The 115,343-nt window shown below is 60.4% G+C and carries 97 protein-coding genes and 1 tRNA gene (1 of these 98 running past the window's edge); 53 read left to right on the forward strand and 45 right to left on the reverse strand.

The features are described 5' to 3' along the window. Window positions 1-242 precede the first annotated feature (242 nt). The 3 genes from AC13Q5_RS27390 (at window position 243) to AC13Q5_RS27400 (ending at window position 3,725) form a co-directional block, all read left to right on the forward strand. A complete protein-coding gene (locus tag AC13Q5_RS27390) occupies window positions 243-1,466 on the forward strand; it encodes a lytic murein transglycosylase (protein WP_457878927.1) in 1,224 nt (407 codons plus the stop codon). An 80-nt stretch (window positions 1,467-1,546) separates the two neighbouring features. Continuing rightward, window positions 1,547-2,737, forward strand: coding sequence for an SGNH/GDSL hydrolase family protein (locus AC13Q5_RS27395; RefSeq protein WP_457878926.1), 1,191 nt, complete (start codon window positions 1,547-1,549; stop codon window positions 2,735-2,737). A 238-nt stretch (window positions 2,738-2,975) separates the two neighbouring features. Beyond that, window positions 2,976-3,725 (forward strand): aminoacyl--tRNA ligase-related protein, encoded by a 750-nt coding sequence (locus tag AC13Q5_RS27400; protein WP_457878925.1) that lies wholly within the window; start codon window positions 2,976-2,978, stop codon window positions 3,723-3,725. A 63-nt stretch (window positions 3,726-3,788) separates the two neighbouring features. On the opposite strand, the gene AC13Q5_RS27405 is transcribed toward AC13Q5_RS27400, so the two are convergent. Together AC13Q5_RS27405 and gltB are read right to left on the reverse strand one after the other, a co-directional pair. Next, entirely contained in the window at window positions 3,789-5,243 is a 1,455-nt protein-coding gene (locus tag AC13Q5_RS27405; protein WP_075851630.1) for a glutamate synthase subunit beta, read from the reverse strand. 177 nt (window positions 5,244-5,420) lie between these two features. Then, window positions 5,421-10,145, reverse strand: coding sequence for a glutamate synthase large subunit (gene gltB, locus AC13Q5_RS27410; protein ID WP_488503837.1), 4,725 nt, complete (start codon window positions 10,143-10,145; stop codon window positions 5,421-5,423). Between the two features lie 567 nt (window positions 10,146-10,712). Here gltB and AC13Q5_RS27415 point away from each other — a divergent pair. Beyond that, complete coding sequence (locus AC13Q5_RS27415; protein WP_488503838.1) at window positions 10,713-11,759, forward strand: threonine aldolase family protein; 1,047 nt, start codon at window positions 10,713-10,715, stop codon at window positions 11,757-11,759. A gap of 379 nt (window positions 11,760-12,138) precedes the next feature. On the opposite strand, the gene AC13Q5_RS27420 is transcribed toward AC13Q5_RS27415, so the two are convergent. Beyond that, complete coding sequence (locus tag AC13Q5_RS27420; RefSeq protein ID WP_488503839.1) at window positions 12,139-12,996, reverse strand: LysR family transcriptional regulator; 858 nt, start codon at window positions 12,994-12,996, stop codon at window positions 12,139-12,141. A 109-nt stretch (window positions 12,997-13,105) separates the two neighbouring features. Here AC13Q5_RS27420 and AC13Q5_RS27425 point away from each other — a divergent pair, with 109 nt between their 5' ends. After that, the gene (locus tag AC13Q5_RS27425; protein WP_488503840.1) at window positions 13,106-14,131 is read left to right on the forward strand and encodes a bile acid:sodium symporter family protein; all 1,026 of its coding nucleotides are present in this window, start codon (window positions 13,106-13,108) and stop codon (window positions 14,129-14,131) included. 132 nt (window positions 14,132-14,263) lie between these two features. Here AC13Q5_RS27425 and AC13Q5_RS27430 read toward each other — a convergent pair whose 3' ends face one another. Beyond that, on the reverse strand, window positions 14,264-14,728 hold the full coding sequence (locus AC13Q5_RS27430; protein WP_075851635.1) for an Hsp20 family protein: 465 nt from the start codon (window positions 14,726-14,728) through the stop codon (window positions 14,264-14,266). A gap of 413 nt (window positions 14,729-15,141) precedes the next feature. Continuing rightward, entirely contained in the window at window positions 15,142-15,558 is a 417-nt protein-coding gene (locus tag AC13Q5_RS27435; RefSeq protein ID WP_075851636.1) for a DUF2000 domain-containing protein, read from the reverse strand. 131 nt (window positions 15,559-15,689) lie between these two features. Here AC13Q5_RS27435 and AC13Q5_RS27440 point away from each other — a divergent pair, with 131 nt between their 5' ends. From AC13Q5_RS27440 to AC13Q5_RS27450, 3 genes are all read left to right on the forward strand, one after another. Further along, window positions 15,690-16,169, forward strand: coding sequence for an Lrp/AsnC family transcriptional regulator (locus tag AC13Q5_RS27440; protein ID WP_075851637.1), 480 nt, complete (start codon window positions 15,690-15,692; stop codon window positions 16,167-16,169). A gap of 108 nt (window positions 16,170-16,277) precedes the next feature. Then, window positions 16,278-17,345: a cyclic nucleotide-gated ion channel gene (locus AC13Q5_RS27445; RefSeq protein ID WP_488503841.1), complete on the forward strand. Its 1,068-nt coding sequence runs from the start codon at window positions 16,278-16,280 to the stop codon at window positions 17,343-17,345. 129 nt (window positions 17,346-17,474) lie between these two features. Continuing rightward, window positions 17,475-18,449, forward strand: a complete 975-nt coding sequence (locus AC13Q5_RS27450) for an alpha/beta fold hydrolase (protein WP_075851639.1) — start codon at window positions 17,475-17,477, stop codon at window positions 18,447-18,449. A gap of 5 nt (window positions 18,450-18,454) precedes the next feature. Here AC13Q5_RS27450 and hisN read toward each other — a convergent pair whose 3' ends face one another. Together hisN and AC13Q5_RS27460 are read right to left on the reverse strand one after the other, a co-directional pair. Continuing rightward, window positions 18,455-19,228, reverse strand: a complete 774-nt coding sequence (hisN, locus tag AC13Q5_RS27455) for a histidinol-phosphatase (RefSeq protein WP_488503842.1) — start codon at window positions 19,226-19,228, stop codon at window positions 18,455-18,457. 334 nt (window positions 19,229-19,562) lie between these two features. Beyond that, window positions 19,563-20,066, reverse strand: a complete 504-nt coding sequence (locus tag AC13Q5_RS27460; protein ID WP_488503843.1) for a YcxB family protein — start codon at window positions 20,064-20,066, stop codon at window positions 19,563-19,565. A 136-nt stretch (window positions 20,067-20,202) separates the two neighbouring features. Here AC13Q5_RS27460 and AC13Q5_RS27465 point away from each other — a divergent pair, with 136 nt between their 5' ends. Beyond that, on the forward strand, window positions 20,203-20,286 hold the full coding sequence (locus AC13Q5_RS27465; protein WP_083961272.1) for a hypothetical protein: 84 nt from the start codon (window positions 20,203-20,205) through the stop codon (window positions 20,284-20,286). Here the strand turns inward: AC13Q5_RS27465 and AC13Q5_RS27470 are convergent. Further along, a complete protein-coding gene (locus tag AC13Q5_RS27470; RefSeq protein WP_244557761.1) occupies window positions 20,253-21,152 on the reverse strand; it encodes an N-formylglutamate amidohydrolase in 900 nt (299 codons plus the stop codon). The two genes, AC13Q5_RS27465 and AC13Q5_RS27470, sit on opposite strands and share 34 nt — an antisense overlap. 272 nt (window positions 21,153-21,424) lie before the next feature. On the opposite strand from AC13Q5_RS27470, the gene cpdR1 reads away from it, so the two are divergent. After that, complete coding sequence (cpdR1, locus tag AC13Q5_RS27475; protein ID WP_004117561.1) at window positions 21,425-21,787, forward strand: response regulator CpdR1; 363 nt, start codon at window positions 21,425-21,427, stop codon at window positions 21,785-21,787. Between the two features lie 84 nt (window positions 21,788-21,871). Next, window positions 21,872-21,946, forward strand: a tRNA-Val gene (locus AC13Q5_RS27480). 138 nt (window positions 21,947-22,084) lie between these two features. On the opposite strand, the gene AC13Q5_RS27485 is transcribed toward AC13Q5_RS27480, so the two are convergent. Continuing rightward, the gene (locus AC13Q5_RS27485; RefSeq protein WP_075851642.1) at window positions 22,085-22,396 is read right to left on the reverse strand and encodes a hypothetical protein; all 312 of its coding nucleotides are present in this window, start codon (window positions 22,394-22,396) and stop codon (window positions 22,085-22,087) included. 213 nt (window positions 22,397-22,609) lie between these two features. On the opposite strand from AC13Q5_RS27485, the gene AC13Q5_RS27490 reads away from it, so the two are divergent. Both AC13Q5_RS27490 and AC13Q5_RS27495 read left to right on the forward strand, forming a co-directional pair. Further along, on the forward strand, window positions 22,610-22,855 hold the full coding sequence (locus AC13Q5_RS27490; RefSeq protein ID WP_075851643.1) for a hypothetical protein: 246 nt from the start codon (window positions 22,610-22,612) through the stop codon (window positions 22,853-22,855). Between the two features lie 171 nt (window positions 22,856-23,026). After that, a complete protein-coding gene (locus tag AC13Q5_RS27495) occupies window positions 23,027-23,497 on the forward strand; it encodes a hypothetical protein (RefSeq protein ID WP_075851644.1) in 471 nt (156 codons plus the stop codon). Window positions 23,498-23,530: 33 nt separating this feature from the next. On the opposite strand, the gene AC13Q5_RS27500 is transcribed toward AC13Q5_RS27495, so the two are convergent. Then, window positions 23,531-23,782: a hypothetical protein gene (locus AC13Q5_RS27500; protein ID WP_075851645.1), complete on the reverse strand. Its 252-nt coding sequence runs from the start codon at window positions 23,780-23,782 to the stop codon at window positions 23,531-23,533. A 418-nt stretch (window positions 23,783-24,200) separates the two neighbouring features. Between AC13Q5_RS27500 and AC13Q5_RS27505 the strand changes: the two genes are divergently transcribed. The 13 genes from AC13Q5_RS27505 (at window position 24,201) to AC13Q5_RS27565 (ending at window position 47,309) form a co-directional block, all read left to right on the forward strand. After that, a complete protein-coding gene (locus AC13Q5_RS27505; RefSeq protein ID WP_075851646.1) occupies window positions 24,201-25,301 on the forward strand; it encodes a DUF475 domain-containing protein in 1,101 nt (366 codons plus the stop codon). 296 nt (window positions 25,302-25,597) lie between these two features. Next, a complete protein-coding gene (locus AC13Q5_RS27510; RefSeq protein ID WP_075851647.1) occupies window positions 25,598-27,025 on the forward strand; it encodes a mannose-1-phosphate guanylyltransferase/mannose-6-phosphate isomerase in 1,428 nt (475 codons plus the stop codon). Window positions 27,026-27,207: 182 nt separating this feature from the next. Next, entirely contained in the window at window positions 27,208-30,528 is a 3,321-nt protein-coding gene (locus AC13Q5_RS27515; protein ID WP_488503844.1) for a transglutaminase family protein, read from the forward strand. Between the two features lie 13 nt (window positions 30,529-30,541). Continuing rightward, entirely contained in the window at window positions 30,542-32,959 is a 2,418-nt protein-coding gene (locus AC13Q5_RS27520) for a circularly permuted type 2 ATP-grasp protein (RefSeq protein ID WP_075851649.1), read from the forward strand. A gap of 4 nt (window positions 32,960-32,963) precedes the next feature. After that, window positions 32,964-33,842: a transglutaminase family protein gene (locus tag AC13Q5_RS27525; RefSeq protein WP_488503845.1), complete on the forward strand. Its 879-nt coding sequence runs from the start codon at window positions 32,964-32,966 to the stop codon at window positions 33,840-33,842. Between the two features lie 151 nt (window positions 33,843-33,993). Further along, the gene (locus AC13Q5_RS27530; RefSeq protein WP_488503846.1) at window positions 33,994-35,238 is read left to right on the forward strand and encodes a vWA domain-containing protein; all 1,245 of its coding nucleotides are present in this window, start codon (window positions 33,994-33,996) and stop codon (window positions 35,236-35,238) included. 298 nt (window positions 35,239-35,536) lie between these two features. Continuing rightward, the gene (locus AC13Q5_RS27535; RefSeq protein ID WP_488503847.1) at window positions 35,537-37,999 is read left to right on the forward strand and encodes a glycogen/starch/alpha-glucan phosphorylase; all 2,463 of its coding nucleotides are present in this window, start codon (window positions 35,537-35,539) and stop codon (window positions 37,997-37,999) included. Further along, window positions 37,996-40,203 (forward strand): 1,4-alpha-glucan branching protein GlgB, encoded by a 2,208-nt coding sequence (glgB, locus tag AC13Q5_RS27540; protein ID WP_457878911.1) that lies wholly within the window; start codon window positions 37,996-37,998, stop codon window positions 40,201-40,203. The genes AC13Q5_RS27535 and glgB overlap by 4 nt, the downstream gene beginning before the upstream one ends. A gap of 26 nt (window positions 40,204-40,229) precedes the next feature. Then, window positions 40,230-41,492 carry a glucose-1-phosphate adenylyltransferase gene (glgC, locus tag AC13Q5_RS27545; RefSeq protein WP_075851653.1) on the forward strand — a complete coding sequence of 421 codons (1,263 nt, stop codon included), beginning with the start codon at window positions 40,230-40,232 and terminating at the stop codon, window positions 41,490-41,492. Between the two features lie 3 nt (window positions 41,493-41,495). After that, window positions 41,496-42,938 (forward strand): glycogen synthase GlgA, encoded by a 1,443-nt coding sequence (gene glgA, locus AC13Q5_RS27550; protein ID WP_075851654.1) that lies wholly within the window; start codon window positions 41,496-41,498, stop codon window positions 42,936-42,938. Between the two features lie 4 nt (window positions 42,939-42,942). Beyond that, the gene (locus AC13Q5_RS27555) at window positions 42,943-44,571 is read left to right on the forward strand and encodes an alpha-D-glucose phosphate-specific phosphoglucomutase (RefSeq protein ID WP_075851655.1); all 1,629 of its coding nucleotides are present in this window, start codon (window positions 42,943-42,945) and stop codon (window positions 44,569-44,571) included. A 214-nt stretch (window positions 44,572-44,785) separates the two neighbouring features. Then, complete coding sequence (glgX, locus tag AC13Q5_RS27560) at window positions 44,786-46,753, forward strand: glycogen debranching protein GlgX (protein WP_488503848.1); 1,968 nt, start codon at window positions 44,786-44,788, stop codon at window positions 46,751-46,753. Between the two features lie 67 nt (window positions 46,754-46,820). After that, entirely contained in the window at window positions 46,821-47,309 is a 489-nt protein-coding gene (locus AC13Q5_RS27565; RefSeq protein ID WP_488503849.1) for a MaoC family dehydratase, read from the forward strand. Between the two features lie 489 nt (window positions 47,310-47,798). Here AC13Q5_RS27565 and AC13Q5_RS27570 read toward each other — a convergent pair whose 3' ends face one another. Genes AC13Q5_RS27570 through AC13Q5_RS27590 form a run of 5 tightly spaced genes read right to left on the reverse strand, consistent with a single transcriptional unit; the run spans window position 47,799 to window position 53,386 of the window. Next, on the reverse strand, window positions 47,799-48,347 hold the full coding sequence (locus AC13Q5_RS27570; protein ID WP_488503850.1) for a sarcosine oxidase subunit gamma: 549 nt from the start codon (window positions 48,345-48,347) through the stop codon (window positions 47,799-47,801). After that, window positions 48,340-51,336: a sarcosine oxidase subunit alpha gene (locus AC13Q5_RS27575; protein WP_488503851.1), complete on the reverse strand. Its 2,997-nt coding sequence runs from the start codon at window positions 51,334-51,336 to the stop codon at window positions 48,340-48,342. Before AC13Q5_RS27575 ends, AC13Q5_RS27570 begins: the two co-directional genes overlap by 8 nt. Continuing rightward, the gene (locus AC13Q5_RS27580; RefSeq protein WP_488503852.1) at window positions 51,333-51,698 is read right to left on the reverse strand and encodes a sarcosine oxidase subunit delta; all 366 of its coding nucleotides are present in this window, start codon (window positions 51,696-51,698) and stop codon (window positions 51,333-51,335) included. The genes AC13Q5_RS27575 and AC13Q5_RS27580 overlap by 4 nt, the downstream gene beginning before the upstream one ends. 15 nt (window positions 51,699-51,713) lie before the next feature. After that, window positions 51,714-52,133: a hypothetical protein gene (locus tag AC13Q5_RS27585; RefSeq protein WP_488503853.1), complete on the reverse strand. Its 420-nt coding sequence runs from the start codon at window positions 52,131-52,133 to the stop codon at window positions 51,714-51,716. After that, a complete protein-coding gene (locus AC13Q5_RS27590) occupies window positions 52,133-53,386 on the reverse strand; it encodes a sarcosine oxidase subunit beta family protein (protein ID WP_488503854.1) in 1,254 nt (417 codons plus the stop codon). Before AC13Q5_RS27590 ends, AC13Q5_RS27585 begins: the two co-directional genes overlap by 1 nt. 191 nt (window positions 53,387-53,577) lie before the next feature. Between AC13Q5_RS27590 and AC13Q5_RS27595 the strand changes: the two genes are divergently transcribed. The 5 genes from AC13Q5_RS27595 (at window position 53,578) to AC13Q5_RS27615 (ending at window position 58,598) form a co-directional block, all read left to right on the forward strand. Beyond that, entirely contained in the window at window positions 53,578-53,853 is a 276-nt protein-coding gene (locus AC13Q5_RS27595; RefSeq protein ID WP_488503855.1) for a hypothetical protein, read from the forward strand. A gap of 323 nt (window positions 53,854-54,176) precedes the next feature. Further along, window positions 54,177-54,389: a 30S ribosomal protein S21 gene (gene rpsU, locus AC13Q5_RS27600; RefSeq protein ID WP_004117638.1), complete on the forward strand. Its 213-nt coding sequence runs from the start codon at window positions 54,177-54,179 to the stop codon at window positions 54,387-54,389. A 138-nt stretch (window positions 54,390-54,527) separates the two neighbouring features. Further along, the gene (locus AC13Q5_RS27605) at window positions 54,528-55,403 is read left to right on the forward strand and encodes a tetratricopeptide repeat protein (protein ID WP_075851665.1); all 876 of its coding nucleotides are present in this window, start codon (window positions 54,528-54,530) and stop codon (window positions 55,401-55,403) included. A gap of 216 nt (window positions 55,404-55,619) precedes the next feature. Next, window positions 55,620-56,690, forward strand: a complete 1,071-nt coding sequence (locus tag AC13Q5_RS27610) for an NAD(P)/FAD-dependent oxidoreductase (protein ID WP_488503856.1) — start codon at window positions 55,620-55,622, stop codon at window positions 56,688-56,690. Between the two features lie 252 nt (window positions 56,691-56,942). Then, window positions 56,943-58,598: a sensor histidine kinase gene (locus tag AC13Q5_RS27615; RefSeq protein ID WP_075851667.1), complete on the forward strand. Its 1,656-nt coding sequence runs from the start codon at window positions 56,943-56,945 to the stop codon at window positions 58,596-58,598. Window positions 58,599-58,634: 36 nt separating this feature from the next. On the opposite strand, the gene AC13Q5_RS27620 is transcribed toward AC13Q5_RS27615, so the two are convergent. The 7 genes from AC13Q5_RS27620 to AC13Q5_RS27650 all read right to left on the reverse strand — a co-directional run bounded on the left by AC13Q5_RS27620 (window position 58,635) and on the right by AC13Q5_RS27650 (window position 66,135). Beyond that, complete coding sequence (locus AC13Q5_RS27620; RefSeq protein WP_488503944.1) at window positions 58,635-60,029, reverse strand: NAD(P)(+) transhydrogenase (Re/Si-specific) subunit beta; 1,395 nt, start codon at window positions 60,027-60,029, stop codon at window positions 58,635-58,637. Between the two features lie 10 nt (window positions 60,030-60,039). Further along, window positions 60,040-60,438: an NAD(P) transhydrogenase subunit alpha part 2 gene (locus AC13Q5_RS27625; RefSeq protein ID WP_075851668.1), complete on the reverse strand. Its 399-nt coding sequence runs from the start codon at window positions 60,436-60,438 to the stop codon at window positions 60,040-60,042. Between the two features lies 1 nt (window position 60,439). After that, window positions 60,440-61,603 (reverse strand): Re/Si-specific NAD(P)(+) transhydrogenase subunit alpha, encoded by a 1,164-nt coding sequence (locus AC13Q5_RS27630; RefSeq protein ID WP_075851669.1) that lies wholly within the window; start codon window positions 61,601-61,603, stop codon window positions 60,440-60,442. Between the two features lie 110 nt (window positions 61,604-61,713). Beyond that, window positions 61,714-61,938, reverse strand: a complete 225-nt coding sequence (locus tag AC13Q5_RS27635; protein WP_075851670.1) for an aa3-type cytochrome c oxidase subunit IV — start codon at window positions 61,936-61,938, stop codon at window positions 61,714-61,716. A gap of 230 nt (window positions 61,939-62,168) precedes the next feature. Next, window positions 62,169-64,484, reverse strand: coding sequence for a putative bifunctional diguanylate cyclase/phosphodiesterase (locus AC13Q5_RS27640; protein WP_488503857.1), 2,316 nt, complete (start codon window positions 64,482-64,484; stop codon window positions 62,169-62,171). Between the two features lie 230 nt (window positions 64,485-64,714). Next, entirely contained in the window at window positions 64,715-65,821 is a 1,107-nt protein-coding gene (locus tag AC13Q5_RS27645; RefSeq protein ID WP_075851672.1) for a TRAP transporter substrate-binding protein, read from the reverse strand. A 113-nt stretch (window positions 65,822-65,934) separates the two neighbouring features. Next, window positions 65,935-66,135, reverse strand: coding sequence for a hypothetical protein (locus AC13Q5_RS27650; RefSeq protein ID WP_488503858.1), 201 nt, complete (start codon window positions 66,133-66,135; stop codon window positions 65,935-65,937). Between AC13Q5_RS27650 and AC13Q5_RS27655 the strand changes: the two genes are divergently transcribed. Then, window positions 66,113-66,901 carry a gamma-glutamyl-gamma-aminobutyrate hydrolase family protein gene (locus AC13Q5_RS27655; RefSeq protein WP_488503859.1) on the forward strand — a complete coding sequence of 263 codons (789 nt, stop codon included), beginning with the start codon at window positions 66,113-66,115 and terminating at the stop codon, window positions 66,899-66,901. The genes AC13Q5_RS27650 and AC13Q5_RS27655 overlap by 23 nt on opposite strands. Here AC13Q5_RS27655 and AC13Q5_RS27660 read toward each other — a convergent pair whose 3' ends face one another. From AC13Q5_RS27660 to AC13Q5_RS27670, 3 genes are all read right to left on the reverse strand, one after another. After that, window positions 66,902-67,870 (reverse strand): 2-hydroxyacid dehydrogenase, encoded by a 969-nt coding sequence (locus AC13Q5_RS27660; protein ID WP_457878898.1) that lies wholly within the window; start codon window positions 67,868-67,870, stop codon window positions 66,902-66,904. Window positions 67,871-67,995: 125 nt separating this feature from the next. Further along, window positions 67,996-69,015 (reverse strand): LacI family DNA-binding transcriptional regulator, encoded by a 1,020-nt coding sequence (locus AC13Q5_RS27665; protein WP_075851675.1) that lies wholly within the window; start codon window positions 69,013-69,015, stop codon window positions 67,996-67,998. Between the two features lie 121 nt (window positions 69,016-69,136). Beyond that, window positions 69,137-69,649: a MarR family winged helix-turn-helix transcriptional regulator gene (locus tag AC13Q5_RS27670; RefSeq protein ID WP_075851676.1), complete on the reverse strand. Its 513-nt coding sequence runs from the start codon at window positions 69,647-69,649 to the stop codon at window positions 69,137-69,139. Between the two features lie 86 nt (window positions 69,650-69,735). Between AC13Q5_RS27670 and AC13Q5_RS27675 the strand changes: the two genes are divergently transcribed. From AC13Q5_RS27675 to AC13Q5_RS27700, 6 genes are all read left to right on the forward strand, one after another. Next, a complete protein-coding gene (locus tag AC13Q5_RS27675) occupies window positions 69,736-70,527 on the forward strand; it encodes a creatininase family protein (protein ID WP_488503860.1) in 792 nt (263 codons plus the stop codon). 140 nt (window positions 70,528-70,667) lie between these two features. Then, a complete protein-coding gene (locus AC13Q5_RS27680) occupies window positions 70,668-71,777 on the forward strand; it encodes a CobW family GTP-binding protein (protein ID WP_488503861.1) in 1,110 nt (369 codons plus the stop codon). After that, window positions 71,777-72,766, forward strand: a complete 990-nt coding sequence (locus AC13Q5_RS27685; protein WP_488503862.1) for a WD40 repeat domain-containing protein — start codon at window positions 71,777-71,779, stop codon at window positions 72,764-72,766. Before AC13Q5_RS27680 ends, AC13Q5_RS27685 begins: the two co-directional genes overlap by 1 nt. A 16-nt stretch (window positions 72,767-72,782) precedes the next feature. Continuing rightward, a complete protein-coding gene (cysE, locus tag AC13Q5_RS27690) occupies window positions 72,783-73,598 on the forward strand; it encodes a serine O-acetyltransferase (RefSeq protein WP_488503863.1) in 816 nt (271 codons plus the stop codon). A 421-nt stretch (window positions 73,599-74,019) separates the two neighbouring features. Next, window positions 74,020-75,648, forward strand: a complete 1,629-nt coding sequence (locus AC13Q5_RS27695; protein WP_488503864.1) for a phospholipase C — start codon at window positions 74,020-74,022, stop codon at window positions 75,646-75,648. Between the two features lie 19 nt (window positions 75,649-75,667). Next, the gene (locus AC13Q5_RS27700; protein ID WP_488503865.1) at window positions 75,668-77,050 is read left to right on the forward strand and encodes a cytochrome-c peroxidase; all 1,383 of its coding nucleotides are present in this window, start codon (window positions 75,668-75,670) and stop codon (window positions 77,048-77,050) included. A gap of 58 nt (window positions 77,051-77,108) precedes the next feature. Here the strand turns inward: AC13Q5_RS27700 and AC13Q5_RS27705 are convergent, their stop codons facing one another. Then, entirely contained in the window at window positions 77,109-77,699 is a 591-nt protein-coding gene (locus tag AC13Q5_RS27705) for a GNAT family N-acetyltransferase (protein WP_488503866.1), read from the reverse strand. Window positions 77,700-77,812: 113 nt separating this feature from the next. Beyond that, window positions 77,813-78,946 (reverse strand): ornithine/lysine decarboxylase, encoded by a 1,134-nt coding sequence (odc2, locus tag AC13Q5_RS27710; RefSeq protein WP_047628966.1) that lies wholly within the window; start codon window positions 78,944-78,946, stop codon window positions 77,813-77,815. A 528-nt stretch (window positions 78,947-79,474) separates the two neighbouring features. On the opposite strand from odc2, the gene AC13Q5_RS27715 reads away from it, so the two are divergent. The 3 genes from AC13Q5_RS27715 (at window position 79,475) to AC13Q5_RS27725 (ending at window position 82,224) form a co-directional block, all read left to right on the forward strand. Then, window positions 79,475-80,368, forward strand: coding sequence for a LysR family transcriptional regulator (locus AC13Q5_RS27715; protein ID WP_075851682.1), 894 nt, complete (start codon window positions 79,475-79,477; stop codon window positions 80,366-80,368). Between the two features lie 90 nt (window positions 80,369-80,458). Continuing rightward, window positions 80,459-81,118: a DUF1007 family protein gene (locus AC13Q5_RS27720; RefSeq protein WP_488503945.1), complete on the forward strand. Its 660-nt coding sequence runs from the start codon at window positions 80,459-80,461 to the stop codon at window positions 81,116-81,118. After that, entirely contained in the window at window positions 81,112-82,224 is a 1,113-nt protein-coding gene (locus AC13Q5_RS27725; protein WP_488503867.1) for a nickel/cobalt transporter, read from the forward strand. The genes AC13Q5_RS27720 and AC13Q5_RS27725 overlap by 7 nt, the downstream gene beginning before the upstream one ends. Before the next feature lie 38 nt (window positions 82,225-82,262). Here the strand turns inward: AC13Q5_RS27725 and AC13Q5_RS27730 are convergent, their stop codons facing one another. The 3 genes from AC13Q5_RS27730 to AC13Q5_RS27740 form a co-directional block, all read right to left on the reverse strand. Then, window positions 82,263-82,478, reverse strand: a complete 216-nt coding sequence (locus tag AC13Q5_RS27730; RefSeq protein WP_488503868.1) for a hypothetical protein — start codon at window positions 82,476-82,478, stop codon at window positions 82,263-82,265. A 184-nt stretch (window positions 82,479-82,662) separates the two neighbouring features. Then, window positions 82,663-83,376 (reverse strand): tellurite resistance TerB family protein, encoded by a 714-nt coding sequence (locus AC13Q5_RS27735; protein ID WP_075851686.1) that lies wholly within the window; start codon window positions 83,374-83,376, stop codon window positions 82,663-82,665. 133 nt (window positions 83,377-83,509) lie between these two features. Continuing rightward, window positions 83,510-84,148: a 2-dehydro-3-deoxy-phosphogluconate aldolase gene (locus AC13Q5_RS27740; protein WP_075851687.1), complete on the reverse strand. Its 639-nt coding sequence runs from the start codon at window positions 84,146-84,148 to the stop codon at window positions 83,510-83,512. Between the two features lie 160 nt (window positions 84,149-84,308). Here AC13Q5_RS27740 and AC13Q5_RS27745 point away from each other — a divergent pair, with 160 nt between their 5' ends. Next, window positions 84,309-84,794, forward strand: coding sequence for a CYTH domain-containing protein (locus AC13Q5_RS27745; protein ID WP_075851919.1), 486 nt, complete (start codon window positions 84,309-84,311; stop codon window positions 84,792-84,794). After that, window positions 84,772-85,683 carry a CHAD domain-containing protein gene (locus tag AC13Q5_RS27750; protein WP_488503869.1) on the forward strand — a complete coding sequence of 304 codons (912 nt, stop codon included), beginning with the start codon at window positions 84,772-84,774 and terminating at the stop codon, window positions 85,681-85,683. The genes AC13Q5_RS27745 and AC13Q5_RS27750 overlap by 23 nt, the downstream gene beginning before the upstream one ends. Before the next feature lie 52 nt (window positions 85,684-85,735). On the opposite strand, the gene AC13Q5_RS27755 is transcribed toward AC13Q5_RS27750, so the two are convergent. Further along, window positions 85,736-87,250 (reverse strand): FAD-dependent oxidoreductase, encoded by a 1,515-nt coding sequence (locus AC13Q5_RS27755; RefSeq protein WP_488503870.1) that lies wholly within the window; start codon window positions 87,248-87,250, stop codon window positions 85,736-85,738. A gap of 46 nt (window positions 87,251-87,296) precedes the next feature. Between AC13Q5_RS27755 and AC13Q5_RS27760 the strand changes: the two genes are divergently transcribed. Both AC13Q5_RS27760 and trhO read left to right on the forward strand, forming a co-directional pair. Beyond that, window positions 87,297-87,785: a MarR family winged helix-turn-helix transcriptional regulator gene (locus AC13Q5_RS27760; RefSeq protein WP_457878965.1), complete on the forward strand. Its 489-nt coding sequence runs from the start codon at window positions 87,297-87,299 to the stop codon at window positions 87,783-87,785. A 145-nt stretch (window positions 87,786-87,930) separates the two neighbouring features. Continuing rightward, window positions 87,931-88,872 carry an oxygen-dependent tRNA uridine(34) hydroxylase TrhO gene (trhO, locus tag AC13Q5_RS27765; RefSeq protein ID WP_488503871.1) on the forward strand — a complete coding sequence of 314 codons (942 nt, stop codon included), beginning with the start codon at window positions 87,931-87,933 and terminating at the stop codon, window positions 88,870-88,872. A gap of 63 nt (window positions 88,873-88,935) precedes the next feature. On the opposite strand, the gene AC13Q5_RS27770 is transcribed toward trhO, so the two are convergent. From AC13Q5_RS27770 to AC13Q5_RS27780, 3 genes are all read right to left on the reverse strand, one after another. After that, complete coding sequence (locus AC13Q5_RS27770; RefSeq protein WP_075851692.1) at window positions 88,936-91,146, reverse strand: putative bifunctional diguanylate cyclase/phosphodiesterase; 2,211 nt, start codon at window positions 91,144-91,146, stop codon at window positions 88,936-88,938. A gap of 111 nt (window positions 91,147-91,257) precedes the next feature. Beyond that, entirely contained in the window at window positions 91,258-91,806 is a 549-nt protein-coding gene (locus AC13Q5_RS27775) for an NADPH-dependent FMN reductase (protein ID WP_488503872.1), read from the reverse strand. Between the two features lie 160 nt (window positions 91,807-91,966). Continuing rightward, window positions 91,967-93,340 carry a GH1 family beta-glucosidase gene (locus AC13Q5_RS27780; RefSeq protein WP_488503873.1) on the reverse strand — a complete coding sequence of 458 codons (1,374 nt, stop codon included), beginning with the start codon at window positions 93,338-93,340 and terminating at the stop codon, window positions 91,967-91,969. A 258-nt stretch (window positions 93,341-93,598) separates the two neighbouring features. Between AC13Q5_RS27780 and AC13Q5_RS27785 the strand changes: the two genes are divergently transcribed. Next, window positions 93,599-94,003, forward strand: a complete 405-nt coding sequence (locus tag AC13Q5_RS27785; protein ID WP_457878881.1) for a DoxX family protein — start codon at window positions 93,599-93,601, stop codon at window positions 94,001-94,003. A 47-nt stretch (window positions 94,004-94,050) separates the two neighbouring features. On the opposite strand, the gene AC13Q5_RS27790 is transcribed toward AC13Q5_RS27785, so the two are convergent. The 5 genes from AC13Q5_RS27790 to AC13Q5_RS27810 all read right to left on the reverse strand — a co-directional run bounded on the left by AC13Q5_RS27790 (window position 94,051) and on the right by AC13Q5_RS27810 (window position 100,389). Further along, window positions 94,051-95,238 carry a Gfo/Idh/MocA family protein gene (locus AC13Q5_RS27790; RefSeq protein WP_488503874.1) on the reverse strand — a complete coding sequence of 396 codons (1,188 nt, stop codon included), beginning with the start codon at window positions 95,236-95,238 and terminating at the stop codon, window positions 94,051-94,053. Between the two features lie 223 nt (window positions 95,239-95,461). After that, a complete protein-coding gene (locus AC13Q5_RS27795) occupies window positions 95,462-96,514 on the reverse strand; it encodes a sugar phosphate isomerase/epimerase family protein (RefSeq protein ID WP_488503875.1) in 1,053 nt (350 codons plus the stop codon). A gap of 265 nt (window positions 96,515-96,779) precedes the next feature. Next, window positions 96,780-97,727, reverse strand: coding sequence for a substrate-binding domain-containing protein (locus AC13Q5_RS27800; protein ID WP_075851696.1), 948 nt, complete (start codon window positions 97,725-97,727; stop codon window positions 96,780-96,782). Window positions 97,728-97,793: 66 nt separating this feature from the next. Next, window positions 97,794-98,804, reverse strand: coding sequence for an ABC transporter permease (locus AC13Q5_RS27805; RefSeq protein ID WP_488503876.1), 1,011 nt, complete (start codon window positions 98,802-98,804; stop codon window positions 97,794-97,796). A 61-nt stretch (window positions 98,805-98,865) separates the two neighbouring features. Next, window positions 98,866-100,389, reverse strand: a complete 1,524-nt coding sequence (locus AC13Q5_RS27810; RefSeq protein WP_488503877.1) for a sugar ABC transporter ATP-binding protein — start codon at window positions 100,387-100,389, stop codon at window positions 98,866-98,868. 166 nt (window positions 100,390-100,555) lie between these two features. Here AC13Q5_RS27810 and AC13Q5_RS27815 point away from each other — a divergent pair, with 166 nt between their 5' ends. Together AC13Q5_RS27815 and AC13Q5_RS27820 are read left to right on the forward strand one after the other, a co-directional pair. Then, the gene (locus tag AC13Q5_RS27815) at window positions 100,556-101,581 is read left to right on the forward strand and encodes a LacI family DNA-binding transcriptional regulator (RefSeq protein WP_488503878.1); all 1,026 of its coding nucleotides are present in this window, start codon (window positions 100,556-100,558) and stop codon (window positions 101,579-101,581) included. Window positions 101,582-101,593: 12 nt separating this feature from the next. Then, window positions 101,594-101,998 carry a VOC family protein gene (locus tag AC13Q5_RS27820; RefSeq protein WP_488503879.1) on the forward strand — a complete coding sequence of 135 codons (405 nt, stop codon included), beginning with the start codon at window positions 101,594-101,596 and terminating at the stop codon, window positions 101,996-101,998. Here the strand turns inward: AC13Q5_RS27820 and xylA are convergent. The 5 genes from xylA to AC13Q5_RS27845 form a co-directional block, all read right to left on the reverse strand. Further along, complete coding sequence (xylA, locus tag AC13Q5_RS27825; protein ID WP_075851701.1) at window positions 101,989-103,299, reverse strand: xylose isomerase; 1,311 nt, start codon at window positions 103,297-103,299, stop codon at window positions 101,989-101,991. The two genes, AC13Q5_RS27820 and xylA, sit on opposite strands and share 10 nt — an antisense overlap. Window positions 103,300-103,525: 226 nt before the next feature. Continuing rightward, window positions 103,526-104,983 (reverse strand): xylulokinase, encoded by a 1,458-nt coding sequence (gene xylB, locus AC13Q5_RS27830; protein WP_488503880.1) that lies wholly within the window; start codon window positions 104,981-104,983, stop codon window positions 103,526-103,528. A 37-nt stretch (window positions 104,984-105,020) separates the two neighbouring features. Beyond that, complete coding sequence (locus AC13Q5_RS27835; RefSeq protein ID WP_488503881.1) at window positions 105,021-106,046, reverse strand: LacI family DNA-binding transcriptional regulator; 1,026 nt, start codon at window positions 106,044-106,046, stop codon at window positions 105,021-105,023. 148 nt (window positions 106,047-106,194) lie between these two features. Further along, window positions 106,195-107,799, reverse strand: a complete 1,605-nt coding sequence (locus tag AC13Q5_RS27840; RefSeq protein WP_075851704.1) for a DHA2 family efflux MFS transporter permease subunit — start codon at window positions 107,797-107,799, stop codon at window positions 106,195-106,197. A 26-nt stretch (window positions 107,800-107,825) separates the two neighbouring features. After that, window positions 107,826-109,040, reverse strand: a complete 1,215-nt coding sequence (locus tag AC13Q5_RS27845; protein ID WP_075851705.1) for an HlyD family secretion protein — start codon at window positions 109,038-109,040, stop codon at window positions 107,826-107,828. A gap of 163 nt (window positions 109,041-109,203) precedes the next feature. Here AC13Q5_RS27845 and AC13Q5_RS27850 point away from each other — a divergent pair, with 163 nt between their 5' ends. The 3 genes from AC13Q5_RS27850 to AC13Q5_RS27860 all read left to right on the forward strand — a co-directional run bounded on the left by AC13Q5_RS27850 (window position 109,204) and on the right by AC13Q5_RS27860 (window position 111,717). Then, the gene (locus AC13Q5_RS27850) at window positions 109,204-109,884 is read left to right on the forward strand and encodes a TetR/AcrR family transcriptional regulator (protein WP_488503882.1); all 681 of its coding nucleotides are present in this window, start codon (window positions 109,204-109,206) and stop codon (window positions 109,882-109,884) included. A gap of 118 nt (window positions 109,885-110,002) precedes the next feature. Next, window positions 110,003-110,842, forward strand: a complete 840-nt coding sequence (locus AC13Q5_RS27855; RefSeq protein WP_488503883.1) for a GyrI-like domain-containing protein — start codon at window positions 110,003-110,005, stop codon at window positions 110,840-110,842. A 131-nt stretch (window positions 110,843-110,973) separates the two neighbouring features. Beyond that, a complete protein-coding gene (locus tag AC13Q5_RS27860; RefSeq protein ID WP_075851708.1) occupies window positions 110,974-111,717 on the forward strand; it encodes a TerC family protein in 744 nt (247 codons plus the stop codon). Window positions 111,718-111,762: 45 nt separating this feature from the next. On the opposite strand, the gene AC13Q5_RS27865 is transcribed toward AC13Q5_RS27860, so the two are convergent. Continuing rightward, a complete protein-coding gene (locus tag AC13Q5_RS27865; RefSeq protein ID WP_075851709.1) occupies window positions 111,763-112,173 on the reverse strand; it encodes a hypothetical protein in 411 nt (136 codons plus the stop codon). Between the two features lie 361 nt (window positions 112,174-112,534). Between AC13Q5_RS27865 and gltX the strand changes: the two genes are divergently transcribed. Then, on the forward strand, window positions 112,535-113,992 hold the full coding sequence (gene gltX, locus AC13Q5_RS27870) for a glutamate--tRNA ligase (protein ID WP_488503884.1): 1,458 nt from the start codon (window positions 112,535-112,537) through the stop codon (window positions 113,990-113,992). 15 nt (window positions 113,993-114,007) lie between these two features. Beyond that, window positions 114,008-115,343 carry the 5' portion of a lysine--tRNA ligase gene (lysS, locus tag AC13Q5_RS27875; RefSeq protein WP_488503885.1) on the forward strand. It continues 161 nt past the right edge of the window, so the window shows 1,336 of its 1,497 coding nt (coding positions 1-1,336); the start codon lies at window positions 114,008-114,010; its stop codon lies beyond the right edge, outside the window.

Consider the following 115,343-nt stretch of genomic DNA (forward strand, 5'->3'; position numbering starts at 1 on the left):
TGGAAATACTGCCTTACGAACCTTCTTATGCTGTCCCACTCATACCTCCTGGGCATTAAATCAGTTGGCACCAAGCCATTCTAAAGGTCACTAGATTAAATTTGCTACTGTTTTGCAAATAATGACTGATGCGGACTTCCATGGTAAAGAATTTGTTGACTTCGTTCGTTTAGCGTCACGCCTGGGCCGATGCTATGTGCATCGCCGCACCGAAATCCAACGATTGATGGACAAGGCTGTAGATGACCGTAAACCGCAAACACTCCCTTCGTGGTCTTGCTCTGGCGCTCGCGCTCGGCGCCTTGGCGGGATTCCTTCCCGTTAACGCCAATGCTGACCCTGGGTTCCAAAAATGGATCGCGGGCTTCTACGCTACCGCCGCAAAGAGCGGCATTACGCAATCGACCTATCGCAATGCATTTGCCGGCGTGACGGACCCAGACCCCACGGTCCTCGAAAAAGCGCAGTACCAACCGGAATTCAAGTCCCAAATCTGGGATTACCTCGACTCCCGTGTCAATCCCTATACGGTCGATATTGGCCGCAAGATGGCAGTCAAGTACGGGTCCACACTGCGCACGCTCGAACAGCACTTCGGCGTCGACCGCAATATCATGCTGGCCATCTGGTCGATGGAATCGAATTACGGCGAGGTTCTGGCCAAGAACGATCGGCTGCACTACGTGCCCCGCGCACTGGCGACGCTTGCCTATGCCGATCCGAAGCGGGCGAACTATGCCAAGAAGCAGCTCATCGCCGCGCTGAAGATCCTGCAAAAGGGCGATATCTCGCGCAAGGACCTGAACGGTTCCTGGGCCGGCGCCATGGGCCATACGCAGTTCATTCCGACCAGCTACCTGCTCTATGCCGTCGATGCCGATGGCAGCGGCCATGCCGATATCTGGAATTCCATTCCGGACGCATTGGCGACGACAGCCAATCTTCTCGCCAAGAACGGCTGGGATACCGGCCGTACCTGGGGTTATGAAGTCGTCGTGCCACCGGGCGGCAGCGCCCAGGCCGGCAAGACACATACGATTGCGCAATGGGCGGCCCTCGGCTTCGTGCGCCCCAACGGCAAGGGCTTCCGCACGAACTCCGATCGCGCGCAGCTGAAGATGCCCGGCGGTCCGAATGGTCCCGGCTTCCTGATGGCCGGCAACTTCTTCACCATCAAGCGCTACAACGCCTCCGACAGCTATGCGCTTGCCGTCGGTCTGCTCGCGGACCAGATCGCCGGCTATGGCGGCATGCAGCAATCCTGGCCTCGCCCGAGCGGCGCGCTCGACGTCAAGCAGAAATTCGAGCTGCAGACGCGTTTGAAGGAGCTCGGCTATTATGACGGCGTGGTCGATGGCAATTTCGGCTCTGGCTCCAAGGCTGCGATATCAGCTGTTCAGGAACGCATGGGCATGGATGCGGATGGCGAGCCCTCGATGAGCCTGCTGAAGGCATTGCGCAAGTAAGCCGCCTCGAGCGAATCCGGGATCGCCGGACGATGAAATCGTCCTCATGCGACCACGGAGTCGTGAGCGGAAAAGAAGCTATGATGAAACACTCTGCCCGCGCGACCATGGCAACTCTAAGGATTGTTCTGACGGCATTCCTCGCCGTCATCATCGCGCTTGGCTGCCTGCCGAACATGGCACAGGCGCAGGAGCGGCCGCGGCGAAACCTGCTGGACATGCTGTTTGGCACCCGCGAGCCCGATTATCCGGACCAACCGGCCGAGCAGCCGCCGCCGCGGCGCAAGGTACAGCCAAAGAAGCGGCCGACCCCGCCGCCGCGCCAGCCGGTCGCGCAGCCGGAAACGCCGCCACCGGCGGAAAAGCTTCCCGACGCCAAGACCATCCTCGTTGTCGGCGATTTCCTGGCGAGCGGCTTGGCAACCGGGCTGGAGGATGCCTTCTCCACCTCCCCCGGCGTCGTCGTCCAGTCGCGCGGCAACGTCGCCTCCGGCCTCGTGCGGCAGGACTACTACAATTGGCCGCAGCAATTACCCGGGATGATCGACCAGCTGAAGCCGGCCATGGTCGTCGTCATGATCGGCGCCAACGACCGCCAGCAGATGATCGGCGATGGGCTCAACGAGAAGTACGGCACCGACCCGTGGTTTCTCGCCTATGAGGAGCGCGTACAGCAATTCGCCAAACTGGTGACGAGCCGCCACATTCCTTTGCTCTGGGTCGGCCTGCCCTCCTTCGGCTCTGATCAGCTGACCGCCAGCGCGGTCAAGCTCAATCAGGTTTACCAGAGCCAGATGACCAGCGTCGGCGGCGAATTCATCGACATCTGGGACGGATTTACCGACCAGAACGGCGAATTCATCGTCACCGGTTCGGATATCAACGGCCAGCAGGTCCGGTTGAGGACGGCGGACGGCGTCAATCTGACGGCAGCCGGCAAGCGCAAGGTCGCCTTCTATCTGGAGAAGTCTGCCCGCCGAATCCTGGGCGATCAGGCAAGCCCCGACATCACGCGCCTCGACACCGGCAATCCGCTGCCGGCGCAACAGGCCAATCTTCCCGGCGCGGAATCGGAAAAGATCACCCGCACGCAACCCATAAGCCTCTCCGACCCCGATCTCGACGGCGGCTCGCAGCTTCTCGGCAGCACCCCTGCCCCTGCGGCGGTGACATCATCGCCACGCGATCTTCTGGTCGAGAAGGGCCAGATGGACCCGGCGCCGATCGGTCGTGTGGACGACTACAGATTGCCAGGATCGGTCGCGCGGTAGATATCGCGGACGCCGTTTGACAACAATGCACCCCGCCAATAGAAGAGTTGCATGAGCACCAAGAGCGCAGATCATATCGATCGTTACCGCACCTGCCCGCAGGCTGCGATTGTGCGCGCTTTCTCCGGCCGAGGTCTCCGCGTCCAGTCGTGACAGCCGGAGCGATTGGCGTGTCCGGCGGCTGCTGGACGTAAAGCCCTCACCTCAGGACATCAACGTTGCCCATGGAGAATGGCACGTGCTCACTATCTATAACGTCAATTCGCTCGTTCACTGGGAAGAGCGGGACATCAAGTTGCGCGACGACTTCGTCCGGTTCCTTTCCGACGAAGTGGCGAGCTTCCTGCGATCTTCAAACCCCGCCTGGGATATCCGAAGAGTCGAGGCTCCGACCCTGATGCCTCGAAACCTCGTCTCGGATGCCTATTCCAATTCGGACATATGGGCACAGCAGCAAATGTCGAACACCGAGGCCGAACTCGTGCTGCGGCCGGAAACGACACCCTCAACCTACATCTACATGCAGCACCTGCTCGGAAATCATTCGAGAACGCGGCTGCCGCTATGCGTCTGGCAGGCCGGGAAATCCTACCGCCGGGAACAGGACCAGCCGAGCAAGCATGTACGGCTCAAGGAATTCTGGCAGCTCGAATTCCAATGCGCCTTCACCGCCGACAGCGGCAATGATTATCACGCGGCCTCGCTGGAACCTGTTCGCCGGATGATCGCCTCAGTGATCCATCTGCCGACGCGGATCGTGCCGTCCGATCGCTTGCCGGCCTATTCCCAGGTCACGATGGATATCGAGGTCGACAACGGCGACAAATGGATGGAGGTCTGCTCGATTTCGAGACGCACGGACTTCCCCCAGCGCTATCGCAGCCAGCAGAAGAAAGGGCCGGCGATGGACCATGACGTCGCGGTGCTGGAAATTGCCATCGGTCTCGACCGCTGCATCTACAACTGGAACATCGCCGCAAGCCGATAACGACAAAGGCCGGGTTCATTGCGAACCCGGCCTTTGGTCACAGCATGAAAACAGCCGCGAATTTTAGTTCGGCAGAACCGTCGAACCCATCAGGGCCTCGTCGATCGCACGCGCGGCCTGACGGCCCTCGCGGATCGCCCAGACGACCAGCGACTGGCCGCGGCGAATGTCGCCGGCCGTCCAGAGCTTGTCGATCGAGGTCTTGTAGTCCTTATCGTTGGCAACGACGTTGGTCGAACCGCGACGGTCCGTGTTCAGCGTCAGCTTGCCGTCGAGTTCCTTGAGCACGCTGTCGGTGAACGGGCCGCGGAAGCCGATGGCGATGAAGGCGAGATCGGCGCGGATGACGAATTCCGTGCCGGCGATCGGCTTGCGGCGCTCATCCACTTCGCAGCACTTCACACCCGTCAGCACGCCGTCTTCGCCGATGAATTCAAGCGTTGCGACCTGGAATTCGCGAACCGCACCTTCGGCCTGCGAAGAGGAGGTGCGCATCTTCGTCGCCCAGAACGGCCAGACGGCGAGCTTGTCTTCCTTTTCCGGCGGCTGCGGACGAATGTCGAGCTGGGTCACCTTCACCGCGCCCTGGCGGAATGCCGTGCCGACGCAGTCGGAGGCCGTATCGCCGCCGCCGACGACGACGATATGCTTGCCGCCGGCCAGGATCGGATCGGCGGGCCAGCCGACGCTGTCGATGTTTTCGCGGCCGACGCGGCGGTTCTGCTGCACCAGATAGGGCATGGCGTCATGAACGCCGGCAAGCGTCGTGCCGGGAATGCCGGCTTCGCGCGGGGTTTCCGAGCCGCCGCAATAGAGCACGGCATCATAGTCTGCCAGAAGCTGCTCCATCTTCACGTCGACGCCGACATTGACGCCGCAATGGAAGGTGACGCCCTCGCCCTTCATCTGCTCGACGCGGCGGTCGATGAAGTTCTTCTCCATCTTGAAGTCCGGGATGCCGTAGCGCAGCAGACCGCCGGCCTTGCTTTCGCGCTCATAGAGATGGACGTCGTGACCGGCGCGGCCGAGCTGTTGGGCGGCTGCCATGCCGGCAGGGCCGGAGCCGATGATCGCAACCTTCTTGCCCGTATGCACGGTTGCCGGCTGCGGCCGGATGAAGCCGAGCTCATAGGCCTTGTCGGCGATCGCCTGCTCCACGGTCTTGATGGCGACCGGTGCATCTTCCAGGTTCAGCGTGCAGGCTTCCTCGCAGGGGGCGGGGCAAACACGGCCGGTGAATTCCGGGAAGTTGTTGGTCGAATGCAGGTTGTGGATCGCCTGTTCCCAATTGTTGTTGTAGACGAGGTCGTTCCAATCGGGGATCTGATTGTGCACCGGGCAGCCGGTCGGGCCATGGCAATAGGGAATGCCACAGTCCATGCAGCGGGCTGCCTGTTTCTGCACTTCCGGGTCCGACATGGGGATCGTGAATTCACGGAAATGCCGGATGCGATCCGACGCCGGCTGATACTTCGCCACCTGCCGGTCGATTTCCAAGAAGCCTGTTACCTTGCCCATGCTTTCGTTTCCTCACTCTAAAAGAGGAGCTCATGGCTCCCGTGCCTGAGGGTCATCTCGGTTTCCCTGTCCGGCACTTTAATTCAAATCCGATTCCGCTGTTCGACAGTCGCGATCGCCGTGACGGCGATCGCAATGCGAGGCGAAACCCTCGACTGGTTTCAGAACCGGGGCGGATTACTCCGCCGCCACGCTCATCCGGCTGCGCTCCATTTCCTCAAGGGCGCGGCGGTACTCGACCGGCATGACCTTGCGGAATTTCGGGCGATAGTCGGCCCAGCGATCGAGGATCTCCTTGGCTCGCGTCGAGCCCGTATAATGGAAGTGGTTCGAAATCAGCTGGAAGAGACGCTCTTCGTCATGGCGCGTCATGTCATCCGAGACGTCGACACGTCCCTTGTGCATGATGTCGCCGCCGTGATGATGCAGCTTCTCCAGCAGCTCGTCCTCTTCGGGAACCGGTTCCAATTCGACCATCGCCATGTTGCAGCGACGGGCGAAATCGCCCTTCTCGTCGAGCACATAGGCCACGCCACCCGACATGCCGGCCGCGAAATTGCGGCCGGTTTCGCCGAGCACAACGACGACGCCGCCGGTCATGTATTCGCAGCCGTGGTCGCCCACGCCTTCGACGACGGCGATAGCGCCGGAGTTTCTGACCGCGAAGCGCTCGCCCGCGACACCGCGGAAGTAGCACTCGCCCTCGGTTGCGCCGTAGAGCACGGTGTTGCCGACGATGATCGAGTGTTCAGCGATGATCTTCGAGTTTTCCGGCGGGCGGATGATGATGCGGCCGCCCGAAAGGCCCTTGCCGACATAGTCGTTGCCGTCACCGACGAGGTTGAAGGTCACGCCGCGCGCCAGGAACGCGCCGAAGGACTGACCGGCCGTTCCCTTCAGGGTGACGTTGATCGTGTCGTCCTTCAAGCCGCGATGGCCATAGCGCTTGGCAACCGCGCCCGACAGCATGGCGCCGGCCGAACGGTCGACGTTCTTGATGTCGACTTCGAAGGCGACAGGCGTCTTTGAAGCAAGTGCCGGCTCGGCCTTCTCGATCAGCTTGCGGTCGAGAATGTCGTCGATCGGGTGCTTCTGCACCGTCGTCCAGTAGGTCTCTTCCTTGGCGGCTTCGACCTTGTGGAAGATGCGGCTGAAGTCGAGCCCCTTGGCCTTCCAGTGGGCGAGCATGTCGTCCTTTTCCAGAAGCTCGGAAGCGCCGATGATGTCGTCGAGCTTGGCAACGCCAAGCGAGGCGAGGATCTCGCGCACTTCTTCGGCCACGAAGAAGAAGTAGTTGATGACATGCTCCGGCGCGCCCTTGAAGCGCTTGCGCAGCACCGGATCCTGAGTGGCGACGCCAACCGGACAGGTGTTGAGGTGGCACTTGCGCATCATGATGCAGCCGGCCGCAATCAGCGGCGCGGTGGCAAAGCCGAATTCATCGGCACCGAGCAGCGCGCCGATGATGACGTCACGGCCGGTCTTCAGACCGCCATCCACCTGCAGGGCGATGCGCGAACGCAGCCCGTTCAGCACCAGGGTCTGCTGGGTCTCGGCAAGGCCGATTTCCCAAGGCGAGCCGGCGTGCTTCAGCGAGGTCAGCGGCGAGGCGCCGGTGCCGCCGTCATAGCCGGAGACGGTGATGTGATCGGCGCGCGCCTTGGCGACGCCGGCGGCAACCGTGCCGACGCCGACTTCCGAGACGAGCTTGACCGAGACATCCGAGGTCGGGTTGACGTTCTTCAGATCGTAGATCAGCTGTGCCAGATCCTCGATCGAGTAGATGTCATGGTGCGGCGGCGGTGAGATCAGGCCTACGCCCGGCGTCGAATGCCGGGTCTTGGCGACCGTCGCATCGACCTTGTGGCCGGGCAGCTGACCGCCTTCGCCGGGCTTGGCGCCCTGCGCGACCTTGATCTGCAGCACGTCGGCATTGACCAGATATTCGGTCGTCACGCCGAAGCGGCCGGAGGCGATCTGCTTGATGGCGGAGCGTTCCGGGTTCGGCGAGCCGTCGAAGAGCGGCATGTATCGGTCGGCTTCCTCGCCGCCCTCGCCGGTGTTCGACTTGCCGCCGATGCGGTTCATGGCGATTGCCAGCGTCGTATGCGCTTCGCGGCTGATGGAGCCGAAGGACATGGCACCCGTCGAGAAACGCTTGACGATATCGGCAGCCGGCTCGACCTCGTCGACCGAAATCGGCTTGCGGCCGAGCGCTTCCGCGCCCTTGATCTTGAAGAGGCCGCGGATGGTGTTCATCCGGAGCGCCGACTCGTTGACCATTTCGGAGAACTCGCGATAGCGATCCTCGGCATTGCCGCGCACGGCATGCTGAAGCGCGGCAACCGCATCCGGCGTCCAGGCATGGCTTTCGCCGCGCATGCGATAGGCATATTCGCCGCCGATGTCGAGCGTGCTTGCCAGCAACGGATCGCGGCCGAAAGCGGATGCGTGACGAGCAACAGTTTCCGCAGCGATCGTGTCGAGGCCAATGCCCTCGATCATGGTCGCCGTGCCGAAGAAGTACTGGTCGACCAGTTCCTGCTGCAGGCCAACTGCATCGAAGATCTGCGCGCCGCAATAGGACTGATAGGTCGAGATGCCCATCTTCGACATGACCTTGAGGATGCCCTTACCCACTGCCTTGATATAGCGGTAGACGACTTCGGTCGCGTCCACTTCCTTCGGGAATTCGCCGCGCTGGTGCATGTCGAGCAGCGTGTCGAAGGCGAGATAGGGGTTGATCGCTTCCGCACCATAACCGGCCAGCAGGCAGAAATGATGCACTTCGCGCGGCTCGCCGGTTTCGACGACGATGCCGACCGAGGTGCGCAGGCCCTTGCGGATCAGGTGATGGTGCACGGCGGCCGTCGCCAGCAGCGCCGGGATCGCGATGCGGTCCGGTCCGATCTGGCGGTCGGAGAGCACGATGATGTTGTAGCCGCCGCGAACGGCCGCTTCCGCCCGCTCGCAGAGCCGGTCGAGCATCTCGGGCATGCCTTCGGCGCCACGTTCGACATCATAGGTGAAGTCGAGCGTCTTGGTGTCGAAGCGATCCTCTGTATGACCGATGGAGCGGATCTTTTCGAGATCGCCGTTGGTCAGGATCGGCTGGCGGACTTCCAGGCGCTTGGCGTTGGCCATGCCGGTATGGTCGAGCAGGTTCGGACGCGGGCCGATGAACGAGACGAGGCTCATGACCAGCTCTTCGCGGATCGGATCGATCGGCGGGTTCGTCACCTGCGCGAAGTTCTGCTTGAAGTAGGTGTAGAGCAGCTTCGGCTTGTCGGACATGGCCGAGATCGGCGTATCCGTGCCCATGGAGCCGACGGCTTCCTGCCCTGTCGTCGCCATCGGCGACATCAGCAGTTTGGTGTCTTCGGTCGTGTAGCCGAAGGCCTGCTGGCGGTCGAGCAGCGACACGTCGCGGCGCAGCGCGCGCGGCTCCACCGGCTTCAGGTCTTCCAAGATCAGCTGCGTGCGGTTCAGCCAGCTGCGATAGGGATGCTTGCTTGACAGTTCCGACTTCACCTCGTCGTCGGAGATGATGCGGCCCTTTTCCATGTCGATCAGCAGCATCTTGCCCGGCTGCAGGCGCCACTTCTGAATGATCTTCTCTTCCTCAACCGGCAGAACGCCGGCTTCGGACGCCATGATGATGCGGTCGTCGCTGGTGACGAGATAGCGGGCCGGACGCAGGCCGTTACGATCGAGCGTCGCGCCGATCTGCTTGCCATCGGTAAAGGCGACGGCGGCCGGGCCATCCCACGGCTCCATCAGCGCTGCATGATACTCATAGAATGCCTTGCGCTCGGCGGCCATCAGCTGATTGCCGGCCCATGCCTCGGGAATGAGCATCATCATGGCGTGTGCCATGGAGTATCCGCCGCGCACGAGGAATTCGAGCGCGTTGTCGAAACAGGCCGTATCGGACTGCCCCTCGTAGGAGATCGGCCAGAGCTTGGAAATATCTTCACCGAACAGTGGCGAGGATACCGATGCCTGGCGCGCAGCCATCCAGTTGACGTTGCCGCGCAGCGTGTTGATTTCGCCGTTATGCGCGACCATGCGGTAGGGATGCGCAAGCTTCCACGACGGGAAGGTGTTGGTCGAGAAACGCTGGTGCACGAGCGCAACCGCGGTCTCGAAACGCGGGTCGGAGAGGTCTTTATAATAGGCGCCGACCTGATAGGCGAGGAACATGCCCTTGTAGACGATGGTCGAGCTCGACAGCGACACGGGGTAGAAGCTGCTCTCCTCGCCCTCATATTCCGCATAGATGCGGTTGGAGATCACCTTGCGCAGGGTGAAGAGACGGCGTTCGAACTCCTCGTTGGTACCGGCATCGCGGCCGGCGCCGATGAAGACCTGGACATGATGCGGCTCGGTGGCGGCAATGTCGGGCGCCTTCGATAGCGAGGAGTTATCGACCGGCACGTCGCGGAAGCCGAGCAGAACCTGGCCTTCTTCGGCCACGACCTGCGTGATCGCGGTCTTGAAATGCTCGATCAACGCCTCGTCGCGCGGCAGGAAGAAATGGCCGACGCCATACTCGCCAGCCTTCGGCAGGATGACGCCCTGCTTGGCCATCTCCTCGCGGAAGAAGCGATCGGGGATCTGCACGAGAATACCAGCGCCGTCGCCCATCAGCGGATCGGCGCCGACAGCACCGCGATGCGTCAGGTTCTCGAGGATGAACAGGCCGTCGCGCACGATCTGATGCGACTTCTGGCCTTTCATATGCGCGACGAAGCCGACGCCGCAGGCGTCATGCTCGTTGCGCGGATCGTAAAGGCCCTGTTTCGGCGGGATGCCGACAGCGCGTTTCGACGTCTTGGCCGTCGCGGCAGCATTGGCTGCAGCGGTCTGGTCAAAACTCGTAAACGTCGTCCTGTTCGTCATGGTCTTCCCTCCGGTAAGGCCCGCGTCGCGGGCGCTCCTTCGTCCCGCGCGGTCCGTTTCCGGGGCCGACGCGCGACAGCGCTGTTGCATTGTGAAGATCCGGCCGCGAACCGTGGCCCCGTGAGTGGGGCCAGTCGTCAGCGTTCCGCGCCCTGCTATTCCACCGCCGCATTGCCCGCCGCCTCGAAAGGCTGGAAAGGACATGCTCCCGGTAACTATAGCTCGAAATCCCGACATCGTCAGGACCCTCTCGCGCATCTTCGGCCTTGGCGGCCAAAATAGGACAGCAACCCTGTCCTAATTCATCAGCTCTATGCCAGAAAGCTTAAGCCTTCGCAAGAGCAAAACGGCAAAATTTCGTCAACGAAAGACGGAAGATTGCCTTTGTTGCATAAATCAAGCAATAAAGTTTCGCTGCGGCGCATCATTTTATTTGTTGATTGCGTCAATCAATTTCTGTGATGCATTCTTCAAGCTCACGCTCTTGATAGGTTTTTGCATTGGCGTAATGTCCGGCCGACCCCATCTAGTCTAGCCGCAATTCAATCCTTCATCTGGTGCATTTCCATGTTCTTTGCTTCCGATAACTGGGCCGGCGCCCATTCCAAAGTCGCCGAACGTCTGCTCGCCGCATCCAACGGTTTTGCCTCCGCCTACGGCACGAGCGAGCTCGACCAGCGTGTCGAAGCCAAATTCGCCGAGGTTTTCGAGCGCGAGGTTGCCGTCTTCTTCGTGGCAACGGGTACGGCCGCCAATTCGTTGTCGCTCGCCAGCGTTCAGAAGCCGGGCGGCATCAGCTTCTGCCATAACGAGGCGCATGTCGCCGAAGACGAATGCGGTGCACCCGATTTCTTCAGCGGCGCCCGCTTGGCGACGGTCGAAGGCGCTCTCGGCAAGATCGACCCCAAGGCGCTTGCCACCAAGATCGCCCGCTTCCCGCAGGATGCGGTGCATCATGGCCGCGCCGCCGCCGTGACGATCACGCAGGCGACGGAAATCGGCACGGTCTATTCGCTGGATGAGATCGATGCCATCGCCTCCATCACCAAGGCGAACGGCCTGCCGCTGCATATGGATGGCGCGCGTTTCGCCAACGCCCTGGTCGCACTCGGTGCAACGCCGGCCGATATGACGTGGAAGCGCGGCATCGACATCCTTTCCTTCGGCGGCACCAAGAACGGCTGCTGGTGCGCCGAGGCAATCGTCTTCTTCGATCCCGAGAAGGCGAAGGAGATGCATTTCATCCGCAAGCGCGCCGCCCAGCTTTTCTCCAAATCTCGCTTCATCGCCGCCCAGTTCGACGGTTACTTCCAGGACGGCCTTTGGCTCGATCTCGCCCGCCATTCCAACGGCATGGCCGATCGTCTGCGTGCCGGTATCGAGAAGACAAACAGCGCCCACCTTGCCTGGCCGACCGTCTCGAACGAGGTTTTCGCGATCATCCCGAAATCCTCTGCCAGGACAGCCGAGGACAAAGGCGCGAAGTTCTACGAATGGCCTATCCCTGAATCGCAGCCGGATCTGGTCGGCAGTGATGAAACGCTGATCCGCCTGGTCACCAGCTTCGCAACGACCGAGGCCGATGTGGCGAATTTCCTCGCTTGCCTGGCTTGATCGCACAAAAGAACGAGCGCCGGAGCCGGCCACAACCGGACGGCGCCCGCAATGGCGGCGGGGTTCAATTTTGATTCCGATGGGCGATCATGGCGAAGTTCGATAAATCGTCGCGATCGGACGCCGGTGCATTATGTACGATCATCGTCATTGCCACGACGCAGGCGACAAGTCCGGAAATGAAGATGGCACCATATATCATCGGACGACTATCCCCCCGCTACTCACCCATCGCCACCGGAGATAGCAGAAGAAGCTGACTTCCGCCTGAAATCGAGTACAGCGGAAAAAAGAGAAATGGCAGCCGGCAAAATAAACTCTGCCCCCATCCACATGATCGGAAATGAATTTTAACAATATCTGATGGACTATTTCGCCATTAGCTTGATCGCGGTCCCCTGACCTTCGCGAGTATATCGTCCGAGAGTGCCTTGACCAAAAGCTGGTCCGCGCCCTTGCGTGGCACGAGCACGAATTCAACATCTTCGAGAACGGGCAGCCAGCCCGGCGCAATCTCCGTCAATCCGGCAGGTGCGGTGCTCTTCGGCTGGACCAGGACGCCCATGCCGGCGCGCGCCGCTGCCGTCAAACCGCTGAGACTGCCGCAGGTGCAGACGATCCGCCACGGCATCTGCTGCCGGCGCAGCGCCTCCAGCGCCACCGCACGCGTGACGCTCGGGGTGGGAAAGGCGATCAGCGGCAACGGTGCAGCCAGCTTGCGAATACGCTCCGGGTCGCGCGCCAGCCAGACCAGCGGCTCGCGGTAGACGAGCTTCCCCCTGATATCGCCGAGCCGGCGCTTGGCGAGCACGAGATCGAGATCGCCATTGTCCTGCATTTCATAAAGCGTACCGCTGAGCGCCACCGTCAGCTCGAGATCGACGGACGGATGCGAACGGACGAAATCCTCCAGTACATCGGGAAGCTGACTGGTGACGAAATCCTCGGAAACGCCGAGCCGGAGACTGCCGCGCAGGCTGTTGCCGGCAAAGAGCTGCCGCACCTCGCCCTCGATCGACAGCATCTGCCGCGCATGGCCGAGCAATGCCTCGCCATCGCCAGTCAGCACCACGCGATGCGTATCGCGCGCCAAAAGCTTGCGCCCGAGTTCCGTTTCCAGCCGCTGTATATGCTGGCTGACGGTCGATTGCCCAAGCCCGAGCCGTTCCGCCGCCAGCGTGAAGCTACCCAGCTGCTCGACGGCGACGAAGCTGCGCAACTGCGTGAGATCGATCATTGCTTATCCTACATTACGATAACTGTTATTCCTTGCATCGTGGATCACAATAGGTCTATCTGCAAGGGACTAATCATGACGACTTGCAAATGCGATTGGGGTAGGCACGATGCGCCGCTTTCTTCCAGACACCTTCACCATGCTGCTGGTGCTTACCGTTCTGACGGCATCCTTCTTTCCGGTGCAGGGGGCAAGCGCCCACTATTTCGGCATTGCCACCAACTTCGCCATTGGCCTTTTATTCTTCCTGCATGGCGCGCGCCTCTCGCGCGATGTCGTCATCGCCGGCATGCTGCATTGGCGGCTGCACCTCGTCATCCTGTTGACGACCTTCGGCATCTTTCCGCTGCTGGTGCTGGCCATGGGCCATATCGTCCCGGACAGCATTCTGCCCGTATCGCTCTATACCGGCATGCTGTTTTTGAGCGTACTACCCTCGACCGTACAGTCCTCCATCGCCTTCACCTCCATCGCCGGCGGCAATGTGCCGGCCGCGATCTGCTCCGCGTCGGCCTCGAACATCTTCGGCATGTTCCTGACGCCGCTGCTCGTCGGCATCCTCTTTTCGGTCGGCGGCCAGGGCGGCGGCTTTTCCTGGGATGTTCTGTGGCAGATCATGCTGCAGCTGCTCGCTCCCTTCATCGCCGGCCAGCTGCTGCAGCCGTGGATCGGCGACTGGATCCGCTCGAAGAAGAAAATCCTCATGCCGGTCGATCGCGGTTCGATCCTCATGGTCGTCTATTCCGCCTTCAGCGAGGCCGTGGTCGAAGGTCTGTGGCACACCTTTTCCGTGCTCGATATCGTCACGGTCATCATCGCAAACATGGTGCTTCTGGCGATGGTGCTCTGCATCACCATGTTCGGCAGCCGCGCTCTCGGGTTCGAAAAGGCCGACGAGATCACCATCACCTTCTGCGGCTCGAAGAAATCGCTGGCAAGCGGCGTGCCGATGGCCAACGTCATTTTCGCCGGCCAGGGCATCGGCGCCATTGTGCTGCCGCTCATGCTGTTTCATCAGATCCAGCTGATGACCTGCGCCGTGCTTGCCCAGAAATATGCCGATGCCGCCAAGCGGCGCGAGGCTGCGAAGGCACAGGCGGGCACGAAATCGGGCGAAGCAACCAACGCGGCCTAAGCCTTCAAGGTCACGACAAAAGAAAAGCGGCGCCCGAATGGACGCCGCTTCTTTTTGATCTTGGGAGGATCAAAGGCGTGACGGCCTAAGACCGTCAGCCCGGGCATAACGGATTAAGGCCGTCAGCCCGCATTAGTTTATGTGTGCCTCGATGGCCTTCGGGGTTTCCACGGCCTCGGCCGCAATGGAGATCCGGCGGGGCTTCATGGCTTCCGGAATGTTGCGCAGCAGATCGATGTGCAGCAAACCATTCTTCAGGGAAGCAGCCTGGACCTCGACATGATCGGCGAGCTGGAAGCGACGCTCGAAGGCGCGCTTGGCGATGCCGCGATAGAGATATTCGCTGGTTTCAGCCGGCTCTTCGCTCTTTTCGCCCTTGACCTGAAGGACATGGGCATGGGCCTCGATGCTCAGTTCCTTTTCATCGAAACCGGCAACGGCCATGGTGATGCGATAGGTGTTTTCACCCGTGCGCTCGATGTTGTAGGGCGGATAGGTCTGGGCCTGATCCGGCTGACCAAGGCTGTCGAGCATGGTGAAAAGGCGGTCGAAACCGACGGTGGAACGGTAAAGGGGAGAGAAGTCTACGTGACGCATGGAGTCCTCCTGTGAGCGACAATTGCGATTTCAATCTTTGTCCCATGACCCCACTCCTGGCGGCCTCGGGACGGTTCCGCGAGCCCGTTTGGCACCCGCGAAAAAGAGATGGGGATCGCTTTTCCGGAGTTCAAGCCCCCTGCACCGCTGCCCCTGTTTTGCAGAAAATCACTGCGTGAACCGCAGATGAACGGCTGGTTCGGAACCCGTTCAGGCTGGCGGGCCTATCGTCCAAACCATCGGAACACCATCGTCCGATGACTGAAGTGTATCGTCCCTTCTTCTTCAGTCCTTGCTCGGCCGGCGAAGCGGATCTCTCTATCTCCGCAAGCCGGCCTTTTTTCTTTTGGACCGCCCAAACAATTCCAGGAAAAGTGTGAAGCGCTTTTCCGTCCGGAATTGCGTCAAACTAGCTAACGCAGCAACTTCAGCGAACCGGTGAGCGACTTCACCCATTTCGACGGGCCGGCTATTCCCAGACCATCGATCACCTCTTCGGCAAGATCGCGACCGGGAAATGTAGCCTCATATTCCCTGTAATCGTGCAGAGACCGCGCGAAAGCCGGAAAGACGACGACGGCTCGCTCTCCTTGCTGCGGCAGTGCCTTCAAAAGCAGCGATCTGATGGCGTCGGCATCGGCTTGCAGCATCGGAACCGGCAAGTTCGAGCTGATGTCTATCGCCCGCTCTTGCCGGTCAGCCAATTGTTGTGCCGCAAGGGCGGGAAAGCGAGCGCCCAACCCAATCGCGATGGCACCTGCGGTATTCGCGATCAGCCCGAGCGGCAGTGCTGGATTGATGACGATGGCAAGACGGATATCGGGGAGCATGTGAAACCTTTTATTGTTGTCGGCATGATCCGCAGAGTATCTCCAATATCGAGGGAATTCTTACCTTTCATTGCGTAAAATCGATGATAGAAGGTAGATATTACCCACATTGCATTTCATCGAGGCCATATATGCCCGCAACGCTCGAACCCATCGACCTGAAAATTCTCGGCGCGCTGCAAAAGGACGGGCGTCTGACCAACCAGGCGCTGTCGTCGGAAGTCGGGCTTTCGACCTCACCATGCTGGCGGCGCGTGCGCCAGCTGGAAGAAACCGGCGTGATCCAGGGCTATGCGGCTGCTCTCGACAGGCGTCAGATCGGCCTCGGCGTCCTTGCCTTCATCCGGGTGAAGATCGACAGCCACAGTGAGGCGGAGGCCGAGGAATTCTCGCGCGATGTGCTGAAGCTCAGCGAGGTCGTCGCCTGCTACAGCATCGCCGGCGACGCGGATTTCCTGCTACAGGTCGTGGCCGCCGATCTCGACAGCTATGCCGATTTTGCCATGGCGGTGGTGCGCCGCCTGCCGCGCATCAAGGAGATGCAGACGACGTTCGTGCTCAAGGAGATCAAGCCTTTCAAAGGCTTTCCGCTTGATGTCGGCCAACGATAACATCGGAAGGCGCTAAATATCGTCTGTTGGGCATGTCCGGCCGGCTCTTTACGTTTGGACGGAAGGCATCCTATTCTCAGACAAATGGCGGCCCACCCGGGGTAATGAATGTCGGCGCTTCCTTTCTCGAAGATTCTCACATCGCTGAACGCGGTGCTCGCGGCAGTCGGTCTATTGACGGTGGCGGCGCTGACGACGCCTGACATCAGCGGAGAGACCAGGCTCGCCTTGCAGATCCTGCTCATCTGCGTATGGGCCGCCTATGTTTTCCAATTGATCGAGACTCTGGTCATGCAGCGGGCGAAGGACGTTCGCGGCGCGAGGGTCGAAATCGCCGTTGATGTCCTTGCCGTTTTAATCCCCCTGGTGGCTTTCCTTTTCATCCGCGGGCGCGACCAGAGCCTCTATTGCGCCATCTGGCTCTTGAAGCCGCTGCGCGGCTCCACATTCTTCCGGCTGCTGGGCCGGGTGCTGACGAAAGAGGCGCGCAACCTGATCGGCGTCACCTCGATCTTCGGCATCGTGTTGTTCGTCGCCGCTCTCGCGGCCTATATCATCGAACGCGACGTCCAGCCTGACAAGTTCGGCAGCATTCCGCTCGCGATGTGGTGGGCCGTCACTACGCTCTCGACCACGGGCTATGGCGACGAGATTCCGCAAAGTTTCGCCGGCCGCATCCTGGCCGGGCTGGTCATGATGAGCGGAATCGGCATCTTCGCGCTCTGGGCCGGTATCCTTGCCACTGGTTTCTACGAGGAAGTCCGTCGCCAGGATTTCGTGCGCAATTGGCAGCTGGTCGCAGGAGTTCCGCTGTTTCAGAAGCTCGGCTCCGGCGCGCTCATCGAGATCGTGCGGGCGCTCAGACCCCGTGTCGTACCGGCCGGCGGCATCATCTGCCGCAAGGGCGAGGCTGGCGACCAGATGTATTTCATCGTCGAGGGCCGCGTCAGCGTCGCCACGCCGAACCCGGTGGAACTTGGCTCCGGCAGCTTCTTCGGCGAGATGGCTCTGATCACCGGCGAGCCCCGCTCGGCAACCGTCAGCGCCGCGACCGAAGTCTCGCTGCTGTCGCTCTATGCTTCGGATTTTCAAATGCTGTCGAGCAGCAGCCCGGAGATCGCCGAGATCATTCGCAAAACCGCGCTGGAACGGCGCGGTGCGACACCGAAGAGCTGATTAGGACGATCTTCATGCCGTCAGTCCTTGCGCGCATCGTTCGGAGAAAAGCCATAAACCTGTTGCAATTCCATGGGGCTGCGCTATCCCCTTGAGATGAGACATCGGTCAGCGAGGCGCGACACCGTCATGGATTCGATCCTCTATTCCACAGCAGACAATCCGGTGCCGGAAAACCGCACCGAAGGGTTCTTCGAAAGCTTCGATGGACGCAAGCTGCGTTATGCCGTCTTCCGCTGCGAGCAGCCGGTCGCCAAGGGAACCGTTGTTCTGCTGCAGGGCCGCAACGAATTCATGGAAAAATATTTCGAGACAATCCGCGATCTGACGGCCAAGGGCCTTTGGGTCGCGACCTTCGATCTGCGCGGTCAAGGCGGATCGGAACGGCTGCTGAAGGATCCCTTGCGCGGCCACATCGGCCGCTTTTCTGACTATGAGCGTGACCTGAACGCCTTCCTCGACAAGATCGTCCTGCCGGATACGCGCCTGCCCTTCTTTCTCCTTGCACATTCGACCGGCGCGCTGATCGCCCTGTCCGCCGCCCCGAGGCTTGCGACCCGTATCGACCGCATGGTGCTGTCAGCGCCCTTCATCGGCCTCACCGGTCACGGCGCCTCTCCCGGCCTGATCCGCTTCATCTCCGGCACGGTCAGCAACATCGGTCTCGGCCGCATACAGTTCAGCAAGAAGTTCAAGGAGAAATCCTTCGCCGACAATCCGCTGACGACGGACGAACAGCGCTACCGGCGCAACATCGGCATCGGCATCACCTATCCGCAGCTTTGCCTGGGACCGCCGACGGCGCGCTGGCTATCGCAGGCCTTGCGGGCGATCGAGCGGGTCAACATGCCGGAACATTTGTTTTCGATTCAGATTCCGACCGTCCTGATCGCGCCGACGCGCGATGGCGTCGTGCCCTATGCCGATCAGGAGCGGCTGTCGCGCTATTTCCGCGCCGCACAGCTGGTGCCGGTTCACGGCGCCAAGCATGAAATCCTGCAGGAGCGCGATATCTATCGCAATCAGGCGCTCGCCGCGATCCACGCCTTCATCCCAGGCAGCGACGCGGAGACCAATGCCTATGAGATCGAAGCGGAGGCCTGAACGGCTTAGCGAGACAGAACAGCCAGGGCCTGCTGGTAAATCGCGCGGCTGCCGGCTGCAATGATCGTTCCGCCCATCTCGGGACGACCGCCATCCCAGGTGGTCATGATGCCGCCGGCCTGCTCGACCACGGGAATGATGCCGCCGACATCATAGGGCTTCAGCGAATTCTCGATAACAAGATCGATATGGCCCGCCGCAAGCAGCGCATAGGCATAGCAATCGCAACCGTAACGGAAGAGCCGGACCTGGCTCTCGATTTCGCGATATTTGGCAAGCTCATCGCCGACGAAGAGATGCGGCGACGTGGTGAAGAGGATCGCGTTGGAAAGAGCGCCGCAATCGCGGACCTTGAGCCGCCTCTCACCATCCGGACCGGAATAGGTGGCGCCATTGCCATCGGCGAAATAGCGCTCGCCGGTGAAGGGCTGGTCGATCAGGCCCATGGTGGCTCGGCCGTTCTTCTGCAGGCCGATCAGCGTTCCCCACACCGGAACGCCCGAAATGAAGGCGCGCGTGCCGTCGATCGGGTCGATCACCCAGACGTGCTCGCGGTCGAGCCCGACATTGCCATGTTCTTCGCCGAGAATACCATGATCGGGAAATTCGGCCTCGATCAGCGCGCGAATCGCCTCTTCGGCGGCACGATCGCCTTCCGTCACCGGATCGAAGCCCTTGGCTTCCTTGTTGACCACATCGATGCCGGCACGGAAGCGCGGCAGGGTTTCGGCCTTGGCCGCTTCAGCCAGACGATAGAAGAACGAGCGATCGGGAAGCATGGTGAATCCGGATAAGTGGCGGGATGGCGATGTCATAACGCATATAAGCCGTGAAGCAAACCGGATGATGACGCGCTGGGCGCAATGCCTGCAGATAAGGCAGGATTTCCGAATCTGCCTAAATATTTTGCACTGCAATAAAATGCTTGACATTTGTGCAATGCGGTAGCAACATCCACCTGCAGTCTTCTGACTGTAAATACCCTCCTTGGGTGTTTCCTCCCTAGACTTAGCCGCGCCACAAGCGCGGTTCTTTTTTTGCTGGGGAAATAGCGCGGCAGACGCAAAGCTGATTTCGCCCTCGGCGCGCAAGGCCGCTCGCTTCCTTCACGATCTAGGTCTTTTGCCGCACCGCAATCGGCACTTTGGATCGCAGAAAGTCGCGGCCATCGGCTGATAGCGTTCGGAGGGGTAGCGTCATGAACTGGTTTGAAGCCGTAAATATCATCCAGTAGGCCGGCCGCTCCCAAATCTCGGTGACGCCGGACCATGGAATTCTCGCCGACCCCAATTCGGATGCCACCTCAAGCCCTTCATCAAGAAACATGAAGTCCGCTCGACGGCTTGTCATCCTGCGGAATTTTCCCACTGTGTTACGATGATGCGCAACCCACATTGCGATGGTCAGGCAAGGAGGAAGAATGGCGATAACGCTGACGACACCAAACAGCCAACCCTGCTCCCCCCTCAAAGGCAGCCAAATGAGGAGAGCAATCAACACAACCTCTGCCGCCCATAATCCTTTCTGACCGACGATCCCCCGCCGCCAAACAAAAGTCCTGACAGCGTCACGCACAATTTCGTCGGTGTAGGTAACCTCAACGGCGCCCCTATGCATCAACCCTCGCTACATTTCACCTTGTCGCAAATGCTCCGCCTTCCGCGGCGACCCCAGCATCCAATGCCCGCGTCAGCGCATCGGCTGATTTGCGCGCATATAAAAATCTGCCTGTTTCTAAAGCTTAAGGTTTGAGTTGTCTTTCCCGCTCGCGTCCTTCGGCAAGCCCCGGCGCAAAAACACCCGCTATTCCGCCGCCAGCGCCGGATCGCCCGTATAGGATTCTACGTGCTCGGCCATGCGCTTCATGAAAAGCGTGATGCCGGCGGCGACCTTGTCGAAATCCGGGCGTTTTTCAAGTGTCGTCTCATCGACATAAAGCGAACGGTTGACCTCTATCTGCAGGGCATGCAGCCCGCGGGAGGGACGGCCGTAATGTTCGGTAATGAAACCACCTGCATAGGGCTTGTTGCGTACCGCGTTGAAGCCGAGTTCCTCGAGGATTTGCATGGCCGCGCGCGACAGCTCGGCCGAGGCGCTGGTGCCGTAGCGATCGCCGAGGATGAAATCGGGCCGCATGTTGCTGCCGGCGATACGGATATTGCCCGGCATGGAGTGACAATCGACCAGCACGCCGAAACCGAATTTGACATGGGTGCGCGCAATCAGCCGCCGCAGCGTGGCATGATAGGGCTTGTAGATGGTGTCGATTCGCTTCAGCGCATCTTCCACCGGCACACGCCGGGCATAGATTTCCATGTTTTCGGCAACGATTCGCGGGATCGTGCCAAGACCGCCGGCGACCCGCAGCGAATTGATGTTCGCGTAGGATGGCAACGCACCGTCGAACATGCGCGGATCGAGCTCATAGGGCTCGCGATTCACGTCGATATAGGCACGTGGAAAATTGGCAAACAGAAGCGGCGCACCGAGAGAACTTGCCGCCGAAAAAAGCTCGTCGACATAATGATCCTCAGAGCGGCGGATGGCGATGCCCTGCAGGCGGGATTGGGCGACGAAATCGGGGGGATAGATGCGACCACTATGAGGCGAGCTGTAGACAAACGGTATCGTCTGGGAGGCGGGCTCCAATACCTCGAAAATCTCGAAACTACGCATTTCCGCGGACATAAACGTCTTTACCATGTCAACAACTTGTCGCAGCAATCATGTTGCCAGTTGCATGACCGCAAGTCCATAGTAACTTGAGCAAAATGGCCTTAATCCAAAACACCGTATTCGGAATCTCGGATGTATGGTCAGCGAAAACGCAAGACGTTTTCGCTGAATGCACCTATGCTTCGAACAAATGCTCGAATGGCGCGTTTTGGCTGACCATTCACGGCTTGTTTACGGCGTCGCGGTACCCTAAACGCTGGACGAGTCCAACAAGACAAAGTTGATTAGCGATAGAGATGATGACCCAGAAGATACTTCTTGCCGAAGACGACAACGACATGCGTCGCTTTCTCGTGAAGGCACTCGAAAAAGCCGGCTACAAGGTCTTGTCCTTTGACAATGGAGCCAGCGCTTACGACCGGCTGCGCGAAGAGCCGTTCTCGCTGCTTTTGACTGACATTGTCATGCCTGAGATGGACGGCATCGAGCTGGCGCGCCGCGCCACCGAGCTCGACCCCGATCTGAAGGTGATGTTCATCACCGGCTTTGCCGCCGTCGCTTTGAACCCCGATTCGAAGGCGCCGAAGGATGCCAAGGTCCTTTCCAAGCCTTTCCACCTTCGCGAACTCGTCGACGAAGTCAACAAACTCCTTGCTGCGTAAGGCTTCTGGCGGCCTCGTCACAAAACCGAAAAAAAGCCTATTGACGGCAACCAAGGTTTTGTGATCTATGCGCCGCCATCGGATGGGCGTGTAGCTCAGCGGGAGAGCACTACGTTGACATCGTAGGGGTCACAGGTTCAATCCCTGTCACGCCCACCATCCTAATTAGCTGAAAAGCAAGGCCTTTCGAGAAATCGAAAGGCCTTTTTCATTTCCTGCCGTTTGACCATGCCCATGCTTGGCGCAGAGATTTTTGCATTGCCAGGGTGTTCGCCAAGCGGCAACGGTTGTTGACCGTCACCGATCCAGAAAATGCCGGAACACCGCCGTCGTCGGATAGGCATAGACGCCACGATCGACGAAGCCCTGGCGGTAGAGGCAATCCCGCAAGGCCAGCCAATAAAGCGTGCTGTTCGCATCCGGCGATCCGCGCCGCCAGGAATAGGCTTCGGGCTCGCAACGATTGAGCGCCCTGTCGTATCTTGCCAGCACCACCGGATCGCTGTCGGCGCGAATGCCGCCGTGGTAGGTCTGATAATTCGAAGGCGCCTCACCGGCAGAGACGCATGCCAGGCTCAAAATCGCTCCCAGCGCTAACATCATTTTCATGTGCTTCGATCTCCAACTAGCCGCGTCCCGAAAAATTCGAGCGCAGGTCGAGAATAGTAGTCTTTTGAAAGATAGCCAATCACATGCTGCTGTTCGCTGCGATTGCGAGTTGAACGAAGCCTGCGACACAAGTTCCTGCCACAAGCCGCTTGACTTCCGGCCGCGCCGTCATCCTACTGTCATATCAGCGCATCGATCATACGGGAGGACGAGATGACGGTGGTGAAGCGGCAGTTCTACAAGAACCACAAGCCCAACGGCGATGAATATATGTTTCACCTCGCCCGCGACACCGAAAGCGGCGAGGTCTACGTCATCCGCCAGGCGGATTATACCGTCGACGGCGGCAGCGAGAAGAGCATGACCCTCTATGAATTCCTGGCCGGGGGCGGCAACCGCCAGAATGCCCTGCTGCAGTTGATCGGCTCGCTCGTCCCGGAAGCGGCTCAACAACATTAGAGCGTGTGGCGCAAGAACCGTGAATGGCCTTGCGACAGCGAGACGTGAAACGCTGAAATCGCCCGGCGTGAATCCGGGCGATTTCAGCAGGCTTCGGGTTTGAGCCCCGCCTCGGGTTGACTGCCACATTTGGATCGGCGAATTTGCTTGGGCTTGAAAGGAGCCCCTCTTATGCGATTCGCAGGCATTGCTTTTGGATTGACCGCCTTGGCCGCCACCTCAGCCGGTGCGGTAGAAAATTTTCCGTCGCAAGGCGTTACCGTCGTCAGCGGAAAATGTGCCAAACTCGTGGTCGGCAAGGTCGATGCCTCCAAGGGATGCAAAGCCGAAATCGCCAGCGTGACCGGCCCTGACGGATCCGTGACCTTCATCTTCACGTCCGGCGGCAAGATGCTTGGCTTCCAGGGCAACGGCAAGGGCATCAAGGCAGGCAGCCAGAAGGGAACAGCGCAGCTGCCGATCGACGTCATCTCGACGGGTGCGGGCAACAAGATTTCCGGCAAAGTGGAGGCAAAAGGCGCCTGCACCTTCGCCAATCCCTATGCCGGCAAGCCGATCGCCATCGAATGCTCGGCGAAATCGACCGAAATGAGCTTCAACGGCAGCTTTACATCCGACGGCAAGGCACCTCGCCACAAGTAGCGGCCATTCGCGCACGCACGGCCAATATCCGAGTTAGTGCCGCGGCTGGTTCTTTGGCTTCCGGCCATGATTGGCATCGGCCGGCGCCTCGCGCGAAAGGTCTGCGCCATTGACATGAGCGGGAACATGCACATCCTCATGTGTCACGGGATGCAGGGTGAGATCCACCTGATGCGGCGGCAGGACCTGAGCTTGGCGTAGCGTATTCGGCCGCGCCTTCTTCTGCCGCTCCGTCAGTTCCGGTTTTTGCGTTTGCGACTTGCGGTGAATGGGTGTCGGGCTCATCGGAGCTTCTCCTGTCTGTCGATATTGTCGGATGATGATCCGCCTGTGGTGTCCAAGCGGCGGACGGCTCAAGATCGCCTTGAGGGCAAACGCAGCCCTTTCTGTTTGGTTCCTCCAATTCTCGCTATCAAGGACAGTTGTTACCGCCGCGATTTCAACTCTTGACCTGCATCGCAACTTGACTAACTATGGGCTATCTCCGCGCCTCCCTGACATCGGCGACGGATTGAACTTTGGTGCCGGGCCCCTCTGGCGAGAGTTTTCACGGCGCTCTCGCGATGTCGGTACCGCCTGCAGATGAGCCGGCGGACATCGTTTCCATGATCAGCTTGACCATGCCTCACCCGCATGCCGTCTTCGGTATGCGGCTATGCGCGCAATCCGGATGGATTCACACCCCCTGCGGCGAGGCGCGCCCATGAGCTCGCCCACCGCTTCAAAATCCGTGCTCGGCTATTTCGGCTGGGCTTTTGCCGTTACCATCGGCGGCCTTGCCCTCGGCGCTCTGCTCGGCTGGAACACCACCGGCACCTTCAGCGGCCTTGCCACGGCTTTCTTCATCTGTGCCGTTCTGGCCGTCCTCGAAATCTCGCTTTCCTTCGACAATGCCATCGTCAATGCCAACAAGCTGAAGGAGATGACGCCGGTCTGGCAGCATCGCTTCCTGACCTGGGGCATCATTATCGCCGTCTTCGGCATGCGGATCGTCTTTCCGCTGGCGATCGTCGCTATCGCCGCCTGGATCAACCCCTGGGAAGCGTTGAAGCTCGCCGCCACCAAGCCCGAGCAATATGCCGAGATCATGCAGGCGGCACATCTGCCGATCGCTGCCTTCGGCGGCACCTTCCTGATGATGGTGGGCCTGACCTATTTCTTCAATCACGAAAAGGACGTGCACTGGATCAGCTTCATCGAGAAGCGGATGGCGCATTTCGCCACCGTCAAGGGCGTGGAGATCGCCTTCGTGCTGATCATGGTTCTCATTTTCACCTCGGTACTCGATGGTGATGATGCCACGACCTTCCTGCACGCCTCGATCTACGGCCTCCTGACCTTCCTGCTCGTGGAGGTTCTGGCGGGCTTTCTGGATGCCTCGCAAAGGACGATGAGTGCAGCGGCAAAGGGCGGTTTCGGCGCTTTCCTCTATCTCGAAATCCTCGACGCCAGCTTCTCCTTCGACGGCGTCATCGGCGCCTTCGCCCTTACCCAGAACCTCTTCATCATCGCGATCGGCCTCGGCATCGGCGCCATGTATGTCCGTTCCATGACGATCATGCTGGTGGAAAAGGGCACGCTCGCCCACTATCGCTACCTCGAGCACGGCGCCTTCTATGCCATCCTGATCCTTTCGGTGATCATGTACGTGCAGACGCTGACGCATATCCCGGAAGTCATCACCGGCCTTGGCGGCGCGGCTCTGATCGGCATCTCGCTCTGGTCCTCCATCCGGTACAACAGGCGCAATGGCCTCAACCATGCGCCGGTGCACGATGAACAGCACGACAGGGCAGAAGCTTAATCTCCGACATGGCGATGATCATTGCCGTGGCCTCGCTGGCCTATGGCGGATCTTGAGGGGCAGAGTCGCTTCTATCGATTCTGCCTCTCTCCTTCGGAAAAGCGCGTGCGGTCGGCTTTCATCGTGATTTCCGCGCCAAGATCGCCGAATGTTTACGCTGCTGGCATATTAGCGCTAGCGTTTTGCCAAAAAATATCGCAATGGCGATGAACGTTGTCGAGGGAGCATGGCGGAAAGCGCAGCGGTTGTGCTTTTGACGATCCGCTCTCGGTTGAAGTGTCTAGGAGAGGCAGAGTATGGCAGCAAAGATCGTTCCGGTGATCATGGCAGGAGGCAAGGGTACGCGGCTGTGGCCGCTGTCGCGCGCTTCCGCCCCGAAGCAATTCATCCAGTTCATCGGCGACAGGACGCTGTTTCAGAACACTTTGGAGCGTGTAGCCGATCCGGAGCTCTACGAAGCGCCGATCGTCCTGACCAATGAGGAATTCCGCTTCCTCGTCGCAGAGCAGGCCCGCGAACTCGACCTGAAGCTCGCTGCCGTGCTACTGGAGCCGATCGCCCGCAATACCGCCGCCGCCGTCGCCGCCGCCGCCGTACTCGTTACCGAGCTCTTCGGCAAGGACGCGATCATGCATGTGCTCGGCTCCGACTACGAGATCGACGCCAATACGACCTATTACGATTGCGTTCGTCTCGCGCGCGATACCGCCCTTCAGGGCAAGCTCGTCACCTTCGGCATCAAGCCGACGGAGCCGGCGACCGGCTACGGTTATATCGAAAGCGGCAAGGCGCTTGCGACCGGCGCTCATGCGGTCAAGCGCTTCGTCGAGAAGCCTGCCTTGGACAAGGCCAAGGAGATGGTTGCCAGCGGCCATTTCTACTGGAACTCCGGCATGTTCATGTTCTCCGCCGCCCAGCTTCTCGCCGAGATGAAGGAATTTGCGCCCGACGTCGAAAAGGCTGCCAGCAAGGCCGTCTCCAAATCGACGCGCGATCTGGATTTCACCCGCCTCGACGCCGACAATTTCTCCAAGAGCCCGGACATTTCCATCGACTACGCGCTGATGGAAAAGACGGCCAATGCCGCCGTCGTCCCCTCGCCCTTCACCTGGTCCGATCTCGGCAGCTGGGATGCGGTCTGGAAGGTCGGCAGCCGTGACGAAAGCGGCAACGTGTCGGCCGGCGCCACGACGCTGGTCAACACCAAGAATTCGCTCGTCATGTCGCACAGCCTTCATGTCGCCGTGCAGGGCCTTGAGGACGTCGCCGTCATCGCCAGCGAAGATGCGGTCTATGTCGGCCATCTCAAGGACAGCCAGGAAGTCGGCAAGCTCGTCAAGCTGCTGGCGAGCGAGAAGAAGACGGCCAAACTCACCGAAACGCATCCGACTTCTTACCGCCCCTGGGGCGGCTATACCTCCGTGCTGAACGGCGAGCGCTTCCAGGTGAAGCGCATCTTCGTGCTGCCGGGCAAGAAGCTGTCGCTGCAGAAGCATCACCATCGCTCCGAGCACTGGATCGTCGTCAAGGGCACGGCGGAAGTCACTGTCGGCGAAAACGTGCAGATGCTGCGCGAAAACGAGTCGGTCTATATCCCGCTCGGCGAAGTGCATCGCCTATCGAACCCTGGCAAGATCCTGCTGGAGCTGATCGAAGTGCAGACCGGCTCCTATCTCGGCGAAGACGACATCATCCGCCTCGTGGACGAATTCGGCAGAAGCTGATTGCAAGCAACCAGATCAAGATTTCAGAACGGCGGGCGAAAGCTCGCCGTTTTTGTTTCGGCGTTACACTGCAGGACTTTCGAAGCGCTGGGAGACACCTTGCTTTCTTTCGCTGCATTGCACACACTACCCCAAGGGAACAGCAATCACCGCACAACGATGCGGATTAGGCGAAGAGACATATGGCGATCAAGGCGAGCATCTATCATCTCACCCATTATAAATACGACAATCCGGTCCGCCTCGGCCCCCAGATCATCCGCCTGAAACCCGCCTCGCATTCCAAGACCCGCGTGCTCAGCCACGCGCTCAAGGTTACGCCGTCGAACCATTTCGTGAACCTCCAGCAGGACCCCTACGGCAATTATCTCGCCCGCTTCGTCTTTCCCGATCCGGTGACCGAGCTGAAGATCGAGGTCGATCTGGTCGCCGACATGACGGTCTACAATCCCTTCGACTTCTTCGTCGAAGAGGAAGCCACCAAATGGCCCTTCGATTATCCCGAGACCATCCGCGAGGATCTATCGATCTATATGAAGCCGGAGGAGCCAGGCCCCAAGCTGAAAACCTTCCTCGCGACGCTCGACCGTTCCGAACAAAAGACCGTTGACATGATCGTCGGCCTCAATGCTCGCTTGCAGCAGGAGATCGGCTACGTCATCCGCATGGAAGCCGGCGTACAGGCGCCTGAAGAGACGCTGGAAAAAGCCAAGGGTTCCTGCCGTGACACGAGTTGGCTGCTCGTTCAGATACTGCGCCATCTCGGCCTTGCTGCCCGTTTCGTCTCCGGCTACCTCATTCAGCTCACGCCTGACCTGAAGGCGCTCGACGGCCCCTCCGGCACCGAGGTCGATTTCACCGATCTGCATGCCTGGGCGGAAGTCTATCTTCCCGGCGCCGGCTGGGTCGGCCTCGACCCGACTTCGGGCCTGCTCACCGGCGAAAGCCACATCCCGCTCGCGGCCACGCCGCACTACCGCAATGCCGCACCGATCTCCGGCGGTTATTTTGGCGAGGCCAAGACCGAATTCGATTTCGACATGAAGGTCGCCCGCGTCGCCGAGCATCCGCGCATCACCAAGCCCTTCTCCGACGAAAGCTGGGATGCCTTGAACGCGCTCGGCGAAAAGGTCGACGCGATCCTCAAGCAAGACGACGTGCGCCTGACCATGGGCGGCGAGCCGACGTTCGTGTCGATCGACGACTTCCAATCCGACGAATGGAATACGGCTGCCGTCGGTCCGACCAAGCGCGAAAAGGCCGATACGCTGATCCGCCTTCTGCGCGAACGCTTCGCGCCGAACGGCTTCCTGCATTACGGCCAGGGCAAATGGTATCCCGGCGAAAGCCTGCCGCGCTGGACCTTCTCGCTCTATTGGCGGCGCGACGGCCGACCGATCTGGTCAAACCCTGATCTGATCGCCGATGAGGGCCGCAATTATAGCGTCACCGAAGACGATGCCGGCCGCCTGTTGACGGCGATCGCCGGCGAACTCGACATCGACCCTGACTACGTGTCCCCCGCCTTCGAAGATCCGGCCGAATGGCTGGTGAAGGAAGCAAATCTACCCGACAATGTCGACCCTTCGAACTCGAAGCTGAAGGACCCGGAGGAGCGCTCGCGCATGGCCCGCGTTTTCGAGCGCGGCTTGACGCGCCCGACGGGCTATATCCTTCCAATCCAGGCATGGAATGCACGCGCCAGCGGCCGCCGCTGGACGAGCGAGAAGTGGCGCACGCGCCGCGGCCGCATCTTCCTGACGCCCGGCGACAGCCCGGTCGGCTATCGCCTGCCGCTGAATTCGCTCGGCTGGATACCGGCATCGCAATATCCCTACATCAACCCGATGGACCCGACGATCCCGCGCGAAGCGCTGCCGGATTACAACGAGGACAAGGGCCGGCCGCTGCAGGCTGCCCATTTCCAGCCCTTCACCGGCCAGCAGCCGATCATGCCGCAATCCCTCGATGATATCGGCGGCTATGTGCGCACGGCCATCAGCGTCGAACCGCGAGACGGACGCCTGTGTATCTTCATGCCGCCGACGGTCAACGTCGAGGAATACCTCGATCTCGTCGCCTCGGCCGAACGTGCCGCGGCCGCGCTGAACCTGCCTGTGCACATCGAAGGCTATCCGCCGCCGCAGGACGAGCGCATCAATGTCATCCGCGTCGCCCCCGACCCCGGCGTGATCGAGGTGAACATCCATCCTGCATCAAGCTGGAAGGAAGCCGTCGATATCACCACGGCGGTTTATGACGAGGCGCGTGCCAGCCGGCTGGGCACCGACAAGTTCATGATCGACGGCCGCCACACCGGCACCGGCGGCGGCAACCATGTCGTCGTCGGCGGCCGCAGCACCATGGACAGCCCGTTCCTGCGCCGTCCCGACCTGTTGAAGAGCCTGGTGCTGCACTGGCAGCGCCATCCCTCGCTCTCCTACCTGTTCTCCGGCATGTTTATCGGTCCCACAAGCCAGGCGCCGCGCATCGACGAGGCCCGCCACGACAGCCTCTATGAACTCGAAATCGCGTTGGCCCAGGTGCCGGCGCCGGGCCGCGGGCTGCAACCGCTTCCGTGGCTGGTGGACCGGCTCTTCCGCAATCTTCTGACCGATGTTACCGGCAACACCCACCGCTCGGAAATCTGCATCGACAAGCTGTTCTCGCCTGACGGACCGACGGGGCGCCTCGGCCTCGTCGAATTCCGCGGCTTCGAAATGCCGCCGAATGCTCGCATGAGTCTTGCCCAGCAATTGCTGGTGCGCGCGCTCATCGCCCGCTTCTGGCGCAATCCGATCGATGGCCGATTCGTGCGCTGGGGCACGACGCTGCATGATCGCTTCATGCTGCCGCATTACATCTGGCAGGATTTCCTCGACGTACTCTCGGATCTCCGCGAAAACGGTTTCGACCTGCGGCCGGAATGGTTCCAGGCGCAGCTCGAATTCCGCTTCCCCTTCTGCGGCGAAGTCGAGTATGAGGGCAGCAAGCTGGAGCTGCGCCAAGCGCTGGAGCCGTGGCATGTCATGGGCGAAGAAGGTGCGATCGGCGGCACCGTCCGTTATGTCGATTCGTCGGTCGAGCGCCTGCAGGTTCGCTTCGAAACATCAAATCCCTCCCGCTATATGGTAACCTGCAACGGCCGCCCTGTGCCGCTGACGCCAACGGGAATGGCGGGCGTCTCGGTTGCCGGCGTGCGCTACAAGGCATGGCATCCGGCCTCGGGCCTGCACCCGGTTCTGCCGATCGATACGCCGCTGACCTTCGATATCTATGATACATGGTCGCAGCGCTCGATCGGCGGCTGCATCTACCACGTTGCCCATCCGGGCGGCCGGAACTACGACACATTCCCCGTTAATGGCAACGAGGCGGAAGCGCGACGTCTTGCGCGTTTCGAGCCTTGGGGGCATACAGCGGGTGGCTATGCCGTAAGACCGGAGACCGCATCGGTGGAATTCCCGCTGACGCTCGATCTCAGGCGACCGGCAGGAATTTGAGACGGAACCATGCATGGGTAGAAAACCGGCGACGGAACGACGGGATGAGGTAAAGACCGGCACTGCCAAGGCGCCGGCCTTTGCCTATCGTCCCTTGCCCGGTGTCGCCGACGAAATGGTCGACAATACCGGCGCTGTCCGCCCAGTCTGGCAAAACTTCCTCTCCGCGCTGACGCGCATGACGGAAGAGGAATTGACCGAGCGCTTCGCCCGCGCCGACCGCTATCTGCGCGACGCCGGCGTTTTCTATCGGGCTTATGGAACGACAGGTGTCAGCGAACGTGGCTGGCCCATTTCGCATATTCCCGTGCTCATCGACGAACGCGAATGGCAGGCCCTTTCCGAAGGCCTGCAGCAGCGCGCCGATCTATTGGAATCGATCATCGCCGACATCTATGGCGACAGCCGGCTGGTCAGCGAGGGATTGCTGCCGCCTGCCTTGATTGCGGCCAATCCGGAATTCCTGCGCCCGCTGGTCGGCGTCAATCCGGCAAGCGGCCATTACCTGCATTTCCTGGCGTTCGAAGTCGGCCGCGGACCCGATGGCAACTGGTGGGTGCTCGCCGATCGCGCACAGGCACCGTCCGGCGCCGGCTTTGCACTGGAAACCCGCGTCGCCACTACCCGCGCCTTCTCTGATATCTACGCCGAAACCAAGGTCCATCGCCTCGCCTCCTTCTTCGGTGCTTTTCGCGATGCCCTGCTGGGTGGCAAGCGAAGCGGCGAAGGGCGCGTCGCCGTCCTGACGCCCGGCCCTGCCAACGAAACCTATTACGAACACGCCTATATCGCCCGCTACCTCGGCTTCATGCTGCTGGAAGGCGAGGACATCACCGTCGTCAACGATCAGCTGATGGTGCGCACCGTTGCCGGCTTGCGGCCGATCAGCGTGCTCTGGCGCCGCCTCGATGCCGCCTACGCCGATCCGCTGGAACTCAACCAGCATTCCCATATCGGCACGCCCGGCATGGTCGAGGCTTTGCGGGCGCAAACGGTGACGATCGTCAACGCGCTCGGCTCTGGCATTCTCGAGACGCGCGCCTTGCTCGCCTTCATGCCGACCATCTGTCGGCACTTGCGCGGCGAGGAATTGAAGCTGCCGTCGATCGCGACGTGGTGGTGCGGCCAGAAGAGCGAGCGGGAACATGTCGCCGCCAATATCGAGAAGATGGTCATCGGGCCGGCCTATTCCCGCATGCCCTTTTTCGACGACAACGGCCAATCCGTGCTGGGTTCGACCTTGCGCAGCACCGCCCGGGACTCGATTGCGGATTGGCTCGCGACCGAAGGGCAGAAGCTCGTCGGCCAGGAGGTCGTCACGCTGTCAACGACGCCGGCCTGGGTCAACGGCAAGCTCACACCGCGTCCCATGAGCCTGCGCGTCTTCGCTGCCCGCACCGACAATGGCTGGCAGATCATGCCGGGCGGTTTCGCCCGCATCGGCAGCGGTGACGATGTCGCGGCCATTGCCATGCAGGCCGGCGGCTCGGCGGCCGACGTGTGGATCGTCTCGGACAAGCCCGTCGAAGCCCATACGCTGCTGCCGGCCGAAGAGACCTTCACCCGCAACATGCCGGGCAGCCTGCCGAGCCGAGCCGCCGACAATCTCTTCTGGCTTGGCCGCTATATCGAGCGTGCGGAAGGCGCCTTGCGCATCCTGCGCGCCTGGCATGGGCGTTTTGCCGAAGCGGCCGATCCGAACCAGCCGCTGCTTGCCGATGTCAGTGCTTATCTTGCCGCCATCGACATCGACACCAAGCAGGCGGTGCCGGAAACCCTGCTGCGCAACATCGATAGCGCCGTCTATTCGGCAAGCAACATTCGCGACCGCTTCTCGCCTGACGGCTGGCTTGCCCTGAACGACCTCGCAAAGACGGCACGCCGCTTCAAGGAAGGCGTCAAGCACGGCGATGACGCCAGCCACGCCATGACGATCCTGCTGCGCAAGCTCGCAGGCTTTGCCGGTCTCGTGCATGAAAACATGTACCGCTTCACCGGCTGGCGTTTCCTGTCGCTCGGCCGCTATATCGAGCGCGGCCTCCACATGACGCGGCTGCTCGGCCACATGTCCGGCCCCGATGCGCCCGATGGCGCTCTCGACATGCTGCTTGAGATCGGCGACAGCGTCATGACCCATCGCCGCCGCTACAACGTCAATACAGCACGCCTGACGGTAACGGACCTGCTGGCGCTCGATCCCCTCAACCCGCGCTCGATCCTCTTCCAGATGAACGAGATCCACCGCGAGGTGGAGCAGCTGCCGAACGCTTTCGTCAACGGCCAGATGTCGCCCTTCTACCGCGAGGCCATGCGGCTGCATTCGGGACTGGCCGTCATGACGCCGGAAACCATGACTGTCGAAGTCTACCAGCAGCTGGCGCGCGAACTGGAGCGGCTTTCCGACCTGCTGGCACGCACCTATCTCGGATGACGTGATGCTCTACGACCTCTCGCTTCACATGGGCTATATCTACGACGTGCCGGCGAGCGGCGCGCGGCATATCCTGCGCGTCATGCCGCTCTCCCTGCCCAATCGGCAGAGACTGATCGCCGGCTCGGTGAAGATAACCCCGGGGCCGGATGAACAATCGAACTTCACGGATTTTTTCCAGCATCCGGCAACCTCGATCCTGGTGCGCGATCCGCATGAAAGGCTCGACATCCGCATGCAGGCGCGTGTTCAGGTGGAAAGCCAGCCCGTCGGGGCCGACTTTTCCCCCCTTCTCGCCAAATTGCCTGAGGAGATCGACGATTGCTGGTCGATCGATCCCTCCTCGCCCCATCATTTTCTCGGCAGCAGCCCGCGTCTGCCCGAAACAGGCGAGATTGCGGATTACAGCAAGCAGTGGAAGGCCACCAATCTCACGACCCTGCAGATCGCCCATGCGGTCTGCGCGCAAATCCACAAGGATTTCACCTACGATCCCAAGGCGACGACTGTCGACACCACGCCCAAGGAGGCGTTTCGTCTCAAGCGCGGCGTCTGCCAGGATTTCTCGCATGTGATGATCATCACGCTGCGCAGTCTCGGCATCCCCGCCGGCTATGTCAGCGGCTTTCTGCGTACCATCCCCCCGCCCGGCAAGGAGAGACTGGAAGGCGCAGACGCCATGCATGCATGGGTGCGCGTCTGGTGCGGCGAGACGGCAGGGTGGATTGAGCTCGATCCGACGAACAATATTCCCGCCGGAACGGATCACATCGTCGTTGCCTATGGCCGCGATTATTCGGACGTTGCCCCCGTTATCGGTGTACTGAAGAGTTACGGCAACCAGAAAGCCGTTCAGGCAGTAGATGTCATTCCACTAAAATAGAATATACTTAAAGTAGTAAAAATCTGAAGCAAATCGCGTCAGACTAGGCAATTTGTTAAAAATCGACCGGCCGCTTAAACCTTCAACTAATATTTGTATTTGATAGTCCCGCCGTTCTTGAGAATCCAACTCTTTCCAATAGGCGGACATGATGATTGCCGGCTCCAATTTACTTTGTGTATTAAAACAACTTTTACGCGATAGAGCCGGAAACTTTGGCATCCTGACCGCGATTTCGGTCCCGGTGCTGGCCGTAGCGGGCGGCGTGGCGGTCGATGTCACGAACATGTCGCTGACACGCAGCCAGCTGCAGGAATCGACGGATGCAGCTGCGCTCGCTACGGCAACAGCGCTTGCGGACGGTAGCGCGACCACAACGACCGCCAAGGATCTCGCCAACAATTTTGTGCTCGGCCAGATGTCGAATTATCTCGCCGGCGATGCGGATGCTACGAATTCACTGAAAGCAGGCACCAGCACGACGGTGACAAAAACAACCGATTCCTCCGGGAATGCAGGTTACACGGTCGTCGTGAATTCATCCTATTCGATGCCGGTGAACAGCATGACCCGCCTGACCGGGCAGAGTTCCCTGAACATTTCTACGTCCAGCACGTCAATCAGCGGAAAGACTTCTGAAACCCAGAAGAATGCCTTGTCGATGTATTTCGTTCTGGACCGCTCCGGATCGATGGACGAAGCCACGGACACGGTTAACGCCCAACAGCCTACCACGACGTACACTTATAGCTGCATAAAAACAAATAAGAATGGCAAGCAGGAGTGGGGTACTTGCACCGGCACCTCGACCAACTATTACACTAAAATGGAATCGCTGAAGATTGCGACATCCAATCTGGCCGCACAACTAAACAGCGCCGATCCAAACATGATGTACGTCCGCACCGGCGCCGACTCCTATAATAATGTCGCTCAGACGCCTACAGCTCTGGCCTGGGGTACGAACGGCATCACGACCTACGTCAACAACCTGACCTCAAGCGGCTCCACGAATTCTGCCCCCGCTTTTACAGCCGCTGTCGACGCATTGACAAAATTGTCTACGACGTCGGGGCTGACGTATGAACAGCTCCAGCACAAGGACAAGAGCGGCGTTACAAACCCGACCATGTACATCGTGTTCATGACCGATGGTGACAACAACGTGTCAAACGCCGATACAAAGACCAAGGAACAATGCGACAAGGCGCGCAAAAACGGCATTCACGTGTACACGATTGCCTTCATGGCGCCTCAAAACGGTCAGGCGTTGCTGCAGTACTGCGCAACTTCTTCCTCTGACTATTTCACCCCGCAGAGCGCCGCGGATCTCTTCAAGGCATTTACGACAATCGCCACCGAAACATCCAAGCAGATGACGCTCCTGACGAAGTGACCTCGCTTGGGTTGCGCACCAAGCAACCATAAATAGTCATCGAAATAAAAAGCCGCGCGATGCGAGTATCGCGCGGCTTTTCGTTTGATCGATGCGCGAATAAGAGCCCGAAACATCATCGGAATCAAGTCTTTTCCCGTCGAGGCGGAACCTTTGGCGGCATTTTTCGCATCCGCCCAACTCGCTTGTTGCAACTGCTTTACATCAGTGCGTAAACTGATAGTGAAACGGAAAGGCAAATCGATTTAATTCGGCGTAACGCGCTGAATATAAATCACAAATGGCGAGAGTTGATAGTATGAATAACTTGACGAAGGCCGATCTCCCCGTTCCAGCCCCGCGCAGTTCCCGCCCCGAAATCCTTGCCGAAGAAATCATCGAGCGCCTGACATACCGCATCGGCAAGGATGCGAAGGTCGCCAAGCCGCACGACTGGCTGACGGCAACGATCCTTGTCATCCGCGACCGCGTCATCGACAAATGGATTGAATCGACCCGAAAAGCCTATCAGACGGGCGCCAAGCGCGTTTACTATCTGTCTCTCGAATTCCTGATCGGCCGCCTGATGCGCGACGCCATCTCCAATCTCGGCCTGATGGAGGAGATCACCAACGCTCTCGCTTCGCTGGGCGTCGACATCCGTGTCATCGCCGGCCTCGAGCCCGACGCAGCGCTCGGCAATGGCGGCCTCGGCCGCCTCGCGGCCTGCTTTATGGAATCCATGGCAACCGTCGATGTGCCGGCCTATGGCTACGGCATTCGCTACGTCCACGGCCTGTTCCGCCAGCAGATGGCCGATGGCTGGCAGGTGGAGCTGCCCGAAACCTGGCTGGCCCACGGCAACCCTTGGGAATTCGAACGCCAGGAAAGCTCCTATGAAATCGGCTTCGGCGGCGGCGTCGAAACCATCAGCAGCCACGACGATCAGCCGCGTTACGTCTGGAAGCCGGCGGAGCGCGTCATCGCCACTGCATTCGATACGCCCGTCGTCGGCTGGCGTGGCGCGCGCGTCAACACGCTGCGTCTCTGGTCGGCGCAGCCGATCGACCCGATCCTGCTCGATGCCTTCAACGCCGGCGACCACATCGGCGCGCTGCGCGAAAGCAACAAGGCCGAAAGCCTGACCCGCGTTCTCTATCCCGCCGATGCGACACCGGCCGGCCAGGAGCTGCGCCTGCGCCAGGAGTTCTTCTTCTCGTCGGCCTCGCTGCAGGACATTCTGCGCCGCCACCTGCAGCAATATGACGATCTGACCAATCTCGCCGACAAGGTCGCGATCCAACTGAACGACACGCATCCGGCCGTCTCCGTCACCGAAATGATGCGCCTGCTGGTCGATGTCCACGGCTTCGATTTCGACAAAGCCTGGGATATCACCAGAAACACCTTCGGCTACACCAACCATACGCTGCTGCCGGAAGCGCTGGAAAGCTGGCCGGTGCCGCTGTTCGAGCGACTGCTGCCGCGCCATATGCAGATCATCTATGCGATCAATGCCAAGATTCTCGTCGAAGCGCGCAAGCTGCGCAATTTCAGCGATACCGAAATCCGTTCGATCTCGCTCATCGACGAGAACGGCGATCGCCGTGTGCGCATGGGCAATCTTGCCTTTGTCGGCTCGCATTCGATCAACGGCGTTTCCGCGCTTCATACCGACCTGATGAAGGTCACGGTCTTCGCCGACCTGCACAAGCTCTATCCGGACCGCATCAACAACAAGACCAACGGCATTACGCCGCGGCGCTGGCTGATGCAGTGCAATCCCGGCCTGACGAACCTCGTGCGCGAAACCATCGGCGATGCCTTCCTCGACGACGCCGAGCAGCTGAAGCCGCTGGATCAGTTCGCCCGCGACAGCGCCTTCCAGAAGAAGTTCGCCGCCGTCAAGCGCGCCAACAAGGTGCAGCTCTCCAACCTCGTCGCCAGCCGCATGGGCATCAAGCTCGATCCGAACGCGATGTTCGACATCCAGATCAAGCGCATCCACGAATATAAACGCCAGCTGCTCAACGTCATCGAAACCGTAGCGCTTTACGACCAGATTCGCTCTCATCCGGAGCTCGACTGGCAGCCACGCGTCAAGCTGTTCGCCGGCAAGGCGGCGCCGAGCTATCATAACGCCAAGCTCATCATCAAGCTGATCAACGATGTCGCGCGCGTCATCAACAACGATCCCTCTGTACGTGGCCTGCTGAAGGTCGTCTTCGTGCCGAACTACAACGTTTCGCTGGCCGAAGTCATGGTACCGGCCGCCGATCTTTCCGAACAGATTTCGACCGCCGGCATGGAAGCCTCCGGCACCGGCAACATGAAGTTCGGCCTCAACGGCGCGCTGACCATCGGCACGCTTGATGGCGCCAATGTCGAAATGCGAGATAATGTCGGCGAGGACAATATCGTCATCTTCGGATTGCGGGCCGATGAGGTCGCCAACCTGCGCAGCGACGGTCACAATCCTCGCGCCATCATCGAGCGTTCGCGCGAATTGGCTCAAGCACTTTCGGCCATCGCCTCCGGTGTATTCTCTCCCGACGACCGCAACCGCTACGCCGGCCTGATCGACGGCATCTACAGCCACGACTGGTTTATGGTTGCCGCCGATTTCGATGCCTACGCCTCGGCACAGCGCGAAGTCGATATTCTCTGGGCCAACCCGTCGGAATGGTACGCGAAGACGATCAACAATACCGCCCGTATGGGCTGGTTCTCCTCCGACCGGACAATCCGTCAATACGCCAAGGAAATCTGGAGAGCCGGATGAAAAAGCCGAAAAAGCCCGCTGACAGCACAAGCTTGAGCGATATTTCGGCAGAGGATATTGCTGCAATTCTCGCAGGCACCCATTCCGATCCATTCGCCGTTCTCGGCGTGCACAAGACGGACGAAGGCTATGTAGCCCGCTGTTTCATCCTTGGTGCTGAAGCCGTCACCGCCACGGCGCTCGACGGCTCCGTCATCGGCGAGCTCGAATGCCTCGATCCGGCAGGCTTCTTTTCCGGCGACGTCAAACTCGCCAAGCAGCAGCCGGTCCGCTATCGCGCCCGGCGCGGCGATGCTGAATGGGCGGTAACCGATCCCTACAGCTTCGGTCCGGTTCTTGGACCAATGGACGATTACTTCGCTCGTCAGGGTACGCATCTGCGCCTGTTCGACAAGATGGGCGCCCACCCCATGAAGCACGAGGGCGTCCAGGGCTTTCATTTCGCCGTCTGGGCACCGAATGCACAGCGCGTTTCGGTTGTCGGCGATTTCAACAATTGGGATGGCCGCCGGCACGTCATGCGCTTCCGCTCCGACAGCGGCATCTGGGAGATCTTCGCCCCGGATGTGCCGGCCGGGGTTGCCTATAAGTTTGAGATCCGTGGCCAGGACGGCGTATTGCTGCCGCTGAAGGCCGATCCCTTTGCCCGACGCAGCGAGCTGCGCCCGAAGACGGCTTCGGTCACCGCCAACGAACTGCTTCAGATCTGGGACGATTCCGCGCACCGCGAACATTGGGCAAGCGTCGATCAGCGCCGCCAGCCGATCTCTATTTACGAGGTGCACGCCGCCTCCTGGCAGCGCCGCGACGACGGCTCGATGCTGTCCTGGGACGAACTCGCCTCGCGCCTCATCCCCTATTGCGTCGACATGGGCTTCACCCATATCGAATTCCTGCCGATCACCGAACACCCCTATGATCCGTCCTGGGGCTATCAGACGACCGGCCTTTATGCACCAACCGCCCGCTTCGGCGAGCCGGAAGGCTTCGCCCGCTTCGTCAACGGCTGCCACAAGGTCGGCATCGGCGTCATTCTCGATTGGGTGCCGGCACATTTTCCGACGGACGAACATGGCCTGCGCTGGTTCGATGGCACTGCCCTTTACGAACATGAAGACCCGCGCAAGGGCTTTCATCCCGACTGGAATACGGCGATCTACAATTTCGGCCGCACCGAAGTGCTCGCCTATCTGCTGAACAATGCACTCTATTGGGCAGAAAAATACCACCTGGACGGTTTGCGCGTCGATGCCGTCGCCTCAATGCTCTACCTCGACTATTCGCGCAAGCACGGCGAGTGGATCCCGAACGAATATGGCGGCAACGAAAACCTCGAGGCTGTTCGCTTCCTGCAGTCGATGAACACTCGGCTTTACGGCGCGCATCCGGGCGTCATGACCATCGCCGAGGAATCGACCTCCTGGCCGAAAGTATCGCAGCCGGTCCATGAGGGCGGGCTTGGCTTCGGCTTCAAGTGGAACATGGGCTTCATGCACGACACGCTGAGCTATCTCGCCCGCGAGCCAGTGCACCGCAAATATCACCACAACGAGCTGACTTTCGGCCTGATCTACGCCTTCTCGGAAAACTTCGTCCTGCCGCTCTCGCACGATGAAGTCGTCCACGGCAAGGGGTCGCTCATCGCCAAGATGGCCGGCGACGATTGGCAGAAATTCGCCAACCTACGTGCCTACTATGCCTTCATGTGGGGTTATCCCGGCAAGAAGCTGCTCTTCATGGGCCAGGAATTCGCGCAATGGAGCGAGTGGAGCGAAGAGCGCGCGCTGGACTGGAACCTGCTGCAATATCGCATGCACGAAGGCATGCGCCGCCTCGTTCGTGATCTCAATTTCACCTATCGCAGCAAGCCGGCACTTCATGCCCGCGATTGCGAGGGCGACGGCTTCGAATGGCTTGTGGTCGATGATTTCGAAAACTCGGTCTTTGCATGGCTGCGCAAGGCGCCGGGCGAAAAGCCGGTTGCCGTCATTACCAATTTCACGCCAGTCTATCGTGAGAATTACACCTTGCGCTTGCCAGCTGAGGGGCGGTGGCGCGAGATATTGAATACCGATGCCGACATTTATGGCGGCAGCGGCAAGGGGAATGGCGGGCGTGTCCAGGCCGTGAATGCAGGCGGAGGCGTACAAGCGATCATAACGCTGCCTCCACTGGCGACGATCATGCTCGAACCGGAATTTTGAGACCATTACGGACAGGGAGGAATAAAATGGTAGAAAAACGTTTCCAGCCGCTGGCACGCGATGCCATGGCCTACGTTCTTGCCGGGGGGCGCGGCAGCCGCCTGAAAGAACTGACCGACCGCCGTGCCAAGCCAGCCGTGTACTTCGGCGGCAAGACCCGGATCATCGATTTCGCGCTGTCCAACGCACTCAACTCCGGTATCCGCCGCATCGGCGTCGCGACGCAGTACAAGGCGCACTCGCTGATCCGCCACATGCAACGCGGCTGGAACTTCTTCCGCCCGGAGCGAAACGAGAGCTTCGATATCCTGCCGGCCTCGCAGCGCGTCTCGGAAACGCAATGGTACGAAGGCACGGCCGATGCCGTCTACCAGAACATCGACATCATCGAGCCCTATGGCCCGGAATACATGGTCATCCTCGCAGGCGACCACATCTACAAGATGGACTATGAATGGATGCTGCAGCAGCACGTCGATTCCGGCGCACAGGTGACGATCGGCTGCCTCGAAGTGCCGCGCATGGAAGCGGTCGGATTCGGCGTCATGCATGTCAACGAGAAGGACGAGATCATCGATTTCGTCGAAAAGCCGGCCGATCCGCCCGGCATTCCGGGCAATCCGGACTTTGCGCTTGCCTCCATGGGCATCTATGTCTTCCACACCAAATTCCTGATCGAATGCCTGAAGCGCGATGCGGCCGATCCGAATTCCAGCCGCGACTTCGGCAAGGACATCATTCCCTATATCGTCAAGAACGGTAAGGCGGTTGCCCATCGCTTCACGCAGTCCTGCGTTCGCTCGGATTTCGAGCGCGAAGCCTATTGGCGCGATGTCGGCACGATCGATGCCTATTGGCAGGCCAACATCGACCTGACCGCCGTGGTGCCGGAACTCGACATCTACGACAAGTCCTGGCCGATCTGGACCTATGCGGAAATCAGCCCGCCGGCCAAGTTCGTCCATGACGACGAGGACCGCCGCGGTTCTGCAGTCTCCTCCGTCGTCGCCGGCGATTGCATCATTTCCGGCGCGAGCCTCTACAACAGCCTGCTCTTTACCGGTGTTCGCGCCAATTCCTACTCCAAGCTGGAGGGTGCCGTCGTGCTGCCGAGCGTCAAGATCGGCCGCCGGGCACAGCTCAAGAATGTCGTCATCGACCATGGCGTCACCATTCCCGAGGGTCTGGTGGTCGGTGAAGATCCGGACCTGGATGCCAAACGCTGGCGCCGCACGGAGAGCGGCATCTGCCTGATCACCCAATCGATGATCGACAAACTGGATCTGTAACTTATGAAGGTTCTCTCGGTTTCGTCCGAAGTCTTCCCCCTGATCAAGACAGGGGGCCTGGCCGATGTCGCCGGCGCCCTGCCTATCGCATTACAGCCCTATGGGGTCGAAACCAAGACTCTGATCCCGGGCTATCCCGCCGTCATGAAAGCCATCCGCGATCCGGTTGCCCGTCTGGAGCTTCCGGATCTCCTCGGCGAGCCGGCGACCGTTCTCGAGGTTGAGCACGCGGGCATTGCCTTCCTGGTGCTCGATGCCCCCGCTTATTACAGCCGCACCGGCGGCCCCTATGTCGATGCGACCGGCAAGGACTATCCCGACAACTGGCGGCGTTTCGCCGCGCTGTCCCTGGCCGGCGCCGAGATTGCCGCAGGCCTCATGCCCGGCTGGCGGCCGGATCTCGTGCATGCGCATGACTGGCAATCGGCGATGGTGCCGGTCTACATGCGCTACTATCCGACGCCGGAACTGCCGAGCGTTCTGACCATTCACAACATCGCATTCCAGGGCCAGTTCGGCGCCGATATCTTCCCCGGCCTGCGTCTGCCGGCGCATGCCTTCTCCATGGAAGGCATCGAATATTACGGCGATGTCGGCTTCCTGAAAGGCGGGCTGCAGACGGCGCATGCCCTGACCACCGTCAGTCCCTCCTATGCCGAGGAAATCCTGACGCCGGAATTCGGCATGGGTCTCGAAGGCGTCATCGCCAGCAAAGCCTACAATCTCTACGGCATCGTCAACGGCATCGACGATGACATCTGGAATCCTGCGACCGATCCGATGATCGCCCAGACCTACAATGCAACGACGCTGAAGGATCGTGCCTTGAACCGCCAGCGCGTCATCGAGCATTTCGGCCTCGACGATGATGATGGTCCGATCTTCTGCGTCGTCAGCCGGCTCACCTGGCAGAAGGGCATGGACCTTCTGGCAAGCGTCGCCACCGAGATCGTCCACATGGGCGGCAAGCTCGCCATTCTGGGGGCTGGCGATCCGGCGCTGGAAGGCGCACTGTTTGCCGCGGCTGGCCGTCATCGCGGCCGCGTCGGCGTTTCAGCCGGCTATAACGAACCCATGTCGCATCTGATGCAGGCCGGCTGTGACGCAATTATCATCCCCTCGCGCTTCGAACCCTGTGGCCTGACGCAGCTTTATGGCTTACGTTACGGCTGCCTGCCGATCGTTGCGCGAACGGGTGGGCTGAACGATACGATTATCGACGCCAACCATGCCGCGCTGCAGGCAAAAGTCGCAACCGGCATTCAATTTTCGCCCGTCACCGCGGAAGGGCTGTTACAAGCCGTGCGCCGTGCCATGCATCTTTTCCAGGATCGAAAGGTCTGGACGCAGATGCAAAAGCAGGGCATGAAATCCGACGTATCCTGGGGCAGGAGCGCAGAACGCTATGTCGCTCTCTACTCCAGTCTAGTCTCGAGAGGCGCTTAACCCGATGATTAAAACTGTACCGACTACCCCCTACGCGGATCAGAAACCCGGCACTTCGGGCCTGCGAAAGAAGGTTCCCGTATTCCAGCAGCCGAACTACGCGGAAAACTTCATCCAGTCGATTTTTGATTCGCTCGAAGGCTATCAGGGCAAGTGCCTGGTCATCGGCGGCGACGGCCGCTACTACAATCGCGAAGTCATCCAGAAGGCCATCAAGATGGCCGCCGCAAACGGCTTCGGCAAGGTGATGGTCGGCAAGGGCGGCATCCTCTCGACGCCCGCAGCCTCCAACATCATCCGCAAGTACAAGGCGTTTGGCGGCATCATCCTGTCGGCCAGCCACAATCCCGGCGGCCCGACGGAAGATTTTGGTATCAAGTACAACATCGGCAATGGCGGCCCCGCGCCTGAAAAGATCACCGACGCCATCTACGAGCGCTCCAAGGTGATCGACAGCTACAAGATTGCCGACTTCCCAGACATCAACCTCGACCGCATCGCTCGCGAGGACGTGGGCGGCATGATCGTCTCGGTTATCGATCCGGTCGAAGACTATGCGGCCCTCATGGAAGAGCTGTTCGATTTCGGCGCGATTCGCAATCTGATCAGTCTTGGCTTCCGCCTCAACTTCGATGCGATGAGCGCCGTCACCGGCCCCTACGCCAAGGAAATCTTCGAAATCCGCCTCGGCGCGCCGGACGGATCGGTGCGCAATTTCCTGCCGCTGCCGGATTTCGGCGGTCATCACCCCGACCCGAACCTCGTCTATTGCAAAGAGCTCTACGACGACATGATGAGCGAGGATGCGCCCGACTTCGGTGCGGCATCGGACGGCGATGGAGACCGTAATCTCATCATCGGCAAGGGCATCTACGTCACCCCGTCCGATAGCCTGGCAATCCTTGCTGCCAACGCCAATCTTGCTCCCGGCTATTCACACGGCATCGCCGGCATTGCCCGTTCGATGCCGACCAGCGGTGCCGCCGACCGCGTTGCCGAGAAGCGCGGCGTCGGTATCTATGAGACGCCGACCGGCTGGAAATTCTTCGGCAACCTGCTCGATGCCGGCATGGCGACGATCTGCGGCGAGGAAAGCTCCGGCACCGGCTCCAACCATGTTCGCGAGAAGGACGGGCTCTGGGCCGTGTTGCTCTGGCTCAATATCCTTGCCGTTCGCGGCGAAAGCGTCATCGATATCGTGACGCAGCATTGGGCCACTTATGGCCGCAACTATTATTCCCGCCACGATTATGAAGGCGTCGACACCGATGCCGCCAATGGTCTGATTACGGCGCTGCGCGAAAAGCTGCCGACGCTGCCGGGCACGAAGATCGGCGACCTCACCGTTTCCGCCGCCGACGACTTCGCTTATCACGATCCGGTCGACAAGTCGGTCAGCCAGCATCAGGGCATCCGCATCCTGTTCGAGGGCGGTTCCCGCGTCGTCTTCCGCCTCTCCGGCACCGGCACGACGGGCGCGACGCTGCGCGTTTATATCGAGCGCTACGAGGCCGATCCAACCCGTCACAATATCGAGACCCAGGAAGCGCTGGCCGATCTCATCGTGGCAGCCCAGGAGATCGCCGATATCAAGGGCCGCACTGGCCGCGATACGCCGACGGTTATCACCTGAGTTTTGGTTTTTAAGCCCCTTCGCCCCGCAAATGCGGGGAGAAGGTGGCCAGGAGCGGCTGAACGAAGTAAAGCGGCGACTGGTCGGATGAGGGGCCTTATCGAAATTCACCGCGACTGCACAATCTGCCGAACGCACCGCCCCTCACCCTAGCCCTCTCTCCGCACGCGGGCAGAGGGAGCGATCTTTAGATATCCAGCCAGAAAGCCCGAGCATGTCCGAACCGACAATCCGCTCCCTTGGCGCCACCCTCACCGATCACGGCGTTGAATTTGCCGTTTGGTCCAGGAATGCCGAGAGGATCGAATTGTGCGTGTTCGATGCGGAGGGCAAGAAGGAAATCGTGCGGCTGCCGCTTGCTCGCGATGGCGACGAGCATCGTCTTTTCGTTGAGAATGCCAGGGAAGGCATGCGCTACGGCTTGCGCGCCTATGGCCCGTACGATCCCGACCAAGGCTTATGGTTCGATCCGTCGAAGCTGCTGGTCGACCCCTATGCCAAGGAGATAGATCGACCGTTCGAATACGACGCGCGCCTTGGAACGTTCGGGGAAGACACGCGGGACCTGATGCCGAAGGCGATCGTCTCGCGCGACGTCGCCATCAAGCCGGCCAAGCCGTTGTTTCAGCCCGGGGGTCTGATCTACGAGATCGCCGTCAAGCCGTTCACCATGCTGCATCCGGATGTACCGGAAAAACAGCGCGGCACGGTGGGCGCCCTTGCCCATCCCGCCATCATTGCCCATCTCAAGCGCCTGCAGATCGACGCCATTGAGCTCATGCCGATCACCGCATGGATCGACGAACGGCACCTGCCGCCGCTAGGCCTCACCAATGGCTGGGGCTACAATCCCGTCGGTTTCATGGCGCTCGATCCTCGTCTCGTGCCCGGCGGCATGAAGGAGTTGCGCGACACGGTCGCTGCCCTTCACGCCGAAGGCATTGCCGTCATCCTGGACCTCGTCTTCAATCACACCGGCGAGAGCGACCGTCAGGGACCCACACTGTCCCTGCGCGGCCTCGACAACCCCACTTACTTCCGTCACCTGCCGGATCAGCCCGGCACGCTGGTCAACGACACGGGCACGGGCAACACGGTCGCCTGCGATCAGCCGGCGACGCGCAAGCTGATCGTCGACAGCCTTAGCCACTTCGTCCGCTATGCCGGCATCGACGGCTTCCGCTTCGATCTCGCCACCGTGATCGGCCGCAACGGCAAGGGTTTCGATCCCGACAGCATGACGCTGCGCACCATGCTGGCGGATGACGTCCTCAGGGATCGGATCATGATCGCCGAGCCCTGGGACATCGGTCCCGGCGGCTATCAGCTTGGACGTTTTCCGACGCCGTTTCTCGAGTGGAACGACCGCGCCCGCGACGATCTGCGCCGCTTCTGGCGCGGCGATGCCGGCGTCGGCGATCTGGCAACGATCCTTGCCGGCTCCTCCACCACCTTCGGCCGCGACGGCCGCACGCAGACGCGCAGCGTCAATTTCCTTGCCGCCCATGACGGTTTCACGCTGATGGACCTCGTTTCCTACGAGAACAAGCACAACGAGGCCAATGGCGAGAACAATCGCGACGGCCATAACGAAAACTTCTCCTGGAACAACGGCATCGAAGGCCGAACGGACGATCCGTCGATCCAACACAAACGCCGCACCGATATCGAAGCCATGCTGTCGACGCTCTTTGCGACGCGCAGCACGATCATGCTCACGGCGGGCGACGAAGGCGGCCGCAGCCAGCAGGGCAACAACAACGCCTATTGCCAGGATAATGCCATCACCTGGATGGACTGGAAGTCGCTGGACGAGGAACTGATCGGCCATACCGCCTGGCTTGCCGGGCTGCGCCGCCGCTTCTCCGCCTTCGGCCAGATGGATTTCTTCCGCGGCGATGGCGATGTGCTGTGGTTCTCCGCTGCCGGAACACCGATGGCGGTATCGGATTGGGAAACGCCGAAAGCGAGCCTGCTCGGCATGGCAATCCGGACCGAGGATCGCGCCACCGGCCGATCGACGCGGCTCACGATGGTATTCAACCGCGCCTCGGACGAACGCTCCATCGCCTTGCCGGTCTCCGAAAACGGCTGGTCCCTGCTGACAACGGCGGGCGAAACGCCAGCCGGGGAGCAGATCGCCATTCCCGCCCGCTCCGTCGCCTTCCTTCTCGAAAACTGATCGCGGTTGCACTTTCCGTCCCGATTCGCCAGAAAGGATTCTGACGACACAGACCGACGAGGATGGAATGCCCGGCGATATCTCGCTTGTTGAGATCATGAAACTTGTGGGAACCGAGATTGGCGTTTCCGACTGGATCACTGTCGACCAGACGATGATCGACACCTTTGCCGATGCGACGCTCGATCATCAGTTCATCCACGTCGATCCCGAGCGGGCCAAGGCGGAAACGCCCTATGGCGGCACCATTGCTCACGGCTTCCTGACGCTCTCCCTGCTCTCGGCGATGAACTACAGCGGCCTGCCGAAGATCCGCGAGCAGACCATGGGTATCAACTACGGCTTCGAAAAGATCCGCTTCATGTCGCCGGTCAAGTGCGGCGCGCGGGTGCGCGGACACTTCACACTCGCCGAAACCCGGCTGCGCGGCGCCAACATGCTAATGCTGACCTATGACGTGACGGTCGAAATCGAAGACGAACGCAAGCCAGCGCTGACGGCGACATGGACGACCATATCGCAGTTCGATCCGAAGGATCGGCCGGAAGGGGCTTAAAGTTTTTTTGGATCGCGAGACTTTTTTCTGAAAGACAGAATGGCAAACGCGATCGCTGCGAGCGAAATGTAGACTATATAAAAACCTAAATCCGGCTTTCCATACAGAAAACTCAGAGAATATTCCTTTTGAAGAATCCACTCTATTGTTCGTAAGGCCACCTGCGCTAAACTCCACCATAAGGCAAAGCGGCATATATATTCTATAGTGAAATATTCACTTCGCACGGAAGGTTGTGAGCCTCCTGACTGAGTCCCAATTCCAGTCCATGACTTGGAATCGACTTCAAGGCTTTTTCTATCAGAGCCCATGGTATGGCCTTTTTATCGCGCATTAAAATGCGCTGATTGAAGGCGAGTGTTGCGAGCTCACCTTTACAACCAATATGCGACCGAAATTGACGACAAACAAGATCTATTGCCATCAACTCTCGGCGTCATGCATCGAGCCAATCTTTACCTAAGCTTTACTCGCAGAAGCCTCCCGAGTCTAAAGGCCCGCATCCTCCGCGCCCTCGGCCAGAAGACCGAAGGCGTAGCCGGAGAAGGAGCGCCAGACTTCGACGCGGAATGTCTCCTCGTCGAGCCGCAAGATCACTACTTCCGCCTTGCCAAGCAGCGTGCGCGAGCAGGCGCCGACGGGGAATGCGCTTAGCGAAACGTCCTGCGGGCAGCCGGCGGCAAGCGTCGCTTCAGCACCGGGGCCGGAGACGATGATTGCCGTGTTGCGATGCGAGACATCCGTCGCCGAATGCAACACGCCGGACGATCCAGCCACGCCGACCAGCTCGGCACCGTTTTCATCGATGACGAGCCATTCGTCCGGCCCGAGCCAGAGGGCATGACGACCATTATTGCTGGCCGAGGTCTTCGGCCGGGTCGACAGCTGAAGCCCAAGCGCCTGCGAAAGACCGTCGACGGAATCGGCAGGCGCGCGCAGCGAAATGCGGCTCGCAGGGGCTGCCGGCGTCAACCGGACGGTCGAGGAGCCGCCATGGCGGCCAGTGAGCGGCAGTCTGCGGGTAGCGAGATCAGCCATTGATCCGGCCTCCTTCCTTGTCAAAGAACACCAGATCCGTCACCTCGACGGCAATTGTCTTGTCAGGCATCGGCACATAAAGCGTCTTGCCCATGCGCTCGCGTCCGCCGGCAACCAGCGCAAAGGCGATGGAGCGGCCGAGATTTTCGGACCAGTAGGAAGAGGTGACATGGCCGAGCATGGTCATCGGCTTCTGCTCGTTCGGATCGGCGACGATCTGCGCGCCCTCTTCCAGCACCACCTTTGGATCGCGGGTCACGAGACCGACGAGCTGCTTGCGCCCTTCCTTGACGAGATCCGGCCGCTTCAGGCCGCGGATGCCGACGAAATCAGTCTTCTTCTTGGAAACGGCCCAGGCAAGGCCGGCATCCTCAGGCGTGACAGTGCCGTCGGTATCCTGGCCGACGATGATGTAGCCCTTCTCGGCGCGCAGCACGTGCATGGTCTCGGTACCGTAGGCGCAAGCGCCCAGCGGCTCGGCCCGCGCCCAGACGGCTTCCCACACGGACTGGCCGTAATCAGCCGGCACGTTGATTTCATAGCCGACTTCACCGGTGAAGGACACGCGGAACAGCCGCGCCGGCACGCCGCAGACCTTGCACTCGGCCACGCTCATATGCGGGAAGGCCTCGTTGGACAGGTCCTGCCCCTCGACAAGCGGCTCGATGATCTCACGCGCCTTCGGCCCTTGCACGGCGATGACGGCCCATTGCTCGGTGGTCGATGTCAGCCACACCTTCAGATGCGGGAACTCGGTCTGCAGATAATCTTCCATATGATGCAGGACGCGCGGCGCACCGCCTGTTGTCGTCGTCACATGGAAGCGATCGTCGGCAAGGCGTCCGACGACGCCGTCGTCGTAAACGAAGCCGTCCTCACGGGTCATGATGCCGTAGCGGCAGCGGCCAGGTTTCAGCGTATCCCAGGCATTGGTATAGATCAGGTTCAGGAACTCGGCCGCGTCAGGACCGACCACCTCGATCTTGCCGAGCGTCGAGGCATCGAACACGCCTGCCACTTCGCGCGCCGTACGGCACTCGCGGTTGACGGCCTGATGCATGGTCTCGCCGGCGCGCGGATAGAACCACGCACGCTTCCAGTTGCCGACATCTTCGAAGATCGCGCCGTGCGCCTCTTCCCAGGCATGCATCGGCGTCTTGCGGGCGGGATCGAAAAGGAACCCGCGCGAATGGCTGATCAGCGTGCCGTAGGTAACGGGCGTATAGGGCGCGCGGAAGGTGGTGAGACCAACCTGCGGAATATCCTTGCCGAGCATTTCGGCGGCGATCGCCAGCCCGTGCATGTTGGAAAGCTTGCCCTGATCGGACGCCATGCCGTTGGTGGTGAAGCGCTTGATATGCTCGATGGAGTGCATGCCCTCGCGCACGGCAAGGCGGATATCCTTGGCGCAGACATCATGCTGGAAATCGACGAAAGCCTTGGCATTCGTGTCCGGTCCAGCACCTTCGGCAGCGCCAATCATGCCGCCGGTCCATTCGAAGGCCTGCTCGGCGTGAAGCTGGATCTTTTCGCCGCCATTGGTGGCGCCGGTGGCGCGAGCCATCAGCTCGCCGGCGGCAAGTGATTCCTCGATCGCGGCCTGCAGGCCATCCGTGCCGTTGCAGGCACCGACCGAAAGGCAATCCTGAACATAGGTGCCTGGCAAGAAGCGCTGCTTCTCGGCATCGAATTTCAGCTTGCCGCGCGATTGCGAGAAGAGATGGACGGACGGCGTCCAGCCGGCAGACACCAGCAGCGCATCGATGGCGATCTTGCGCTTGGCGGAGCTGCCGTTGCGCGCCACGGTCATGGAGGAAACGCGAAGCTTGCCGGCCGTGTCTATGACGGCGTAATCGGTCATCACCTCGATGCCGAGCCGTTTTGCCTCTGCCAGAACTGCCTCGCCGGGACGCGCACGGCTATCAACGATGGCAGCAACCGAAACCCCGGCACGCTTCAGATCGAAAGCGGCTTCATAGGCCGAATCATGCGCCGTGTAGACGCCGATCTTCGCGCCGACTGTGACGCCGTAATGGTTGAGATAGGCGCGTGCGGCCGAGGCGAGCATGATGCCCGGACGGTCGTTGTTTGGAAATACCATGTGGCGTTCGATAGCGCCCGTCGCGAGGATGGCGCGCTTGGCGCGGACCTGCCACAGGCGTTCGCGCGGCAGATCGCGGCCCGGCTTCGCCAGATGGTCGGTCACGCGCTCGGCAAGGCCGAAGAAATTGTGGTTGTAATAGCCAAAGGCCGTCGTGCGGGTCAGCACCTCCACATTCGGCATCGCCTTGAGCTTGGCAACGATAGCCTGCGCCCAGTCATAGCCCTCGACGCCATCGATCCTGGTGCCGGTATCGAAGCGCAGCGCACCGCCGACCTCCGGCTGCTCGTCGCAGAGAATGACCTTGGCGCCGGTTTCGGCAGCAGCGAGTGCCGCGGAAAGACCGGCAACACCGGCGCCGACGACGAGGACGTCACAATGGGCATAGCGGCTGGCGTAGTGATCCGGATCCTCTTCCGTCGGCGCGACACCCAGGCCGGCGGCACGACGGATGAAGGGCTCATAGATGTGCTTCCAGGCCGACTTCGGCCACATGAAGGTCTTGTAGTAGAAGCCGGCCGCAAAGAAGGGCGACATGAGATTGTTGACACCGCCGATATCGAAGGCAAGCGACGGCCAGCGGTTCTGCGACTGCGCCTTCATGCCATCGAAGACTTCCTGCACGCTGGCGCGCACGTTCGGCTGCCTGCGCGCCGCATCGCGGGAGATATCGAGCAGCGCATTCGGCTCTTCGGCGCCCGCGGACAGGATGCCGCGCGGACGATGATACTTGAAGGAACGGCCGACGAGATGGACGCCGTTGGCAAGCAGTGCCGAGGCGACGCTGTCGCCCTCCAGCGCGGTATAACTCTTGCCGTCAAAAGTGAAGCGAGCGGTTCTGGCCGGCGTCAGACGTCCCTTGCCCGCGATACGATTGGCGCCGCTCATTCAGCAAATCCCTCTGTTTGTGCCGTCTGTTCTTGTTCATTCTGTTGCTGCGCCGCCGGCTCGGAGGCACCCGGCCGCAGCGTCGCCGGATCCGGCCTCGGCTCGCCGGCCTTGTAGGTGCGGTAGAAATGATCGCTCACCGTGTCGCGCGCCGCATTGAAGAAGCGGCCGCAACCATGAATGTGCCGCCAGCGCTCGAAGATCAGACCCTTCGGATTGTCACGCAGGAAGAAATATTCCTCGAACTCCTCATCCGAGATCCCGGCAATATTGGCCGGCCGCACAATATGCGCGTCGCCGGCGTTGCGGAATTCGAGTTCCGAGCGCTCTTCCTCGCAATAGGGGCAGTAAATCAAAAGCATCGTTTTCTACCTGTGTTAAAGCTCGGAGCCTGTAAGGCTTGTGCCGGGAGGCTGTGCGCAAAGCCGCCGTCCCATGGTGACGAAAGGGGTTATGCGCTTCAGCAGCGCCTCCAGCGATCCATAGGGTTTCAGCACGTTGGTCATCCCTATATTGACCAGGCTCATGCCGAAGAGATCCGTATCGAGCACGAAGGCCCTGGTTGCCTCAGGTTTCTGGTCGGGCACGAAATAAACCGCCGGCTTGTTCAGCACCTTGGCGCAGGCAAGCACGCCGCTTTCTGCCACGAAGGGCCAATCGACCTCATCCTTCGCCTTGTGGATCACCTGCATACGAAAATCCTTGACCCCCGGAACGAGATCGTTGACTGCGGTCACGATCGTTCCTGCCGGCAGTGAAAGCCCCGCGGCAAGAAAGATCCCGACCGCCGCCGGCATCAGTGCGCCACGGCGGCGGCTGCCGCCTCATCGATCAGACGGCCGGTGCGGAAGCGATCCAGATTAAGTCCGGCGTTGAACTTATGCGGCTCGTCGCGGGCAATCAGATGCGCAAAGAGATTGGCCGAACCCGGTGTCGCCTTGAAGCCGCCCGTGCCCCAGCCGCAATTGACATAGAGCCCCGGAACCGGCGTCTTCGACTGGATCGCCGAACGATCCGGCGTGTTGTCGACGATGCCGCCCCAGGAGCGCATCATCTTCACGCGGCGGAACATCGGGAAGAGCTCGCAGATCGCATCCAGCGTGTGGGTGATGATCTGCAATCCGCCGGTCTGGCTATAGGAGTTGTACTGGTCGGTGCCGGCGCCGATGACGAGTTCGCCCTTGTCGGACTGCGAGATATAGGCATGCACCGTGTTCGACATGACGACGCAAGGGAAGATCGGCTTCAGCGGTTCCGAGACCAGCGCCTGCAGCGGGCTCGATTGCAGCGGTACGCGCACGCCGGCCATCTGCATGACGACGGTGGTGTGACCTGCTGCGGAAACGCCGACCTTCTTGGCGCCGATGAAGCCCTTGCTCGTGTCGACACCCGTCACGCGGCCATCCAGGCCGCGGCGAATGCCGGTCACTTCGCAATTCTGGATGATGTGCACGCCGCGATCGGAAGCCGCGCGGGCAAAGCCCCAGGCGACCGCATCGTGGCGCGCCGTACCGCCGCGACGCTGCAGGGCAGCGCCGTTGATCGGATAGCGCGCCGTCTTCGAAATATCGAGCGGCGGACAATAGGCCTTGGCCTGCTCCGGCGTCAGCCATTCGTTGTCGATGCCGTAGAGACGGTTGGCGTGGATATGCCGCTTGAAGGACTGCTGGTCATGCACATTGTGCGACAGCATCATCACGCCGCGCGGCGAATACATGACATTGTAATTGAGATCCTGAGACAGCCCCTCCCAGAGCTTCATCGAATGCTCGTAGATGTGCATGCTCTCTTCATAGAGATAGTTCGAGCGGATGATGGTGGTGTTGCGGCCGGTATTGCCGCCGCCGAGCCAGCCCTTTTCGATGACGGCGACGTTGGTGATGCCGTGCTCCTTGGCGAGATAGTAGGCCGCACCCAGGCCGTGACCGCCGGCGCCAACAATGATGACGTCATACTCCTTGCGCGGCTCCGGCGAAGTCCACTGAGCCTCCCAGCCCTTGTGAGCCCGCATCGCTTCCCGTGCCACGGCAAAAACCGAGTATTTACGCATTCGCCCTCAACTCCTTCAGGCAAGACGCCCTTCTTGTGGGTCATACAAATCGCAAATCAAAAACCGACACAACGGCTCTTTTGCGACGCATTCAGGACCGTCTTTCGACACGGTTAAAATTGCCGAGCGGCCGAGCCGCCTGCTCACGAATGCTAGCAGATCTATTTGCGCTGCAGATGGCAGACCTTCACATGCCCACCATTGCCATCCTTACGCCAGACGCATCCCTCTTTCCGCGGCTTTCCATTGTAAAGATAGATTCTCGCACGATGTTTGCTGTCGTAGGTCTGATTGGAAAAATCATGACCACCGATGCGCACATTCTTGCCGAGTCGCACTTCGCCGGCCGCGGCAGGCGCAAGCGTCGCAGTGAGAACCACAAGACCAAGCGCAAACCCTGCAAACAATATCCCAACGGCAACAAAGCAACGCGATTTCATAAGGCGATTCCCCCTGGCTTCGGATAACTGCTCGAATCGCACAATCCTCGTGACACCCGAAATGACGGTGATCCGAAATACTCACACAAGCATGTCAATGTCGCAAAGATCGGCGTCCGCCAATCGCCTATTCAACAGCTTCCGTGAAGACCAAAGACATCATTGGCTGAATTCGGTACTCGACAACTAGCTTTTTCCCCCGCAAACTCACGATCTGGCTAGACTTTGACAAACCGATCTGCTATCTCGCCTAACCAATCGCAAGGCTGCGGCTGCGCGAACGTTATATTTTTGCCTCCTGGCGCTGCCGTCGCCGCTGGCATCAACCAAACCAAAGGAACGTGATTCTCGTGCAGGTACTTGTCCGCGATAACAATGTCGACCAGGCTCTCCGCGCTCTCAAGAAGAAGATGCAGCGCGAAGGTATTTTCCGCGAAATGAAGATGCGCGACTACTACGAAAAGCCGTCGCAGAAGCGTGCTCGCGAGAAGGCTGAAGCTGTTCGTCGCGTTCGCAAGCTTGCTCGCAAGCGCGCTCAGCGCGAAGGCCTTGTTGCCAAGTAATCGCCGTTTTTTCGACGTTTTCAGATGCATGTGTGGCGGGGGCGAGTCGTTCGCCGCCGCCTTTTTGATTTATTCTCTACGCAAATCGGATTAAATCAGAACAGCCTGATATGACGCATGGGGAAAGCGAACCCGATAATGGCAATGACGACTTCCGTAAAGTTCCGCACTTCGAACCTCTCCTTACTCGTTTCGAAGCGCGCCGCGGCCCTGCCTGCCTTGGCGATACTTGCCGCAATCAGCCTTTCCGGCTGCCAGACCGCCTCCACCGACAACGTGATCCAGATCGACAAGGCGCAAGGCTCCTCAGAGAACATCGCCTCGCTGACATCGGTCATCAATGCCAATCCGCAGGATCCGGAAGGCTACAATGTGCGCGGCACGGCCTATGGCCGCGGCGGCGATTTCAACCGCGCGCTTGCCGACTTCAATCAGGCGATCCAGCTCAATCCGAAGTTCTATCAGGCCTATGCCAACCGCGCGCTCATCTACCGCAACATGGGCAAGCTGCCGGAAGCAGTGGCAGACTACAACGCCTCGCTGCAGATCAATGGCAACTACGATGTCGCCTATATCGGCCGCGGCAACCTCTATCGCCAGTCCGGGCGCGATAACGACGCCTTCAACGACTATTCCAAGGCCATCAGCCTGGGCACGACGGATGGGCGCGCCTATAACGGCCGCGGCGTGATCTTCCAGAAGCGCAATCAGCAGGACAAGGCAATCGACGATTTCTCCAAGGCGATCTCGCTCTCGCCGAATTCGCCGGAGCCTTACAACAGCCGCGGCATTTCCTATCTTGCGCAGAACGACGACGACAACGCCTTTGCCGATTTCAACCATGCCATCGATCTGAATAACAAGGTCGCCGAATCCTGGGCGAACCAGGCGTTCGTCTACGAGCGCAAGGGCGACAAGGTGAAAGCGCGCCGTTCCTATCAGCACGCCGTCAATCTCGATCCCAACTACCAGCCCGCCAGGGATGGCCTGGCGCGTGTCGGTGCCGGCTCCTGATATAGGCGCGTAGCGAAACAAGACATTCAGCCGCCGGCAGTCCCTGCCTGGCGGCTTTTCTTTGCCTAGGCAAAACCTAAAGCGCATCGCGATCCTGCAAATTCGCTTCTTGAGCTTTAGCTCTTTGATTTTGTGCATGTCGTTATCGCAAAACCACTGCACACTTTCGCGCGACATGCTGTAGTCTCGGCTCACCCGTTCAAGCGAGACCAAGACATGCCCTCCCCGCAAAAAGTCATCGTCGTCGGCGCCGGAATCATCGGTGCCTCCATCGCCTGGCATCTCGGTCGCAAGGGCGCATCCGTGACGGTGGTCGCTCAGCAGACCGGCGGCGTTGCGACCCCGAACTCCTTCGCCTGGATCAATGCGAGCTGGGGCAATCCGGAATTCTATTTCCAGATCCGTCATCGCTCGATGGCTGAATGGTCGAGGCTTCAAGGCGATCTGCCTCTCATTCCCTTGTCCTGGTGCGGCAGCCTGTGCTGGGACCTGCCCGAGGCAAAGCTCGATGCCTATGCCGCTCAGCACCATGGCTGGGGCTATGGCATACAGCCGGTCAACCGGGCAACGAGCGCGATGATCGAACCAGGCCTCGCCAATCCGCCGGATTATGCCCTGCATGTCGCCGAGGAAGGCGCTGTCGAACCTGTTGCGGCGGCCGAGCTGCTGCTGGAAGACGCCCGCCGTCAGGGAGCAATCCTGTCATCCGGCGTCGAGGTCAAAGGCCTGCTCAGAGAGGGCGAGCGGATTATTGGCATCGAAACGAGCGAAGGGCCGATGCGCGCCGATCATGTCGTTCTGGCCGCCGGCGCGGGCACGCCGGCACTTGCGGCCTCGGCGGATATTCTCGTGCCACTGGAAACACCTCCGGGACTCATCGTCCATTCCCGCCCGGTGCAGAAAATGTTGAACGGTCTGGTGATGGCGCCGGAGCTGCATTTGCGCCAAACGGCGGAGGGGCGAATCATCGCCGGCGGCGATTTCGGCGGCACCGATCCCGGCAGCGATCCACAAGCGGCAGCCGACGATCTTTTCGCCAGAGTCAAAGCGACTTTGAAAGGTGGCGAGGCGCTGGAGCTTGATTTCCATACCATCGGCTATCGCCCGACGCCGAGAGACGGCCTTCCGATTCTGGGTCGTGTCGGTGCGGCACCTGGCCTCTACCTAGCAGTTCTCCACTCCGGCGTCACGCTGGCGCCGCTCGTCGGCCTGCTCGCTGCACAGGAGATCGTCGATGGTAGAGAAGCTCACAAGCTTGCTCCCTTCCGTCTCTCACGCTTTGCCTAGCTTGAACACAAGGCTTGTCAGCGCAACTTCAGGGATGCATTGCCACAGTCGTAAATACCCGAGATCGCTTACGATTTCGCAATAATGACTTTTCAGATGTTGCAACGAAAATTACCGAGCCCTAACATGGCGCTTCAGGAGCATGTAGCTCGGATCTGGGCACGGGGGCGCTTGGCATGATGACCAATACCATTCTCTTCGCGTTTGCCAGCGCGTCGAACCCTCATGGAGGCACGATCGGTTGATCGCCCCATGAGGAAGCCGCATTTTCCGAAAGCGTCGATTGGTGCCTATCTGATCGCCATAGCCTTGGCGATTGCCTTGCCTATTCTCGCCTTCGTCGCGCTGCTTCTGGTCCAACTCGAGGATAATGAACGCGATGCTCTGAAGGGCGATACGGTTCAGGATGCACAGGCGCTCTCGCGCGTCATCGATCGCCAATTGCAGGACATGGCGACGACGTTGCGGCTCCTGTCTTCCTCGCCGGAGCTTGAGCGAAACGACATCGCCACCTTCTTCGCCCGCACGGAAACGGTCCTGCGCACCGATTCGCTTTTCGTGCTGCTTATGGAAAAGGATGGCCAGCTCCGGCTGAATACCCGCTGGCCGCTTGGCAAGCCACTCGGCAAGACCGGCAACATCGCCGCGCTGCAATCGGCGCTGGACTCCGGCCGCATCGAGGCATCCGATGTCTTCATCGGCTCGACTGCCCGCCGCTGGGTGTATAACGTCACCCTGCCCCTCGAACATTCGCCTGCGGGCGCCGCTTTGGCGGTCACTCAGGATGCCGACGAGCTCGCCAAACTCGTGACGACGGAAGCCCTGCCGCCTGGCTGGTCCGCCGCCGTTCTGGACAAATCCGGCCATGTCGTTGCCGCCGGTGGCCCGACCACCCTCGCCCCGGGCGACCCATTCAATAAGAACATTCTGCCGAAGCTGATTGCCTCCAGCGGCGTCTATCAGGATGACAAGGTCCTGCCGAACGCGGTGCTCGGTTATGCGCAAATCTCAGGCTGGTCCTGGAAGGCCGTCGTCTGGGGTCCGATCGCCTCTGCACAGGCCTCGCTGATGAGCACCTGGCGCTTTCTGATCTATGGCGGTGTGACGCTGTTGCTGATTGCGCTGATTGCCGTCTATGCCCTGGCACGTCAGGTGCGCACCACCATACAGGACATTGCCGACATGGCGGACCGCATGGGCCGCGGCGAGATCGTGGCGCCGATCGACACCAGCGTTATCGAGGCAAACCAGGTGGCCGTTGCGCTTTCCAACGCATCCTTCGACCGCAGTGTCACGGAGGACCGGCTGCATTTCGTCATGCACGAACTCGTCCACCGCACCAAGAATCTGCTGGCACTCGCCCAGGCAATGACGCGTCAGCTCGCACGGCAGACGGACAGTGTCGATACGTTCCAGCGCGCCGTCGCCGACCGGCTGGAGGGCCTGGCGCGCTCAATCGAGGTGTTGACCAGCGAACAATGGTCCGGCGTGTCGCTGCGCCGCGTGATCGACATCCATCTCGCGACTTTCCTACAAGGACCTCAGCAACTCGACGTTCTTGGCAATGACTTTCTGCTGAAGCCGGAGGCAGTGCAGAATCTCGGGCTGGTCCTGCATGAGCTTGCCACCAATTCGGTGAAATATGGCGCGCTTTCCGCGCCGGAGGGCAAGATCACGATCGAATGGACGAACGAAGTTGGTGAAACCGGCACCATGATCCGCTTCGTCTGGACCGAAAGTGGCGGTCCGCCGGTCAAACCGCCGAGCGATACCGGCTTCGGCACCACCGTCACGAAAACCCATGCCGCGGCATCCTTCAGCGGCCACGTCGAGGTCAGTTTCCGTCCGGCTGGCCTCGTCTGGATACTGACAGCACCACGCAACATGATGGAGCGTCAAAGGAGTTGAGCGCAGAACCGCCGCCCTTGCGAGCACAGAAGCAGCTTACTCGTTCATCGCCTTGACGATTTCCTCGGTCACTTTCTTGGCGTCGCCCAGAAGCATCATCGTGCCGTCCTTGTAGAACAGCGTGTTGTCGATGCCGGCATAACCGGAGCCGAGCGAACGCTTGACGAAAAGGCAGGTCTTCGCCTTGTCGACATCGAGGATCGGCATGCCATAGATCGGCGAGGTCTTGTCGTCGCGCGCCGCCGGATTGGTCACGTCGTTGGCACCGATGACATAGGCGACATCGGCCTGGGCGAATTCCGAATTGATATCCTCGAGTTCGAAGACCTCGTCATAGGGCACATTGGCTTCGGCGAGCAGCACGTTCATATGGCCTGGCATACGGCCGGCAACGGGGTGGATCGCGTATTTCACTTCCACGCCATGCGCCTTCAGCCTATCCGCCATTTCGCGCAGGGCATGCTGGGCCTGCGCCACCGCCATGCCGTAGCCCGGCACGATGATGACCTTCGAGGCGTTCGCCATCAGATAGGCGGCGTCTTCGGCCGAGCCGAGCTTTACGGTCTTGTCGGAATTGTCCGCTCCGCCCGAAGCCGTCTCACCGCCGAAACCGCCGAGAATGACCGAAACGAAGGAGCGGTTCATGCCCTTGCACATGATGTAGGAGAGGATCGCACCCGAGGATCCAACAAGCGCGCCGGTGATGATGAGCGCGAGATTGCCGAGCGTGAAGCCGATGCCGGCGGCCGCCCAGCCGGAATAGGAATTCAGCATCGACACGACGACAGGCATGTCGGCGCCGCCGATCGGCACGATCAAAAGCACGCCGAGCGCGAGCGAAAGCACGACGACGGCCCAGAAATCGAAGTGGCTTTCGCTTGCGGCAAGACCGACGAAGAAGAACACGATCAACGCGAGCAGGATGGCGTTGATGATGTGCCGGTTCGGCAGCAGGATCGGCTTGCCGGACATACGTCCGTCGAGCTTCAGGAAAGCAATGATCGACCCGGTGAAGGTCAATGCGCCGATCGCGACGCCGATCGCCATTTCGATGCGGGCTTCCGTATGGATATGGCCAATTTCGCCGATGCCAAAGGAGGATGGCGTATAGAGCGCCGAGGCGGCGACGAGGACCGCCGCCAGACCGACCAGCGAGTGGAAGCCTGCGACAAGCTGCGGCATCGACGTCATCGGAATGACGCGGGCGATGTAGGCGCCTGCGCCGCCGCCAATTGCAAGGCCGAGGATGATCAGCACGAAGCCGCCGAAGGACGGAGTTGCCAGCACCAGCGTGGTGACGATGGCAATACCCATGCCGATCATACCATAGAGATTGCCGCGTCGGCTGGTGGCTGGATGGGAGAGCCCGCGCAGTGCCAGGATGAACAGCACGCCGGAGACGAGATAGAGGAAAGCCGCGATATTGCTCAGCATGCCGCCCTCACTTGTCCTTTTTCTTGTACATCGCCAGCATGCGCTGGGTGACAAGGAAGCCGCCGACGATATTGACCGAGACGAGCACCAGCGCCACGAAGCCGAAGCCTGTGGCGAGACCGCTTGCTGAAATGCCCACGGCCAGCAATGCACCGACGACGATGACCGAGGAGATGGCGTTCGTGACCGCCATCAGCGGCGTGTGCAGGGCCGGCGTCACCGACCAGACGACGTAATAGCCGACGAAAATCGCCAGCACGAAGATGGCCAACTGGAACACGAAGGGGTCGATCGCACCGCCCGTCGCGGCGCTGACGACCTCAGGCGCCTGCGCGGCGGCGGTCGTGACGGCGGCAACGGCATCGTTCAGTTGCTGGAGTGCCTGGTCCATTGCTTGGCTGGCCATCTCAGAGATCTCCCTTGTTGACGGTCGCCTGGTCCGGGTCGACGAAATTCGGGTGCACGACTTCGCCGTCATCGGTCAGCATCGTCGCCTTGATCAGCTCGTCGGCGCGATTGAGGCCGAGGCTCTTCGTATCCTTGTCCACCATCGTTTCCAGAAAAGTGACGAGGTTCTTGGCATAGAGAGCCGATGCGCTGGCTGCGATCCGCCCGGACATGTTGGGATAGCCGACCACCCTGACGCCTTCGACCTCGGCGACCTTGCCATATTCGGCGCCCTCGATATTGCCGCCGCGTTCCACGGCCAGATCGACCGCAACGGCGCCAGGACGCATCGCCTTCAGCATGTCACGCCCGACAAGGCGCGGCGCCGGCCGCCCCGGAATGAGCGCCGTAGTGATGACGATATCCTGCTTGGCGATGTGATCGGCGACGAGCGCGGCCTGCTTGGCCTGATACTCTTTCGACATTTCCTTGGCATAGCCGCCAGCGGTTTCAGCCGCCTTGAACTCTTCGTCCTCGACCGCGATGAATTTCGCGCCGAGCGAGGCGACCTGTTCCTTGGCTGCCGGGCGGACATCGGTCGCCGAGACCTGCGCGCCGAGACGCCGCGCCGTGGCGATCGCCTGCAGGCCGGCAACCCCTGCCCCCATGACGAACACCTTCGCCGCCGGCACAGTGCCCGCCGCGGTCATCATCATCGGCAGTGCCCGGTCATAAACGGCCGCAGCCTCGATGACGGCCTGATAGCCGGCAAGGTTTGCCTGCGATGAAAGGACGTCCATCGACTGCGCACGGGTGATGCGCGGCATCAGTTCCATGGCGAAACTCGTCAGCCCGCGACGCGCCATCTCGGCAAGCGCCGCCTCATTGCCATAAGGGTCCATGATGGCGATGACGATGGCGCCGTTCTTGTAACCGGAAATCTCCTTGCTCGTCGGCCGCCTGACCTTGAGCACGACATCGGCGGCTTTCGCATCCTTGATGGAGCCGATCCGCGCACCGGCGGCTTCATATTCGGCATCCGGGATGCGCGACAACCCACCCGCGCCGGCTTCGATCACGACATCGAAACCGAGGCTCCGCATCTTCTTTACCGTTTCAACGGAAGCCGCAACACGCGTCTCCTCCGCCACGCTTTCCTTGGCCACGAAAACCAGATTGCTCAACGACGACACCTCGCATCAGACGGCGCCGCTCCTGAATGCGGCGGCGCTGTAGCCTGCAGAATCATGGGAAAGCGCGGGCGATCGGCCCGACATCGGTCAGCGCTGTAATATCAGCGCAAGAGGACGACGCTGGCGATGGTCAGAACGATGAAGATCAGGACGCCGCCGAGGAAGCCGGCATGGCCGAAGAAACCGGCCGCCATGGCGATCAGCAACGCGGCAACGATCGCAGATCCGACCTTGGCGCCCGAGATGAAAAGATTATAGGTCTTCTCATGCTCCTTGTAGTCCATGGCAGCGCCGGTTTCAGCCGGTCCGGTATGATGTTCGGCCATTTAGAATTCTCCCCTCAATCCTCTCCCCCGACAGACGATATAAACCGGCGGCTGGAGTTCGTCCTCAAAAGCTGTGGTAACCCGTAAGGAGATTACCGCAACCGATTTCCTCCACCGAGGCGTTACACAAAGCGAGGAAAAATGCAATGCACGAGAAGGTCGCAGGCGGACATAGGCTGACGGAATCGCTGGCGGATTTCGAGTATGCCCAATCGACACTTCGCCGCCGGCTAGGTCGTGGCATCGGACGGCAGGTTTCTGCCGACACCCAACTGCCGCCGATTAAGACTAGCCACCCTCTCGACAACCTGCTCCTGCGGCACCGGAGGCGAAAATACATAACCTTGGATGATATCCGCCAGATTCCGCTCGACGACCAGCGCCAACTGCTCCAACGTCTCGACACCTTCGATCACGATATGAAGACTGAGCGCGCGGGAAAGATCGACGATGCCGCATAGCAGCTTGAAACGGCGGCTGTCCGTCGTGATGTCACGAACAAAAGACCGGTCGATCTTCACGACATCCACCGGCAGGGTATCAAGATAGCTGAGGCTCGAAAATCCCGTTCCGAAATCGTCGATCGCAATCGTGATGCCTCTGGCACGCAGATCGGCGAGGATGGAGCGAACGGTCGCCACCTCATCCATCAGGCAGCTTTCGGTAACCTCGAGGTGCAGGCGGGACGGCGCCAATCCCGACGCATCAAGCGCCGCCATGACGATTTTGACAATCTCTCCATTGCGCAGATCCTGTGCCGAGAGATTGACGGAAACCGCGAGCGGCGCAGGCCATGAAGCGCAATCCTTGCAGGCCTGGTTGACCATGAAGCGGGTGATGCCGGCAACGATACCCATTTCCTCGGCAACCTGCACGAAGAGATCGGGCGGGATCGAACCCTTTTCCGGATGAATCCAGCGCGCAAGCGCCTCGCAGCACTCGATGCGGGAGCCATCCGGTGTGAACATCGGCTGGTAGACGGCCTGAAGCCTGCCGGTTTCCACCGCCTCGCGCAAATCATCCTTCAGCTTCTGCCGTTCCACATAGCGTGCGTCCATCTCCTGCTCGAAGGCGCTGCAGCCGCCCTTCAGCCGCGACTTGGCATCGAAGAGCGCGAGATCGACCTTGATCTGCCACTCCTCCGGGCGAAACTCCCGGTTGGACATGGTCATGTATCCACCGCTGACGGAGATCCGCAAACTGTTGTCTTCCACGCTGTACGTGCCGGCCATCGCCGCATGCAGGGTGCGGATGCGGGCATCGATATCCGGGACATCGTCTTCATTCGGAAAGAACAGCACGAATTGATCGCCGACAAGACGAGCGGTAATCGCTGCGGTGCCGGCAAGCTGCTTCAGGCGCTCGGCTATGGCGACCAGCAGGCGGTCCCCGGCAACATGCCCCTTGGTATCGTTGACGTGTTTGAAGTCATCGATATCGAGAACCAGAATGCCGATGCGGCTTTCCCGCTTGCGCGCAGCCAGCCTTTCCTTGACCAGATCCATGAAATATTCGCGATTCGGCAGCCCCGTCAAAGGATCATAGCGCACCATATGCAGGATCTTGCGCTCTGCCCGAATACGCACCGTCACATCTTCAAAAATCAGGATGACGATCCCATCGGCACGGCGACTGGCCGAAAACTCAAGGAACTGATCCTCGTTGAATTGAATGAGCGTTCGCGACAGCGTGCCACTGACGAGCTGCGCCAGTTGCCGCTGGATGAGCCCGGGCAGCGATCCGTCGATGAAGGAATGACGGGCGCCATAGCGTAGCACAACATCGAATTCGCAGTCCTTGAGCCGCTCCGGATGGGCGAAATTAAGGAGCTCGCATGCCTTGCGATTGACGACCAGAATTCGGTTCTCGGCGTCCAGCATGAACAGCCCGTGCGTCATATTGTTCAGCGCAGTATCGAATCTGTCAGCAATCAGCGATATCTCGCGCGAAGCGATGATGTTCCTGTAGAGAAATTCGCGCATGCCATTCGCCATTGCGCGCGTCGTCAGTCCGAAAGGAATGAGCATCAGGGAAGCGATTGCCTTGTAAGGCTGCTGCAACAGCAGGCAGGCAATGACGATCGGCACGCAGCAGGCCAGAATCTGAAGATCGACCGCCCGAGATGAACCATAGTTGCGGCCGACGATCGACACCATCGACCCCATCGTGACGGCGATGCAGATGAATTCAGCCAGCGGATTCTGCAGGATGAGGATGGCATAGCCGCTGCCGATGCCGAGGATGGCCGCCGTCGCCGCCGCGCCGATCACATAGCGCGTTTCCCAGCCGGCAATATCAGCGCGCGTGAAGCCATTCTTGTCCGCGACATCAAATAGCTGGAACAAACGGAAGCGCAAGCCAAAGACAACCGCAAACGCCACGCAAAAGGCCAGATAGATGCCGGCATGCGTGCCCAGGAAAACGAGGGCATATGTCAGGATGTGAACGACCACGCCCGTGATGAGCGTTTTGCGGTTTCCGAAAAGCGAACTGACGAACGACAGATAAATATCCGTCGGCACGGTGTCCGGGCTTGGAGGCTTCATTCAGACTTCCCCTGATGCGGCGGACACCCTAGTGGAAACCCTTTAAAATTTACTTGCCCGAACAGAGCCCATTCGGACAGATTTTCCAATCAAAGCGGCAGCTTAAGTTGAAGCTGAATTATGATCAGCACTGCGCTGACGCAATGATTCCCGGCTCTCTTTGCCATGGATATAATGTTTAAAGCACTAATAAAGAAAACAATATATCACAAAAGACTTATGAAATACGATTACAGCTTGCCCGCCCGCTGCTGGATCATCATGAAGGTATCGAAAGTATACTCGGAAAGCTGCATCCAAAGATAGGCATCCTTCTTATAGGCGACCTGATCCTCATAGATGCGCTTGAAATAATCGTTGGATTTGGAGAGATCGGCATAGAGTGCGCTGGCCGCCTGGAAGCAGGCCTCCATGATCTCCTGGCTGAAAGGTCTGAGCGTCACCCCCTGCTGCACGATATCCTTCAGCGCCTGGGGATTTTTAACATCGTATTTCGCCAGCATATTGGTGTTGGCGAAGGCGCAGGCGTCGCCGAGGATTGCCTGATAGCTCTTCGGCAAGGCATTCCATTTTTCCAGATTGAAGAAGGCATGCACCACGGCACCACCTTCCCACCAGCCGGGATAATAATAGTATTTGGCGATCTTCTGCAGGCCGAGTTTCAGGTCGTCATAGGGACCGACCCATTCGGCCGCATCGACCGTACCCTTGTTCAGCGCATCATAGACACCGTTGACCGGGATGTCCTGCTGCGGCGCAACGCCGATCTTCTCGATCACCTTGCCGGCCAGGCCGGCGATACGCATCTTCAGGCCCTTGAGATCGTCGAGCGTATTGATTTCCTTGCGAAACCAGCCGCCCATCTGCGCGCCGGTGTTGCCCGCGGGCAATCCTAAAATGCCCTGCGTGGCGTAGAACTCGTTCATCAGCTTGTTGCCGTTGCCCTGGTAGAACCAGGCATTGGTCAGCCGGGCATTGAGGCCGAACGGCAGCGCCGTGCCGATGGCATAGGTCGGGTCCTTTTGCCAGAAATAGTAGGAGCAGGTATGCGCAGCATCGACGGCGCCGGCGCTGACTGCATCGGCGGCCTGCACACCGGGCACGATCTCACCGGCCTCATAGGTCTGGATGACGAAATTGCCGTTGGTCGCATCGGAAACATGCGCCGCAATATCCTCCGCACCGCCATAGATCGTATCCAGGCTCTTGGGGAAGGAAGAGGTCATCTTCCAGGTGATCTTCGGATATTCCTGGGCAACGGCCGGGCTCGCAAGCGCGGAGGCGGCAGCGCCTGCGCCAACGGTCCCTGCCCGCCTTATGAAGGAGCGGCGATCCATCGAATTCTCCCATACGGACGGCATTGCTGGGGAACGGCACGCTCCCCGTCATGGCGCAAGCGATGGAACTAACCATGCCGCACACGGTCTTTCAAGTTTGCTCTTGCACCGCATTATGGCGATTCCTGTACATCCACGTAAGGAGCCGAAACGAAGCCTCCTGAAAACCACTGCGCGTTGCCGCCCAGGCCGTATTCGCGTAAGTTCGTAAGACATAAATCTGCCTTCGGATCGACACCATGATCGTCCAGAGGTCCAATGAACAAGCGTTTGCAGCCTTCGGAGCCTTGCATGTCCAGACCGATCATCGCCATTCCCGCCGATATCCGCGAGTTCGATGGCACGAGCTGGCATGCGGTGCAGCTGCAATATGTGCGCGCTGCCGTGAAGGCTGCGGGTTTGATGGCGCTGATCGTCCCCGCGCTTGAGCACGACAACGATGCCGACGCCATTCTCGACCGTGTCGACGGGCTGCTCGTTTCCGGTTCGGCAACCAACGTGCATCCGTCTCTCTATGGAAAGGAGGCAAGGGAGAGCGATGGCCCCTTCGACCCGGCGCGCGATGCCACGTCGCTTCCTCTCATCCGCCGCGCCATCGAACGCGCCATTCCCATGCTCGCCATCTGCCGCGGCATTCAGGAGCTGAACGTCGCTCTCGGCGGCACGCTCGCCAGCGAAATCCAGGAGCAGCCGGGCATCTGGGATCACCGCAAGCCGCCGAATGTCGACCGCGACACGATGTATTCGATCCGTCAGAGCGTCTTCGTCAAGGAAGGTTCCTGCATCGCCCGCGTCGTCGGTCCTGGCGAAGTCCGCGTCAACTCGCTGCATCGCCAGGCGATCGCCGAGACGGCGCCGAGACTGCAGGTGGAGGCACTCGCCGAAGACGGCACGATCGAGGCCGTTTCCGTCATCGGCGCCAAGGCCTTTGCCGTCGGCGTACAATGGCATCCGGAATATTGGGCGGAAACGGATTCCCCGTCGCGCAAGCTCTTCGCCGCCTTCGGCGATGCCGTGCGCGACTATGCTTCGGACAAGGAGCGGCACACGACCGCCCCCCATCCGCAAAAGGCCGTCTGATCAGCCGCGCGGCTTGACTGGTGTTTCCGGTACTGGAGTGAGCGGCTGGCCTTTCGCGAACCATTCGATGACGTTGTCGACGACGAGATCGGCCATAGCATTGCGCGTCGGCACCGAGGCGGAGGCCACATGCGGCAGCAGCGAAACGTTGGGCAGCGAGAGATAGCCGGCCGGGACATTCGGCTCGTCATAAAAAACGTCGAGGCCGGCAGCGCCAAGCGTGCCATTGCCAAGGGCAGCGATCAGCGCGTCGTCATCGACGGACCAGCCGCGGCCGACATTGATGAACACGCCTTGCGGCCCGAGCGCTGACAGGATCTCCGCATTGATCACCTTATGCGTCTCCAGCGTCTTCGGCACGATGGAAATCAGCGTATCCACCGACTGCGCCATTTCCTTCAAGGTCGGATAGTAGTCGTATGGCAGGGAGTCGCGCGGCGAGCGCGTGTGATAGCCGATCTTTACCTTGAAGGGCTCGAGCCTTCTCGCGATTTCCAGACCGATGCGGCCAAGGCCGTTGATGCCGATGCGGCGTCCCTTCATCGAAAAGGGCGAGAGCGGAAAGGCCCCTTCCTTCGCCCAGCGCCCCTCGCGCAGCCAGCTTTCGGCGTTGTAGAACTGTCGCAGCGTGTTCAGCAGCAGGGCGATCGCGGTATCAGCGACCTCGTCATTCAGGACATCAGGCGTATTGGTGACGATAATGCCCTTGGAAGCAGCGTGCTTGACGTCGATGCCGTCATAGCCGACTCCGAAATTGGCGATGACTTCAAGATTGGGAAGGGCATCGATCCAGCCGGCATTAAAGCCGCCCGCAACGGCAACGCCGCGGATGCGAGCTGCGGTTTCCGCATCGATCTTCGGGTCACCATCGCGTTCGGCCGAAACAATATCAAACTGCTTTCCAAGCCTTTCGAGGACACGCGGGTGTATCTTCCCCGGAACGAGGACGGCGATGCGATTATCGGACATGGATCTTTCCTCTTGAGATAAGGTTCGTCGCGACGAAAACAATTCCGGAAAGATGCGTAGCGGCTTTCCGTCCGGAATCGCGTTAAATCAATGAGAAGAGCGACTCAGTGAAATGCTGAAACGCTCTAGCGAGCTTTGTAGGGCGCCGTGGACTGGCGAATGCGCATTTCCGGCTTGATAAGATGAATACCATCCGGCTCATGGCTTCCTGCCAACCTATCCAAAAGCGCGCGCGCTGCAAGCCTCCCGACCTCGGCCTGACCATTCCAGACGGTGGTCAACGCAGGTGTTGCGATCGCCGCCTCCTCCAGATCGTCATAGCCTGTGACGGAAATGTCCCGCCCGGGGACGAGACCGGCGCGTGAAATGCCGTTCATGAGGCCGATGGCGACCAGATCGTTCCAGCAGACAGCCGCCGTCGGCTTCTGCGGCAACGACAGGAAGTGCACCGCCGCCTCGAAGCCGCCCTGTTTGGAGCGGGCGCCGGGAATACGCAGATTGGGATCAACCTCGATGCCCGCCTTGCGCAGAGCATTGACATAGCCCTGATAGCGGTCGCGCCCTGTCGAGGTCTGATCCGTGCCGCCGATCATTGCAATGGTGCGATGGCCAAGGCTGATCAGATGGTTGGTCGCAAGCGAAATGCCGTAGCTGTCGTCACCGCGATAGGTCGGCAGGTCCAGCGCATCGATTTGGCGTGCCACCAGGATGGCCGGCATGCCGTTTTCTTCCGCCAGCTCGAAATCCTCCGGCGGCGTTCCGATCGCAGGCGACATGATGACGCCGTCGCCGCCGAGCTGCAGCAGCGTCTCGACAAACGTGCGCTGCTTTTCGACGGAATCATAGTGATTGGAGAGAATGAACGTATGGCGGCTGCGGTCGAGCTCGCTTTCGATCGCCTTCAGGATTTCCCCGTAGAAGGGGTTCATGATGTCGTGAACGACGACGCCGATGATGCCCGACCGCGATGTCCTGAGGCTCGCCGCGCGGCGATTATAGATATAGCCCAGCGCGCGGGCCTGATCCTTGATCTTCTCACGCGTATTGGCCGCGACCAATGGACTATCGCGTAAGGCCAAAGATACGGTTGCCGTTGAAATGCCCAGCGTTTCCGCAATCGTAGAAAGCTTAATCTTTTGCGCCACGCGCTCCCTCTCCAGTGAAACGCAGCCGTAAACATATTCCGTTCGTTTTACGATTCCGGAATTTTAAAATCTTTAATTAAAAGCTTTAATCGCGTCGCGCAACTCGAATTCTTGAGGATTTTCAGATTTCCTCATCATCCTCGTCGTCATCGCCGGCCTGGAGATTATGCTCGATCGTCTTGAGCAGGCGCACGAGCGAGCGGATTTCCTTTTCCGAGAAGCCGCGGGTCGCAAGCTCATCGCAGCTCGCCGCCGAACTTTCGATCTCGCTGACGCTGTTTCGCCCTGCCTCGGTCAGATAAACCTTGGTCAGGCGGGCATCGTCAGCATCCGGCCGCCTTTCGACGAAGCCTTGTGCCTCCATACGGCCGATCGTGCGCGTCATTGTGGGTGCCTTGACGCCGAGCTTTTGCGCCAGCGTACCGGCCGGCAGCCCGTCAGTCGCCGCAAGCGCGAGAATGACGCCATCCTGTCCGGCATAGAGGCCGCTCGCCGTCAGGCTGCGGGTCATCACCGTGCGCATGGATCGCGCCGCCTGCGTCAATGCCGGCGACAGATCGGCAAGCGTGTAGTCACGGTGATCCTTCTTCTTACCTGACTTACTTTTCTTCCCGACCTTGTTCTTCTTGCCCATTGTGATTCCGTTGACCTTTTCGCCGCGAAGTCATCACGCTATGACATTGCGCAGGTTATTGACATAAACAAGAGGCACACCCTCAGATGGCGCATCCTTTGCCATGTTTCGATGACAATGATGAAACATTGACGACTGAAGAGCGATCAAAATGGATCGCCGTGCTGCCACTTGCCGCCTATGAGCAACACGGACCGCATCTACCGTTCGAAACCGACACGCTCATTGCCGAAGGAATCGTCTCACGCCTCAAGGTTGCCTTGCCGGCAAATCTACCCGTTACCTTCCTCGCCGTCGAATCCATCGGCTACTCCATCGAACATATGGATGTGGCCGGCACGAAGACGTTGGCCTTCGACGAGGCGGTCAGGCGCTGGCTCGACATCGCCGGACGGCTGAATGGGCTCGGTATCCGTAAATTCGTCATGCTGAACGCCCATGGCGGCAACTCGCCGCTGATGACCATCGTCGCCACGGAAGCGCGCGTGCGCTTCGATATGCTGGCGGTCGCGACCAGCTGGACCCGCTTCGGCGTGCCGGACGGGCTGATCGCACCGGAGGACAAGGCGATCGACATCCATGGCGGCGATATCGAGACGTCGGTCATGCTCGCCCTCCATCCCGAAAAGGTCGACATGTCGAAGGCGGAAAACTTCCCGTCGCGCCAATCGAACTTCATCAAGAGCTTCAAGCATCTGCGTGCCTACGGCCCCCATGCCTTCGGCTGGAAGATGTCCGATCTTGGTAAGCACGGCGTCGCCGGCAATGCGGGTGCGGCGACGGCTGAAAAGGGCGAAAGGCTGATTACCCATGCCGTCAAAGGTCTCGTCGAACTGCTCGAAGATGTCGACAAATTCGATGCGACGACGCTGACGTAATCGCGCAGTCAATCCGGCCGCCCGCAACCCAATGTGATCTTATAACATATAAAAGCCTTTGAACTGACGCCTCCAACTCCTTATATGGAACCCGACCAATGTCTGCTCCCCGGGGCAACCTTCCATATTTCGAGGCTCCCATGACCGAAACAGCCACGCAAAAGCCCGTTCCCGTCACCGTTCTCACCGGTTATCTCGGCGCCGGCAAGACGACGCTGCTGAACCGCATCCTTTCGGAAAACCACGGCAAGAAATACGCCGTCATCGTCAACGAATTCGGCGAGATCGGTATCGACAACGACCTCATCGTCGAGTCGGACGAAGAAATCTACGAAATGAACAATGGCTGCGTCTGCTGCACCGTTCGCGGCGACCTGATCCGCGTCGTCGAAGGCCTGATGCGCCGCCCCGGCCGCTTTGACGGCATCATCGTCGAAACCACCGGCCTTGCCGATCCGGTTCCGGTCGCCCAGACCTTCTTCATGGATGACGATGTCCGCGCCAAGACCGAACTCGACGCCGTCGTTGCGCTCGTCGACGCCAAGCACCTGCCGCTGCGCCTGAAGGACAGCCGCGAGGCCGAAGACCAGATCGCCTTTGCCGATGTCGTCGTCATCAACAAGTCCGATCTCGTCTCTCCGGAAGAGCTCGCCCAGATCGAGGACATCGTCCGCGCCATCAATCCGGCTGCCCGTGTCTACAAGACGACCCGCTCCGGCGTCGAACTCGCCCGCGTGCTGAACCAGGGCGCCTTCAATCTGGAACGTGCGCTTGAGAACGATCCGCACTTCCTCGAGCATGGCCACGAGGATCATGTCTGCGGCCCGGATTGCGATCATCACCATCACGACCATGATCACCATCATCATGGCCACGATCATGACCACCATGACCATGACCATGACCATGATCACGACCATCATCACCACGGCCTGTCGCCGATCCACGACGTGACCGTACAGTCGGTTTCGCTGCGTGGCGGCGAGATGAACCCGGAGCGTTTCTTCCCCTGGGTTCAGAAGGTCACGCAGACGCAGGGGCCGAACATCCTTCGCCTCAAGGGCATCATCGCTTTCAAGGACGATCCGGAGCGCTATGTCGTCCAGGGCGTGCACATGATCATCGAGGGCGATCATCAGCGCCCCTGGAAAGACGGCGAAAAGCATGAGAGCCGCCTCGTCTTCATCGGCCGCGAACTCGACCGCGAAAAGCTGGAAGCCAGCTTCAAGGCGTGCGAGGCGTCCGCCTGATGCCGACTGTCGCTCCGCTTGATATCGACGGCCATGTTCTGGCCGTCGAATTTTTAGGTGACACCCCCTTCTTCGCCAGCGCCGCCGGCGCGATCCACCGCCTCGAAGGCGGCGAGAAGATCACCGAAGCCCATCAGGGGATGCTGACCTGCATCCGCGATCCCCATAGTGAGAGCCTAATTTCGGGCGGCGAAGACGGCAAGGTGCTGCGGATCGCGGCCGACGGCAGCGCGACGACGCTCGCCGAAGCGCCACGCAAATGGATCAGCCAGCTTGCCGCCGGTCCGCAGGGTGCCGTCGCCTATTCCTATGGCAAGAGCACCTTCGTGCGCCTTTCCGACGGCACGACGAAAGAGTTTGCCGAGGAGCGCACCGTCGAAGGCATCGGTTTCGCACCCAAGGGCCTGCGCATCGCCGTTGCCCGGTATAACGGCGTATCGCTGCATTGGGTCGGCATGAGCGCCCAGCCGGTCAATCTCGAATGGAAGGGCGCCCATACCAGCGTCACCTTCTCACCGGATGGCCAGTTTATCGTCACGACCATGCAGGAAAATGCGCTGCATGGCTGGAAGCTGGACACGAAGCCGGGCGCGGAAGCACGCCACATGCGCATGACCGGCTATCCCGCCAAGGTGAAGTCGCTCTCCTGGTCGAACAAGGGCAAATGGCTTGCCTCTTCGGGTGCTCCCGCGGCGATCGTCTGGCCCTTCCAGGGCAAGGACGGGCCGATGGGCAAGGCGCCGCTCGAACTCGGCACCCGCGCCAACATCATGGCGACCTCTGTAAAGTTCCATCCTGCCGAGGATATCCTCGCCATCGGCTTCATCGACGGCATGATTCTCGCGGTGCGCCTCGGCGACGCCAAGGAAGCGCTCTTGCGTCGTCCCGGCAAGGGTGCGATCACATCGATGAGCTGGAGCAAATCCGGCAAGCTGCTCGCCTTCGCCTCGGAAGCCGGCGATTGCGGCATCGTCGACGTATCCGGTTAAGCAGAAAGACAGGGTCATGCCTCAGTCGGGAACGGCAATTGTCGGGAATACGCCTGCGCCAGCCGAAAACGTCTGGGACGTGATCCGTTGCGAAGCCGCCGAGCTGGCGGCGCGCGAGCCGACGCTCGCCCCGGTGCTGCAGGCGCAGTTGCTCACCGGAAGCTCCAATGCCGAGAGCCTTGCCAAGGTGCTGGCCGCACGGCTCTGCGTCGTCAGGATCGAGCATGGCGACATGCTGTCGCTGCTGTCGGACGTGCTGACGCGATATCCCGCCATCCTGCAGGCGACCGAAGCGGATCTCGTTGCCGTGCGAACCCGCGACCCCGCCTGCACCACCTATCTGCACGCGCTTTTGAACCTGAAGGGCTTCCATGCCCTGCAGACGCACCGCATCGCCCATGCCCTCTGGACAGAAGGCCGCAAGGAAATTGCCAGCTGGCTATCCAACCTCGTTTCGCTCGTCTTCGGCCCGGATATTCACCCGGCCGCGAAGATCGGCACATCGATCATGCTCGATCATGGTTCCGGCATCGTCATCGGCGAAACGGCCGTTATCGAGGATGAGGTCTCCATCCTGCAGAACGTTACCCTCGGCGGCACAGGCAAGGAAAGTGGTGACCGGCATCCGAAGATCCGCCACGGCGTGATGATCGGCGCCGGCGCCAAGATCCTCGGCAACATCGAAGTCGGCGCTTTCAGCAAGGTTGCCGCCGGCAGCGTCGTTGTGAAGCCCGTTCCCCCACACTGCACGGTTGCCGGCGTACCCGCCGTGGTCGTCCGTATCCATCGCGCCGATGAAATTCCGGCCGAGACGATGGATCAGAATATTTAATCTTCCTATTTGGGTGACCGGGGCCGCCTCGTCCTTCGAGGCATTTCTACGCTTCGCTCCGAAATGCACCTCAGGATGAGGCGGAGCAGGCCGACAACGCCCTAGGCCACAGCCCAAACGGCAGAGACTAGCCCTCATGGTGAGGAGACCCATTGGGCCGTCTCGAACCACGAGGGCGGGTGGAGGCACCAGCCGTGACATAAGGTAGCATCGCCACTTTTCCCGACAGACGCTCTCCGTTGGTCATCGGCCGCCACTGCGGAATCAGCCCTTTGTCGCCCCCATGCTCGACAAAAGCGATATCCCCTCTCCGCACCCTTCATGGAACTGTCATACTCCGTTGATAGCTCGAAAGGGTTCTCTATGCCCGGCGTGGCGCAAATGCGCCGGAGCAATGCCCCCACTCAAAGAGGATATGACGATGACCAGTTTTTCACGTCGCGCCGCCCTTGCAACCGGCAGCGCGCTTAGTCTTGTTTTGCTCTGTTCCACCGCCGTTGCCGCTGACTTAAGCCCGGCACCGAATACCGCGACCCCCATCAAGCATCTTGTCGTTATCTTCCAGGAAAACGTCTCCTTCGACCATTATTTCGCGACCTACCCCAAGGCCGCAAATGTCGATGGCGAGCCCGCATTCAAGGCCTCCGACAACACGCCGGCCGATATCAACACGCTCGCCAATGCCGGTCTTCTCGACACAAATCCGAACAAGACCAACACGGCCAACGGCGCCGATGCGGCGGCCCCCTTCCGGCTCGACCGCACGCAGGCCGCAACCCAGTCGCAGAACCACGGCTATACCGCCGAGCAGGCCGCCTACAACAACTTCGCCATGGACCTTTTCCCCGCCAATACCGGCAAGGGCACCAAGGGTGCGGCCGGTGCCTTTGGCACGAAAGGGCAGGTCATGGGCTATTATGATGGCAACACCGTCACGGCCTACTGGAACTATGCCCAGCACTATGCGCTGAGCGACAATTCCTTCTCCACCAATTTCGGCCCCTCGACCCCCGGCGCGCTGAACCTGATCTCCGGCCAGACCAACGGCGTCATCCTGCCGCCCGGCTATACGCTGGAGAGCGATGGCACCTATTCCAAGGGCCGCATCGTGCCTGATGGCAATGGCGGCTGGACTGCGATTAGCGATTTCGACCCGACCGGCGACGTCTGCTCGGTCGGCCAGACAGCGCTGATGTACGGCAAGAACATCGGCGACATGCTGAACGAGCACAAGATCACCTGGGGCTTCTTCGAAGGTGGCTTCGATCTGACGCAGACCAATCCGGACGGCACGGCGGCCTGCAAGCGCGCAACCACCTCGACCGTCACCAAGGTCAATAGCGCCGATTACATCCCGCATCACCAGCCGTTCCAGTACTACGCCTCGACCGCCAACCCGACGCACGCACGCCCGTCCTCCGTCGCCGCAATCGGCACCACCGACGCAGCCAATCACCAGTACGACATGACTGACTTCTATGCGGCGCTGAAGAACGGCAACATGCCGACTGTCAGCTTCCTGAAGGCACCCGCTTATCAGGACGGCCATGCCGGCTATTCCGATCCGCTCGACGAACAGGAGTTCGTGACGCAGGTGGTCAACACCGTGCAGAATTCACCGGATTGGAAGGATACCGCGATCATCCTCCTCTACGACGATTCCGACGGCTGGTATGACCATGCCCACGCGGTCGTCAATCCTTCGAAACTCCCGGTCAAGGGCTACGACGTGCTGAGCGGCGACAGCTGCTCCACCGGCACGGCGCTGCCTGGTGTCAACGGCCTGCCGGCGCAGGGACGTTGCGGTTATGGCACACGCCAGCCGCTGCTCGTCATCTCGCCCTATGCCAAGGTCAACTTCGTCGACCATACGCTCACCGACCAGACCTCCGTCATGCGCTTCATCGAGGACAACTGGATGGCCGGTACCCGCCTCGGCGGCGGCTCCTTCGATGTGCTCTCGGGCTCGCTGAACAACATGTTCGACTGGTCCAAGGGGGACGCGCCGAAGCTGATCCTCGATCCGAAGACCGGCAACCAGGCATCGTGACACCGGAAGGGAGACGGAAATGCGCGTGACCTACCGCCGTCTCCTGCCGCTCCTCGCACTCGCGGGCCTCTCGCTCGCGGGTGCGGCTGTCGGCATGGCAAACGAACCCGCCACCAATGCTTCGGCGACGGATAGCTATGACGACCAGGCACCGTTAAGTGCGGTGGCCCAGCTCGGCAAACGACTGTTCTTCGATCCGTCGCTCTCCGGCGGAGGCCAGATGTCCTGCGCCACCTGCCATGATCCTGCCAACCACTACGCGCCCGCCAACGGCCTCACCGTCCAGCTCGGCGGCCCACATCTCGACCAGCCCGGCATCCGCGCCGTGCCGAGCCTTGCCTACAAAATGTCGACACCATCCTTCTCGATCGGCGAGGAAAGCGCTGCCGACGAAGCCGCGGAAGCCTCGCCGATGACGGAAGCTTCCGGCGTGGCTCTGGCCAATGCTCCCGCCACCGTTGCCGGTCCGCTGACGGCACAGGCCATCGTCAAGGCCGATGCGGCCGCTGCAGCAAACCTCGTGCCGCAGGGCGGCATGTTCTGGGATGGACGTGTCGATTCGCTGGAAGAACAGGCCCTGCAGCCGATGATCTCGCCCTTTGAAATGGCAAATGCCGATGCGGCCATCGTCTATACCAAGCTGAAAAAAGGATACGGCAAGGAGATTTCGGCGCTGTTTGGCGATAATGTCGCCAACGATCAGGATATGATGATTTCGGAAATCGGCTTCGCGCTCGCCCGCTATCAGGTCGAGGAGCTCTCCTTCCATCCCTATACGAGCAAGTATGATTATTACCTGCGCGGCAAGGCGGTCCTGACGGATGCGGAAGCCAGGGGCTTGAAGCTGTTCGACGATGCGAACAAGGGCAATTGCGCCTCCTGCCACCTCGACAAGATGACCGGCGACGGGCAGATGCCGAACTTCACCGATTTCGAGTTCGAAGCCCTCGGCGCGCCGCGCAACCCGGCCATTCCGGCCAATGCAGATGCGCATTACTATGACACCGGCATTTGCGGGCCGCTGCGCAACGACACCTATTCCGCCCAGCAGCAGAATTGCGGGCTCTTCAAGACGCCGACGCTGCGCAACGTCGCCACCCGCCACGTCTTCTTCCATAATGGCGTCTACCGGACCCTGGAAGATGTGACCCGCTTCTACGTCAAGCGCGACACCAATCCCGAAGAGATCTATCCGAAGAATACAAGCGGCAAGGTGCTGAAATACAACGACCTCCCGACGCAATATCAGGCCAATATCGACGTGATCGACGTGCCGATGAACCGCAAGCTCGGCGATGCCCCTGCCCTGAACGATGCCGAGATTGCCGACGTCGTCGCCTTCCTGAAAACGCTGACGGATGGCTACGATCCAGCCAAGGACAACGTGAAGGCAGCCAAATAAAAAGGCCTTCGCCCGAATGGGCGAAGGCCTTTTGATGCTTCAGGACTGTTCGTGCGCGTTACGCGGCCTTAGATAATGGCGGCTGGGCAAGCTTACGGCCGCTGGCAACGATGATGCCGACAGCACCATCAAGCCAGCCATCCTTCAGCTCGAGCGCGAGGAAACGATCGCGCTGGAACGGACCCGGCATGACGAGATGGCGGGCCTTGGAAGCAAAGAAGCCAAAGCGCTCGTAATAGGGCGCATCGCCGACGAGCAGGATCGCGCCATGGCCGCGCTTCTTGGCTTCCATGATGGCAGCGCGCATCAGCGCCGAGCCGATGCCCTTGCCTTCATAGACAGGATCGATCGCCAGCGGACCGAGCAGCAATGCCTCGACCGGGCGCGTCTCGCGATCGACGCCGGCTTCGACGTTCCAGAGGCGAACGGTGCCGATGACATGGCCGGCGCGATCGCGCGCGACCAGCGCCAGGCCGTCGGCCGGCACACGGCCCTGGCGCAGCTTTTCGGACGACTTCTTGCGGCGGTCGGGACCCATGGCGCGATCCAGCAGGTTTTCGCGCGCAACGACATCGCCTGCATTTTCCAGGTCGAGAGTGAATGTGGACGGCGCAAAGAATGCGCGGACAGAATCAAGAACAGCGGCCATCTCGGCCTCCCGTGCCCAATACCGTTATCAGCGGTGGTGACAAACTATTGTGAGGGTGCCGCCCCGGCTGGCTACGGGGGCAGCTTTGTCGAACTTTGAGGCTTTACCGGACCTTAGATGATGTAGGCCTTCAGCGGATCGAAACCGTTGAACGCCACAGCCGAATAGGTCGTGGTATAGGCGCCGGTGCCTTCGATCAGGACCTCGTCGCCGATGGTGAGCGACACCGGCAGCGGATAGAGGTTCTTCTCATAGAGCACGTCAGCGGAATCGCAGGTCGGGCCGGCGATGACGCAAGGCTCCATCTCGTCGCCGTCGCGCTCCGTGCGGATCGGGTAGCGGATCGCCTCGTCCATGGTTTCGGCGAGACCGCCGAACTTGCCGATGTCGAGGAACACCCAGCGGGCGGCATCGTTGTCCGACTTCTTGGAAATCAGGACGACTTCAGCCTTGATCACGCCGGCATTGCCGACCATGCCGCGGCCCGGCTCGATGATCGTGTGCGGGATCTGGTTGCCGAAATGGGCGCGCAGAGACGCAAAGATCGCCTTGCCATAGGCTTCGGCCGAGGGGACGTCGCGCAGGTACTTGGTCGGGAAACCGCCGCCCATGTTGACCATCTGCAGGTGGATGCCCTGCTTGGCGAGCGAAACGAAGACGCGCTTGGCATCGGCAAGAGCATCGTCCCAGGCATCGACCTTGGTCATCTGCGAGCCGACGTGGAAAGACACGCCGTAGGATTCCAGACCCAGCTGATGAGCATAGACGAGAACGTCGACAGCCATCTGCGGAACGCAGCCGAACTTGCGCGACAGCGGCCATTCGGCACCTTCGCCGTCCGTCAGGACGCGGCAGAATACACGGGCGCCCGGAGCGGCACGGGAAATCTTCTCGACTTCCTCGTGGCTGTCAACGGCGAAGAGGTTGATACCGAGTGCATGCGCACGGGCGATATCGCGCTCCTTCTTGATCGTGTTGCCATAGGAAATACGCGCAGCCGTCGCACCGGCATCGAGCGCCATTTCGATTTCGGCGACGGACGCGCAATCGAAGTTGGAGCCGAGGCTTGCAAGCAGGCGCAGCACTTCCGGAGCCGGGTTGGCCTTGACGGCGTAGTAGATGGCGCTGTCCGGCATGGCATGACGGAAGGCGTGAAAATTGTCGCGGACGACGTCGAGATCGACCACCAGGCAAGGACCGTCCGGACGTCGGGTAGCGAGGAAATCGCGAATACGTTGCGTGGTCATGTCAATTCCCTTTCAATTCCAAAGGCTCCGGGGAAAACCCAGAGGACAAAGGGCGACGCTCATTCGCTTAGGAACCAGCCGGTGGAGACCCCGGTACCATGCAAATGCGCGAAGCGCGGATGATGAACCAGTGCCGCAAGCGGCGCTAATTCGCTTTGTCTGCCATGGATTGGAGGGAAGATCCCAACCGCACTTCCGGCAATGAAGGTGTGCCTCTTCAGTAACCCCGGCTGATGGAAAGCCGGGAGAGAACAAAAAGGCCCGCACCGTCGTTGCTTCAGATGTCCTCGCATTTTCCGGTTGGCCGGAATAGCGACTGGAGGGGTTAATTCCAGGTACCTTACCGATGACCTCACCTAATCGAGGGTCGGCGGACACCCACGGGCACGTGCGACTTTGGGCTGTTCGGGAAATAGGAATATTCGCCGTAATAATCAAGAAAATTTTTCAGCCATGCCCGAAAAAAATAATTGAACAAATCAAAGCATTTTGTTCAACATCCGGAAACAGTTAGCGGGAGGCTTCGCCATGGATACTTTGACCCGGATTCGCGCCTTTATCGACGTGGTCGAGGCCGAGGGATTTTCGGCGGCGGCACGCAAGACCGGCCGTTCCAAGGCTCTGCTGTCGAAATATGTCCGCGAGCTGGAGGACGAGCTCGGCGCGCTGCTCTTGAACCGTACGACGCGCCAGTTCTCGATGACCGAGGCTGGCCACACCTATTATCGCACCGCGTCGGACATTCTGAAGGAGATCGACAATCTCGCCGACCTCGTGCGCGAAAACAACCAGCAGCTGAAAGGCCGACTGCGTGTTTCCGTGCCACGCACCTTCGTCGATGCCGATGTCGGACAGTCGCTGATCGACTTCGCCAAGGAGAATCCCGATCTCGCGCTGGAAATCTCCGCCGACGACCGTTTCGTGGATCTGATCGAGGAAGGCTTCGATGTCGCCGTGCGCATCACCAAGCTCGAGGATTCCGGCATGATCGCCCGCAAGATCTCCGACTTCCGCATCCATCTCTGCGCAACCCCGGCATTTCTCGATCGCTATCCAACGCTGGAACATCCGACCGATCTGGCGCACGTGCCTTTCATCATTGACACCAACACCCGCTCGCAAGGCAATGTTCGCTTCGTCGATGCCGACAGCACGACCTTCAACGTCGCAATCAACGGCACGCTCGAGGTCAACAGCCCGCATGCGACGCTACGCGCGGCACTCGCCGATCTCGGCGTTGCCATCGTCCCGGATTTCATCGGCCGCAAGGCGATCGAAAGCGGGCAGCTGCTGACGCTGTTCAACGACTACCTTCCCACCGACCGCGGCATTTATGCCGTCTATCCACACCGGCGCTACCTCCCGGCAAAGGTCCGTATCTTTGTGGACTACCTGCACAACTGGTTCCGCAAGAACGGTTGAACGCCCGAGGTGGGCCGACCGGTCCCAATTCCGTCTCATTTCCTGACCAGAAAACGAAGTGAATCAATGCTCACGAAACCTATCGGACGCATGAGAAAATCCACGACCGCCTATGCCCTTGCCCTGACCGGAGGCCTGCTTCTTGCGCCGGCCGCAGCATATGCACATCCGCATATTTTCGTGGAAGCCCGGCTGGAAGTGCTCGCCGGCCCGGATGGCAATGTGCAGGAACTTCGCAACGTGTGGCGGTTCGACGAAGTGTTCTCCTCGTCGGTGCTGATGGATTTCGACAAGAACACCAATCTGAAGCTCGACCCTGACGAGCTGAAGGAAGTCGGCAAAACGGTACGCGACTCGCTGGCTGACTACGACTATTACGCAAACCTGACGCTGAACGGCAAAGTGATCAAGGTCGACAAGCCCGACGTCATCAACGTCGACTTTCGCGACGGCCAGCTCCTGATGTTCTTCGCCGTCAAGCCGGCCGAGCCGATGCCGCTTGCCAAGGGCAACAAGCTGAGCTTCGGCATCTACGACCCGACGCTCTACACCTCGATCGATTTTCCGAGCGACAATGAGCTGGTGACGGAGGGCGACGCCTTCAAGAGCTGTACGCAGAAGGTCGTCCGGCCCAATCCGGATGAGGTCATCGCCGAGAACAGGTCGACATTGACGGATGCCTTCTTCAACGATCCGACGGGGACGACCATGTCGAAACTCTTCGCAACGCGGATAGATGTGCAATGCTGATTTCGCGACCAGGGAAGCTCGTTCCGGCTGTAGTGCTCGCGCTTCTCGCGGCCGCCGGCCTTGCCCATGCCACCGGCTCGCCGCTTGGCATCGGCACCGCCGAGCCGAGCTTCCAGCCGATGGGCGGCCCGCTGGCGCCGATCTTCCTCTATGTGAACTACGAGCAGCAGGCTTTCTATCGTGCGCTTACCAAGTCGATCGAGGCCATGCGCCAGGACCCCTGGCAGCTCTGGACGCTGATCGGCCTTTCCTTCGCCTACGGCATCTTCCACGCGGCCGGGCCTGGCCACGGCAAGGCCGTCATTTCCTCCTACATGGTCGCCAATGAGATCGAGCTGAAGCGCGGCATCGGAATCTCCTTCGTCTCCGCACTCATTCAGGGCCTTGTCGCCGTCCTCGTCGTCGGCGCCGCCTATTTTGTCCTGCGCGGCTCGGGCATCACCATGACGATGGCCACCAACGCCATGGAGATCACCAGCTTCGTCATGGTCATCCTGTTCGGCAGCTGGCTGCTGTTCCGCAAGCTGCGAGCGATGATGCAGAGCCGGGCGCAACGGCAGGAAATGCAGCTCGCGACATCGGCGGGGCCAATCAGCCTCTCGCTGTTCGAGGGGGCAGCGACGGGCACGGATTCAACGAGAAGTTTTGCGCGCAGCAGCGCCGCGATACCCGCTGCCGGCGGCTATCAATGCTACGATCCCGCCCATGCGACCGGCGACGGTGCCTATTGCGAGGCTTGCGGCCACGCCCATCTTCCCGATCCGAAGATGTTGTCGAACGAAAAGTTCAGCGCTCGCGAGGCCTGGTCTGCCATTGTCGCAGTCGGACTGCGTCCATGCTCGGGCGCATTGCTTGTCATGACTTTTTCGATGTTGAACGGGCTCTATCTTGGCGGCCTCTTATCGGTCCTCGCCATGTCGATCGGTACGGCGCTGACCGTGTCGCTGCTTGCCATCATCGCGGTCTTCGCAAAAGGCACTGCCGTCCGTTTTACCGGCAAGGGCTCGAGACTTTCGGTTTGGGTAGGCAACAGCATCGAGATCCTCGGCGCACTGCTCGTCATTTGCACGGGCATCATTCTGCTCGGCGCCTCGCTGCAAAACTAAACAAGATAGCAACGAGACGAACGGCCTGGTGCTGGAGCCTACTGCCCCTTGCGCCGCTGATAACGAGCCCGCAGCCAGAACACCAAGAAGAAGGCCAGGATGACAAGCACGCCGAAACCGGTGCCGAGCCATGGCGAGATATTTCCGAGCCAGACGATGACGTTCGGCATCAGGTAGAGCACGGCTGTCGCGACCAGCAAGATAACACCGGCTGCAATCGCCGCCGAGCGGGTTTCGCTTTTCTTATCCGTCAATGTAGCCATCCCTGACGCCCTGACATGAGTTCCGGCGAAGGCTTAAAGCGCGTCGCGATCCTTCAGATTCGCTCCTTACGACTTAAGCTCTTGATTTTACGCATGTCGTTGTCGCAAAACCGCTGCGCACTTTTGCGCGACATGCTTAGGCCAGCTGCCGGGGAAAGGCAACCGGCCCTGTCAGTCAGAGCTGAACTTTGGCGCCTGCAACCGTCGCTTCGATATGATCGACCAGAGCGTCGGCCAGACCGAGGCGCCCAGCCAGCAGATCGAGATAACCGCGCTCGGCCCGCGAATCCGGCTCGATCGCCAGTCGCGACGCGGTGTAGACCTGCACGCGCTGCTCCTCGGTCTTTGCCGAGGCGACGATGGCATCGAGATCGACGGGATTGGCAAGTTCGCGCTGGAAGAAACCTTCCGCCTCCGACCCGACGCCAGCCTCCTGCACCTTGCCGAGAATGCGCTGACGCTCGGTATCGTCGATATGGCCGTCGGCGCGCGCGGCCGCGATCATGGCCCGCACCAAGGAAAGCGTAAAATCATTGCTGGCAACTGCCGGCGCCGTGCTGAAGCCGGAATCCGTCGGCGGCGGCAGGAACTGCGGCTCGGCCTGTGGGGTGGATTGCGGCGCCGGCTGCGGCTGATTGCCGTCGCGATAATTCTTGTAGGCCTGATAGCCGAGGCCTGCGATAGCGGCGAGGCCACCGAGCGCCAGCGCATTGCCGGCGACCTGACGCCCGGTCTTCGTGCCGAGCAGCACGCCGGCAATCGCGCTCGTTGCCATCGGATTATCTCTGGCGAGATTGATGGCCTGGGTGGCCCTGTCTTTCACGGTTCCTTGCACCCCCGGAACCTGCGATCCCAGGAATTGGTCAAGAAGCTTGCGGGCGTCGATCATATGGATGGTCCTCCGTCCTTGTGATGGTGAAGGGGAGATAGGAAGCGCAACTGCAAATACCAATCCATCTCATGCAAAAAGGCGCGCAGAAAGCTCCACGCGCCTTTGAAATCGGATTCGATGGGCTCGGACCTCAGCCCTTCAGCGCTGCCGCCTCTGCGGCAAGCTTGGTGATGCCTGCCCAGTCGCCGGCAGCAACCAGCTCCTTCGGCGCAACCCAGGAGCCGCCGACGCAGATGACGTTCGGCAGCGACAGATAATCATGGGCGTTCTTCAGCGAGATGCCGCCGGTCGGGCAGAAGATCGTACCTGCGAGCGGCGAGGACAGCGCCTTGAGATAGGAGGCGCCGCCGGCCTGCTCGGCCGGGAAGAACTTGAGCACCGTGTAGCCTTCCTCGCGCAGCGCCATGACTTCGCTTGCCGTGGCCGCACCCGGCAGCAGCGGCACATGCGAGGAGCGCGCAACATCGAGCAGCTCCTGCGTCGTGCCGGGGCTGACGATGAACTTGGAACCGGCCTCGACGGCTGCGTCCCACTGGCTGACATTGAGGATCGTACCGGCGCCGACCTCGGCGCCTTCCACCTCTTCCGCGACAGCACGGATCGCATCGAGAGCGCCGGCCGTGCGCAGCGTGATCTCGATGGCCTTCAGACCGCCGGCGACGAGCGCCCGGGCGAGCGGCACTGCCGATTTCGCATCATCGACGATCAGCACGGGAACGACGGGCTGCAGTTTCAGGATGGAAAGAAGCTTCTCGGTTTTCTCGCCCATGGTCGGTGCACTCCCTTTAAAACGATTGAAATCCGGCTTTCGAATAGCCTTCCCGAAGGTGCTTGTCGAGACAAAAGCTCGCTTTAAATACGACGGGTAGGAAATTGCAGCAACATGCTATAGTCTCCCCCAATCTGTGCCGGTGGAGCATGTCAAACGCATGGCAAAAGAGATCGAGCGAAAGTTTCTGGTGCGCGGCGATCATTGGCGGAACTTCGTTTCGGAGAGGCTGATCCTGCGACAGGGATATATTGCCTCCATGGAAGGCCGTTCCGTACGCATACGGCTGACGAACGAAACGAAGGCGACCTTGACGATCAAGATCGGCAAGGCGATGACCAGGGACGAATTCGAATACGAGATCCCCGTCGACGAAGCAGAAGAACTGCTGGGAACGTCGATCGGGCTGGTCATCGAGAAGACCCGCCATAAGGTGCCTTTCAAGGGATTTACCTGGGAGGTGGATGTCTTCCGTGGTGCCCATCGCGGCCTTGTGATTGCCGAGGTGGAGATGGGGAAAGAAAGCGACAATCCGGAACTGCCGGACTGGATCGGACGCGAGGTAACTGGCGAATACCGCTATTCCAATCAGGCCCTCGCGACGCAGTTCGAGCAGGAGTATGATGAGCTATCGCATACGGCCTGACCGAGCCCTTGATGACGAGGTGCACAAAGCCGCCGCGCATCAACTCGGCAAGGCAATGGCCGTACTGACCGACAGGCCGCAGGGCTTGCATGAAGCCGTTCACGCCGCCCGCAAGAACATCAAGCGCGTGCGGGCGCTTTACCGATTGATAGCTCCGATCGCGCGCGAATTTCAACAGCGGGAAAATGACCGGCTGCGGGATATGGCACGCACGCTTTCCGGCGTTCGCGATGCGACCGCGCTGATCGAGATCAGCCATTACCTGCAGGCAACCGCTGCATCCGCCGAAGAACTGCATGCGCTGACCCGGGTGAGCGATTTGCTGACCGCGCGGCGCGACCATCTCGCGGCGGCGGAAACCGACCTAGAAGACAAGGCGCAGGCGGCAGTCGCTACATGTGCCGAGGCGCGCGAGGCGTTGAAGGAGATATCCTTCAACTGCGGCAGGCGCGCCACGGCCAGTCTCTTTCAGAAAAGCTGGCGCAAGAACGCCCGCAAGGCGGTACAGGCACTGTCCGAATGCCATGCGGAAGCGGCCCATGCCGAGAGCTTTCATGATCTGCGCAAGCGCAGCCAGGACTACTGGATGCATCACATGCTGCTGCGCGATGTCTGGCCGGCGGCGATGCACGCCAAGCAGCTGGAGGCCAAGGCTTTGGTCGACGTGCTCGGCCGCTATCTCGACATGTCGATATTGGCCGATGTCGCCGACCGAGAGCCGCATCTCTTCGATAGAAGCGACGATCACGCCCGCCTGCTGGAAGCGATCATTGCCCGGCAGCAGACCGCCCGCGAGGAGGCACTAAGCCAAGCGCGCTGGGTCTTTGCCGACAAGCCGGAGAACGAGGCGCGAACCATAAAGCACCTATGGCTGGAGGCGGCGGGCTGACATAAGTCATACGCCCGCTCAGGCAGCTCAATCGACGTGTCCCGCTATTGTCTCATGCGCGCGGCGCATCCGCCAAACCAAGTCCCACTTGCGCGAAATAGCTCTCCAGCATCGCAACGTCACCGGCTGCGGCGATGGCACCGATATAACCGTCCGGACGCACAAGCACCCATTCGCCCGAGGACAGGGCGTAGATGTCCCGAAGATGGTTCTCGGCATCGACTATGTCGCCTGACGGGCCGAAGGTATGAATATGCAGGTCTGCACGCGGCGGCACCGATCCAGGCTCCACACCATAACCGAGCAATGTCCAATGCGCTCCTCGGAAAAGGTCGAACAACCGTGTCGGCTGGCTAGCGGCACCACGGATCGGCGCATCCGGAGCTCGGTCACCGGCTGACAGGAGACCACTGCGTTCAGGCGTTTCGAGCGCGAGCGAGGATCCGGGATAACCTATATCGAGTTGATGCACCTCGCGACCACGACGCATGTCGCCCTGCTTTTGCGCATTGAGAAGCTTCGTTGCCAGACCGAGCATCGCTGCCGCGATCGGCTGACGCTCCTCTTCATAGCTGTCGAGCAACGCGTCGTTGGCTCCATTGGCGACGGCGGCCAGCTTCCAGCCGAGATTATAGGCATCCTGCACGCTGGTATTGAGGCCCTGGCCCCCGGTCGGCGGATGAATGTGGGCGGCATCACCGATGAGGAACACGCGGCCGACGCGGTATCGATCGGCCAGGCGCGCATTCATGCTGTAGGCCGACGACCATGACACGGATTGGATATGGATGTCGTCGCGCCCGGTGCGCTCCGCCACCATGGCCTCCAGCCCCTCGGCCGAAAGATCGATATCACCCTCGAGCGGGATTGGCCCCTGTATCTGGAACATCTCGGTCCCGGCGAGCGGGCAAAACATGATCTGCCGCACCATGTCGCCATCGTTGAAACGATGCCAGGCATCGCGCGTGAGACCGGTCAGGATAACGTCGGCCACGATGGCGCGAACGCCAAGGGTCTTGCCCGGAAAGTCGATATCAAGGGCATGGCGAACGAAGCTCCGGCCGCCATCGGCACCGACGAGCCAGCGCACGCGGAGAGTTTCCTCCCCCGCCCTGCCTGCGAGACGCGCCGTCACGCCGCCCGCATCTTGCTCGAAGCCAATCAGCTCGCAGCCGAATTGTGGCCTATGGCCAAGCTCGAGCAGCCTTTCGCGCATCACCTTTTCGGTCAGGAATTGCGGTATCATCAGCGGCAGATGATACGGTTCGGCCGGTGTCGGGTCCTGATGCTCGGTAATGTCGGACTCGGTAAAGCTGCCGTCATCGCGATATCGCCGCTCAGGCGGATAGAGGCCGCCGGTCGCGACGATCCGGTCGAGAATACCAAGATCCTCGAAAATTTCCTGGGTTCGCGGCTGAATGCCCTTGCCGCGCGACCCACGGAACGGCTCGTCCATTTTCTCGATCAGACGGAAGGAAATCCCTCGCCTTGCCAAATCGATCGCCAATGCCAGGCCGGCCGCACCCGCACCGCAAATCAGCACATCGGCTGCAAATTGCTCTGTCATTTCTGTCTCCATATGTGTAATATGCACATATTAAGAGAAGGGCGGCATCGTGTCAACAAAAAGCTTGCAAAATACACATATTAGCGGTCGGCTGCGCGAACTTCATAGTGCGCTCGTCGAAATCGTCGGCGTCATGAACCGACCTCAGCGCGACGAGGCAATGATCCAAGAGGCAGGCATCTCCCTCGACCGCGCACTGTTTTCCCTGTTGGTTTTGGTGGAACGGCTCGGCCCCATCGGCGTTGTCGAACTGGCCGATCGTGTCGGGCGCGACTACACCACCGTCAGCCGTCAGGTCGCGAAAATGGAAGGGCTCGGGCTGATCAGCCGGCAGGAAAATGCGGTCGACCGCCGTCTTCGCGAGGCCGTCATCACCGAGACGGGCAAGGCGATGACCGATCGCATCGATGAGGCGAGAGAGAGGATCGCACGGTCTATTTTCGCCAAATGGGACGAGCGGGACATCGAGGACCTTGTGCGGCTCATGCGCAGATTTGCCGACGACATCAAGGATGATGCGCCGCCCGCGCGATAAATCTTGTAAGGCGAGTGGCATTTCAACCCGCCGGCAATGGCATTCGGCGCCTTTCGCCACGCCGACCGAGGGGAATGACGACGGCGCAGGAGCTGCGGCGTAAATCCCGATTGCCTGAAAGCTCACAAAATTGTATTTCCCCGGCATGACCGACATGCTTTCAGATCCACGGCGCGACGCGACCGGCGCATTCCTCGTTGCCGCGCTCTATCATTTCGTCTCCTTCCCGCGCTTCGAAAGCCTGCGCGAGCCCCTGCTTGCGCTTTGCGAGGAAAAGGGTGTGAAGGGAACGCTGTTGCTCGCGCACGAGGGGATCAACGGCACCGTCGCCGGCACGGATGCCGCCATTGGCGCCGTGCTTGCCTTCCTGCGCGCGCAGCCGGAATTTGCCGGCCTCGAGCATAAGGAAAGCCGCGCGTCGAAAATGCCGTTCGTGCGTATGAAGGTGAAGCTCAAGAAAGAGATCGTCACCATGGGCGTCGAGGATATCGACCCCACGAGAGTCGTCGGCACCTATGTCGCGCCGAAGGACTGGAACGCGCTGATCTCCGACCCCGACACCATCGTCATCGACACCCGCAACGATTATGAGACCGCCATCGGCGTCTTCAAGGGCGCGGTCGATCCGAAGACCAAGACCTTCCGCGAATTTCCCGATTGGGTGCGCGACAATACCGGCCTGCACAACAAGCCGAAGATCGCCATGTACTGCACCGGCGGCATCCGCTGCGAGAAGGCGACCGCCTTCATGAAGCAGCAGGGCTTCGATGAAGTCTATCATCTCAAGGGCGGCATCCTGAAATATCTCGAGGAAGTGCCGGCAGAAGAAAGCCTCTGGGAAGGCGCCTGCTTCGTCTTCGACGAGCGCGTCTCCGTCGAGCATGGCCTGAAAGAGGGCAATCACAAGCTCTGCCACGCCTGCCGCAATCCCATCACATCAGAGGAAGTGACCTCACCCTTCTACGAAGCCGGCGTCTCGTGCAGCCATTGCTACCATGAGCGCGGCGAAGAGGATCGCGAACGCTATCGCGAAAGGCAGCGGCAAATCGCGCTCGCGCGCAAACGCGGCCACGAACATATCGGCTAAAGCATTTCCCACGAAAACCGCGCAGCCGTTTTCCGTCAATACTGCATGGATGCTCTCAGCATATCAGGCGGCGGCGTGTTCTTCGTCCAGCGCGGTTGCCATCTGCACCGCAAGCCGCTTGCTGATCTCGGCGTCCGGCATCGGCTTGCCGTAGAAGTAGCCCTGCAACTCATCACAGCCGAAGTCTTCCAGTGCCCTTCCCTGCGCCTCGGATTCGATACCTTCGGCCGTAACGGGAATATCGAGCGAGCGAGCCAGCGCCACGGTTGCCTTCACCATTTCGCGGGCGCGGTTGTCTTCCAGCACATTCATCGTCAGCGAGCGATCGATCTTGATGCGATCGAAACCGAACTGGCGCAGGTAGCCGATGGAGGAGAAACCGGAACCGAAATCGTCGAGCGCCACTTTGACGCCGAGCCTCTTCAACCGCTCGATCGACTGGCGGGTACGCTCAGGGTTTTGAATGATATAGCCTTCGGTAATTTCCAGCGTCACCCGATCGGCTTCGATCTCCGTGCTGTTCAATACGCTACGGACATAATCGGCAAAGGCGGGGTTGCGGAACTGGCCCGGCGAAACGTTGACCGCAATCCGCAAATCCGGCCATTGCCTGGCCGCCTCGCAGGCTTTGCGCAGCACGAGCAGGCCCAGCGCTTCGATCAGGCCGCTCGTTTCGGCGATGGGGATAAAGACTTCCGGCGAAATCGGCCCGTGACCGGGGCGGTTCCACCGCACCAGCGCCTCGACGCCGATCATCTCGCAGCTCGATGCGTCGACCAGAGGCTGGTAGGCGACGGTTAGTTCCTCCATGTCGATGGCGCGGCGCAGATCGAGTTCCAGCGCATTACGCTCCTCGCGATGGGCATCCATGGCGGTTTCATAGCAGGTCATTCGGGCGCGGCCGGCTTCCTTGGCCTTGTACATGGCAAGATCGGCGCGGCGCACTAGTTCCTCACGGTCGATGCGGCCTTCAGGCGAGCTTGCGATGCCGATGCTGGCGCCGACCACGACCACACGACGACCGATCTCCAGAGGCTCGGCAAGGAAATCCAGGATCTGCTCGGCCAGCCGCAAAGCCGGGGCGTCGTTGAGTTCCTTCGTCGGGAAGACGATGGCAAATTCATCGCCTCCAAGGCGCGCCAAAGCCGCCTGTGGCGGCACAAGCACCTTGAGCCCGGCGGCAACCGCACGGATGAGCTGATCGCCAGTGCCATGCCCATAAGCGTCGTTGATTTCCTTGAAGCCATCCAGATCGAGGTAGAGAAGCAGGACGTTGGTGCCGTCGGAACGCGCCCGGTCGACCAGACGATCCACATCGAGCCGCAACCCCTCACGATTGAGAAGCCCGCTCAGCCGGTCGCGAAGCGACACCTGACGTGCCTGAACTTCCTCCGCCCGCAACCGGCGCCCTGCCAGCGATCCCAGGATCAAAAGCACGACGAAAAACAGACCCACAAGACCAAGCGCGCCGAGCACCAACGGGCGGACCTGTTGATAGCTCATGTCCCCAGGCTGACGCGATCCCCAGACCAGCCGTCCCAGCGACTTGCCGAGCGGATCGACAATGGAGACGGCATATCGAGCGACCGTATCCGGCGGCACCAGCGTCAAGCCGCTGATGACATAGGTGTTGGAGAGCATCTTGATCCGGCCAGCGTCAAGGTAACGCACGAGGATCAGATAGCGCCGATGACCTTCCGGCACCGGAATACGGCCGGATCTTTCGCGGATCGTCGCAGCACCGGCCGCGGCGATACCATCCCTGGTCATGATGTAGCCCGAAGCCTCCGGCACCCCGGTCACACGTGTTGTTCGTGCCTGATCGACAAGCGCCCAGATGGCAGTGCCGAGGACATCCTCGATATTGTCAGTCAATGGCTGGCCATCGTGGTAAGCAACAATCGGCTTGTTGTTGTCGTCGACGATGACGGCGGTGTCGAACAGCGCACCGTTGGAGGAAATGTCGCCATAGTTGCCGACGATCCAGCCTTGAGTATCGGTGCCATAAACATTTCGCGCCGCATCGTTGCGAGCGGAATGGTCATGCAACGTCGCTTCCAGCTGTCCCTGAAAGGTCTTCAGCGCACCGACGGTCGTTTCCCAGGAGCGCTCGTCATCCAGCTTGTTGGAGTAATCGGCAACACGTCCGATTGCGGTGAGAACCATCAAGGTCACGACGGCAACAATCAGTGCGAAGCAAATCAAAACGGCCGTCACAATAGAATGACGACCGATCTGCGCATTCTTCCGCAGTGACTTGAAAACTGCTCCCAACACCTTTTTCTCCTTGACGGAGAAGTCTGACGTCAGGTCTTCAACAAACGGTTAAGGCGAATCGGAGATTCCTACAGGAAGGGGTTGTAAATTTGCCAAAATGGGAAGAATTCACGCCCCAGCGGCAATCGCCCGTCTAAAACGATTAAGACTCGCGGATAAAAGGCCGCTTTCCCACGCTTCCAGCAGCATTGCCGCCTGCGCCTCATCGCTCTTGCCCGCAACCGGCAGACGCAAGAAAGCATCCTCCACAATATGCAGCGACATGGTCTGCAGGACATCGGTGAGCTGTGCCAATACGAGATCGCCGCGATGCGAGGCATGCGCAAACATCAGCGGCTTGAATGGCACCTCGTCGCGCGACACCAGCCAGTCGAGCGCATTCTTGAAACCGCCGGGTATGCCATGGGCATATTCCGGGCACGACACGATCAAACCGTCTGCCTTACGGATTTCGGCCGCAAACCGCTCGACAACGGCTGGTGTTCGCTCACCCTCATTGTCCGGATTGAAGATCGGCAGATCACCGATCAGATCGCAGATCGCAATGGTGATGCCTTCCGGGCAGGCAAGCTGCAAAGCCTCCAGCAGCCTCCGGCTGGTCGAAGCCTGCCGCTGGCTGCCGCAAAGCGCATAAATGGAAATCGGCCGCTGGATCATGCTCGATATCTATCAGGCCCTGCCGATTCGGGCGACAAATACCCTCCCCTTGACGGGACGGTCGGACCGAATATCCGAGGCGGGTGACCCATTGCAGACACCGAAGGTCACCCCCCAAACGCGTTTCGTGCGACCTCCCCCAAGGGAAGCTAGAACCGCATTAATCCGCTCTGTGGTTGCCCTTCGGGAACTGCGAGGCCAGCTCCCTGTACCACTTGCCGCTTTTCTTGACCGTGCGCACCTGGGTCTCGTAATCGACATGCACGAGGCCGAAACGCATGCGATAGCCTTCCGCCCATTCGAAATTGTCCATCAGGCTCCAGGCGAAGTAGCCGCGCATCGGATAGCCATCCTTGATGAGATCGGCGACGACGCCGAGATGCTCGACATAGTAATCGAGACGTGGCTGATCATCGACCTCGCCGTTGACGACGCCCATATTGTAGCAGGCACCGTTTTCGGTGATGTAGCACTCCGGCAGCTCGTAGCGCTTGTTGAGATCTTCGACGACGTGCTTCAGACCGGGCGAATAGACCTCCCAGCCGATATCCGTCCTTACGTCGCTGACCGGTGGTGCGTCCTTCGTCCAGGGGAAATCACCGCTCTTGGATGCGTCATCGGAGACGCGCATCGGCATATAATAATTCAGACCCCACCAATCGAGCTTCTGGTTGATGGTCTTCAGATCGCCATCCTCGATGACGGGCATGCGGTCGCCAAGCGCCTCGACGAACTCCTTCGGATATTCGCCCTTGAAGATCGGATCGAAGAAGGCGCCGTTATGGAACTGATGCGCGCGCTCGGCGGCAGCCAGATCTTCGGGACGATCAGAACCCGGCAGGACGGATGCAGCGTTGAGCACGATGCCGACGGGCACCTTCGGCGCCACGGAGCGGATCGCCTCGACGCCGAGACCATGCGCAAGGTTCATATAGTGCATGGCATAGAGCGCTGCCTGCATGTTGCGCTCGCCCGGCGCATGAATGCCGTAAAGATGGCTCAGCCAGACGATGCACCAGGGCTCGTTGAAGGTGGCAACCGAATCCAGACGGTCGCCAAGACGGGCCATGACGGTCTTGGCATAACGCTGGAACGCATGCGCCGTCGAGCGCGCCGTCCAGCCGCCATCGCCGGCAAGCGCCAACGGCAGATCCCAATGGTAGAGGGTGGCGAAGGTTTTGATGCCGCGTGCCTTGCAGCCGTCGACGAGGCGATCGTAGAAATCGAGACCGGCTTCGTTCACCGGACCGGTACCTTCGGGAATGATGCGCGGCCAGGCGATCGAGAAGCGATAGGCCTCGACGCCCATCTCCGTGATCAGATCGAGATCCTGCTCCAGCCGATTATAGTGATCGCAGGCGACGTCGCCATTGTTGCGCTGATAGACCCGGCCGGGCATGTTGGCAAAGGCATCCCATATGGAAGGCTTGCGGCCATCGGCCTTGGTGGCGCCTTCGATTTGGAAGGCGGCGGTGGCAACACCGAATGTGAAATCGCCGGGGAAGCGATCGGCAAGAAGCTTCGGATCGATCATGATGAAAATCCCGTCTGTTATGGCTTCGTTGGCTGCGGTTTAACCAAGCTGCGTCTCAAAGTACAGTGCCGGCACAGGAAAACTGCAACGTTGCAGGTCTCGACAAATCACGCCGGCTCGCACCATTCCGTAAAATTTCGCCAGCAGCAGCAACACTCTTCGCACGGCTCGATAACAGCAATGTCAACAGTCGTGACTTGTCTTTCCAACGCGGATCAATTGAGGGTAGCGTCGAAACTTGACAACGAAAGGATACAAATGCTCCCTGCGCTCCACGCCCTCCACCCTCATCTGCTGAGCCTCCTGCGCATCGTCGCCTCGCTCGTGCTCTTCAGCTATGGAACGCAGAAGGTGCTGCATTTCCCAGCAGCTGAAACGGTGCCACCTGTAGGATCGCTGTCCTGGATCGCCGGCCTGCTGGAGCTCACCCTCGGCTTCCTTGTCCTGATCGGCTTTCAGACGCGGATCGCTTCGTTCATCCTGTCAGGCCTGATGGCCTTCGCTTATTTCCTGGCCCACGCGCCGAAGAGCTTTTATCCCGCGCAGAACGGCGGCGTCTCCGCCATCCTCTTCTGCTTCATCTTCCTGTTTCTCGCCAGCGCCGGCGGCGGCCCGCTGAGCATCGACGCGCTGACGAAGCGCAAGCAGCAAGCTGCGACCTGAACAAGCAGGTTCGAGGCGGTTTCTCCGCCTCGAACCTTATCTAAAACTTAGAGCTTGACCCAGGCGCCGTTGCGCTTGGACGAGGCAACGCAAGCCTCGACGAAAGCCACGCCCTTCACGCCGTCATCGACGGTCGGATAGATCACGGCCGGATCGACCGCCACGCCCTTCTTGCGAGCGTTGATGGCGCGCGCAGCCTCGGTATAGATCGTGGCAAACGCTTCCAGATAGCCTTCCGGATGGCCCGACGGGATGCGCGAGACACGCGCCGCGGCAGCACCAGAGCCGGCACCGTTGCGGGTAATCAGCCGCTTCTGATCGCCGAACGGCGTGTACCACAGATAGTTCGGATCGGCCTGCGTCCACTCAATGCCGCCCTTGGTGCCATAGACGCGGAGCTTCAGACCATTCTCGTGGCCGGGCGCCACCTGGCTGCACCAGAGCATGCCCTTTGCCGGCTTTTCCTTGCCCTTCGCCTTGAAGCGCAGCAGCACATGGCCGTTATCGTCGAGACGACGGCCCTCGACGAAGCTGTCGAGATCGGCGGCGAGGCTGTCGAGCTCGAGGCCGGTGACGAAGGACGCGAGGTTATAAGCATGCGTGCCGATATCGCCGGTGGAGCCGCCGACGCCCGATTGGGCCGGGTCGGTACGCCATGCCGCCTGCTTCTGGCCGGACTGCTCGATGTTCTCCGTCAACCAATCCTGCGGATATTCCGCCTGTACGATGCGGATATCGCCCAGCTCGCCATTGGCGATCATCTCGCGCGCCTGACGGATCATCGGATAGCCGGTGTAGTTATGCGTGAGGATGAAGAGTGCGCCGCTCTCGTCAGCCACCTTCTTCAGCTTCTTGGCATCGGCAAGATTTGAGGTCAGCGGCTTGTCGCAGATGACGTGGATGCCGCGACGCAGGAATTCCTTGGCGGCGTCATAGTGGACATGGTTCGGCGTGACGATCGAAACCGCTTCAATGCCGTTCTTCAGCTTGGCTTCACGGATCGCCATGTCGCGATAGCTCGAATAGGTGCGCGAGGGATCGAGACCGAGGTCACGGCCGGAAGCGATAGCCTTGTCCGGTGAAGACGAAAGCGCGCCGGCGACGAGGTCGAACTGGTCGTCAATGCGCGCCGCAATGCGATGCACCGCGCCGATGAATGCGCCGGCGCCGCCGCCCACCATGCCAAGCCGAATGCGCGGCTCCCGCGTCTGTTCCGATGATCCTTCGATTGCCATTTTGTCCTCCTGAATGAATTGAATTGTTTGAACGCGATCGCCTGCCGCAATCGTCCCCTCTCCCCGCCGGCGGGGAGAGGGTCAGGGTGAGGGGCCGAGCCTTCTGCAAGCTCTGAATTGGTGGAAATATCGAGAAGGCCCCTCATCCGTCCTCAAGCGATTTCGCTCCGCTCCATCGTTTGAGTCCACCTTCTCCCCGCAATTGCGGGGAGAAGGGTTTGGATTACAGCCCCAGCATGCGCCGGTTGGCCGCCTGGTCCGTGCCGCTGCCGGCGAAGTCGTCGAACGCCTTTTCCGTGACGCGGATGATGTGCGCCTTGACGAATTCGGAGCCTTCGCGGGCGCCGTCTTCGGGATGCTTCAGCGCGCATTCCCATTCGACCACGGCCCAGCCGTCGAAATTGTTGGCGGTCATCTTGGAGAAGACGGCGCCGAAATCGACCTGGCCGTCGCCGAGCGAACGGAAGCGGCCGGCACGCTCAACCCAGCCCTGGTAACCGCCATAGACACCCTGACGTCCGGTCGGATTGAACTCCGCATCCTTGACGTGGAACATCTTGATGCGGTCCTTGTAGATATCGATGTTCTCGAGATAATCGAGGCACTGCAGGACATAGTGCGAGGGATCGTAGAGCATGTTGGCGCGCGGATGGTTCTTCACGCGCTCCAGGAACATCTCGAAGGTGATGCCGTCGTGCAGGTCTTCGCCCGGATGGATTTCGTAGCAGACGTCGACGCCGTTTTCGTCGGCATGGTTGAGGATCGGCGTCCAGCGGCGAGCAAGCTCTTCGAAAGCGGTCTCGACGAGGCCAGCCGGGCGCTGCGGCCAGGGATAGATGAAGGGCCAGGCGAGCGCGCCCGAGAAAGTCGCATGCGCCTTGATGCCGAGATGCTTCGACGCCGTCAGCGCCATCTTCACCTGCTCGACGGCCCACTCCTGGCGTGCCTTCGGATTGCCCCGTACTTCCGGCGCCGCGAAGCCATCAAAGGCTTCGTCATAGGCAGGATGCACGGCGACAAGCTGGCCCTGGAGGTGGGTGGAAAGCTCGGTGACTTCGACGCCGTTGGCGCGGGCGACACCGGCGAACTCATCGCAATAATCCTTGGAGGAAGCCGCCTTCTTCAGGTCGATGAGCTGACCCGCCCAGGTCGGAACCTGTACGCCGACATAGCCGGCATCGGCAGCCCATTTCGTGATCGAATCCCACGAGTTGAACGGCGCCGCGTCACCGGCGAACTGGCCAAGAAACAGGCCTGGTCCTTTGATCGTCTTCATCTGTAATTCCTCCCTAATCGCGCTCTGTAAACGTTTCCGATGCCTTTCGGACCCATATCCGAGGCGGCTTTGATGCCGTAGCCTCAAAAAACTATAGGGTCGTCAGGATGAAAGTCGAATGCCTTGCGACCTAATCACGGCACGCCGCAGACGGCAAGAGGTACGTGCCGCAAAATTTCCATCCGCGTTGAGACGAGCCGGCAGCGTACTTAAAAAACGCCCGCCGAAACCGGCGGGCGCCTGGCAAAATCAACCGAATGACCGATCAGAACGGTGAATCGGGGAAGTAGAAGTCCTTGGCATTGTCCTTGGTGACGAGCGTCGCATCGAGGATGTAGTTGCCGCGAACCGGAACCTGGTCGTAGAAGTTGGCAGCCGTCAGTTCCATGGCGGTGCCGACCATTGCCGGCGGATAGAGCACGTCGACGGGGATCAGCTTGTCGCCATCCATGACCTTCTTGATCATGTCCTTCGAACCGGCGCCGGCGATGACATACTTGATGTCGGTGCGCTTGGCCTGCTCGATCGCCTGCAGCACGCCGACGGCCATGTCGTCATCCTGACACCAGACGACGTCGATCTTCGGGAACTTGGTCAGGTAATCCTGCATGACCTTGAAGGCGTCGTCGCGGTTCCAGTTGCCATACTGGCGGTCGAGAACCTTGACGTTCGAGCCGGCAATGCCCTTGTCGAAGCCGTCCTGGCGCTGCTGATCGATCGGGATCGGCAGACCCCGGATGATGACGACCTGAGCGTCCGGCGTGTTCTTCTTGATGTATTCGCCAGCGGTCTGGCCAAGCGCCGGGTTGTTGCCGGCAACATAGAGGTCACGAACGGAATTGTCGTTGTTGCTCGGCGCGCGGTCGACGAGCGTCACGAACTTGCCCTTGTCCTTGACTTCCTTGATGGCGTTGACGAGCGGGTCCGGGTCGGACGGCAGGATCACGAGAGCGTCGATGCCCTGGGTCTCAAGGTCCTGGACCGCATTGGCCTGGCTTGCGGCATCGGGCGAGGTCTTGACGATGACGTTCAGCCCCGGATGCTCCGCCATCAACAGCTTGGCGACACGCTCGGCGTGGAACACCACGCCCGAGGTCCAGCCGTGGTCGGCGGCCGGAATGGAAACGCCGATCGTCACCTTCTTGTCTGCGGCATGCACGGTGCCCGCCAGAGCCGCCATTAGGACGGCCACACCCAATAGTCTTTTTCGCATTTTATCCTCCCACAAAGAAACAGGGCCTTGTCCTGATGACCGGGCGCCCCCTTACCCGGTTATTCGCTATTTGCGAGCCAGCGAGCGCTGAACCAGCATGGCGATGATGATGATCGCACCCTGGATGGCGCTGAGCAGATACTCGCTGATGAAATTGGAAAGCAGCATGATGTTGCCGACGAGTTCGAGGATGAAGGCACCGCAGATCGTGCCCCATACCCTGCCTGCACCGCCTTTCAGCGCCGTGCCGCCGACGACGACTGCGGTGATCGCCTGCAACTCCCACAGGCTGCCCGTAGTCGCCGACGTGGAGCCGAGCCGCGGCACATAGAGAAGCACGGCAATGGCAACGCAAAATCCCTGGATGACGAAAGCGACGGTGCGCACGCCATTGACCGCCACGCCGGAGTAACGGGCAACGTCACGGCTGGAGCCGACCGCAATCACATGCCGCCCATAGCGGGTGCGGTAGAGAATGAAGGCCGCAATGCAGGTGACGACGAGGATGACCAAAATCGGCACCGGCACGCCGAGCACAGTGCCGTAATAGGCGGGCTTGTAGAGCGCCTGAATATCCGCCGGCCGCAGGGTGATGGCGCCGCCCTGCGATAGCCAGGTCGTCAAGCCGCGATAGACGCCCATCGTGCCGAGCGTCGCGATGAACGGCTCGATCTTGCCCATGGTCGTAATCAGCCCGTTGGCGAGGCCGCATAGGAGACCGGCAACGATCGAGAACAACACGGCTGCCGCCAGCATCATGGCCGGGTCGGCGATGACGCCCGAATTCATGAACAGGATCATCAAGCTGGCGACGAAGGCGACCATCGCGCCGACGGACAGATCGAGATCGCCGGCGGAAATGACGAAAGTCGCACCGACCGCGATGATGGCGATGAAGGCGCATCTCGTCGCGACATTGGTGAGATTGGTGATGCCGATGAAGTTCGGATTGACCAGTGCGCCCACGATCAGAAGCAGCACCAGTGCCGCAAACGGCGCAACGGCCCTGAGATCGACATCCCGCCAGGAACGCCCTCGCCGACCGGCCTTGCCGCTGCTGTCTTCGCCCACGCTCATAACCAAAACCAACCTCCCGTCCCATGATTGCAGGGAATTCGCCCTGCTCTCCGCCGCCCCTTCAGGCCGCCGTCTTTTTCTTCAGGCCCGCCGCATAACGCATGATTTCCTGCTCGGAGATCTCCTCGCCTTCGAGGATACCGACGATCCGTCCCTCGCGCATGACGGCAATCCGCGTGCAGAGCCCGATAACCTCGGGCATTTCCGAAGAGATCACGATGATCGAATGGCCGTCGCGCGCCAGCGCCGAAATGAAATGATAGATCTGCTGCTTCGTGCCGACATCGATACCACGCGTCGGCTCGTCGATGATGATGATCTGCGGCTCCGTCTCCATGACCTTCGCCAGAAGCAGCTTCTGCTGATTGCCGCCGGACATGCGGCCCGCGACGATATTGCCGTCCCGCACCCGGATGTCGAAGCGACGGCGCGCCCGCGTCAATGCGTTCGCCTCGCTGGAGGCGCTGAGATAACCGAACTTGCCATGCCGATCGAGCGATTGCAGCGTCAGATTGACCGCCATGCCCGAGTTCAAAAGCAGGCCCTTGGATTTGCGGTCCTTGGTCATATAGGCAAGGCCGGCACCGATCGCCGCATGCACGTCATGCGGGGGCACGGTCTGACCATTGGCGATGACGTCCCCGGATCCGCGCGAGCGCAGACCGACGATCGCCTCCATCAGCTCGGTGCGGCCGGAGCCGATCATGCCGGAGAAACCCAGTATCTCGCCCTTGCGCAGCTCGAAATTCGCATCATGGACATAGCCCGTCGAAAGTGAGCTGACGCCGAGCACGACGTTCTCGTCGACATCGGGCTCGTTTTTGGCCGGATAGAGGCTGGAGAGTTCGCGCCCGACCATCAGCTGGGCGATCGACTCGCCATCGAGCATGGAGGTCGGCGATGTCTTCACCCATTGGCCGTCGCGCAAGACCGTGACGCGATCCGTCAGCTCCATGACCTCGTCCAGCTTGTGGGAGACGAAGACGAAACTCGTTCCCTGATCGCGCAGCTTGCGCACCTGCTTGAAGAGAAAATTGGTTTCCTCGCGCGACAAAACAGCGGTCGGCTCGTCCATGAAGACGATGCGCGCATCGCGGCTGATGGCCTTAGCGATCTCGACCATCTGCTTGTCGGCGATCGAGAGTGAGCTGATCATCGCATTCTCGTCGACATGCGAGCCGAGCAGATCGAGTACGCGCCGCGTTTCCGCCCGCATGTGCTTGCGATCGAGCACGCCAAAGCGCGTGACTTCGCGGCCGAGAAACAGGCTCTCGGTGACGGTCAGGTGCTCCGCAAGATTGAATTCCTGGTGGATAATGACAATGCCGAGCGCTTCGGCAGCACCGTTCGGCGGCAGCTTCACCGACTTGCCATCGAGGAGGATTTCACCTGATGTCGGCTGCTCGAAACCGGACAGGACCTTGACGAGGGTCGATTTGCCAGCGCCGTTTTCGCCCATCAACGCATGGATTTCGCCGGCCCGAAGATCGAAGTTGACGCTGAACAGCACCTGCACGCCGCTGAAGGATTTGGATACCCCTCTCGCAGACAGCACGACAGTACCGTCGACGGCTTCCGAACTCATTGAATCCTCCCTGCGGTCCCACCCGCTTTCCTTGGTATGTAAACCTTTACATAACCTGTGTAAAGGTTTACATCGTTGGATATCTTACAAATTTTCGTCGTCACCTTTGACCTCCACGTAAGTCTGTGTAGTCTCCAGCGCAGACGAGACCCCAAGGCAGAGCGCAGTGTCGAATTCCACGCCCGCAACTATCGAAGACGTCGCCCGAATTGCCAATGTTTCGATAGCAACGGTTTCGCGGGCCATCCACACACCGGAGAAAGTCGCCAATTCAACGCGGCTGAAAGTCAATCAGGCTATCGCCGTCACCGGCTATACGACCAATGCCATGGCGCGCAGCCTGAGGCTCGGCCGCTCGAACATGATTCTGGTCGTTGCGCCCGATATCGGCGACCCCAATTTCTCCAATATTCTGATCGGCCTGGAGAATGAAGCACGCTCCCACGGCTATGGCATCCTTATCGGCCATACGCAGAATGATGCGCAGCGCGGGCTGGAATATCTGAAGTTCCTCAATTCCAACCAGGCGGCCGGGCTGATCCTCTTCACCGGCATCCTGCCCTTCGGGCATCAGACGATGACGGCGCGGCTGCCGCCGAGCGTCGGCGTCTTCGAGCCGGTTTTCAACGGCGGCATTCCCTATGTTGGCGTCGACGATATCGCCGGCGCCCGCAAGGCCGTCGACCTTTTGATTGCCGAAGGCCATCGCAAGATCGCCTTCATCGGCGATTCCCGCACCCGCCTCGCCTACAGCCGCCGGCGCATGGGCTATGAAGCCGGGCTGGATGCCGCCGGTATCGGCCATGACCTGCGCATCGTGCTCGAAGGCGACGGCACCATCGAGAGCGGGCGGCTGGCGGTCGAGCAGCTCTTCATGCGCGACACCCTGCCGACGGCCTTCATGTGCGTCAACGATCAGACCGCGATCGGCGTGATGATCGGCCTGAAAACAAGCGGCTATGACATCCCCGAGGATTTTTCGGTGACCGGCTTCGACGACGTGCCGCAAGCCGTCTTCATGACGCCGTCGCTGACGACCATCCGTCAGCCCCGTACCGCCATCGGCAAGCATGCGATGGCGCTGCTGCTGGAGCTGCTTTCGGATGGCGAGCCGCCCGAAACGGAAATCCTGCTGCGGCCGGACCTCGTCGTGCGAAACTCGGTTGCGGCTCCGGCACGCCTCCGGCGATAGGCAGGCGCCGCGATGCCGCTCGGCAGAATCACCCTTTACGTCCGCGATGTCGAAACGACGGTAAGCTTTTACGAGAGATATTTCGGCTTTAGGCCGCTCCGTCTGGAGGGCGACCGGATCGTCGAAATGCTGGCATCGGATGGCGGCGCCAATCTGCTGATCCATCCGGCGGGCAAGGCGCAGAAAATGGGCCAGGTGCTGGTAAAACTGGTCTTCGACGTCGAGCATGTCGAAGCTTTCCGCGCGAGATGCGCCGAAGAAGGGCTGGAATTCGGTCCTTTGCATCAGGCCGACGGTTATGTCTTCGCCAATGCCAAGGACCCCTCGGGAAATCCGATAGCCATTTCCAGCCGTGCATTTCGGTGGAAGTCGGGAGGCGATGAAGCACCGCCTCCCGAACCTCTCAATCAAACGTAACGATTGACGACGTTTTCCAACAGTTCCTGCTTGCCGGACTTCGGCTGCGGGTTGACGTCCTTGGTCTCGACCCACTGCGCGATCTGGTCGAGCGAGTATTCGCCGCGCAGCAGCTTTTGGCCTTCGGCCGAATCCCAGCCGGCGTAACGGTCGGCGAGCGGCTTGGAGAGCGCCTTGTCCTCGATCATCTTGGCGGCAGCCTTCAGGCCGCGGGCGCAGCAATCCATGCCGCCGATATGGCCGATGAGCAGATCTTCCGGATCGAGCGACTGACGGCGCAGCTTGGCGTCGAAGTTCGTGCCGCCGGACTTGAAGCCGCCGCCCGCCAGAACCTGATAGTAGGCCAGCGTCATTTCCGGAACATTGTTCGGGAACTGGTCGGTATCCCATCCGGACTGGTAGTCGTTGCGGTTCATGTCGATGGAACCGAAGATGCCGAGCGCATTGGCAAGCGCCAGTTCATGCTCGAAGGAATGGCCGGCAAGGATCGCATGGCCCTGTTCGATATTGACCTTCACCTCGTTTTCCAGGCCGTTCTTCTTCAGGAAACCGTAGACGGTCGCGACGTCGTAATCATACTGATGCTTGGTCGGCTCCTGCGGCTTCGGCTCGATCAGGATCGTGCCCTTGAAGCCGATCTTGTGCTTGTACTCGACGACGAGATTGAGGAAGCGGCCCATCTGGTCCAGCTCACGCTTCAGGTCGGTGTTGAGCAGCGTCTCGTAGCCTTCGCGGCCGCCCCAGAGGACGTAGTTCTCGCCGCCGAGCTTGTGGGTGGCGTCCATGCAGGTCTTCACGGTCGCGGCCGAGAAGGCGAAGACGTCCGGATCCGGATTTGTCGCGGCGCCCGACATGAAGCGGCGGTTGGAGAAGAGGTTCGCCGTGCCCCAGAGCAGTTTCACGCCCGTGTCAGCCTGCTTCTTGGCGAAGTAGTCGACGATCTCGTTGAGGTTCTTGGTGTTCTCGGCAAAATTCTTGCCTTCCGGACGCACGTCGGCATCGTGGAAGCAGTAGTAGGGAGAGCCGAGCAGGCTGAAGAATTCGAAGGCGACATCGGCCTTCAGCTTGGCGGCTTCCATCGTCTCGTTGAACCAGGGACGAAGGAAGGTTTGACCGCCGAAGGGATCGCCGCCCGGCCAGGTGAAGGTGTGCCAATAGGCAACGGCGAAACGCAGATGCTCTTCCATGCGCTTGCCGGCAACGACTTCGTCCTTGTTGTAATAGCGGAAGGCGAGCGGATTGGTGCTATCCGGGCCTTCGTATTTTATCTTGCTGATGTCACCAAAAAATCCGGTGCTCATGTCTCATCTCCTTGGGTTTGGTATTTCGGTATTGTTTGTTCGTGCCGTGCGGCGTTGCCCCTCACCCTAGCCCTCTCCCCGCTTGCGGGGAGAGGGAACGACCTCTGTATCCCCGCCGAGCAAAGCGTTAGGGGCGGGCAGTAGGCGCCTCTTTCCCCTTCTCCCCGTCAGAACGGGGAGAAGGTGCCCGACAGGGCGGATGAGGGGCTCCCATGCGCACGCTATTTCAATGCTCCGACAGCGGCTTGATCGCCGGATAAACCGCCCGATAGCGCTTGTAGGCATCCACATAGGCCTCCGTCAGCGATGCCACGGGATCGATGGTGCCGGCCGTCTGCGGCGGGGTGCAGACCGCGACTGGATCGGCGCCGGTCGCCGCGATCAGGCCGAGACGGGCAGCGCCGAAGGCTGCGCCGAAATCGCCATCGGCCGGCAGGTCGACGGGGACACCGAGAGCGGTTGCGATCGAGGCCAGCCAGTAGCGCGAGCGCGAGCCGCCGCCGATCGCCGTCACCCGCGCGATATCCGTGCCGGCAGAGCGCAGCGCTTCCAGATTGTCGCGAATGGCGAAGGACACGCCCTCGAGCACGGCCTGCGTCAACACAGCACGGCCGCTTTCATGACCGAGACCGATGAAGGCGCCACGGATCGTCGCGTCATTGTGCGGTGTACGCTCGCCCGAGAGATAGGGAAGGAAGGTGACGCTTGTCGGCGCCTTCAGCGTCTCGCCAAGCTCGGTGGTGAGTTCGGCAGCGGACTTGCCTGTCACATGCGAATGCCAGTTCAGCGCATCGGTCGCCGAGAGGATGACGCCCATCTGGTGCCAGGTGTTGGGCAGCGCGTGGCAGAAGGCATGGACGGCACTTTCCGGCTTAGGCAGATAGGAACCGTTGGCGGCAAAGAGCACGCCCGATGTGCCGAGCGAAACGAAGGCCGCGCCGTGGCTCACCGTGCCCATGCCGCAAGCCGAGGCCGCATTGTCCCCTGCCCCGCCGGCAACGACGACATCGCCATCGATACCCCATTTCGAGGCCAGCTCGCCGCGCAGCTTGCCGGCTACTTCGGTCCCTTCGACCAGCGTCGGCATCTGCTTCTCATCGAGATTGGTCGCGGCCAGCAGCTCGGAAGACCATTTGCGCTTGCCGGTATCGAGCCAGGAGGTGCCGGCGGAGTCGGACATTTCCGACATATGCTCGCCCGTCAGCCACAGGCGCAGATAATCCTTCGGCAGCAGCACCCAGCGTACTTTGGCGAAAATCTCCGGCTCATGCTTGGCGACCCATGCAAGCTTCGGCGCGGTGAAACCGGGGAAGACGATATTGCCGGTCAACGCGCGAAAACGGGGATCGGCATCCAGCGCGGCAGCCTCGTGATAGCTGCGGGTATCGTTCCAGAGAATGCAGGGACGCAGCACCTTGTCGTCGGCATCGAGCAGCGTCGCGCCATGCATCTGGCCGGAAAGGCCGACCCCGCGTACGGCCGCCAGTTCCTTCGGATGCGCCGCCCTCAATCCGGCAACGGCTTCCTCGGTCGCCCGGACCCAGTGGGCAGGATCCTGCTCCGACCAGCCGGGATGCGGACGCGAGACGTCGAGCCCGCCATTGGCGGAGCCGATGATCTTCTGATTGCCATCGATCAGCATGGCTTTGACGCCGGAGGTTCCGAGATCGAGACCCAAATACATCAGATGTTACTCCCTATGCTCTGCCGCGTTCGAATGCTCAGGGCAGATTGTCCTTCAAGAAAATGTCGAGGCGGATGCGCTCCTGATCGGCGATGACGGCCTGGCCGTCGGCGGTCGCCTTCATGACGCGAATGGCGCTGCGGACCTCATGGCCGGCATCCTGGTTGAGAACGGCGTCGATCGTGCCATCCATCAGCGCTGCCCGCGTATGCTGCGTCAGCTCATGCACGACCACGGTCAACTCACGCGCGGGCCGGACGGCCTCCAGGGCCGCAATCAGGCCGCGATTGCCGGCGCCGAGGCTGTAGATGCCGATAATATCCTTGCGTTCGGAGAGAGCCTTGGAAATGAGCGTTTTCGTCCGCTCGGGATCGTCGCGCCCTTCGAGCACAGGCAGCAGCCGCAGCTTGGGAAACTCTTCCGCCATGACCGCCGAAAAACCCTGCAGGCGCTCGCGATGGTCGCGCACCAGCATCGAGCCGGCAAGAACGGTGAGATCACCCTCACGGCCACCCAGAAACCGCCCAAGCAGGCGGGCGGCCGTGCGCCCAGCGGCAATATTGTCGATGCCGGCATAATGATGACGGGCGGAATCGGTGAGGTCCGAAACCAACGTGACGACGGGAATGCGCTCGGACACGAGCCGGTCGACCGCAGCTCTGACCTCCGGCGCATCGGTCGCCACCAGGGCGACACCGGCGATATTCTGCCCCTGCAATGCATCAAGCGCCGCAACCAGGGACGGCACGTCAAAAGCCGGCACCTCGACGATGCGAATATCGGTGCGCTCGATGCTGGCGCGCAAGGTCGCATGATGCACCTCTGAACGCAGTCCGTGCATGAAGGAATTATCGCCTGTCGGCACGATGAAGACGAGAGGATAGACGCGGCCCTTGGCCAGATTGGCGGCGGCGACATCGCGGATATAGCCGATCTGCCGAATGGCGGCTTCCACCTTCTCCCGCGTCACCAGCCGCACGCCTGGGCGCTGGTTCAAGACGCGGTCCACGGTGGCGAGGCTGACGCCGGCAGCTGCGGCAATGTCATGCACGGTCGGTCTCATGGCTCCTCCTGCCGCAATCCTTACTGCGATTTTTGATGTACGTAAATCAAAAATTTCTGACCACTGGATTTTCCGGCAGCGACCACAAATAAAAAAGGCCCCTCGCGAGGAGGGGCCATGCCTTGGGAGCATTCTTGTAAGAACCGGATCAGTGGCCTCCGCCACCGCCGCCGCCAGCGGCACCTGGCTTGCTGAGCATCAGAACGCCGAGAATCATCGCCAGGAACAGCACTGTCAGCATCAGGAAAATATCCCCGAAGGACATGACGACCGCCTGTTGCGTCGCCATGTTGACCATCTGCTTCAGTGCAGCCTGATCGCCGTTCAGACCGGCGGCATTGAAGCTGGCGGCCATATTGTTCAGCTGATCGACAGCCACCTGATTGCCCCAATGAATATGGTCGCGCAGGTTGAAGTAATGCTGGTCCTGCCGGTTCGTCAAAAGCGTGTTGATGATTGCGAGACCGACGGCGCCGCCGAGGTTACGCGTCAAGTTGAACAGGCCGGACGCACCGCGCATGCGGGCGGGCGGCATGGTTCCAAGCGCGATATTGTTGATCGGCACCATGCAGAGCATCAGGCCAAAGCCACGCAGAATCTGCGGGATCATCAGCTCCCAGAAATCCCAGTCCACAGTCAGGTGCATCATGATGTAGGTGCCGGCCGAGAAGCTGGTGAACCCGATGATCATCAGGATGCGCAGGTCGACCTTGCTCGACAGGAAACCGGCAAGCGGCGCCGTGAAGAACATGGTGAGGCCGGAGACGAACATCGTCTCGCCGATCTGCAGTGAATCGTAGCCACGAATGCGCGCGAGATAGAGCGGATAGATATAGGTCAGGCCGTAAAGGCCGATACCCATGACGAAGGAGAACATCGACCCGAAGGAGAAGTTCTTGTTTGTGAAGGCCCTGAGATCGACGACGGGGAATTCGACCGTGAAGGCACGGTAGAAGAAGATCACGGCGCCGATGGCGGAAGCGATGGCACCGGCGACAATATAATTGTCGTTGAACCAGTCGTTCGTGTTGCCTTCTTCGAGCACATATTCCAGCGCGCCGAGGAAAACGCCCATCGAAATCAGACCCCACCAGTCGAACTTCTTCATCAGCGACAGTTCGGGCTTGTCGAAATCGATGAAATTCCAGGTGACGATGGCAACGACGATACCGGGCGGGATATTGACCAGGAACAGCCAGTGCCAGGAGAAGGCATTGGAGAGGTAGCCGCCGACGGTTGGGCCGATGGTCGGGGCAAGCGTCGCGATCAGGCCGATGATCGGCGAGACGACGTTGCGCTTGGAGGGCGGGAAGATCGTGAAGGCCGCCGCGAAGACCGAGGGGATCATGCCGCCGCCGATAAAGCCCTGCAGGGCGCGGTAGATGATCATCTGGTCGATGTTGGTCGCGGTCGCGGCAAGCGCGCTCGCTGCTGTAAAGCCCGCGGCCGAGATCGCGAACAGATAGCGCGTCGAAATGATGCGCGCCAGCGTTCCCGACAGCGGGATCATGATGACTTCGGCGATCAGATAGGCCGTCTGCACCCAGCCGATTTCATCCGAGCCGGCGCTGAGACCGGCCTGGATTTCGCTGAGCGAGGCTGAAACGATCTGAATGTCGAGGATCGACATGAACATGCCGAGCACCATCGCCAGGAAGGCAATGAGCTTTCTCGTGTCGATATGATCCGCCGCGGGCGCGGCGGGACCGGCCGCGCGTGGGGGCGACCCGGCTGTAGTGCTGGCGGACGACATGGCGCGTCTCTCCCGAGCTTGATCGCTTACTTGTCCGGTGCCGTGCGGGTATCGACGTCGACAACGACGCTGAGGCCTGCGCGCAGACGGCCGGTATTGAGCGCATCCTGCGGCAGTGCGATGCGGACAGGCACGCGCTGGATGATCTTGGTGAAGTTACCCGTCGCGTTTTCCGGCGGCAGCAGCGAGAAGACCGAGCCGGAGGCCGGCGAGATCGACTCGACGGTGCCGACGATCGGATGGTCGCTATAGGCATCGACGTGAACATTGACCTTAGAACCGGGAACCAGGTGCTGGATCTGCGTTTCCTTGAAGTTCGCGTCTATATAGAGCTGGCGGATCGGCACGATCGCCATCAGCTTCTGACCGGGCGAGACGAGGTCGCCTTCCTGGACAGAACGATTGCCGACGATGCCGTCATAGGGCGCCTTCAGCACGGTGAAGGACAGGTCGCGGGCAGCCTTGTCACGAGCGGCCTCGAGGCCCTTGATCGTGCTTTCGGCCTGCCGGCGCTGTGCCTGCAAGAGGTTGATGTTGGCCTGTGCGGATGCGATGGCGGCGTCGCCGCCGACCAGATTGGCCTTGGCCTGATCAAGCGCGATATTGGCGCTATCCAAAGCGGCCGTGGTGCCGACCGACTTCGATTGCAGCTCAGCAGCACGCGTCTGGGTGATCTGGGCGCCGCGGACCGTGGCTTCCAGGGCAACCTTCTGCGCCTGCGACTGGGCAAGGGCTGCCTGGCCGGCAGCGATCTGTGCATCGATGGTATGGAGCGAAAGCTGTTCGGTATCGAGCGAGGCCTGAGCCTGGCCGAGCGCCAGCTTATAGTCGCCGTCATCGAGCGTTGCGAGCACGTCGCCGGCCTTGACCTGCTGGTTGGCGACGACATTTACCTTGGCGACATAGCCTGTGACCTTCGGCTGAATGGTCGCGATATCGCCGCCGATATAGGCATCGTCGGTCGACACCATGAACCGGCCGTTCGTCCACCAGTCATAGCCATACCAGCCGCCAGCTGCGAGAGCTGCGACCAGAATGATTGGAAAAGCCAGGCTGCGCCGCTTCTTTTCCGGCGGCGGTGGGGCCGCAGGGGCCGGAGCAGCAGGCGCAGCCTGGGCGGGGGCCGGGGTGCTGCGCGTCTCGGCAACAGGGGCATCCGCAGGCGCATTTACGTCCTGAGCTTCAGCCTCTGCATCAGCATCCACGATGCGCGCTACATTGTTTCCATGACTTGACGACATTTCCCTACCACCGAAAATCTTGGCAAATTAATCGAACCGAACGGTTCGGTTCAATTGACATAGAGCCTTTTTCATTCCATATCAAGAGATATCGAACTGAGCGGTTCGATTTAATTGGCGAGTATGTTGAAGAATCAGAAAAAGTGATTGATTGAAGGAGACGATGAAACACGAACCGCAAAATACCGCTGTATTGAACGCGCCTGCACCAGGCTCCGGTGGACGCTGGGCGGCCGGCGAAGATCCGGCCAAGCGTCATCAAATTCTCGAAGGCGCGAAACGTGTCTTTATGAAGATGGGCTTCGATGCGGCGAGTATGAACGATGTCACGCGTGAAGCGGGTGTTTCAAAGGGCACTCTCTACGTCTATTTCGCCAACAAGGAAGATCTGTTCGCCGCCATGATGGAGAGCGAGCGTACCTATTTCGTCAACCTCGTGCGCAACGCACTTGCAGACGAAGCGGATGTCACGACGTCTCTTTATGATTTCGGCATCGTATTCGTAACGCACGTCACGTCAGACAAGACCATCAGCGCCATGCGCACGGTCATCGGCGTGCGCGAACGCATGCCCTCCCTCTGTCAGCGTTTCTTTACCGGCCCTGAAAACCTGCGCACGGTGTTGCGTGGCTTCCTTGAGCGACAGGTCGCGGCCGGGCATCTCAAGATCGACGATTTCGACATGGCTGCCCGCCACTTCCTCGAAATGGCCAGCGGCGGCTACTTCAAGCTGCGGCTCTTCGGAGACATGGACGAACCGCCGTCGAAGGACGAGATCGATTATGTCGTACGCGGTGCCGTACGCGTCTTCCTGGCGGGTTACGGTCCCGATCGCAAGGATTAGGAAAAACTGGCATCCCCTGTTGCCGGCAAATGCGTAGTGATCCAACTCCGCAATGGCGATCAAGCATCGCGACTGTCGGAAGCCTAAGACTGGTCCGGCAACCAGGGGAGTTAGAGACGTGAGCGCGATCGGCAGAGCCATATGGTTTATCGAAAGCCATTTTGCATCCGACATCTCGCTCGATGAGATTGCGGAAACAGCCGGACTGTCGCGCTATCATCTCTCGCGCGTCTTCGGCATGACGACGGGCCATTCGATCAGCGGCTATATCCGAAGCCGTCGCCTCAGCGGGGCAGCTCTCGCACTGACCGACGGCTCCTCCTCCATTCTCCAGGTTGCCCTCGATGCCGGCTACGGCTCGCACGAGGCCTTCACCCGTGCCTTCCGCGAGCAATTCGGCATGACGCCCGAAAACCTGCGCAAGCAAGGTCACGTTCGCAACCTCGCTCTACAGGAGCCGATCAGAATGGACGATACCCGCCTTCCCAAACTCGACGCACCGCGTTTCGAAACCCACCCTGCAATGCTGCTTGCCGGCCTTGCGGAAACCTACGCGTATGAAGCAACAGAGGCGATCCCCTCGCTCTGGCAGAAATTCAACCAGCATTTCGGCCATATTCCCGGCCAGGTCGGGAACGTCGCCTATGGCGTTTGTACACAGGCAGACGAAGGCAGCGAGGGCTTTCGCTATATGTCGGCAGCCGAAGTCTCCACCACGGACGACCTCCCCGAGGGTTTCGTGACGACGAAACTGCCGCCGCAGCACTATGCGATCTTCACGCATCGCGGTCATATCTCCGGCATCTCCGCCACCGTGCATCAGATCTTCGGCGAATGGCTGCCGCAATCCGGGCAGCATCATGCCGGCACGCTCGACATGATGGAACGCTACGACGACCGCTTCGACCCACGCACCGGCATGGGCGTGACGGAAATCTGGATACCCTTGAAAGCCTGAACATGCGCCCGCCGTCATGAAAATGGCGGCGCCGCTTGTACGAACCACGGCACTCCTTACATTACGGCCATTCTGGAGAGGCCGGGCTGGGGGTCAGCATCGGCGAATGCTGATCAAAGGGGGCATCGTCAATGGATATTATGGGGCTGATACAGGACCCGGGTGCGTGGGTAGCGCTCGTCACGCTTGTCGTGATGGAGGTGGTCCTCGGCATCGACAACCTGATCTTCATCTCGATCCTGACCAACAAGCTGCCACCCGAACATCGCGACAGAGCCCGCAAGATCGGCATCGGCCTCGCCCTCATCATGCGCCTCGCCCTGCTCGGCACCGTCGCCTGGATCGTGCAGCTAACCCAGCCCGTCTTCGAACTTTTCGGCCAGGGCTTCTCCTGGAAGGACATGATCCTGATCGGCGGCGGCCTCTTCCTTGTCTGGAAGGCGACCAAGGAGATCCATCACAATGTCGATCCGCAGGAGCACGGCGAGGATTTCATCGCCAAGTCGACGACATCGACCTTCGCCGCTGCGATCGGCCAGATCCTTCTGCTTGACCTTGTCTTCTCCGTCGACAGCATCATCACCGCCGTCGGCATGACGCCGCACTTGCCGATCATGTTCGTCGCCGTGATTGCCGCAGTTACCGTCATGCTGGTCGCGGCCAACCCGCTTGCCAATTTCATCGAGAAGAACCCGAGCATCGTCATGCTGGCGCTCGCCTTCCTGCTGATGATCGGCACGACGCTGATCGCCGAAGGCATGGGCGTGCATGTTCCCAAGGGCTATATCTACGCCGCCATGGCCTTCTCAGCCCTCGTCGAAGTGCTCAACATGATGGCACGCAACCGCCGGAAAAAGGCATCCGGCGGCCATTAATCGAAAGAACTGCACCCGCTGGCGGGTGCAGTTCCATTAGACCGATCAGTCCTGGACGTGCACATCGACCCATTCGCCGATATCGCCGCGGCCATAAATGTCGACCTTGATCCAGACATTGCCGCGAACGATGTAGTTCCCGGCATCGTCGGCGATATTGCCGTTTGCCAGCATCGCTTCTAGCTTCTGGCGATTGGACGGCAGCGAGAAGAAACTATCGCCCTGGTCGCCGCGGTCGCGACGGCGATAGGCATGATAGTTGGCACGATCCTGACGGATGATCTGCCAGGGTGCAGTCAGGCGTTCGCCCTTGGAATTATAAAGGTCGTCGTTGCCGATATAGGCCCGATAGGATTCAATCAGGCGCGCAGAACTGTCGCGCGTGATGGTCGACTGGGCCGCGGCGGCGTCGACCATCGAGACCGTCAATAACAAGCTCAAAATCAATTTCTTCATTGTATCCTCGCGGTGAACGATTGAAGACCTATTTCGCCACTGCCGCGAAAATTGCAAATCAAATTCGGCAAGCGTAAGGCTTTCGTCCCGAAGCCCTTACGAAGGGTAAAGGTGTTTCGAGAATTCTGGAAGCCGGCTTTTTTCGATGCAGGGTAATGTCTTGGACGCCCTCGCCAGCTCTTGCGGCGCAGTTTCCCTTGACGTCACCCGTTGAATATGGCCTAAGGCCAGCCATACGGAAAACGCAGGATTGAAGCGGCAAGCCGCCCTTTTCCGGCCGGTTTCCTGATCCAGATAGACATTTTCGGCTGGACGGCGCTTGTCCCAAGCGCGGCCCGGCCTTTTATGACGGGCAAACAAAATGACCACTTCAGGCGTTCGCGTCCGCATCGCACCCTCCCCCACCGGCGAGCCGCATGTCGGCACCGCTTACATCGCGCTGTTCAACTATCTCTTCGCCAAGAAACATGGCGGCGAATTCATCCTGCGCATCGAGGATACCGACGCGACCCGCTCCACCCCGGAATTCGAGACCAAGGTTCTCGATGCGCTGAAATGGTGCGGCCTGAAATGGTCCGAAGGCCCGGATATCGGCGGCCCCTACGGCCCCTATCGCCAGAGCGACCGCAAGGAACTCTACAAGCCCTATGTCGAGCAGATCGTCACAAACGGTCATGGTTTCCGCTGCTTCTGCACACCGGAGCGTCTGGAGAAGATGCGCGAGGCGCAGCGCGCCGCCGGCCTGCCGCCAAAGTATGACGGCCACTGTCTGAACCTCTCGGCTGAGGAAGTCACCTCGCGCGTTGCTGCCGGCGAGCCGCATGTCGTGCGCATGAAGATCCCGACCGAGGGCTCCTGCAAATTCCATGACGGCGTCTACGGCGACGTGGAAATCCCGTGGGATGCCGTCGACATGCAGGTCCTCCTGAAGGCCGATGGCATGCCGACCTATCACATGGCCAACGTCGTCGACGACCATCTGATGAAGATCACCCATGTCGCTCGCGGCGAAGAATGGCTCGCCTCGGTGCCGAAGCACATCCTGATCTATCAGTATCTCGGCTGGGAAGCGCCTGTTTTCATGCACCTGTCGCTGATGCGCAACGCCGACAAATCGAAGCTGTCGAAGCGCAAGAACCCGACATCGATCTCTTATTACACCGCCCTCGGCTACATCCCCGAAGCGCTGATGAACTTCCTCGGCCTGTTCTTCATCCAGATCGCCGAAGGCGAAGAGCTCCTGAGCATGGACGAGCTCGCCGAAAAGTTCGATCCGGAAAACCTCTCCAAGGCCGGCGCGATCTTCGACATCCAGAAGCTCGACTGGCTGAACGGCCGCTGGATCCGCGAGAAGCTGTCGGAAGAGGAATTCCAGCAGCGGGTTCTGACTTGGGCGATGGAAAACAGTCGCCTGCAGGAAGGCCTGAAGCTGTCGCAGTCGCGCATCACCAAGCTCGGTGAATTGCCTGACCTCGCCGGCTTCCTGTTCAAGTCCGACCTCAACCTCGATCCTTCCGCCTTTGCAAAGATCAAGTCGACGCCGGAAGAACTGCTGGAAATCCTGAACACGGTGCAGCCGGATCTCGAAAAGATCCTCGAATGGAATGTCGAGACGATCGAAGCCGAGCTACGCGCCATCGCCGACCGCATGGGCAAGAAGCTGAAGGTCATTGTCGCCCCGCTCTTCGTCGCCGTATCGGGCTCCTCGCGCTCGCTACCGCTTTTCGATAGCATGGCGATCCTGGGCCGCTCCGTCGTGCGCCAGCGGCTGAAACTTGCCGCGCAGACCGTTGCGACCCTCGTCGGCCCGAAGAACTGAACCGGACTTAGAACCATGAACGACAAGACCGAAACCGCTACCCTCTCCTCCGACGCAACGGAAGTTCGCGCGCAGAAGCTGAAGCTGCTGCGCGAGCAGATCGGCGACGTCTATCCGGCGCATTTTCACCGGACGCTGACCAATTCCGAACTCGCCGCGAAATACGAGGGCCTGGAGCCGGATACGGAAACCGGCGATGTCGTCACCGTTGCCGGCCGCGTCTATTCCTCGCGCAACTCCGGCATGTTCATGGACATCCATGACGCCTCTGCCAAGATCCAGATCTTCAGCCACAAGGACGTAACCTCGGAAGAAGCGCGCTCCCTGCTGCCGATGATCGATATCGGCGACATCATCGGCGTCACCGGCGTCGTGCGCCGCACCAAGCGCGGCGAGCTGACGATCAACGCGCAGCAGATCACCATGCTGACGAAAACACTGCTGCCGATGCCGGAAAAGTGGCACGGCCTGTCCGACATCGAGCTGCGCTACCGCAAGCGCCATCTCGACATCATGACCAACGAGGAATCGAAGCTCCGCTTCCAGCAGCGCAGCCGCATCGTTTCGGGCATCCGCCGTTTCATGGAAAATGACGGCTTCATGGAAGTCGAAACGCCCATGCTGCACTCGGTTTACGGTGGCGCCACCGCCGAGCCGTTCAAGACGCATCACAATACGCTGAAGCTCGACATGTACCTGCGCATCGCGCCGGAACTGTTCCTGAAGCGCACGCTGGTATCCGGCCTTACCGACAAAGTGTTCGAGATCAACCGCAACTTCCGCAACGAAGGCGTCTCCACCCGGCACAATCCCGAATTCACCATGATGGAGTGTTACTGGGCCTATGCCGACTACGAGGACATCATGGACCTCGTCGAGCGCCTGTTCTCGACGCTCGCCATGTCGATCCACGGCAGCACGGAATTCGCCTTCGGCGACAAGCAGATCTCCTTCAAGGGTCCGTTCCGCCGCGTGCCGATGCCAGACGCCGTCAAGGAAGCGACCGGCATCGATTTCCTCGCGATCAAGACCGATGAAGAAGCCCGCGCCGCCTCCAAGGCCGCCGGCTTTGCCGTCGAGAAGGACGCCACCTGGGGCGAATGCCTTGCCTTCATCTTCGAAGAGAAGGTCGAGGGCACGCTGATTCAGCCGGCGCACGTCACGCATTTCCCGAAGGACATCTCGCCCTTCGCCAAGGAAGTGCCGGGCGAGCCTCGCCTCGTCGAACGCTTCGAGACCTATTGCAACGCCTGGGAACTCGGCAACGCCTTCTCGGAACTCAACGATCCGGAAGAGCAGCGCGCCCGCATGGTCGAGCAGCTCGAGCAGGCGCATGCGCGCGGCGAAAAGC

It is taken from the genome of Martinezella sp. CNPSo 3964 (assembly GCF_057784375.1).

What these genes read in the sequence shown, in the direction of transcription:
- AC13Q5_RS27790 (WP_488503874.1), bottom strand. Translation starts at nt 95,238, where the DNA reads ATGGCAATCGAAGGATCATCGGAACAGACGCGGGAGCCGCGCATTCGG.
- AC13Q5_RS27805 (WP_488503876.1), bottom strand. Translation starts at nt 98,804, where the DNA reads ATGAGCGTGGGCGAAGACAGCAGCGGCAAGGCCGGTCGGCGAGGGCGT.
- AC13Q5_RS27585 (WP_488503853.1), bottom strand. Translation starts at nt 52,133, where the DNA reads ATGCCGGCGGCGGTCGGGATCTTTCTTGCCGCGGGGCTTTCACTGCCG.
- AC13Q5_RS27640 (WP_488503857.1), bottom strand. Translation starts at nt 64,484, where the DNA reads ATGAAGCCTCCAAGCCCGGACACCGTGCCGACGGATATTTATCTGTCG.
- AC13Q5_RS27755 (WP_488503870.1), bottom strand. Translation starts at nt 87,250, where the DNA reads ATGACAGAGCAATTTGCAGCCGATGTGCTGATTTGCGGTGCGGGTGCG.
- AC13Q5_RS27470 (WP_244557761.1), bottom strand. Translation starts at nt 21,152, where the DNA reads ATGGTAAAGACGTTTATGTCCGCGGAAATGCGTAGTTTCGAGATTTTC.
- AC13Q5_RS27705 (WP_488503866.1), bottom strand. Translation starts at nt 77,699, where the DNA reads ATGGCCGCTGTTCTTGATTCTGTCCGCGCATTCTTTGCGCCGTCCACA.
- AC13Q5_RS27655 (WP_488503859.1), top strand. Translation starts at nt 66,113, where the DNA reads ATGTCCAGACCGATCATCGCCATTCCCGCCGATATCCGCGAGTTCGAT.
- cpdR1 (WP_004117561.1), top strand. Translation starts at nt 21,425, where the DNA reads ATGACCCAGAAGATACTTCTTGCCGAAGACGACAACGACATGCGTCGC.
- AC13Q5_RS27860 (WP_075851708.1), top strand. Translation starts at nt 110,974, where the DNA reads ATGGATATTATGGGGCTGATACAGGACCCGGGTGCGTGGGTAGCGCTC.
- AC13Q5_RS27390 (WP_457878927.1), top strand. Translation starts at nt 243, where the DNA reads ATGACCGTAAACCGCAAACACTCCCTTCGTGGTCTTGCTCTGGCGCTC.
- AC13Q5_RS27685 (WP_488503862.1), top strand. Translation starts at nt 71,777, where the DNA reads ATGCCGACTGTCGCTCCGCTTGATATCGACGGCCATGTTCTGGCCGTC.
- AC13Q5_RS27785 (WP_457878881.1), top strand. Translation starts at nt 93,599, where the DNA reads ATGCTCCCTGCGCTCCACGCCCTCCACCCTCATCTGCTGAGCCTCCTG.
- AC13Q5_RS27520 (WP_075851649.1), top strand. Translation starts at nt 30,542, where the DNA reads ATGGGTAGAAAACCGGCGACGGAACGACGGGATGAGGTAAAGACCGGC.
- AC13Q5_RS27430 (WP_075851635.1), bottom strand. Translation starts at nt 14,728, where the DNA reads ATGCGTCACGTAGACTTCTCTCCCCTTTACCGTTCCACCGTCGGTTTC.
- hisN (WP_488503842.1), bottom strand. Translation starts at nt 19,228, where the DNA reads ATGCTTCCCGATCGCTCGTTCTTCTATCGTCTGGCTGAAGCGGCCAAG.
- odc2 (WP_047628966.1), bottom strand. Translation starts at nt 78,946, where the DNA reads ATGACCACGCAACGTATTCGCGATTTCCTCGCTACCCGACGTCCGGAC.
- AC13Q5_RS27590 (WP_488503854.1), bottom strand. Translation starts at nt 53,386, where the DNA reads ATGCGTAAATACTCGGTTTTTGCCGTGGCACGGGAAGCGATGCGGGCT.
- AC13Q5_RS27835 (WP_488503881.1), bottom strand. Translation starts at nt 106,046, where the DNA reads ATGAGACCGACCGTGCATGACATTGCCGCAGCTGCCGGCGTCAGCCTC.
- AC13Q5_RS27515 (WP_488503844.1), top strand. Translation starts at nt 27,208, where the DNA reads ATGGCGATCAAGGCGAGCATCTATCATCTCACCCATTATAAATACGAC.
- AC13Q5_RS27415 (WP_488503838.1), top strand. Translation starts at nt 10,713, where the DNA reads ATGTTCTTTGCTTCCGATAACTGGGCCGGCGCCCATTCCAAAGTCGCC.
- AC13Q5_RS27440 (WP_075851637.1), top strand. Translation starts at nt 15,690, where the DNA reads ATGCCCGCAACGCTCGAACCCATCGACCTGAAAATTCTCGGCGCGCTG.
- AC13Q5_RS27525 (WP_488503845.1), top strand. Translation starts at nt 32,964, where the DNA reads ATGCTCTACGACCTCTCGCTTCACATGGGCTATATCTACGACGTGCCG.
- AC13Q5_RS27625 (WP_075851668.1), bottom strand. Translation starts at nt 60,438, where the DNA reads ATGGCCAGCCAAGCAATGGACCAGGCACTCCAGCAACTGAACGATGCC.
- gltX (WP_488503884.1), top strand. Translation starts at nt 112,535, where the DNA reads ATGACCACTTCAGGCGTTCGCGTCCGCATCGCACCCTCCCCCACCGGC.
- AC13Q5_RS27435 (WP_075851636.1), bottom strand. Translation starts at nt 15,558, where the DNA reads ATGCTCCCCGATATCCGTCTTGCCATCGTCATCAATCCAGCACTGCCG.
- AC13Q5_RS27420 (WP_488503839.1), bottom strand. Translation starts at nt 12,996, where the DNA reads ATGATCGATCTCACGCAGTTGCGCAGCTTCGTCGCCGTCGAGCAGCTG.
- AC13Q5_RS27535 (WP_488503847.1), top strand. Translation starts at nt 35,537, where the DNA reads ATGAATAACTTGACGAAGGCCGATCTCCCCGTTCCAGCCCCGCGCAGT.
- xylA (WP_075851701.1), bottom strand. Translation starts at nt 103,299, where the DNA reads ATGAGCACCGGATTTTTTGGTGACATCAGCAAGATAAAATACGAAGGC.
- AC13Q5_RS27795 (WP_488503875.1), bottom strand. Translation starts at nt 96,514, where the DNA reads ATGAAGACGATCAAAGGACCAGGCCTGTTTCTTGGCCAGTTCGCCGGT.
- AC13Q5_RS27820 (WP_488503879.1), top strand. Translation starts at nt 101,594, where the DNA reads ATGCCGCTCGGCAGAATCACCCTTTACGTCCGCGATGTCGAAACGACG.
- AC13Q5_RS27735 (WP_075851686.1), bottom strand. Translation starts at nt 83,376, where the DNA reads ATGATCGACGCCCGCAAGCTTCTTGACCAATTCCTGGGATCGCAGGTT.
- AC13Q5_RS27460 (WP_488503843.1), bottom strand. Translation starts at nt 20,066, where the DNA reads ATGCATAGGGGCGCCGTTGAGGTTACCTACACCGACGAAATTGTGCGT.
- AC13Q5_RS27555 (WP_075851655.1), top strand. Translation starts at nt 42,943, where the DNA reads ATGATTAAAACTGTACCGACTACCCCCTACGCGGATCAGAAACCCGGC.
- AC13Q5_RS27565 (WP_488503849.1), top strand. Translation starts at nt 46,821, where the DNA reads ATGCCCGGCGATATCTCGCTTGTTGAGATCATGAAACTTGTGGGAACC.
- AC13Q5_RS27680 (WP_488503861.1), top strand. Translation starts at nt 70,668, where the DNA reads ATGACCGAAACAGCCACGCAAAAGCCCGTTCCCGTCACCGTTCTCACC.
- AC13Q5_RS27605 (WP_075851665.1), top strand. Translation starts at nt 54,528, where the DNA reads ATGGCAATGACGACTTCCGTAAAGTTCCGCACTTCGAACCTCTCCTTA.
- AC13Q5_RS27775 (WP_488503872.1), bottom strand. Translation starts at nt 91,806, where the DNA reads ATGATCCAGCGGCCGATTTCCATTTATGCGCTTTGCGGCAGCCAGCGG.
- AC13Q5_RS27425 (WP_488503840.1), top strand. Translation starts at nt 13,106, where the DNA reads ATGCGCCGCTTTCTTCCAGACACCTTCACCATGCTGCTGGTGCTTACC.
- AC13Q5_RS27405 (WP_075851630.1), bottom strand. Translation starts at nt 5,243, where the DNA reads ATGGGCAAGGTAACAGGCTTCTTGGAAATCGACCGGCAGGTGGCGAAG.
- glgB (WP_457878911.1), top strand. Translation starts at nt 37,996, where the DNA reads ATGAAAAAGCCGAAAAAGCCCGCTGACAGCACAAGCTTGAGCGATATT.
- AC13Q5_RS27595 (WP_488503855.1), top strand. Translation starts at nt 53,578, where the DNA reads ATGCCCACCATTGCCATCCTTACGCCAGACGCATCCCTCTTTCCGCGG.
- AC13Q5_RS27660 (WP_457878898.1), bottom strand. Translation starts at nt 67,870, where the DNA reads ATGTCCGATAATCGCATCGCCGTCCTCGTTCCGGGGAAGATACACCCG.
- AC13Q5_RS27635 (WP_075851670.1), bottom strand. Translation starts at nt 61,938, where the DNA reads ATGGCCGAACATCATACCGGACCGGCTGAAACCGGCGCTGCCATGGAC.
- AC13Q5_RS27445 (WP_488503841.1), top strand. Translation starts at nt 16,278, where the DNA reads ATGTCGGCGCTTCCTTTCTCGAAGATTCTCACATCGCTGAACGCGGTG.
- AC13Q5_RS27780 (WP_488503873.1), bottom strand. Translation starts at nt 93,340, where the DNA reads ATGATCGATCCGAAGCTTCTTGCCGATCGCTTCCCCGGCGATTTCACA.
- AC13Q5_RS27575 (WP_488503851.1), bottom strand. Translation starts at nt 51,336, where the DNA reads ATGAGCGGCGCCAATCGTATCGCGGGCAAGGGACGTCTGACGCCGGCC.
- AC13Q5_RS27695 (WP_488503864.1), top strand. Translation starts at nt 74,020, where the DNA reads ATGACCAGTTTTTCACGTCGCGCCGCCCTTGCAACCGGCAGCGCGCTT.
- glgX (WP_488503848.1), top strand. Translation starts at nt 44,786, where the DNA reads ATGTCCGAACCGACAATCCGCTCCCTTGGCGCCACCCTCACCGATCAC.
- AC13Q5_RS27865 (WP_075851709.1), bottom strand. Translation starts at nt 112,173, where the DNA reads ATGAAGAAATTGATTTTGAGCTTGTTATTGACGGTCTCGATGGTCGAC.
- AC13Q5_RS27720 (WP_488503945.1), top strand. Translation starts at nt 80,459, where the DNA reads ATGAGAAAATCCACGACCGCCTATGCCCTTGCCCTGACCGGAGGCCTG.
- AC13Q5_RS27745 (WP_075851919.1), top strand. Translation starts at nt 84,309, where the DNA reads ATGGCAAAAGAGATCGAGCGAAAGTTTCTGGTGCGCGGCGATCATTGG.
- AC13Q5_RS27500 (WP_075851645.1), bottom strand. Translation starts at nt 23,782, where the DNA reads ATGAGCCCGACACCCATTCACCGCAAGTCGCAAACGCAAAAACCGGAA.
- AC13Q5_RS27650 (WP_488503858.1), bottom strand. Translation starts at nt 66,135, where the DNA reads ATGGCGATGATCGGTCTGGACATGCAAGGCTCCGAAGGCTGCAAACGC.
- AC13Q5_RS27615 (WP_075851667.1), top strand. Translation starts at nt 56,943, where the DNA reads ATGAGGAAGCCGCATTTTCCGAAAGCGTCGATTGGTGCCTATCTGATC.
- AC13Q5_RS27570 (WP_488503850.1), bottom strand. Translation starts at nt 48,347, where the DNA reads ATGGCTGATCTCGCTACCCGCAGACTGCCGCTCACTGGCCGCCATGGC.
- AC13Q5_RS27800 (WP_075851696.1), bottom strand. Translation starts at nt 97,727, where the DNA reads ATGCGAAAAAGACTATTGGGTGTGGCCGTCCTAATGGCGGCTCTGGCG.
- AC13Q5_RS27675 (WP_488503860.1), top strand. Translation starts at nt 69,736, where the DNA reads ATGGCGCATCCTTTGCCATGTTTCGATGACAATGATGAAACATTGACG.
- glgA (WP_075851654.1), top strand. Translation starts at nt 41,496, where the DNA reads ATGAAGGTTCTCTCGGTTTCGTCCGAAGTCTTCCCCCTGATCAAGACA.
- AC13Q5_RS27750 (WP_488503869.1), top strand. Translation starts at nt 84,772, where the DNA reads ATGAGCTATCGCATACGGCCTGACCGAGCCCTTGATGACGAGGTGCAC.
- xylB (WP_488503880.1), bottom strand. Translation starts at nt 104,983, where the DNA reads ATGTATTTGGGTCTCGATCTCGGAACCTCCGGCGTCAAAGCCATGCTG.
- AC13Q5_RS27850 (WP_488503882.1), top strand. Translation starts at nt 109,204, where the DNA reads ATGAAACACGAACCGCAAAATACCGCTGTATTGAACGCGCCTGCACCA.
- AC13Q5_RS27510 (WP_075851647.1), top strand. Translation starts at nt 25,598, where the DNA reads ATGGCAGCAAAGATCGTTCCGGTGATCATGGCAGGAGGCAAGGGTACG.
- cysE (WP_488503863.1), top strand. Translation starts at nt 72,783, where the DNA reads ATGCCTCAGTCGGGAACGGCAATTGTCGGGAATACGCCTGCGCCAGCC.
- AC13Q5_RS27645 (WP_075851672.1), bottom strand. Translation starts at nt 65,821, where the DNA reads ATGGATCGCCGCTCCTTCATAAGGCGGGCAGGGACCGTTGGCGCAGGC.
- AC13Q5_RS27700 (WP_488503865.1), top strand. Translation starts at nt 75,668, where the DNA reads ATGCGCGTGACCTACCGCCGTCTCCTGCCGCTCCTCGCACTCGCGGGC.
- AC13Q5_RS27610 (WP_488503856.1), top strand. Translation starts at nt 55,620, where the DNA reads ATGCCCTCCCCGCAAAAAGTCATCGTCGTCGGCGCCGGAATCATCGGT.
- AC13Q5_RS27715 (WP_075851682.1), top strand. Translation starts at nt 79,475, where the DNA reads ATGGATACTTTGACCCGGATTCGCGCCTTTATCGACGTGGTCGAGGCC.
- AC13Q5_RS27845 (WP_075851705.1), bottom strand. Translation starts at nt 109,040, where the DNA reads ATGTCGTCAAGTCATGGAAACAATGTAGCGCGCATCGTGGATGCTGAT.
- AC13Q5_RS27495 (WP_075851644.1), top strand. Translation starts at nt 23,027, where the DNA reads ATGCGATTCGCAGGCATTGCTTTTGGATTGACCGCCTTGGCCGCCACC.
- AC13Q5_RS27810 (WP_488503877.1), bottom strand. Translation starts at nt 100,389, where the DNA reads ATGAGTTCGGAAGCCGTCGACGGTACTGTCGTGCTGTCTGCGAGAGGG.
- trhO (WP_488503871.1), top strand. Translation starts at nt 87,931, where the DNA reads ATGACCGACATGCTTTCAGATCCACGGCGCGACGCGACCGGCGCATTC.
- AC13Q5_RS27670 (WP_075851676.1), bottom strand. Translation starts at nt 69,649, where the DNA reads ATGGGCAAGAAGAACAAGGTCGGGAAGAAAAGTAAGTCAGGTAAGAAG.
- AC13Q5_RS27840 (WP_075851704.1), bottom strand. Translation starts at nt 107,799, where the DNA reads ATGTCGTCCGCCAGCACTACAGCCGGGTCGCCCCCACGCGCGGCCGGT.
- AC13Q5_RS27395 (WP_457878926.1), top strand. Translation starts at nt 1,547, where the DNA reads ATGATGAAACACTCTGCCCGCGCGACCATGGCAACTCTAAGGATTGTT.
- glgC (WP_075851653.1), top strand. Translation starts at nt 40,230, where the DNA reads ATGGTAGAAAAACGTTTCCAGCCGCTGGCACGCGATGCCATGGCCTAC.
- gltB (WP_488503837.1), bottom strand. Translation starts at nt 10,145, where the DNA reads ATGACGAACAGGACGACGTTTACGAGTTTTGACCAGACCGCTGCAGCC.
- AC13Q5_RS27740 (WP_075851687.1), bottom strand. Translation starts at nt 84,148, where the DNA reads ATGGGCGAGAAAACCGAGAAGCTTCTTTCCATCCTGAAACTGCAGCCC.
- AC13Q5_RS27580 (WP_488503852.1), bottom strand. Translation starts at nt 51,698, where the DNA reads ATGCTTTTGATTTACTGCCCCTATTGCGAGGAAGAGCGCTCGGAACTC.
- AC13Q5_RS27725 (WP_488503867.1), top strand. Translation starts at nt 81,112, where the DNA reads ATGCTGATTTCGCGACCAGGGAAGCTCGTTCCGGCTGTAGTGCTCGCG.
- AC13Q5_RS27485 (WP_075851642.1), bottom strand. Translation starts at nt 22,396, where the DNA reads ATGAAAATGATGTTAGCGCTGGGAGCGATTTTGAGCCTGGCATGCGTC.
- AC13Q5_RS27530 (WP_488503846.1), top strand. Translation starts at nt 33,994, where the DNA reads ATGATTGCCGGCTCCAATTTACTTTGTGTATTAAAACAACTTTTACGC.
- AC13Q5_RS27450 (WP_075851639.1), top strand. Translation starts at nt 17,475, where the DNA reads ATGGATTCGATCCTCTATTCCACAGCAGACAATCCGGTGCCGGAAAAC.
- AC13Q5_RS27490 (WP_075851643.1), top strand. Translation starts at nt 22,610, where the DNA reads ATGACGGTGGTGAAGCGGCAGTTCTACAAGAACCACAAGCCCAACGGC.
- AC13Q5_RS27505 (WP_075851646.1), top strand. Translation starts at nt 24,201, where the DNA reads ATGAGCTCGCCCACCGCTTCAAAATCCGTGCTCGGCTATTTCGGCTGG.